The sequence below is a fragment of the Paenibacillus sanguinis 2301083 = DSM 16941 genome (assembly GCF_000374825.1).
GTDB classification, from domain to species: domain Bacteria; phylum Bacillota; class Bacilli; order Paenibacillales; family Paenibacillaceae; genus Fontibacillus; species Fontibacillus sanguinis.
In genome coordinates this window covers 522,494-637,836 of the sequence record NZ_KB895376.1, presented here as the reverse complement: position 1 = coordinate 637,836, position 115,343 = coordinate 522,494, and the positions used below count along the sequence as shown (strand labels likewise).

100 protein-coding genes and 1 riboswitch (2 of these 101 running past the window's edge) are annotated in these 115,343 nt (G+C 51.3%); of the genes, 52 read left to right on the top strand and 48 right to left on the bottom strand.

Going from position 1 to position 115,343, the window contains the following annotated elements; genetic code table 11:
* Window positions 1-2,946, bottom strand: partial view of an S-layer homology domain-containing protein gene (locus tag C557_RS0102965; RefSeq protein ID WP_018750337.1) — the 5' portion only. The gene continues 204 nt to the left of window position 1, outside the view; 2,946 of the gene's 3,150 nt are visible here — the first part of the coding sequence; it begins with the start codon at window positions 2,944-2,946; the stop codon falls past the left edge of the window.
* A gap of 169 nt (window positions 2,947-3,115) precedes the next feature.
* On the opposite strand from C557_RS0102965, the gene C557_RS0102960 reads away from it, so the two are divergent.
* The 9 genes from C557_RS0102960 to C557_RS0102920 all read left to right on the top strand — a co-directional run bounded on the left by C557_RS0102960 (window position 3,116) and on the right by C557_RS0102920 (window position 15,153).
* A complete protein-coding gene (locus C557_RS0102960) occupies window positions 3,116-5,308 on the top strand; it encodes an NB-ARC domain-containing protein (protein WP_018750336.1) in 2,193 nt (730 codons plus the stop codon).
* Window positions 5,309-5,661: 353 nt separating this feature from the next.
* Window positions 5,662-7,521: a cache domain-containing sensor histidine kinase gene (locus C557_RS0102955; RefSeq protein WP_018750335.1), complete on the top strand. Its 1,860-nt coding sequence runs from the start codon at window positions 5,662-5,664 to the stop codon at window positions 7,519-7,521.
* Entirely contained in the window at window positions 7,493-8,662 is a 1,170-nt protein-coding gene (locus C557_RS0102950) for a response regulator transcription factor (protein ID WP_018750334.1), read from the top strand. Before C557_RS0102955 ends, C557_RS0102950 begins: the two co-directional genes overlap by 29 nt.
* 195 nt (window positions 8,663-8,857) lie before the next feature.
* Complete coding sequence (locus C557_RS0102945; protein ID WP_018750333.1) at window positions 8,858-10,156, top strand: ABC transporter substrate-binding protein; 1,299 nt, start codon at window positions 8,858-8,860, stop codon at window positions 10,154-10,156.
* 99 nt (window positions 10,157-10,255) lie between these two features.
* Entirely contained in the window at window positions 10,256-11,137 is an 882-nt protein-coding gene (locus tag C557_RS0102940; RefSeq protein ID WP_018750332.1) for a carbohydrate ABC transporter permease, read from the top strand.
* Window positions 11,134-11,952, top strand: coding sequence for a carbohydrate ABC transporter permease (locus tag C557_RS0102935; protein WP_018750331.1), 819 nt, complete (start codon window positions 11,134-11,136; stop codon window positions 11,950-11,952). The genes C557_RS0102940 and C557_RS0102935 overlap by 4 nt, the downstream gene beginning before the upstream one ends.
* A gap of 90 nt (window positions 11,953-12,042) precedes the next feature.
* Window positions 12,043-12,942: an ROK family protein gene (locus tag C557_RS0102930; RefSeq protein ID WP_018750330.1), complete on the top strand. Its 900-nt coding sequence runs from the start codon at window positions 12,043-12,045 to the stop codon at window positions 12,940-12,942.
* Window position 12,943: 1 nt separating this feature from the next.
* On the top strand, window positions 12,944-13,642 hold the full coding sequence (locus C557_RS0102925) for a copper homeostasis protein CutC (RefSeq protein ID WP_018750329.1): 699 nt from the start codon (window positions 12,944-12,946) through the stop codon (window positions 13,640-13,642).
* 5 nt (window positions 13,643-13,647) lie between these two features.
* A complete protein-coding gene (locus C557_RS0102920) occupies window positions 13,648-15,153 on the top strand; it encodes an alpha-L-fucosidase (protein ID WP_040676362.1) in 1,506 nt (501 codons plus the stop codon).
* Window positions 15,154-15,170: 17 nt separating this feature from the next.
* Here C557_RS0102920 and C557_RS22835 read toward each other — a convergent pair whose 3' ends face one another.
* From C557_RS22835 to C557_RS0102905, 3 genes are read right to left on the bottom strand one after another with little or no spacing between them, the layout of a single operon-like run.
* A complete protein-coding gene (locus tag C557_RS22835; RefSeq protein WP_018750327.1) occupies window positions 15,171-16,004 on the bottom strand; it encodes a DUF817 domain-containing protein in 834 nt (277 codons plus the stop codon).
* A gap of 11 nt (window positions 16,005-16,015) precedes the next feature.
* Window positions 16,016-16,237, bottom strand: coding sequence for a helix-turn-helix domain-containing protein (locus C557_RS0102910; protein ID WP_018750326.1), 222 nt, complete (start codon window positions 16,235-16,237; stop codon window positions 16,016-16,018).
* 10 nt (window positions 16,238-16,247) lie between these two features.
* Window positions 16,248-16,730, bottom strand: a complete 483-nt coding sequence (locus tag C557_RS0102905) for a DUF2975 domain-containing protein (RefSeq protein ID WP_018750325.1) — start codon at window positions 16,728-16,730, stop codon at window positions 16,248-16,250.
* Window positions 16,731-17,686: 956 nt separating this feature from the next.
* Here C557_RS0102905 and C557_RS0102900 point away from each other — a divergent pair.
* The 3 genes from C557_RS0102900 to hprK all read left to right on the top strand — a co-directional run bounded on the left by C557_RS0102900 (window position 17,687) and on the right by hprK (window position 20,884).
* Window positions 17,687-18,025 (top strand): zinc ribbon domain-containing protein YjdM, encoded by a 339-nt coding sequence (locus C557_RS0102900; protein WP_018750324.1) that lies wholly within the window; start codon window positions 17,687-17,689, stop codon window positions 18,023-18,025.
* A 402-nt stretch (window positions 18,026-18,427) separates the two neighbouring features.
* A complete protein-coding gene (locus C557_RS0102895; protein WP_018750323.1) occupies window positions 18,428-19,948 on the top strand; it encodes a malate:quinone oxidoreductase in 1,521 nt (506 codons plus the stop codon).
* An 18-nt stretch (window positions 19,949-19,966) separates the two neighbouring features.
* Window positions 19,967-20,884: an HPr(Ser) kinase/phosphatase gene (gene hprK / locus C557_RS0102890; protein ID WP_018750322.1), complete on the top strand. Its 918-nt coding sequence runs from the start codon at window positions 19,967-19,969 to the stop codon at window positions 20,882-20,884.
* 203 nt (window positions 20,885-21,087) lie between these two features.
* On the opposite strand, the gene C557_RS0102885 is transcribed toward hprK, so the two are convergent.
* The 6 genes from C557_RS0102885 to C557_RS0102855 form a co-directional block, all read right to left on the bottom strand.
* A complete protein-coding gene (locus C557_RS0102885; RefSeq protein ID WP_026263269.1) occupies window positions 21,088-21,933 on the bottom strand; it encodes a carbohydrate ABC transporter permease in 846 nt (281 codons plus the stop codon).
* Between the two features lie 38 nt (window positions 21,934-21,971).
* Entirely contained in the window at window positions 21,972-22,838 is an 867-nt protein-coding gene (locus C557_RS0102880; RefSeq protein WP_018750320.1) for a carbohydrate ABC transporter permease, read from the bottom strand.
* Window positions 22,839-22,858: 20 nt separating this feature from the next.
* On the bottom strand, window positions 22,859-24,187 hold the full coding sequence (locus tag C557_RS0102875; protein WP_018750319.1) for a sugar ABC transporter substrate-binding protein: 1,329 nt from the start codon (window positions 24,185-24,187) through the stop codon (window positions 22,859-22,861).
* A gap of 48 nt (window positions 24,188-24,235) precedes the next feature.
* On the bottom strand, window positions 24,236-25,144 hold the full coding sequence (locus C557_RS0102870; RefSeq protein WP_420805379.1) for a nucleoside hydrolase: 909 nt from the start codon (window positions 25,142-25,144) through the stop codon (window positions 24,236-24,238).
* Between the two features lie 31 nt (window positions 25,145-25,175).
* Complete coding sequence (locus C557_RS0102865) at window positions 25,176-25,868, bottom strand: Crp/Fnr family transcriptional regulator (protein WP_018750317.1); 693 nt, start codon at window positions 25,866-25,868, stop codon at window positions 25,176-25,178.
* A 319-nt stretch (window positions 25,869-26,187) separates the two neighbouring features.
* On the bottom strand, window positions 26,188-29,784 hold the full coding sequence (locus C557_RS0102855; RefSeq protein ID WP_018750315.1) for a discoidin domain-containing protein: 3,597 nt from the start codon (window positions 29,782-29,784) through the stop codon (window positions 26,188-26,190).
* A gap of 221 nt (window positions 29,785-30,005) precedes the next feature.
* Here C557_RS0102855 and C557_RS0102850 point away from each other — a divergent pair, with 221 nt between their 5' ends.
* Window positions 30,006-30,689 carry a hypothetical protein gene (locus C557_RS0102850; protein WP_018750314.1) on the top strand — a complete coding sequence of 228 codons (684 nt, stop codon included), beginning with the start codon at window positions 30,006-30,008 and terminating at the stop codon, window positions 30,687-30,689.
* A 249-nt stretch (window positions 30,690-30,938) separates the two neighbouring features.
* On the opposite strand, the gene nspC is transcribed toward C557_RS0102850, so the two are convergent.
* Both nspC and C557_RS0102840 read right to left on the bottom strand, forming a co-directional pair.
* Window positions 30,939-32,066: a carboxynorspermidine decarboxylase gene (nspC, locus tag C557_RS0102845; RefSeq protein WP_018750313.1), complete on the bottom strand. Its 1,128-nt coding sequence runs from the start codon at window positions 32,064-32,066 to the stop codon at window positions 30,939-30,941.
* Window position 32,067: 1 nt separating this feature from the next.
* Window positions 32,068-33,312, bottom strand: a complete 1,245-nt coding sequence (locus C557_RS0102840) for a saccharopine dehydrogenase family protein (protein ID WP_018750312.1) — start codon at window positions 33,310-33,312, stop codon at window positions 32,068-32,070.
* Window positions 33,313-33,961: 649 nt separating this feature from the next.
* Between C557_RS0102840 and C557_RS0102835 the strand changes: the two genes are divergently transcribed.
* Both C557_RS0102835 and C557_RS0102830 read left to right on the top strand, forming a co-directional pair.
* Complete coding sequence (locus tag C557_RS0102835) at window positions 33,962-34,921, top strand: SMI1/KNR4 family protein (RefSeq protein WP_018750311.1); 960 nt, start codon at window positions 33,962-33,964, stop codon at window positions 34,919-34,921.
* Window positions 34,922-34,951: 30 nt separating this feature from the next.
* The gene (locus tag C557_RS0102830; RefSeq protein ID WP_018750310.1) at window positions 34,952-35,680 is read left to right on the top strand and encodes a GntR family transcriptional regulator; all 729 of its coding nucleotides are present in this window, start codon (window positions 34,952-34,954) and stop codon (window positions 35,678-35,680) included.
* An 81-nt stretch (window positions 35,681-35,761) separates the two neighbouring features.
* On the opposite strand, the gene C557_RS0102825 is transcribed toward C557_RS0102830, so the two are convergent.
* The gene (locus C557_RS0102825) at window positions 35,762-36,526 is read right to left on the bottom strand and encodes a class I SAM-dependent methyltransferase (protein ID WP_240472903.1); all 765 of its coding nucleotides are present in this window, start codon (window positions 36,524-36,526) and stop codon (window positions 35,762-35,764) included.
* A gap of 365 nt (window positions 36,527-36,891) precedes the next feature.
* Here C557_RS0102825 and C557_RS0102820 point away from each other — a divergent pair, with 365 nt between their 5' ends.
* From C557_RS0102820 to C557_RS0102810, 3 genes are all read left to right on the top strand, one after another.
* Window positions 36,892-39,276, top strand: a complete 2,385-nt coding sequence (locus C557_RS0102820; RefSeq protein WP_026263268.1) for a phosphoketolase family protein — start codon at window positions 36,892-36,894, stop codon at window positions 39,274-39,276.
* A gap of 264 nt (window positions 39,277-39,540) precedes the next feature.
* Complete coding sequence (locus tag C557_RS0102815) at window positions 39,541-39,915, top strand: iron-sulfur cluster biosynthesis family protein (protein ID WP_018750307.1); 375 nt, start codon at window positions 39,541-39,543, stop codon at window positions 39,913-39,915.
* A 23-nt stretch (window positions 39,916-39,938) separates the two neighbouring features.
* Entirely contained in the window at window positions 39,939-40,352 is a 414-nt protein-coding gene (locus C557_RS0102810) for a DUF488 domain-containing protein (protein ID WP_018750306.1), read from the top strand.
* A 150-nt stretch (window positions 40,353-40,502) separates the two neighbouring features.
* Here C557_RS0102810 and C557_RS0102805 read toward each other — a convergent pair whose 3' ends face one another.
* From C557_RS0102805 to atzF, 9 genes are all read right to left on the bottom strand, one after another.
* On the bottom strand, window positions 40,503-42,068 hold the full coding sequence (locus tag C557_RS0102805) for an amidohydrolase (RefSeq protein WP_018750305.1): 1,566 nt from the start codon (window positions 42,066-42,068) through the stop codon (window positions 40,503-40,505).
* 1 nt (window position 42,069) lies between these two features.
* A complete protein-coding gene (locus C557_RS0102800; RefSeq protein ID WP_018750304.1) occupies window positions 42,070-42,645 on the bottom strand; it encodes a cysteine hydrolase family protein in 576 nt (191 codons plus the stop codon).
* Window positions 42,646-42,768: 123 nt separating this feature from the next.
* Window positions 42,769-43,341: a cysteine hydrolase family protein gene (locus C557_RS0102795; RefSeq protein ID WP_018750303.1), complete on the bottom strand. Its 573-nt coding sequence runs from the start codon at window positions 43,339-43,341 to the stop codon at window positions 42,769-42,771.
* A 103-nt stretch (window positions 43,342-43,444) separates the two neighbouring features.
* Entirely contained in the window at window positions 43,445-44,524 is a 1,080-nt protein-coding gene (locus C557_RS0102790; RefSeq protein ID WP_018750302.1) for an ABC transporter substrate-binding protein, read from the bottom strand.
* A 98-nt stretch (window positions 44,525-44,622) separates the two neighbouring features.
* A complete protein-coding gene (locus C557_RS0102785) occupies window positions 44,623-45,996 on the bottom strand; it encodes an MATE family efflux transporter (protein WP_018750301.1) in 1,374 nt (457 codons plus the stop codon).
* Window positions 45,983-46,786 (bottom strand): ABC transporter ATP-binding protein, encoded by an 804-nt coding sequence (locus tag C557_RS22830; RefSeq protein ID WP_018750300.1) that lies wholly within the window; start codon window positions 46,784-46,786, stop codon window positions 45,983-45,985. The genes C557_RS0102785 and C557_RS22830 overlap by 14 nt, the downstream gene beginning before the upstream one ends.
* 18 nt (window positions 46,787-46,804) lie before the next feature.
* Entirely contained in the window at window positions 46,805-47,608 is an 804-nt protein-coding gene (locus C557_RS0102775; protein WP_018750299.1) for an ABC transporter permease, read from the bottom strand.
* 29 nt (window positions 47,609-47,637) lie between these two features.
* On the bottom strand, window positions 47,638-49,275 hold the full coding sequence (locus C557_RS0102770; protein ID WP_018750298.1) for a PucR family transcriptional regulator: 1,638 nt from the start codon (window positions 49,273-49,275) through the stop codon (window positions 47,638-47,640).
* A 51-nt stretch (window positions 49,276-49,326) separates the two neighbouring features.
* Window positions 49,327-51,063, bottom strand: coding sequence for an allophanate hydrolase (atzF, locus tag C557_RS22825; protein ID WP_051082403.1), 1,737 nt, complete (start codon window positions 51,061-51,063; stop codon window positions 49,327-49,329).
* 520 nt (window positions 51,064-51,583) lie between these two features.
* Window positions 51,584-51,683: riboswitch (guanidine-I (ykkC/yxkD leader) on the top strand.
* A gap of 99 nt (window positions 51,684-51,782) precedes the next feature.
* On the opposite strand from atzF, the gene C557_RS0102760 reads away from it, so the two are divergent.
* The 3 genes from C557_RS0102760 (at window position 51,783) to C557_RS0102750 (ending at window position 53,784) form a co-directional block, all read left to right on the top strand.
* Entirely contained in the window at window positions 51,783-52,499 is a 717-nt protein-coding gene (locus C557_RS0102760) for an urea amidolyase associated protein UAAP1 (protein WP_018750296.1), read from the top strand.
* Between the two features lie 30 nt (window positions 52,500-52,529).
* Window positions 52,530-53,189: an urea amidolyase associated protein UAAP2 gene (locus C557_RS0102755; RefSeq protein ID WP_018750295.1), complete on the top strand. Its 660-nt coding sequence runs from the start codon at window positions 52,530-52,532 to the stop codon at window positions 53,187-53,189.
* A gap of 115 nt (window positions 53,190-53,304) precedes the next feature.
* The gene (locus C557_RS0102750) at window positions 53,305-53,784 is read left to right on the top strand and encodes a pyridoxamine 5'-phosphate oxidase family protein (protein ID WP_026263266.1); all 480 of its coding nucleotides are present in this window, start codon (window positions 53,305-53,307) and stop codon (window positions 53,782-53,784) included.
* Between the two features lie 224 nt (window positions 53,785-54,008).
* Here C557_RS0102750 and C557_RS0102745 read toward each other — a convergent pair whose 3' ends face one another.
* Complete coding sequence (locus tag C557_RS0102745; RefSeq protein ID WP_026263265.1) at window positions 54,009-54,941, bottom strand: GGDEF domain-containing protein; 933 nt, start codon at window positions 54,939-54,941, stop codon at window positions 54,009-54,011.
* 75 nt (window positions 54,942-55,016) lie between these two features.
* Window positions 55,017-55,874: an EAL domain-containing protein gene (locus tag C557_RS0102740; RefSeq protein ID WP_018750292.1), complete on the bottom strand. Its 858-nt coding sequence runs from the start codon at window positions 55,872-55,874 to the stop codon at window positions 55,017-55,019.
* 219 nt (window positions 55,875-56,093) lie between these two features.
* On the opposite strand from C557_RS0102740, the gene C557_RS0102735 reads away from it, so the two are divergent.
* Entirely contained in the window at window positions 56,094-56,927 is an 834-nt protein-coding gene (locus C557_RS0102735; RefSeq protein WP_018750291.1) for a sugar phosphate isomerase/epimerase family protein, read from the top strand.
* Between the two features lie 130 nt (window positions 56,928-57,057).
* Here the strand turns inward: C557_RS0102735 and C557_RS0102730 are convergent, their stop codons facing one another.
* The 14 genes from C557_RS0102730 to C557_RS0102665 form a co-directional block, all read right to left on the bottom strand.
* Window positions 57,058-58,272 carry a VWA domain-containing protein gene (locus tag C557_RS0102730; RefSeq protein ID WP_018750290.1) on the bottom strand — a complete coding sequence of 405 codons (1,215 nt, stop codon included), beginning with the start codon at window positions 58,270-58,272 and terminating at the stop codon, window positions 57,058-57,060.
* 2 nt (window positions 58,273-58,274) lie between these two features.
* Window positions 58,275-60,611: a DUF5682 family protein gene (locus tag C557_RS0102725; protein ID WP_018750289.1), complete on the bottom strand. Its 2,337-nt coding sequence runs from the start codon at window positions 60,609-60,611 to the stop codon at window positions 58,275-58,277.
* Window positions 60,612-61,715: an AAA family ATPase gene (locus C557_RS0102720; protein WP_018750288.1), complete on the bottom strand. Its 1,104-nt coding sequence runs from the start codon at window positions 61,713-61,715 to the stop codon at window positions 60,612-60,614.
* Complete coding sequence (locus C557_RS0102715; RefSeq protein WP_018750287.1) at window positions 61,712-63,526, bottom strand: HEAT repeat domain-containing protein; 1,815 nt, start codon at window positions 63,524-63,526, stop codon at window positions 61,712-61,714. Before C557_RS0102715 ends, C557_RS0102720 begins: the two co-directional genes overlap by 4 nt.
* Window positions 63,527-63,553: 27 nt before the next feature.
* Entirely contained in the window at window positions 63,554-64,996 is a 1,443-nt protein-coding gene (locus tag C557_RS0102710) for an SWIM zinc finger family protein (protein WP_018750286.1), read from the bottom strand.
* 400 nt (window positions 64,997-65,396) lie between these two features.
* Window positions 65,397-67,508, bottom strand: a complete 2,112-nt coding sequence (locus tag C557_RS0102705) for a TerD family protein (RefSeq protein ID WP_018750285.1) — start codon at window positions 67,506-67,508, stop codon at window positions 65,397-65,399.
* 341 nt (window positions 67,509-67,849) lie between these two features.
* Window positions 67,850-68,062, bottom strand: coding sequence for a hypothetical protein (locus tag C557_RS0102700; RefSeq protein WP_018750284.1), 213 nt, complete (start codon window positions 68,060-68,062; stop codon window positions 67,850-67,852).
* A gap of 156 nt (window positions 68,063-68,218) precedes the next feature.
* On the bottom strand, window positions 68,219-68,518 hold the full coding sequence (locus C557_RS0102695) for a hypothetical protein (RefSeq protein ID WP_018750283.1): 300 nt from the start codon (window positions 68,516-68,518) through the stop codon (window positions 68,219-68,221).
* Window positions 68,519-68,604: 86 nt separating this feature from the next.
* Window positions 68,605-68,736, bottom strand: coding sequence for a hypothetical protein (locus C557_RS25540; protein ID WP_276202648.1), 132 nt, complete (start codon window positions 68,734-68,736; stop codon window positions 68,605-68,607).
* Between the two features lie 91 nt (window positions 68,737-68,827).
* Window positions 68,828-69,865 (bottom strand): FecCD family ABC transporter permease, encoded by a 1,038-nt coding sequence (locus tag C557_RS0102685; RefSeq protein ID WP_018750281.1) that lies wholly within the window; start codon window positions 69,863-69,865, stop codon window positions 68,828-68,830.
* Window positions 69,862-70,863 carry a FecCD family ABC transporter permease gene (locus C557_RS0102680; protein WP_018750280.1) on the bottom strand — a complete coding sequence of 334 codons (1,002 nt, stop codon included), beginning with the start codon at window positions 70,861-70,863 and terminating at the stop codon, window positions 69,862-69,864. The genes C557_RS0102685 and C557_RS0102680 overlap by 4 nt, the downstream gene beginning before the upstream one ends.
* A 15-nt stretch (window positions 70,864-70,878) precedes the next feature.
* A complete protein-coding gene (locus tag C557_RS0102675) occupies window positions 70,879-71,907 on the bottom strand; it encodes an ABC transporter substrate-binding protein (RefSeq protein ID WP_018750279.1) in 1,029 nt (342 codons plus the stop codon).
* Between the two features lie 32 nt (window positions 71,908-71,939).
* Complete coding sequence (locus tag C557_RS0102670) at window positions 71,940-73,247, bottom strand: NtaA/DmoA family FMN-dependent monooxygenase (protein ID WP_040676350.1); 1,308 nt, start codon at window positions 73,245-73,247, stop codon at window positions 71,940-71,942.
* Between the two features lie 176 nt (window positions 73,248-73,423).
* Window positions 73,424-74,251 (bottom strand): helix-turn-helix transcriptional regulator, encoded by an 828-nt coding sequence (locus C557_RS0102665; RefSeq protein WP_018750277.1) that lies wholly within the window; start codon window positions 74,249-74,251, stop codon window positions 73,424-73,426.
* Window positions 74,252-74,485: 234 nt separating this feature from the next.
* Between C557_RS0102665 and C557_RS0102660 the strand changes: the two genes are divergently transcribed.
* The 4 genes from C557_RS0102660 (at window position 74,486) to C557_RS0102645 (ending at window position 78,475) form a co-directional block, all read left to right on the top strand.
* Window positions 74,486-75,241: a nucleotide-binding protein gene (locus tag C557_RS0102660; RefSeq protein WP_018750276.1), complete on the top strand. Its 756-nt coding sequence runs from the start codon at window positions 74,486-74,488 to the stop codon at window positions 75,239-75,241.
* Complete coding sequence (locus C557_RS0102655; RefSeq protein ID WP_018750275.1) at window positions 75,238-76,533, top strand: nitrogenase component 1; 1,296 nt, start codon at window positions 75,238-75,240, stop codon at window positions 76,531-76,533. Before C557_RS0102660 ends, C557_RS0102655 begins: the two co-directional genes overlap by 4 nt.
* Entirely contained in the window at window positions 76,520-77,758 is a 1,239-nt protein-coding gene (locus C557_RS0102650; RefSeq protein WP_018750274.1) for a nitrogenase component 1, read from the top strand. The genes C557_RS0102655 and C557_RS0102650 overlap by 14 nt, the downstream gene beginning before the upstream one ends.
* A 240-nt stretch (window positions 77,759-77,998) precedes the next feature.
* Complete coding sequence (locus C557_RS0102645) at window positions 77,999-78,475, top strand: toxin-antitoxin system YwqK family antitoxin (protein ID WP_018750273.1); 477 nt, start codon at window positions 77,999-78,001, stop codon at window positions 78,473-78,475.
* 270 nt (window positions 78,476-78,745) lie between these two features.
* Here C557_RS0102645 and C557_RS0102640 read toward each other — a convergent pair whose 3' ends face one another.
* Both C557_RS0102640 and C557_RS0102635 read right to left on the bottom strand, forming a co-directional pair.
* Window positions 78,746-79,090 (bottom strand): helix-turn-helix domain-containing protein, encoded by a 345-nt coding sequence (locus tag C557_RS0102640; protein WP_018750272.1) that lies wholly within the window; start codon window positions 79,088-79,090, stop codon window positions 78,746-78,748.
* Window positions 79,091-79,230: 140 nt separating this feature from the next.
* Complete coding sequence (locus C557_RS0102635) at window positions 79,231-79,575, bottom strand: helix-turn-helix domain-containing protein (protein WP_018750271.1); 345 nt, start codon at window positions 79,573-79,575, stop codon at window positions 79,231-79,233.
* 174 nt (window positions 79,576-79,749) lie between these two features.
* On the opposite strand from C557_RS0102635, the gene C557_RS0102630 reads away from it, so the two are divergent.
* Complete coding sequence (locus C557_RS0102630; RefSeq protein WP_018750270.1) at window positions 79,750-81,147, top strand: helix-turn-helix domain-containing protein; 1,398 nt, start codon at window positions 79,750-79,752, stop codon at window positions 81,145-81,147.
* Window positions 81,148-81,634: 487 nt separating this feature from the next.
* Here the strand turns inward: C557_RS0102630 and C557_RS0102620 are convergent, their stop codons facing one another.
* On the bottom strand, window positions 81,635-82,021 hold the full coding sequence (locus C557_RS0102620) for a RidA family protein (protein ID WP_018750268.1): 387 nt from the start codon (window positions 82,019-82,021) through the stop codon (window positions 81,635-81,637).
* Between the two features lie 105 nt (window positions 82,022-82,126).
* Here C557_RS0102620 and C557_RS0102615 point away from each other — a divergent pair, with 105 nt between their 5' ends.
* From C557_RS0102615 to splB, 10 genes are all read left to right on the top strand, one after another.
* Window positions 82,127-82,471 (top strand): winged helix-turn-helix transcriptional regulator, encoded by a 345-nt coding sequence (locus C557_RS0102615; RefSeq protein WP_018750267.1) that lies wholly within the window; start codon window positions 82,127-82,129, stop codon window positions 82,469-82,471.
* A 48-nt stretch (window positions 82,472-82,519) separates the two neighbouring features.
* Window positions 82,520-83,527 carry a LacI family DNA-binding transcriptional regulator gene (locus tag C557_RS0102610; RefSeq protein ID WP_018750266.1) on the top strand — a complete coding sequence of 336 codons (1,008 nt, stop codon included), beginning with the start codon at window positions 82,520-82,522 and terminating at the stop codon, window positions 83,525-83,527.
* 195 nt (window positions 83,528-83,722) lie between these two features.
* A complete protein-coding gene (locus C557_RS0102605; protein WP_018750265.1) occupies window positions 83,723-84,211 on the top strand; it encodes a hypothetical protein in 489 nt (162 codons plus the stop codon).
* Entirely contained in the window at window positions 84,189-85,196 is a 1,008-nt protein-coding gene (locus tag C557_RS0102600) for a CehA/McbA family metallohydrolase (RefSeq protein ID WP_026263259.1), read from the top strand. The genes C557_RS0102605 and C557_RS0102600 overlap by 23 nt, the downstream gene beginning before the upstream one ends.
* 26 nt (window positions 85,197-85,222) lie before the next feature.
* The gene (locus C557_RS0102595; protein WP_018750263.1) at window positions 85,223-86,584 is read left to right on the top strand and encodes an MATE family efflux transporter; all 1,362 of its coding nucleotides are present in this window, start codon (window positions 85,223-85,225) and stop codon (window positions 86,582-86,584) included.
* A gap of 36 nt (window positions 86,585-86,620) precedes the next feature.
* A complete protein-coding gene (locus C557_RS0102590; protein WP_018750262.1) occupies window positions 86,621-87,535 on the top strand; it encodes a carbohydrate ABC transporter permease in 915 nt (304 codons plus the stop codon).
* 13 nt (window positions 87,536-87,548) lie between these two features.
* The gene (locus C557_RS0102585) at window positions 87,549-88,394 is read left to right on the top strand and encodes a carbohydrate ABC transporter permease (protein WP_018750261.1); all 846 of its coding nucleotides are present in this window, start codon (window positions 87,549-87,551) and stop codon (window positions 88,392-88,394) included.
* A gap of 96 nt (window positions 88,395-88,490) precedes the next feature.
* On the top strand, window positions 88,491-89,909 hold the full coding sequence (locus tag C557_RS0102580) for an extracellular solute-binding protein (RefSeq protein ID WP_018750260.1): 1,419 nt from the start codon (window positions 88,491-88,493) through the stop codon (window positions 89,907-89,909).
* A gap of 115 nt (window positions 89,910-90,024) precedes the next feature.
* Window positions 90,025-90,288: a transcriptional regulator SplA domain-containing protein gene (locus C557_RS0102575; protein ID WP_018750259.1), complete on the top strand. Its 264-nt coding sequence runs from the start codon at window positions 90,025-90,027 to the stop codon at window positions 90,286-90,288.
* On the top strand, window positions 90,285-91,313 hold the full coding sequence (gene splB / locus C557_RS0102570; protein WP_018750258.1) for a spore photoproduct lyase: 1,029 nt from the start codon (window positions 90,285-90,287) through the stop codon (window positions 91,311-91,313). The genes C557_RS0102575 and splB overlap by 4 nt, the downstream gene beginning before the upstream one ends.
* Window positions 91,314-91,696: 383 nt before the next feature.
* On the opposite strand, the gene C557_RS0102560 is transcribed toward splB, so the two are convergent.
* The 6 genes from C557_RS0102560 to C557_RS0102535 form a co-directional block, all read right to left on the bottom strand.
* Window positions 91,697-93,088: a HAMP domain-containing sensor histidine kinase gene (locus C557_RS0102560; protein WP_018750256.1), complete on the bottom strand. Its 1,392-nt coding sequence runs from the start codon at window positions 93,086-93,088 to the stop codon at window positions 91,697-91,699.
* Window positions 93,079-93,741: a response regulator transcription factor gene (locus tag C557_RS0102555; RefSeq protein WP_018750255.1), complete on the bottom strand. Its 663-nt coding sequence runs from the start codon at window positions 93,739-93,741 to the stop codon at window positions 93,079-93,081. The genes C557_RS0102560 and C557_RS0102555 overlap by 10 nt, the downstream gene beginning before the upstream one ends.
* Window positions 93,742-93,770: 29 nt before the next feature.
* Window positions 93,771-94,529, bottom strand: coding sequence for a lantibiotic immunity ABC transporter MutG family permease subunit (locus tag C557_RS0102550; RefSeq protein WP_018750254.1), 759 nt, complete (start codon window positions 94,527-94,529; stop codon window positions 93,771-93,773).
* Window positions 94,530-95,261 carry a lantibiotic immunity ABC transporter MutE/EpiE family permease subunit gene (locus C557_RS0102545; RefSeq protein WP_018750253.1) on the bottom strand — a complete coding sequence of 244 codons (732 nt, stop codon included), beginning with the start codon at window positions 95,259-95,261 and terminating at the stop codon, window positions 94,530-94,532. It lies immediately after the preceding gene.
* Between the two features lies 1 nt (window position 95,262).
* Window positions 95,263-95,970 (bottom strand): lantibiotic protection ABC transporter ATP-binding protein, encoded by a 708-nt coding sequence (locus C557_RS0102540; RefSeq protein ID WP_018750252.1) that lies wholly within the window; start codon window positions 95,968-95,970, stop codon window positions 95,263-95,265.
* A 188-nt stretch (window positions 95,971-96,158) separates the two neighbouring features.
* The gene (locus C557_RS0102535) at window positions 96,159-96,995 is read right to left on the bottom strand and encodes an AraC family transcriptional regulator (RefSeq protein WP_018750251.1); all 837 of its coding nucleotides are present in this window, start codon (window positions 96,993-96,995) and stop codon (window positions 96,159-96,161) included.
* A 201-nt stretch (window positions 96,996-97,196) separates the two neighbouring features.
* On the opposite strand from C557_RS0102535, the gene C557_RS0102530 reads away from it, so the two are divergent.
* From C557_RS0102530 to C557_RS0102520, 3 genes are all read left to right on the top strand, one after another.
* Window positions 97,197-97,859 (top strand): ThuA domain-containing protein, encoded by a 663-nt coding sequence (locus tag C557_RS0102530; protein ID WP_018750250.1) that lies wholly within the window; start codon window positions 97,197-97,199, stop codon window positions 97,857-97,859.
* 79 nt (window positions 97,860-97,938) lie between these two features.
* Window positions 97,939-99,042, top strand: coding sequence for a Gfo/Idh/MocA family protein (locus tag C557_RS0102525; RefSeq protein WP_018750249.1), 1,104 nt, complete (start codon window positions 97,939-97,941; stop codon window positions 99,040-99,042).
* 84 nt (window positions 99,043-99,126) lie between these two features.
* A complete protein-coding gene (locus C557_RS0102520) occupies window positions 99,127-100,578 on the top strand; it encodes a serine hydrolase domain-containing protein (protein WP_018750248.1) in 1,452 nt (483 codons plus the stop codon).
* Window positions 100,579-100,814: 236 nt separating this feature from the next.
* On the opposite strand, the gene C557_RS0102515 is transcribed toward C557_RS0102520, so the two are convergent.
* Window positions 100,815-101,858, bottom strand: a complete 1,044-nt coding sequence (locus C557_RS0102515) for an SIS domain-containing protein (protein WP_018750247.1) — start codon at window positions 101,856-101,858, stop codon at window positions 100,815-100,817.
* A 220-nt stretch (window positions 101,859-102,078) separates the two neighbouring features.
* Here C557_RS0102515 and fba point away from each other — a divergent pair, with 220 nt between their 5' ends.
* The 12 genes from fba to C557_RS0102455 all read left to right on the top strand — a co-directional run.
* A complete protein-coding gene (gene fba, locus C557_RS0102510; protein WP_018750246.1) occupies window positions 102,079-102,945 on the top strand; it encodes a class II fructose-1,6-bisphosphate aldolase in 867 nt (288 codons plus the stop codon).
* 106 nt (window positions 102,946-103,051) lie between these two features.
* Entirely contained in the window at window positions 103,052-103,852 is an 801-nt protein-coding gene (locus C557_RS0102505; protein WP_018750245.1) for a DeoR/GlpR family DNA-binding transcription regulator, read from the top strand.
* A 73-nt stretch (window positions 103,853-103,925) separates the two neighbouring features.
* Window positions 103,926-105,227, top strand: coding sequence for an ABC transporter substrate-binding protein (locus C557_RS0102500; RefSeq protein ID WP_018750244.1), 1,302 nt, complete (start codon window positions 103,926-103,928; stop codon window positions 105,225-105,227).
* Between the two features lie 12 nt (window positions 105,228-105,239).
* Entirely contained in the window at window positions 105,240-106,172 is a 933-nt protein-coding gene (locus C557_RS0102495; RefSeq protein ID WP_018750243.1) for a carbohydrate ABC transporter permease, read from the top strand.
* Window positions 106,173-106,187: 15 nt separating this feature from the next.
* Complete coding sequence (locus tag C557_RS0102490; RefSeq protein WP_018750242.1) at window positions 106,188-107,012, top strand: carbohydrate ABC transporter permease; 825 nt, start codon at window positions 106,188-106,190, stop codon at window positions 107,010-107,012.
* 17 nt (window positions 107,013-107,029) lie between these two features.
* Window positions 107,030-108,331: a family 4 glycosyl hydrolase gene (locus tag C557_RS0102485; protein WP_018750241.1), complete on the top strand. Its 1,302-nt coding sequence runs from the start codon at window positions 107,030-107,032 to the stop codon at window positions 108,329-108,331.
* Window positions 108,328-109,299, top strand: coding sequence for a PfkB family carbohydrate kinase (locus C557_RS0102480; RefSeq protein WP_026263258.1), 972 nt, complete (start codon window positions 108,328-108,330; stop codon window positions 109,297-109,299). Before C557_RS0102485 ends, C557_RS0102480 begins: the two co-directional genes overlap by 4 nt.
* A gap of 609 nt (window positions 109,300-109,908) precedes the next feature.
* Entirely contained in the window at window positions 109,909-111,456 is a 1,548-nt protein-coding gene (locus C557_RS0102475; RefSeq protein ID WP_018750239.1) for a choice-of-anchor Q domain-containing protein, read from the top strand.
* Between the two features lie 197 nt (window positions 111,457-111,653).
* On the top strand, window positions 111,654-112,229 hold the full coding sequence (locus C557_RS0102470; protein WP_018750238.1) for a sigma-70 family RNA polymerase sigma factor: 576 nt from the start codon (window positions 111,654-111,656) through the stop codon (window positions 112,227-112,229).
* Window positions 112,226-113,095, top strand: coding sequence for a DUF4367 domain-containing protein (locus tag C557_RS24005; RefSeq protein WP_018750237.1), 870 nt, complete (start codon window positions 112,226-112,228; stop codon window positions 113,093-113,095). The genes C557_RS0102470 and C557_RS24005 overlap by 4 nt, the downstream gene beginning before the upstream one ends.
* 421 nt (window positions 113,096-113,516) lie before the next feature.
* On the top strand, window positions 113,517-114,341 hold the full coding sequence (locus C557_RS0102460; RefSeq protein ID WP_018750236.1) for a TerC family protein: 825 nt from the start codon (window positions 113,517-113,519) through the stop codon (window positions 114,339-114,341).
* Window positions 114,342-114,712: 371 nt separating this feature from the next.
* Window positions 114,713-115,343, top strand: partial view of a beta-glucoside-specific PTS transporter subunit IIABC gene (locus C557_RS0102455; protein ID WP_018750235.1) — the 5' portion only. 1,277 nt of this gene lie beyond the right edge of the window; 631 of the gene's 1,908 nt are visible here — the first part of the coding sequence; it begins with the start codon at window positions 114,713-114,715; the stop codon falls past the right edge of the window.

Sequence of the window (115,343 nt, the reverse complement as noted above, 5' to 3'; positions counted from 1 at the left end):
AGTATCCCCCAGATTCCCGGTAAAATGAAGAGCCCGGGCGGTCATCGCAGCCATTTGCTCACGGTTGATCAGACCCTGTGGCTCGAAGGCTTCATTGTTGAAGCCGCTGATCAGTCCGGCTTGCCGGGCAGCCTCCACTGATCCGGCATACCAGGCCTGTGGCAATACATCGGTGAAGGTGGAGCTCCCGTCATGGGCCATTAAGCCGAGTGCATTCACGAGCATCGTGGCGAATTCAGCCCGGGTGACCGGCTGGTCCGGTGCAAAGGCATTGCTGGTTACCCCATCCACGATCAGCTTGTTTGCCAGCAGCTCGATGTCTTGCCGTGCCCAGTGGCCTTGAATATCCAAGAAGGATCGTTCCGTTCGGATCACGGCATAAAGACTGTTGTGCGGCGCGTAAAATACAGCGGAAGCGACCCCGTTAACTGTCTTGAAGACAGAAGGAACGAAATGTGCCTGTTGATGATCATCTATCCATACCACGGTATAGTTGGCAGGGGAGTGCATCGGATCGGTATCCAGGTTGGCGCCCAAGTCCAGAGTTAGCGAGCGCTCTAAATACAAATTGCCCCAATCGCTCCACTCTTGATCATCGATATATAACATGAATTGCACTGCGTCCGTAACCATGGCAACTCCCTGCTTGCCCAAAGTGCTGGCAATGGACTCGGACCAATCAGACATTGTTTTTCCGATAGCGACAGTTGCGAGCGTTCCGCCGGGAGAATTCAGCCACAACTCTAAAGGAAGACGATAGCTCGCTCCATCAACTTGGATAATAAGCTCTGCCCCGGGTCTATTCTCAAGGATATACTGAAGGACGGTCAGCGGCAGATCGATCTTAACCAGAGTATCGGTACCGTTCACCTCGAGAATTGCCGCATCGTTTTTCTCAAACATAGCTTTGGTCATGGCTGTGTCAAGGACCAGACGGCTAACGAGTCGTCCATCGGTCGAAGCTTCCCGCTTAACGGGCACTGAGACGTTTTGCCCGTTAATTTGTACCGTTTGAGTTGGTATCGGGGGTGGTGAAGCTGGCGGATTCGATCTAGTGTTATCGGAGTCACTTTCAGGCAAGGAACCTCCGCCTCCACCTCCGCCTGTTTTTCTTTCTTTTTTCAGCTCAATTCTCCCCGCATCAGTTGTCTCGCCTGCGGCAATCTGGACCGTGATGTCCTTGGACACATAACCGCGGGCAGATGCATGGAGGGTTCGCGTTCCCTCCGGAATGTCAGACAACATAAAAGCTCCCTGGGCATCGGCGGTCGTCTGATTTCCACCTATGGCAATCGTTGCACCGGTTAGTGGGGAACCTCCGCTTTCGCTTCCATACACCACTCCGGTAACGCCTCCGGTTGTTGGAGGAACGGTGTTATTGATCTCATTTGCTGTTAGCTTACGGCAGCCCCAGGCCTGAATCTCTCCATTGCTATTCACTTCATAGATGCTTAAATACTGACCAGCGCTTACGTTTTCAATATCACTCCCCGTTAAGTAGGCTGCTGTATCCCCGGGCAGAGCTTCGCCAAGCAGAGGGCGCTGCGGCTCCGAGTTGTTTAGGGAGTAAGCGAAGGCATGCTCCGGTGAGGAAGGAATCGCTGTTGCCTTGGCAGATCCATATACACTGCCCGGTTCAACGGTGAAGGCGGACAACTCCGGTGCTGCATCATCGACTTTTAGCTGAAGAAGAGCGTGAACACGGTTGAATCCTGCATCTGTGGCAGACAGGTCTACGGTAAATATGCCTGCTTGTTCCGGGCTGCCCAGCAGCATTCCTTCACTGTTGATGGACAGGCCATCCGGCAATCCGGTTGCGCTCCAGAGTAATCCCAGACCTGAGCCGTCAAACGCCTCAAGCTTCGCTGAATAGGTTGAGCCCTTAAACGCATGAGGCAGATTCACAGTCAGAATTTCAGAGCGCAAGTACGGGTATCCATCATTGATTAGCGGTGATATAGCCCAGGTATGGGAGAAGTCCCAGCCGGAGTATGTGCCGGGCTGCTTCATCTCGGCTGTCGTTTTGGCGGTTATCCCTTCCACGTCTCCGCTTTGTCCCGTCGTATCGGAATCGTAATAGGAATGGCTGGCGGATGCTTGGGCGAATAGGTTGGCTGCTAATCCCCCATAAATCTCATACCCGCTTGTCCCCGAGCGGTTGACATACCCTGTAGCGTAGCTGTTATTCACCTGGCCGTACACGATGAGTCCTAATAATCCTCCGGAGAACAAATAAGGCGGGCGATCAATGGCCGGACCTACCGTGCTTCCTCTGGCGTAGGAATTGCGGATTTCTCCGTTGCCTTGTGAACCAACCAGGCCGCCGATATAGATGTTGGGGCTGATGCTGCCTGTAACGGAGGCAAGGGAATATGATCGGGATATCGTCGAGTTTATCGCTTCTCCCGCCAGGCCCCCGGTTGAGGAATATTCATCGGCTGGTCGTTCTGAAGAGGTTTTCCCTTGAACGCTGCCAAGCGAAAAGGAGCGGTCTATGCTGCCTCCGTTTAGAAATCCGACCAGCGCCCCTGTAACGTCGCCTCCCTGAATCCGGACATCGACACCAAGATTTTTAATCGAGCCGGAAACTTCTCCAAAAAACCCGACTTTTTTGAAATCTCCGGACGCGATGGACACGCCGGAGACCCGGTGGCCGCGTCCGTCAAAGATGCCGCTGAAGGCCGGGGCTTCGTTCCCCCCGAGAGGGACCCAGGGAGAGCCGTTCAGATCGATATCGTTTACTAGCTGAATGTTCCGGTCCAAATACAACGATTGGTTCCGGTCTATATAAATCAACTGCCGGGCGTTAGAAACCTCGACCCAACCGTTGACCAGCGGCGGAGCTGCATCATCATCCTCCGCCCAAGCCGTGAGGTTCACCTGAGTTGGGGCCAATGCGGGCAAGATCAAAATGAAAGCTAGCAGCAATCTCCAAAATGGTTTCATCAAACAGTCCTCCATAGTCGATATAATGATAGAAATGATGAGTATTAGAAATTGAGAAAATCGAATTCACTCTTCCCTTTAGTTTAGTATTAAAATAACTGTAAACAGTCTCAAAAATGTTTCATTTTTTATATTACAAAATTTAAGGTTGAAGGGGGCGAGCATATATATGCTGCAAGAACTATCAAATCGCGGTGCCTCTGCTCGGCCCGTTATTGGATTTGACAAGCAGCGGGGCAGCTTTGGGGAATGGTTGTCCGATCCTCAGGCAGGCCCCCGGATTTTTTCCGTTTCAGGAATGGGGGGGATCGGCAAGACCACGCTGCTGCTGGAGCTGGCACAGCTTGCCAAAGCCGCGTCTGTTCTGACGTTATGGCTGGATGGGCAAAGTGAGTGTGCGACATCCGGCGATTTTTTACTGAGTCTCGAAATGATGTTGGAGAGCGAATATGGCAGAAAGCGCAGCCCGGATCAACCCCTGCTGACTTACATAGCCGGAGAACTGTCCCGTCAGCGGACGGTGCTGCTGGTGGATAACTGCGAAGGGATCGGGCGGCTGGAGGGGTGGCTGTTTTCCCGTTTCTTGCCCCGACTGGATGGGGCCTGCATATTGGTGGTGTTCGCCTCTCGCACGGGACTTTCGGCCAAGTGGCGCGCCAATCCCTATTGGGGCCCCAGGCTGGAGCCCATTCCTTTGCGTCTGTTCACACGCGAGGAGGTGCTTCAATATTTAAGCGGCAGTGGCCTTGAGCCTGATATGCGGATGGATATTGCACAAAAAACGGATGGTTACCCGCTTCTTCTGGCATTGACCACCGATCTGATCATTCGTTCCCGAGAGGAGCAGGGCGCCAGAAATCAGGCGGGTTCCCTGCGTGAAATTCCGGCTTTATTAAGCGTGGATCTGCTGAAGGAAGCTGCTTCTCCAGACTTATATCCTGCCTTGACCGCGCTGTCGCTGGTCCCCGCAGCGGATCAGCGGCTGCTTGAGCTTTTGCTCGAACATCCGGTTAACGATTTTAACTATTATGCGCTCTCCGAGCTATCCTTCGTTCGTGCAACGTCACAAGGCTTAAGCATGCATCATGTGGCATCACGTCTTCTGCGGGAGGATTATGCGCAGCGTTCTCCGCAATTGTTCCAAGCTGCTAGGGGGAGGGCACTTGAACTGCTAGCCGAACGGTTTCATGAAGTGGATAAGCGGCAGCAGATGCGCATAGCCGCTCATGTGCTGGAGGTTTATCGCGAATTCCTGCCAGCAGTTCATGCTTACGCTCATTTTTCCTCGACGTTACGGCTCTCCGAGCCTGAACCTTTCCAGCCAGAGGACCTGCCAACCATGCACCGGTTTATGGCTGCGTCCGTATCCGCAGCCGACTGGCAGTCGGAACTCGTTAAGCCGGAAGATTACCATTTGCTATTGGAGGATATCAGCCGTTGCTGCCCTGACGGTATTTGCGTTGTGCGTGATGCTACAGGGGAGCCGCTTGGATTTGTTGCAGGCTTATGGCTGCATGACCGTACGCTTCGTCTGTTTGAGCGCTATGCGCCAGGCTGGGAAGCGGTGCTGGGAGAGGAGGCGGACAAATTTCGCGGGCTCCCGCCGGAGGGGGCAGATACGCTGTTTGTACTGCTGGCTGCGGTTGATGTTACCCAAACGATTTATCAGCCGGAAGAGCTTGGCGCCCTTTTGATGCAGCAGTGGCTGGTGTATATGACAAGCGGCCTGCGCGGCATGCTAGTAACTGCCGACCCCCAGTTAAATACCCTGTTACCGCTCCTCGGCTTCCAGCGGAGAGCCAGCGCTCCATCCCTAAATGACAACATCTTATTCGGGGCCGATGGTGCTCGGGACGGCTCAGCACCATGGACAAAATGGGAGCTGGATTTCCGGCAAACTTCGTTTGATGCATGGATACAGCAGGTGATTCGGAAGACAGGCGGAAATAAGGTAGGCGATAATAACAACGCCGGTGAGGGGACTGCCCCCGAACCAGCGCTGACAAGCTTGAACCCGACTGTTGCTTCTCCCGCTGTTCATTTGGACGAGCAGGAGATGAAGCAGGTTTTGCGGCATCTATTCGACGATGCTGCTTTGGAGAAGCTTTCTGCCGTTCGGGCGCTTGCGCAGCGAGGTGTTAATATCGGGGAGCTAATCGAACGGATTTTGATGGAGCGTCCCCCCGAGCATCCGCTTACAGAGATGGAGCAGCAACTGCTGCGGGAAAGCTATGTGCAGCGCAGGAGGAATAAAAATCAGCTTGCCGAGGCTTATCATATGAGTCGGCCCACCTTCTATCGCCACTCGCGAACGGCTATCCGGCATCTTATTGCGGCCGTGAAGCGATTAACGGACAGCTAGATCAGTAATGCACGGGCCAATTATTGGCAGTGTCAATAACTCGTTTATAATATATTGCATGTACAAAGAAACGGTTGACCTGGTAAATGGGTGGGAGTCTCACTTCCATTTCCTGGTCAGCAGTTTCTTTTTTTGTTTAAATTTTACGTGAAAAAATATAACATAACGAAAAAATACAAAATTATTTAATGTAAGGTTTATGTCAAATAAAAAATCAGTATTTTCAAGTTCTTTACGACAACAGTATTCATATAAACATTGAAAAAACAGCGTTATTATTGAATTTTGGCCATGCGGCAGGACTTATTATCCTTTATAATAAAGCAAAAATAGAAACGGGGGGAGTGCCTCTGGTGCGGCGTTGGAATCAATTAACCTATCAAAGCAAGCTGTTTCTGTCGTTTCTCATGTTAGGTATTATCCCATCTGTAGTAATTGGAACCATGGCTTATTTTAAATCGGTAGATACTCTGGAGAGGCGAGTCAGTGAAGATCTCAGGGTCATCGCCGGACAGCTTAATGAGGCTATTCAACGTCAGGTAGAGGATGTAGATCGCTTCAGTACGTTTCCTTACTTTACCCCGGAGATTCTGGAGATTCTGGGCGAGCCGTATACGCCCCGCGAGCAATGGAGCTATCGCGAGATCGAAACACAGCGTCAATTCGCCAAGCTGCTTGTGACCTATCCCTCGATCTCAACAACGATCCAGGGAATTCTTTTTTTCAGTGACAAGGGGAATGTATATGGCTACCGAGTGAGTGACCGTTCATCGATCAATGAGACGATCAGCCCTGTAGAGGAGCCGTGGTATCGGGAGACGATAGAGCATGGGGGCGGCATTGCCATCTCTGGAATGCGCACGGAACGCCAGTTCAACAGCCCTCCGTTCAACACGATAACGGCCTCGCGGGTGCTGCTGAATGATGATTTTAGCACTGCCGGGATCATTGCCATCGATATTAATCCCGATTTTATTCAAAATATTGTCCGGTCCTTTCAGCTTGAAACAATGCATGTGCTGGTTGCCGATGAGAAGGGTGAACTTATCTATTCGACTCAAGGCACCGACAACCGGCAGTTCCTAGAGGCAGCGGCGGCGCAAGCCGAGAAGCTGGGGACAACGAAGGGCATGATTACTGTACCTGAACTAAGCGAGAGTCACCCGGCAGCAACGGGGGTCTATGCCTCTAGCGATTATCTTGGCTGGACAACGTACCTGCTCATCGACCGGCAGGAACTGCTGGAGGATGTGAATGTAATCCGTAATTTCACTATCATCCTGGTTGCGGTTTGTACAGTCCTTGCCGCTATTTTGTCGCTGTTGCTGGCTCGCGGACTGTCGAAGCCCATCCGTCGCTTGATCTCATCCATGCGCGAGGTGGAGCGTGGTGTATTTGCGCCGCCGACCGCGCCGTTAGCCAAGGGCGAGCTTGGGCAATTGCATCTCAGCTATGTGACGATGGTGCGCAGGCTCGACATGCTGATCCAGTCCATTGAGGAAAAGGAGCGACAGAAGCGTGAGGCGGAGCTGTATGCGCTGCGTGCCCGGATTGCCCCGCATTTCTTATACAACACGATCAACTCCATCCGCATGCTTGCTGTATTGCAGCAGTCGGACGCCATTGCGAAGCTGCTGCTATCGCTTGGCAAGCTGCTGCATGCCAATATGAAGCTTGACAGTGAACTGGTGCCGCTGTCCGCCGAACTGGAGCTGCTGCACCATTATGTACGATTAATGGAGCTGCGCTATACGAACCGCTTTCAGGTGGAATGGCAAGTGCAGGACGGGATTGCGGATGCCCTGGTGCTGCCAATGATTCTCCAGCCATTGATGGAGAACGCCATTTTCCATGGTTCACTGAATACGGACGGCATGCTGCGGATTGAGGTTGGTGCAACCCTGGTGGGCGATGGCACCGAGCTGCTGATCTGGATTGAAGATAACGGACAGGGCATAGATGCCCGGCGTGTCGCTGAACTGAATGCTGCGGAATCGTCGAAGGCCGCCTTGCAGGAACGGGCAAGTATTGGCATCGCTAATGTGCGAGACCGTATACAGCTTCGTTTCGGCTTGCCATATACCTTGAAGGTTGAGAGCGAACAAGGAGCCGGTACCAGAGTTACCGTGAATGTGCCGTACCAGGTACCAGGCGACCCGGTGCATAACAAAGGGGGAAAGGCTATTGTGGAATTTAATGGTGGTCGAGGATGAAACGATTGTACGCTTGGGGCTGCGTTATATGATGGACTGGAATGAGCTTGGCATCAACTGGAAGGCGGAGGCCTCGGGCGGTCAGGAAGCGCTGGAACTGCTGGAGAAGGAAGAGATTCACATTGTGATGACGGATATTCGTATGCCGGGTATGGACGGACTGACGTTAGCTCGTCAGATCAAGGAACGGTATGGCTGGATTCAGATTATTTTCTTTAGCAGCTTCGAGGATTTTCCTTATGTGAAGGAGGCCGTGCGGATCGGTGTCGTTGATTATTTGCACAAGCCAACGATGGAGCCTGAGGAGATTGCTGTGGCACTCAGGAAGGCCCACGCGAATTTGGAGGAACAGCAAGCGGCGGCTCCGGCAGGCTACACCGACAAGGAACGCGAGAGCTTTCTGCTGGAATGGCTGGAGGGCGAGGGCCCGCCAGAGGGGGCGGAGGATCACATTCGTCGCTTTGGGCTTAGAACATGGTTTGGAGCAGGATTTCAGCTCTCAATTTTGCATATTGAAGGTGAGGCGATGCCGGAACTGGCCCGCTTTATGTCCTTCCGCTACTACCTGGAGGAGTATGGGGCGCAAAAATGGGGCGGACTGCTTATAAGCCGCGAGCAATGCGAGTTGATCTGGCTTCTGCCTCGCGGAGGAGCCAGCCAGGATGAGGAAGCCATTCATGAGTATCTAAAGGAGTTGGAGCAGGGGTTATCCAACATGCTAGGCATCCGGGTGGCCTACACATACACCGGTATCTGGGGCGGGCTGGAGGAACTGCCAGAGGCATACCGGACCGCAGTAGCACAGCCTCTTGCCAGTGAAGGTGGCTACAGAGGAATTGTTCGGCTGGCCACCAGCTATATCGACCAGTATCTACTCAAGGATGTGACGCTGGCTCGAATTGCTGAAGAGGTTCATGTCAGTGTTAGTCACTTGAGCCGGGTGTTTCTGAAGGAAACCGGACAGCATTTTAATGAATATGTTACCGCCAAGAAGATGCTGCTGGCCCGCAAGATGCTGCGAGAAAGCAATTTGAAGGTATACGAGGTGGCCGAACAGCTTGGGTATGCGAACCCTAATTATTTCAGCAAGTTGTTTAAAGATGACATAGGCATGACACCGCTTGAGTTTCGTAATCAATAGCCTGTTTAGCTGCAGATAGCAAAAAAATAGAGGAGAACAGCAAATTTCATCTATTCATAGCTAATTCAATGTAAAGAGCCCCGAACAACTCGGCAAGAATCCACAGTAAAGCAACAAATCGATATGGTAGTTTACCTGACACATTAGCAGTAACATAGGGTTAAGAAGTTTAATTCATGTCAGGGAGGCTAACATATGGGAAGAAAAGGTGGGTTATGGTGGTTAACAGCAATTTGTCTCAGCTTGATTCTGGTACTCGCAGGTTGTGGCAGCAATAATGGCAGCAGTGCAACCAACTCGGAGCCTGGGGCGTCCGGTGGAACGAATCCGGCAAGCGGCACAGAAGATAAAGAGCCGGTGACGCTCAAGCTGACAACCTGGAACCCGATCAGCCAGACGGTCATCGACAAGTTCCAGAAGGAGTATCCTTGGATTACGATCGAGCATGACAAAGTATACGATCAATTCCGCGAGATCATCCGCACCCGGATTGTCTCCAAAGCGGATATGGATATGACCTGGTTATTCCCTAACCAAGTCGTCGACTTCTCCAAGGAAGGAGCTTTGATGGACATCAGCGGCAGTCCTTGGCTGAGCAATTACTTGGAGGCGGCGGTTGACCTTGGCACCGTGGATGGCAAGACATACGGTGTTCCTTATAACAGCCAACCCATTGTGATGTTCTACAACAAAACCTTGTTCGATGAGCTGGGGTTGTCCGTTCCCAAGACCTGGGAAGAAATGATGGAGGTCAGCGAGGCTATCAAGGCTAGCGGCATAGCTCCTATGGTCATCGGTAGTAAGGATGGTTGGGCTACCCAGTTCCTGGCGACGGCACAATTCGGTCTGTATAAGCATGACAACCCGAAGGTATTTGCACAATTGGCTAATGGGGAGAAGAAATGGACCGATCCGGAATTTACAACCTTCTTCGATGGATTGAAGGAATTAGTAGATAAAGGCTATCTGCTGGAGAACTCCGTTGGTTTGAGCTATGACCAGGTGGCCCATGTATTCAAAGAGGGCAAAGCCGCCATGTGGCCAATGGGCGAATGGGGCTATAGCGAGAACTTTGATGCGAGCTTTGATAGCTTCGAGCTTGGAGCATTCCCCATTCCGGTTAACCGCGGTGACCAGCCGCTCGTTACGAACCTTGTATCTGACAACTTGCTGGTTGGCGTAAGCTGGAGCAAACATCAGGAAGAGATCAAACTGTTCATGGAATTCGTTGCCCGGCAGGACATTGCTCAAATCTGGTCTGAGGAGACGAGGCAGGCCGTTACAGTCAAGGGGGGGACCTCCAGCACCTACAGCCCGCTTGCAACTGCACTGCAACCGCTCATCGATGCTACGGAAGCACAGATTTTCCCGAGTATGACCGCATCAATTGAACCCGTGATGTTCCCGATTTTCCAACAGATTCTGCTGAAGCAGGATGTGGATATGGTGAAGCTGTTGGAGCAAATGCAGGCCGCACAGGACAAAGACATCTAGGGAGCTGAGGGGGGCGTGTCTGGTCATTAGGCAGAGTTGGCTGTCCCCAGCCCCAGCATCCTCAGACACGCCTAGTCGCCTGCATAGGGAGGTTTGGCAATGAAATTCATGAGCTTACGCAATTACTTCTTATTTGTTGCTCCTGCACTGCTGATTTATTTGGTCTTCTTCGCCGGTCCGATCTTCAGCGGTCTTTATTACGGCTTTACAGATTGGAATGGCTTCTCTTTTAAAGCGGATTGGGTAGGATTGGAGAATTTCCGGGAGGCTTTTCGCGACCCTCTGCTCCTGACCGCATTAAAAAATATGGTCATACTCTCCATTGTAGTCATTGTGCTGCAGCATAGCTTCTCCATCTTGCTCGCCGTGCTGCTGGACCAGAAGGTGAAGGGCGTTGTCTGGATGCGAGCGGTTATCTTTTTCCCGGTCATCCTGAACACGGTCGTGATCGGTTACGTATGGAGCTATATGTACGCGCCCATGGTTGGCTTCCTGCCCAGGTTGTTCACGGCACTGGGTCTGGATGGCCTGGCACAGCTCGACCCGCTAGGCGATCCGAGGCTGGCTATCTACGCTATAGCATTTGTCATGGTCTGGCAATACACGGGTTATTCCATGATGATCTATTTGGCGGGCTTGCAGTCCGTATCAGGAGAGATTTATGAGGCGGCAAGTATTGACGGTGCCGGTCCCTTTAATAAATTTTTCAAAGTTACGCTGCCGCTCCTGATTCCTTCCATTATTGTGAATACGGTGTTATCCGTGATCGGTTGTATGAAAATGTTTGAACATGTCTTTATCATGACCCAGGGCGGGCCAGCCAACTCGACCCAGACCTTCGGAATTATGATCTACCAGTATGCCTTCAAGACCTCACAGATGGGCTACGGCACAGCCATGGCGATGATTTTGTCAGTGATGATTTTGCTGGCAACCTTCATTCAGATCAAATTGCTTAGCCGGTTGGAGGTGACGAATTGACGACTAATTTGCAAAAAGCCTTCATATATACAATTTTAGCTATCGCGCTCATTATTGTGCTGGTGCCGATGGGCGTCATGATTACAGTCTCGCTGCAAACTTCGTCTTCGGTCAATCCGCTGGCATTGCCCCGTGATCCGCAATGGAGCAACTACGTAGAAGCGCTGCGTACCGGGAACCTGCTGCCGTATTTTAGCAACAGTATCCTGGTACTCGTCATCACCACTGCGGTAGCGATTGCCATCGCTGTGCTAGCGGCCTATGGCCTGCATCACGGCAGAAGGTACAAGTCCGATGTACTGTCGACCTTCTTCCTGATGGGGATGATTTTACCCGCATTCTCCGGTACGATTCCGGCATTCCTGGTATTGCGCGAGATTCACCTGCTGAATACTCATATCGGGCTGTCTTTGATTCAGATTGCTTCGGGTTTGGCGCTGCCAATTTTCTTATACGTCAATTTCTTTAAGACCGTGCCCAGAGAGATTGAAGAAGCTGCGGTGGTGGATGGTTGCGGGCCATGGCGGACGTTCATCCGGATTATTTTCCCGCTGACACTTCCAATAACCGCGACAACTGTCATCGTTGTGGCTATCAACTCCTGGAATGACTTCTTTAATCCGCTTATCTATTTGTCTTCACCCGAGATGCGGACCCTGCCGGTTGGGCTGATGGCGTTCAAAAGCCAATACAACACGAACTGGCCGCAAATGTTCGCCGGGGCCACGCTGGTGGCCTTGCCAATTATCATTCTGTACATGTTCGTGCAACGGTTCATAATCAAGGGAATGGTTGGCGGTGCGGTGAAGGGCTAAGCGACGAGAACATCTGATCAAGCTGCCCGCTGATCGGGCTGCGAAAGCCATGCGCCTGGCAGTCACAGGCATGAGAGAGGGGCGCGTTAAATGAAGGAGAGCTATATCGGTCTCGATCTCGGGGGTACCGGCATTAAGGCTGCACGGGTTGACGAGGATGGGGCCATTATTGCCAGAGCCGGGAGAGTGACGCCAACCGCCGAGGGTCGAGAAGGGATTTTTCATGCGGTCCGGCAGGTCATTGAAGAACTGCTTGAGCAGAATTCACAGGTCCGCGGTATCGGCATCGGTACGGCGGGCTGGGTGGAGCCGGACACTGGCAAGGTGCTCTTCGCGAACAACAACCTGCCGGGCTGGACTGGCATGCCGCTCCGCGAGGCAGTGGAGCAGGCCTTCTCGTTGCCTGCTGCTGTGGAAAACGATGCCAATGCGGCTGCGCTAGGGGAAGGTTGGCTTGGTTCCGCCTTGCCTTACCGCCATTACGCCATGCTGACACTGGGCACTGGTGTCGGTGGCGCTGTGGTGCTGGATGGCCGCATCATCACTGGCCGCAAAGGGGCTGCCGGGGAGTTCGGCCACATGGTGCTGTACCCAGGCGGCATCTCATGTAGCTGTGGACAGCGCGGCTGCATGGAGCACTATGTATCCGGTCGAGCGCTTGGCCGACTGGCGGCGGAGGTTCATCCGGCATGGGACGGCCGTCGCCTACTGGAGGCGTTCGCCGCAGGAGACGATGCGGCAGTGCCGGCTGTAGAGCGTTACTTCACCGACCTTAGCCTGGCTGTGCACAATATTCAGTCATTCCTCGACCCGGAGGCCATTATCTTGGGCGGTGGCGTAGCCGACTCCCATCCGTTGTGGCTGGAAGCATGGAAGCTGCGGCTGGCTGAGCTGACGCCGCTGCAGATCACTCTGATTCCCGCATCCCTTGGGAATGAAGCAGGAATTCTTGGTGCCGCCCGAGCGATCATGCAGAAGGTGAGGAATTAGAGTGCTGCTTGAAGTTATCGCCACGACGGCAGAGGATGCATGGCTTGCCGAGCAAGGGGGCGCGGATCGCATTGAGCTGATTACTGCGTTTCCTGAAGGCGGGCTAACGCCGTCGCTTGGATTAATCGAAGAGGTTCGTACACGGGTGAGCCTTCCGGTGCGGGTGATGATTCGCCCCCATGCGCGCTCCTTTGTATATAGCCGACTGGATGCGGAGACGATGCTGCGTGATGTGCGCCATGTCGCGGCCATCCCGGGGCTTGGCTTGGTAACAGGGATGCTCCGCGCAGACGGCACGGTTGATGAAGAGCTGCTCACGGAGCTGCTCGCAGCGGCTGAGGGCTGCCCGGTGACGTTCCATCGGGCGTTTGATGAGGCTGGCGATTTGGCGGCTGCTTATACGGTATTGGCCAAGTATCCGCAAGTGACCGACTTGTTAACCTCCGGCGGGGCCAATACTGCCGCCCCTCAGGGGATGGCTTCCATTGCGGGCCTGATCCATCGCTCTGCAGGCGGCGGCCCTGTTGTTCTGTGCGGCAGCGGTCTGAATATCGACAATTTGCCTGATTTCCTGGCTCGCACAGGAGCCAAGCGGATTCACCTTGGGTCCGCAGTGAGGGAAGGCGGCGACCCGCGCAGGCCGGTTGATCCAGCCAAGGTTGAGGAAGTGCGCAGCCTGCTACATTCATGGAAGAGGTGAAAAGCATGTCGCAACAAGAGCAGCGCGAGCTGCGCCAGCAGAAGAAGCAAGAGATTAATGTCTCGATCAAGAACGGCCCTTATTTGGCGGATTGGGGGTCTTTGAAGGGGTATACCGTTCCCCGTTGGTATGAGGATGCGAAGTTTGGCATTTTCATCCATTGGGGTGTCTATTCTGTACCCGCCTTCGGGACGGAATGGTACGCTCGCAATATGTATAGGGAAGGTACTGAGGTCTACGAGCATCATGTGCAAACTTATGGTACACCGGATCAATTTGGCTATAAGGATTTCATTCCGATGTTCACCGCAGAGAAATTTGATGCGGAGGAATGGGCAGCGCTCTTCAAACGGGCTGGAGCAGCGTTTGTCGTACCCGTCGCTGAGCATCACGACGGCTTTGCGATGTATGACAGTCCATTTTCTGAATGGACTGCAGCCCGGATGGGGCCCAAACGTGATGTCATTGGAGAACTGGCGGCCGCAGTGCGCCGCCATTATATGACCTTCGGAGTCTCGTCCCACAGGGCGGAGAATTGGTGGTATTACAACGGAGGCCGTGAGCTGCCGTCCGATGTGCAGGACCCGCAATACGCCGAGCTATACGGCCCGGCGCAGGCCTGTTGCGGGGACCCGGCATATCCCTTGCCGATTTTGCCGCCGAATGAGGAATTTCTGGACGACTGGTTCGTACGCACCTGCGATTTGATCGACCGTTATGGTCCGCAGCTTGTCTACTTCGACTGGTGGATTGAGCAACCGGTATTCAAGCCGTATCTGCAAAAACTGGCGGCCTACTATTACAACAAAGCGGCTGAATGGGGCCAGGGCGCAGTAATCAACTATAAATTCGATGCCTTTGCTGAAGGTACAGCAGTCTATGATATGGAGCGTGGACAATTGGCTGATATACATCCAAGTGTCTGGCAGACCTGTACTTCGGTGGGGGAGACCGCCTGGTGCTACATTGCTGACCACAAATACAAGTCGGTGCAGACCATCCTTGGTGACCTGGTTGATATCGTCAGTAAGAACGGCGTTATGCTGCTGAATATTGGGCCGCGTGCCGATGGGACGATCCCCGAGGAAGAGCAGCGGATGCTGCTGGAGATCGGTGACTGGCTCGCGGTGAACGGCGAAGCCATCTATGGCACAAGACCGTGGAAGGTGTACGGTGAGGGACCAACGCAGATCGTGAGCGGAACCTTTAATGATACAAAGCGCAGCCCATTTACCGGGCGCGACATTCGGTTTACATCCCGGGGCGAAGGAATCTTATACGCCACGGTGATGGGCTGGCCGGAGGATGGCGTCGCAGTAATCGAGACGCTGGGCATCCGCGGCAAGCTGCTGCCAGGTGAGATTGGCAAGCTGGAGCTGCTAGGCTGGAAGGGTGAACTGGAGTGGAGCCGGGAAGAACTGGCGCTGAAGGTCAGCCTGCCAGAGGCGATGGCGACTCGCGGAATGCCAGTGCTGCGCATAGAGTACAATGCCGTGGGCACCGCCAGATAAATCTGCTTCAGCGCGGCTTAACGTTGTGGCGTGTGGACCTTGGCGGCCCGATGATCTAGCGCTGGCTTTGTGTCCTTGCACTTGTTCTTGACCTGCTTTAGTGCGGCGACAATCAGGAAGCTGATGATGACAAGCAGTAGCCAGGAGCTAATCTTGCCAATATGAACGAGATGCCAGCCCCCCGTTTGATTCGGATATTTCCATGCGCTGAAGAAGGTGGCGATATTTTCGGCCACCCAGATGAAAAAGCCGATCAGTACGAAGGACAGGACGAGCGGCATATGGTAGCGCTTAACACCCACTTCGTAATGCACGTGGGTCCGCCAGAACACGAGGACGACCCATGCAAACAGCCACCAGCGTATATCGATCCAGAAATGATGAGTAAAGAAGTTCAGATAGATCATCGCTGCCAGCGGCACGCTGAGCCAGAGCGGCGGGAAGTGTTCAAGCCTGATACTAAGCCGCCGCCAGGCCTGGCATAGATAGCTGGCTACGCTGGCATACATGAATCCGCTGTAGAGCGGGACGCCGTTCACCTTGGCCAAGCCTTCCTCGGGATAAGACCAGGACCCCATATGAACCTTGAACATTTCCAAGGCCAAGCCAATCAGGTGAAAGACGCTAATGACCTTAAGCTCATCACTGGTCTCCAGCCCGGAGCGGACCATCCAGACCTGCATGGCCAGACAGATAATGAGCAGCCAGTCGTAGCGGGAAAGCCAAGGAAAAGGCAGAAGCTGGGTCAGGGCGAGCGACGCAAAGATCACAACTGGAAATAGGCAAGATAAAGCCTGTTGCCAGCCGAAGCGAACCAATTGCTGCATGGCGTGCCATATGTGCTGCTTCATTGTTCACCCCCTTATTCCTTCGCCTCAATATCACTTCTATATTCCAGAAGATCTCCGGGCTGGCAGTCCAGGGCTTCACAGATGGCCTCCAGTGTAGAGAAACGAATGGCCTTGGCCTTGCCGTTCTTCAAGATCGATAGATTGGCCATCGTAATTCCTACCTTTTCGGAGAGTTCCGTGACACTCATCTTCCGTTTGGCCAGCATGACATCAACATTTACTATGATTGCCAATGGATTCACCTCAGATCGTCAGATCATTTTCTGTTTTTATCTGGATCGCGCTGGTCAATAGCCGTTGCAGCACTGCCGCGAAGACAGCAATGACAGCAGAGGCAAAAGCAATGACTAGACCTAACGCAGCAAGTCCGGGGGCATCATCCTTTTCAGCAATGATCAGCAGGATGGGTAGAAGAGCGACATAAATGATGGTGATCGCTACCCCGCAGTTTCTAATTTGTCTCAGAGCGTTCACCGATCCCTCGGAGAAGGCTGTATTCCGATCAATCATGCCCAGCAGCTTGAGCGTCTGATATAACGCAAAGAAGAACGGCAGCGCAGCGACGTAAAGTCCCAAGATAATGGGGAGCCATACGTATGGTGGGTAATATCTGATCAACTCGCTCCCGATTTGGGGCAGCACAATTAGGGCTATAGCAAGCACGCCGATTCCCATCAGGAAGACAACAACTCGCAAAAAAAGCGTCGAACCTTGCTTTGATTTCATCACACAAGCACCTCGCGAACATTTAGTATGGGATTAATTTAGCATAATATTTATCGTTTTACAATAAATATTTATTATTTTTAGTAATAAAAATATTGTTAAGCGCAGTTCTCTACCATTGAATTATTGGACTTGGAGAGGGCTATGGGATAGAATGTTAACCCTCGGAACGTTGGGATGTGGGAATGTAAGAAGATTAGAACGTCGGAATATAGGAATGTAGGATGCAGGAAGATTAGAACGTCGGAATATAGGAATGTAGGATGCAGGAAGATTGGAACGTCGGAATATAGGAATGTAGGATGTAAGAAGATTAGAACGTCAGAATGTGGGGAGCAGCCTACCTAACACATCGCATACTTACATCCCACACTACACATTGCATACTTACATCCTATATTTCACGCTACACATCCCACATCCCACATTTAACGGGAAATCTTCCATCTAAAAATTGGTTTATCGTCTAAATATTGACTTTTATATGGAATTCCTCCCTATAATATTGCCCCGATTGCCGAAAATGGCCCTAAAGCGCGGAATTATAGGGAGCTTTTCCATCTAAGCAGCACAAATCAGCCGATTTATGAAAATTAACTGGATGATTTCCTGCTAATCTGACCTACGAGGAACATTAGGGGAGGGGCTGCGTCTACCAGCTTGCCCCCAAGGCCATTTTCGGCCACCATGGTACTTGTAACTTGTAACTTGTAACTTGTAACTTGTAACTTGTAAATTACCTCTTGTCCCTTATATCTTTCACTTGTCCCTTATCAACTATTGCTCATCCCTTACTCCCTGCTCCCCTACCAATGGACAATGCTTTAAACTCTCTCCAGTAGGAACACTGCCAGCTTTAGCAAGTGTGCGATGATGAAGCCTCTCTTTTCTGCGGAAAAGTTCCGATTATGTTATGATAAGGGCTAATGATAAAGCAAAGGGAGAGTATGAATTTCATGTCAGATTTGCCAAACTGCCCAAAATGCAATTCCGCCTACACTTATGAGGACGGTAATCTTCTGATTTGCCCGGAGTGTGCTCATGAGTGGAGCCTTGATCAGGAAGAAGCCGCCGAGGACAGCAAGGTTTATAAGGATGCCAATGGCAACCTATTGCAAGACGGGGATTCCGTAACAGTCATTAAAGACCTTAAAGTGAAAGGCAGCTCGTCCGTGCTCAAGATCGGTACCAAGGTGAAAAATATACGCTTGGTGGATGGCGATCATAACATTGATTGCAAAATCGACGGGTTCGGGGCGATGAAATTGAAATCGGAATATGTTAAGAAGGCGTAAGCTATCATAGTTGATCGAGCAGCCGGCTCAAGCAGCCAGCCTGAGTATCCAGCGGATACTTGGGCTGGCTTTATGTTACAGAGCAGTTGGTGGTAGTAGAGCATCTTATGGCCTGCGCTGACCTCTATAGTGTTGCGATAATTCCCAAATAGGAAATGGAGCAACACCTTTTATGTTGAGAAAGATAGGAACGGAAATTGGAGGTTTGTGGATATAGACTGATTTATTGCAGCTAAATATTTTAAAATTACATATTTCAATCCTGGCACGCTATTGATACACTAAGACGAGAGAAGTTATCGGAAAAGGTGTGGGCCTGCTCGATGTCCCGGGCTATCGATGGTAAGGAATCGAGAACGCTTACATCATTTCGGCAAATTTTAAGGTATAAGGATGGTAGATATGAGCCACGAACAAACTACTACAGATGTTATCTTGATTGGCGCCGGAATTATGAGTGCAACGTTAGGGGCTTTGCTTAAGGAGCTGGCCCCGGATTGGAGTATCGCGGTATTTGAGAAGCTGGACAAAGCCGGAGAAGAAGCCTCCAATGAATGGAACAATGCGGGGACAGGTCATGCTGCGCTCTGTGAGCTGAACTACACCCATGAGCGGCCGGATGGCTCTATCGATATTGCCCAGGCCGTCAAGGTGAACGAGCAATTCCAGGTATCCAAGCAATTTTGGGCCCATCTGGTGCGGACCAAGCGGATTGCCAACCCGCAGGACTTTATTATGCCGCTGCCGCATTTGAGCTTCGTGCAGGGAGAACGTAATGTGCAGTTCTTGAAAAGCCGATATGAGGCCATGTCCAGCCATCCTTTGTTTCAGGGCATGGAATATTCGGAAAGTCCGGATCAGCTTAAGGAGTGGATTCCACTCATGATGAAGAACCGCAACCTTCAAGAACCTGTCGCTGTGACCAAGGTGGATTACGGTACGGATGTGAACTTTGGTGTTCTAACGCGTATTATGCTGGAATCCTTGCAGGACCAGCAGGTGGATATTTATTACCGGCATAGTGTTACCCGGATGAGCCGGACCAGTGACGGATGCTGGGAGGTCAGAGTTAAGGACTTGCATAGCGGAGAGACAAAGCGGCATACGGCCAGGTTTGTCTTTATCGGCGCTGGAGGAGGCAGCCTGCATTTATTGCAAAAATCCGGTATTTCGGAAGGAAAGCATATCGGAGGCTTCCCGGTTAGCGGCTTGTTCCTGGTGTGCAATAATCCTGAGATTATTGAGCAGCACCATGCCAAGGTGTATGGCAAGGCCTCAGTGGGAGCCCCGCCTATGTCCGTACCCCATCTGGATACCCGGTTTATTAATCACCGAAAATCATTGCTGTTTGGACCGTTTGCCGGTTTCTCTCCTAAATTTCTCAAGACCGGGTCGATGATGGATTTGCTTACTTCGATAAAATCGCATAATCTCTTAACTATGATGACTGCAGGCGTCAAAGAGATGTCGCTGACGAAATATCTGGTTCAGCAATTAATGTTATCCAAGGAGCAACGTATCGAAGAATTACGGCAATTTGTCCCGGATGCCCGGAGTGAGGACTGGGATTTGGTCGTTGCCGGGCAACGGGTACAGGTCATCAAGGACACACCTGAAGGCAAAGGAAAGCTGAGATTTGGCACAGAAGTGATCAGCAGTGCTGACGGCTCGGTGGCCGCATTGCTTGGCGCCTCTCCAGGGGCCTCGACGGCAGTGCATGTAATGCTGGAGGTCATTCAAAGATGCTTCCCTCAACACTTGAAGAGTTGGGAGCCGAGAATCAAGGAAATGATCCCTTCCTATGGCTTGCTATTGTCAGAGCAACCGGAGCTTCTGCGCGAGATTGAGCCTGCGGTTGCGCAGGTGCTTGGCCTAACCGCGATGGCCTCCCTTGCCGTGAAGACTGTGGAGCCGTTAATTTAGCTCCAGGAGGAGATCAACATGAAGACGATAACCGCTGGAACTCTTGCGGAGAAATTTCAACTGGAAGTGCTGGCAGGAGCCAGCCGGATGGACCGGGTAATTACCCGGTCGAGAACGCATCGCCCGGGGCTTGAATTTGTCGGTTATTTTGACTTTTTCCCGATGGAACGGGTACAGGTGCTGGGTCGCAAGGAGATCAACTATTTGCTGACCCTGAGCGTGGAGGAACGCAAATTGCATATTGGAAACATTGTGAAATACCATCCTCCATGCTTCATTGTGACGTCGGGGCAGCAAGAAATTCCTTATTTGACCTTGTTCTGTGATCAGGAAGGAATTCCGCTGCTGCGCACGAAGGAGACGACCAATGAATTTATCGCCAAGCTCGACAGTTATCTGGTCAAGGCGTTAGCTCCAGAGCTGTCGATTCATGGGGTATGCGTGAACGTGTCCGGTATTGGCATTCTCCTGCGCGGCAAGTCCGGGATCGGCAAGAGCGAGACGGCCCATACGCTAATCCGCAGAGGACATCGGTTTGTGGCGGATGATGTCGTGGTGCTGAAGAAGCTGGGGCCAACCACCTTGTTAGGAACCCATAATGAAACCACCCGCGAATTTCTGGCCTTACGAAGCGTGGGGCTAATTAATGTCGTACGTCAATATGGACGCAGGGCCTTTCAGGATGAGACACGCATCGTACTGGATATTGAACTGGTGCCATGGCGGGAGAACGCCTTGAACAATGAACTGGAAGTGGTGCCTCAGTTTACGGAATACCTGGGCGTCCAGGTCCCGCATATTGAAGTCCAGCTTCAGCCTGGCCGGGATGTGGCAGGGTTAATTGAAGCCGCAGCCAACAACTGGTATCTCAAGCAACTTGGATATAGTGCGGCGGAAGAGTTCATGAAGCGGATTGAAGACGAGATGATCAAATAAGATAATTGAATCTCCAAATTTTGAGCTGCTGTCTTGTACTCTTTCCTGCGCCATTCGGCCCGAGTTATACAATAATAGTCAATATGGTTTCTTTATGATCTGTTGCACACTTCTTTTCAGGCTGGCACCAAAAAATAAACGGCAAGGGGCTTATCCCATGCCGTTTTTCATTTTCAGAGGGGGAGTGATTTGGTACGATTCCCTTACTCCTTGCTGCCTGTGCTGGCGATGCCTTGAACATAATAACGCTGCAACGGAATCAGCAGCACGACCGGGATGATCACGGACAGAATAGCGGCTGCGAACATCTCATTCCAGTAGGTTCCATACTCGGTGATGAAATCGCTCAAGGCTACTTGAATTACCTTGTATTCCTTCGAGCGGGTGGCAATCAGCGGCCACATGAAGGATTCCCATTGCTGGATGAAGATAAGCAAGCTGGCGCTAACGGTGACAGGCTTGCATAGAGGCATAACGATGCGGGCATACACCCGAACCCAGGAGGCGCCATCCATCCGGGCTGATTCAATCAAGGAGTAGGGCAGCTCCAGGAAGAACTGGCGGAATAAGAAGACCACCAGGCCGTTCGCCAGGCCCGGGACGATAATACCCGCATAGGTATCGATCCATCCCAGAGAATTCACCAGGCTGTACAGCGGGATGGAAATGACTTCAAAGGGAATCATGAATGTCAGCAGCACGAGCAGAAAAAGGATCGCCTTGCCGCGAAATTCAAAATAGACGAAGGCAAAGGCGGCCATGGAGCCCAGGAGAAGCCCACCCAGTACGGAAGAGATGCCGACCAGGAAGGTGTTCAGGAGCGTTCTCCCGAATCCTCTCTCCGTGAACAGCGATTGATAGGCCTCCAGGGTGAACTCGCTGGGCCAGAAGGTTCTCCAGGTAACCGGAGACATATATTTATAGATTTCCTCCAGAGGCCGGAACGATGACACCAGTGCAAAGGCCAGTGGAAGCAGGACGATCAAGGCCAATGCCAGATGAATGATATACACCGGCAGAGACGAGCGAATGGATCTAATCACGTTCATGTCCTTTCTGACAGGAGTCTTGAATTGGTGTTTGGTGTTCAATGAGAGGCCTTCAGCCACTTGAACTGAGCGGCAACGGCCAGCAGTGTAAGCATAAGCAGAATCACTACGATGGCGGAGGACCGACCCAGATCGGAATATAGAAAGGCACTGTTGAAGCTTTCCAGCATCAGTACATTGGTGCTGTTCTCAGGTCCGCCTTTGGTCAGAATATACATCGGCGAGAACAAGAGAAAATTAGCTGTGGTCACGGATACGACCACGAAGGTTAGCGACCGCTTCATCAGAGGATATACAATGTGAATCAGTTGCCGCCAGCGGCCCGCTCCATCCAGAGAGGAAGCCTCCATCAATGAAGCGGGAACCTCTTGCAGGCCCGCCAGCAGGAACAGGGCCCAATAGCCCACGCCCTTCCAGGATGCAATCGCGATGATGGAGCCGAGGGCCTGGGCGCTGCTCCCAAAGAAAGGCTGCTCCGGCAGCCCAAGCGCGGTCAGGATGGAATTGACGACGCCTTGCTCGGGACTAAGCATGATATTCCAGAGCATGCACGCTGTAGGTACAGATATGGCCACGGGGACAAAGTGGATGCTGCGGAACCACGCGATTCTTCTGATTCGGGTATTTAGCAGCAGGGCCAGCACGAAAGCGAGTATAATCTGCAAAGGATTAATGATGACATTGAACAACAGCGTAACCTTCAGGGAATCCCAGAACACAGGGTCTTGAAACAGCGTCATGTAGTTCTGCAATCCGACAAAGCTTTTATCCCCCGACAGAAATGATGTCGTGTACAGACTTTGCACAATGCCATTCCCGATCGGGTACAGCTTGAACAGAAACAGGCCCGCTAGTGGCGGTAATAGAAACAATAGAAGCGGGCCCAGCATTTTTTTACGTTCCATCAAGTTCACCCTTGACCTATTTATTTTGCCGCTACGTCTTTGTATTTCTTCAGTTGATTATCAATAATAGATACGGCTTGATCGAGGGCTTTCTGCGGCTCGGTGCCATTCTTGATATCGTCGAAAGCCTTGTTTATGTTGGACTCCCATTCCAGATAACCCGGTGTCATCGGACGGGATACGGCGGTCTCCAGCGACTCCTTGGCAGCAATACGCAGGATGGAATCCGGGAAAGCCTCGTATTTCGGGTCGGTATTAATCGCGTTCAGTAATTCAACCTGTGGCGGCAATGTTCCTCCCACTTCAAAGATAATCCGCGCGCCCTCACCCAGCGTCAGGAATTCAACAAGCTTGGCGGCCGCTTCCTTCTTCTCGGAGAATTGGGATACGCCGAGGTTCCATGCGCCTGTAGGCGTAGCTATTTGTTTATCGGCAAAATAAGGATGCAGTGTTACGCCGAAGTCGATCCCCGAATCGCGAATTTTGGGCATATTCTGATTGGTGGCCAAATACATGGCGACTTTGCCGGAGGTGAAATAGTCCAGAGATTCTTCCTTCTTGATCTTGGGGCTCACCTGGTGCTTGTTGAACAGATCGCCATAGAACCGGAAGGCTTGTACGGCTTCCGGGGAATTGGAATAACCCGTTGCTGTTAATCCATCCTCGCTGATCATCTTCACGCCCAGGCTGTCGGACAAGGCCAGTAATTGGTAAGCTTTACTGATCTGCTCGAATGAAAATCCGTACACATGGTCACCCGTCAGCTTCTTGGCTAATTCCAAGACCTCTTCCCAGGTCAACCGTTGGTTTTCATCCGGGAAAGGAATGCCGTTCTTCTCGAACAGCTCTTTGTTGTAGTAGAGCACCTGGCTGGAGCTATTCATGGGTGCCGCTACCAGCTGGCTGTTGTAGGTCACGCTGTCTACGGCTGAAGGAGTCCACTTTTGGGTTGCCTCCTTGTCAATCAACTCGTCCAGGGGAGCTAAATACCCTTTGACCGAGTAGTTCACAACCAGTGGCGAGTCGACGAACAAGGCATCGACATCTTTGGATTTTGCACCCAGTTTAATCTCAATGGTCTCCACCAATTGATCGAAGGGAGCCAGATCGAGCTTGACCTTGATCCCGGGATTTTGTTCTTCAAATGCTTTAATGGCTTCCGTTAACGGCTTTTCGTAGTTGGAATAAGCAGCAAACGTGATTTCCTGTGTATCCGCAGCGGGAGTGGCTTCTGGCTGCCCGTTCGCAGCCGGGGCCGAGTTGCCGGATGCACACCCCGCCAGTACCGTAGCCGTAATCATGAGTGGAGCCAGCCAACGGCTAGATTTATTCATGGATGTTGTCTTCATAAGGAAATCCACACCTCATTCTTTCATATTTAAAATGCCTGAAATACCTCAAGAGAACAGTCGCTGATACATCAATTCAAAGAAGCGCTCCTGATCCAGCTCCAAGGCCACGTTGACGGGCCCTGAAGGCTGCGGACGGGCCAGCGTTTGACCGGAGCTTGTCCGATGGTCGTAGAGCACCTCGATCTCCATGGCCACTGTACGAATCAGCGTCGGATCAATCAAGGCCGCGATTGTCAGCGGGTCACACATATAGGAGAAGTCCCGCTCCATATAATCCATAAAAGCATGCATCATTTGCACCAGGCAGGCAGCTAGCGGAGTTCCGCAGCGAGCCATTTGCCGGGCATCGTCACGGGTGAACCGCGCTTGTCTGGTGACATCCAGCCCGACCATCAGCATCGGGACACCGCTTCTAAATACAACGGAGGCGGCTTCCGGATCACATTGAATATTATGCTCTACAGGCTCCAGTTCAGCTCCATTGGCTCCCAGACGAGTCACGCCTCCCATCATGACGATACGTTTCACCTGTTTTGCCACTTGAGGCTCCAGAATCAAAGCGGCGGCTAGATTGGTTAATGGGCCAATCGTGACCAGTGTAATCTCGCCCGGGTTGTTCATGACTTTCTCGACGATAAATTCCACGGCATGACCCTCAGTAACCGGGGCTTCATCTAATGCCAATGCCAGCCCCTTGTCCTCCATGCCGGCGCGCCGCAGCGGGCGGTTGCGCAGCAGTGGGAGCGGGACTCCCGGATATACGGGAACATGGTTCACCCCGCACAGGTTCAGCACGGCCTGGGCAGTTCGAGCTCGTGTGTGAACCTTGCCGTAAACCGTGGTGAGGCCTTCTACACAGATTTCCGGCGACTTCACAGCCAGCGCAACAGCAACCGCGTCGTCGGCGTTGGTGCCGATATCTGTATCAATGATAATTCTTGACAATAGGTCCACTACTTTCTCTCTAGTTGCCCGGGGTTCCCCTTTAGGTGGGTTCCCCGATAATCGGTGTCAGGTTTTGAATCAGCATTTGCTTGCGGTCGTAACGAATCAAGCCTTGTTGCTTCCAGCGGCTAAGCAGCTCGGAGACAGTCTGCCGGGTACAGCCGATCATGTTGGAGATTTCCTCGTGGCTTAGATCAAGCTCTACGCGAAGCTGTCCGCCCGGCGTTTCCGTGCCAAGCTGTTGAAGCAGCCAGGCCAGTCTCCACGCGACAGGCTTGGAGATCAGCAATTCCACCGTGCTTTGGTGATGAATCAGCCGATGAGTCAACGTGTACAGAATTGTTTGCGTGACAGTCGGGTTAGTCAGGATTTGCTCGCGGATGATGGAGGCATCCAGCACCCAAATTTGACTATCATGCAAGCATTGGGCATAACAGGGGTGGTTCTGTTGCAGGATGATCTCAGCTAGTCCAAACGCATCCCCCGTCTTGCGAATAAAGAACGTGACGTCTCGCCCTTCCTCTGTGAATTGGCATACTTTCAGTAGACCGGACTCGATGAAATAAGAGCCGGCCGGCACCGAGCCTTTCGTGAATACGAAGGAGCCTTTGGGAAAGTGCCGCAGGGTACCATGCCTGCGATGCAGCTCATTGACCGAATCATCGGGACAGGATGCCTGGCCAGGTCCACGGTTCACCACAAAATCGCGAGCAGAATGTTGAAGTTCAAGCAAGTTTGCTCCCTCCTTTGCTTCTGTACACAAAGCGCGGGCAAGGAGCTTCACTTGCTAAGTACGATTCCAGTATAAATAAGGAGTTATATGGATTCTGTCGGCTACCCGACAGAGAGAGAAGAAGTTGCTGTGGCCAGAACATAAAGAATTCCTCCTATCTGAATACATTGCACCTTTCAGTATGGGGGAGGAATACACGTGAAATGTTATGACAAGGTAAAACTATGTAAAACCCAGTATATTCAAAGCAGCAAGGCAAAAGAGCCAAGCCCCTTAAGAAGGCTTGGCTCTTTTGCCGAAAAATCCTGCTATTTTGAATTCACCAGTTGTTTCCTGAAACCCGGATGACGTTAAAATCCGGACTTCCGCTTTCGCCGTAAATGGCCGTTACGCCAGGATTATTGATCTGCACATTGGTGAAGCTGGCCTCTCCCACGGCAGGCCCTTGCCCGGCTTCCGCGCGCACCACCAGCTTGATCCCGTAACGGGTCGGGTTGTTGATATTGATGTTCTCCAGACGGACATTCTCCATCGGAAGATTTTCCGGGGACTTGGTTTGGAGCATAATTCCAAAATAGACCGGATCGTTGATATCTACATTTTTGACTACAACGTTCTTGAAGTCGCGGTCACCACTGTAAAGCCAAATGGCACCATAATTCTGGTACTCGTTGATTTTGTCATCGGCACCAACGCTGGTCCAGAAGTCTCCGCCAGTACGGTCCAGAGTAACTCCATCAATCACGGTATCTTCATCGCCAAATCCGAGGGTATTGTATCCGAAGCTCAGACTGCTGACGGTCAAGCCGGGATAAGTCAGCGTATCGGCGCCATATAGATTCTGGAACAGGTTATCCTTCCCGCCGTAGATGGCGAAGGCAGCTGCGCGCCGGACATTCGTAGCAGTCAGGTTGGTGTACTTGTTCCGTACATTGTACGAGCCTCCTGAATCAATGGCACTGAACAGGGCAAAGGAATCATCCCCGGTCCCGCGGGCATAATTGTTGTCGATAATATTGTAGGAAGAACCGTTGGTCATGTTGATGCCGTCAGCAAATACATTCTTGATGCGGTTATCCTTGAATGTATTGTAGGAGGAGTTCACGCCCCAGTACAGGCAGATGAAGTGCTCGGCCCAGATATTTTCGATGGTTACGTTCTGCATGCCGTTCCCGTCGATGAATTTGCCCGGACCATCCACCCGATAGACGTAGTTGTCCCAGGCGGACAAGTCCTTGATTGTCGAGCCATTCGCTTGAGAGCCAATGTTAAACCCGACATCGGTATTGGTTTTATCCTGAGGGGCCATCAGCTTGGTGTGCCATGGTCCTGCCCCGATAATTTCGGTGGCTCGCCCGTATAAATAAATTTTGGACGATATCGTCCATTCTCCGGCTGGAATAAAGATGCCTTGTTTGGCCGGGTCCTGCCGGAATTCGTTTAGGGCCTGCTCAATTGATTTGGTGCTTGATACTTCCACATACTTGCTTGGATCAGGATTGGACGCAGCAGGTGCTACATGCTCTGTTTCGATCATGTCCACATAAATCCATGGTACATCCCCAGCATCCTTCTGAATTTTGATCTTGGTTCCCGCCGGATAGACCTGATCCAGCATCAATTGCGCGTCTTCATAGAGCCAATAAGCCTTGGAGCCGGAATTGTCATAGCCGAGTTGCCCCAGGGTTGAAGGAGTCGCATAGACATAAGAGAACTTGGAGGTGACGGTGAAGTCACCTTTGTCCACGCCATCGGCATAGATGCTGATGGTACCTGTCGTATCCTCGTCAACAGCGTTGCGAAGCACGAAGGCATTCGCCGGAGAGGTTAACGTGAACTCCACATATTCACCGGGAGCATCGAGACGAACAGCAGACCGACCGGAAGCCTCGCCCGCAAAGTCGCCCGGTGTAAAGTTAGGGGCAAGCCGGGTGCCATTGGTGTTATTGCCTGGAGCCTCGGCTTCCAGAATCGTAAATGGCATATTGGCCCCACGACCTGAATACAGGCTCACTGTCTGGGTGTTATTCGCTTGCTTGGAGGCGACTTCGTTTGCATCCGCCTCTACTGTGGCGGTTACGGTGTAGCTGCCATTCACTGCAGTCCAGGTGCCCATGGTTACAGTAGCTGAAGCGCCTGCTGCTAATGAGCCGTTGTAGGCCTGGGTGAAGGACTGGATGGTGGAGCCTCCCGCATCCTTCAATACCAGGGTGATGCCGTGCGCTCCACTGGCGGCGGCCAGGATTCCCTGATTGTGAAGATTAACGCTAAAGGTCACAGTATCCCCGGCACTTGGACTGCTTGGGGTCCAGGCAGCGGCGGCCACAAGATCCGAGCTTTGCACCTGACCCACAACCAGTGGCGCCGCATGTGTATAGCTGTTATTGGTATTGTCCTTCTCAATAACTGTATTGCTCTCGTTAACTTTAGCTGTCAAATTGTATGATCCGGCCTCCATGGCTTCAATTGTGGCGGAGACTTCTACCGATTGGCCTGCCTCTATGGCGCTGACGGGGGCAGTTCCCGCAAGCTGGCTGCCCAGATAGAAGTTGATATCTGTAGCCCCTGAAGCCTTATCTCCAAGGTTGGCGACCGTGGCTTGCAGAGCGATGCTCTGGCTCTCATCCGGCGAAGAAGGTGACCAAGCGATGTTCGTAACGGTCAAGTCCGGATTGGGAGCCGGCGTGCCGATTACCTCCAATTCAGCGACCTGCCCTCCAGGTGCGCCGGAATTGTCCGTGAACCGAAGCTGAACACTGCTGACAGTTGCGCTGACTGGGATCGTCACCGTGTTATTCAAGGCTGGATTGAACGTATAAGAGGAGGCCGAGACCAGGCTCGTAAAGTTCGCAGCTTCCTGAGTATGCCCCAGTACTTGCATGGTTTGGGTACGCGTCGCCCAATCGCTGGCTGGATTTAGCTTGATACGAATAGCTGAGATGCTGGCATCGGCTCCAAGGTCTACGGTTAATGTGCTTGGATGTCCGTTGCCTTCCCAGTAAGTGCTTGTATCATTGTCGTTGGCATTGGCGGCTACAAAATTGAAGGCGGAGGAGGAGGCTGTAATCGGCTTGCCTAGCGCCAGATTCACTTCGTCCTGCCCACCGCCAGAAGCTGTGCGGGTTACTGAATTACTAGGTGCAGACACGTTGCCCGCTTCATCCTTGGCAGTAACATAGTAGGTTACCGTTGCGTCTGCTGGCTGTTGATCGGTGTAGGCCAGGGTAGACCCGTCCACGCTGCCGCGAAGCTGATGATTCGCATACACGTCATAGCCCGTCACGCCTACATTGTCCGTGGCTGCAGCCCAGGTCAGCTGGATAGTATCCGCAGCCGACTGGGTATAGGTCAAGCTGGCCGGTGCCGTCGGCGGCTCATGATCCGGAGTTCCAGGAGACGTAGTACCGTAGACTTCTAACTCAGCCAGTTGTGCCGCCGGCCAGCCAGTATTAGCTGTGACCTCAATGCGGACATAACGTGCCTCGGCAGCCGCAAGATCAATAGCTACGGTATTATCGGTATTGGGATCAAACGTATAGGTGTTGGAGGCTTTAAGCTGGGTAAATGTACTTCCATCGGCGCTGCCTTGTACGGACAGGGTTTGTGAGCGGCTTTCCCATCCTGCGGGGAGCTTTAATGCAACCTGTTCCACCAAGGCGGATTGAGCCAAGTCAACTTGAACCCATTGCGGAAAAGCCTGGTTGGTGCTCTCCCAGTACGTATCATCATTTTCATCTACAATGTTCGCTGATACATAAACATCAGCATGTCCAGAAGCCGAAGTGTCCTTGCCTGCAGCCAGGTTCATGCCAGCCGCTGCACGGGCGGGGTCTGCCCAGCCAAAGGCGGTCAGGAACGTTCCTGCCATTAAGGTAATCATGCAAATCCAGGCAAATACTCGCTGATAACGTTTCACGAATGTAATTCTCCCTTCATTACTGTTTAGAATTGTGTAAGCGGTGTCAAAAATGTGCAGCTCCTTTCCACACCTGAAATTGGATGCACTGCAATCATAAGTTAATCAATGAGATGAAGTAAGGCGCAATTCTATCGAAATGGTGTGCATGACTATGATATATTGACTTAGAAATACTCCTATAGTATTGCTTGCTTTGATGGAAAGGAGCTTGAGGTCTCATGTTCAACGATCTATTAATTCAGCGTTCTAACTACCTTGGTTATCAGCTAACTATGCAAGAGAACGACAATCATGGTTGGGTTGGTGGGAGTGCCCCGCAATGGTTTGAAGATAAGGAGCATCTGCTCACAGATGAATCTCAACTTAAATATGGATTCTTTCTTAGTGTAAAGCTTCCAGTATCCAATCAAATGGTTTCTATTTTTATCCCCGAGTTGGCCGAAGCTTACTCTCATGCTGCTTATCCCTGTGGGATCAAGGCTATCGTGCACCCCGTGAGCCCGGAGAGCGCAAGCGGGCTGGCCGTGCTCATGCCAGAGAAGCCTGACCCGGCGCAGAAGCTTACCAAATATCAAAGACAGTTCGACTATTCTTTACCTGTTCTGAAGAAGGCCTATATCGCACCACCCGTCACGTATGAGGCAGGTGAAAGAGAGTTCGAGGACTTTATTCAATTTGGCGGCCAGCCCGCCTGGGTTCAACAAGAGGAAAAATACTACGCCAATCAATTGCTAGATGAAGGGTATGAGTACATCATGCAAGTGAATGAAGACCAGTACCTTCCAGATATGGTACACGGCAATTATCCTTTCTACTTTGGAGCCCTGTATCTATATGGAAAGACCCAGACCGAGAACGAGGAGTTAACGGATTTGATTGCCGCGTTTTGGCAGAATAGTTGAGATCAGCCATACGGCTAAGCCCAATTCGTCAATCGTCATCGGCACGGTCAGGATACTTGTTTTGAATCACTGTGCGAATCTGAAAGGTCAGGATTTCAGCTTACTTGTAGTTTAATCAAGAGAGCCGCGCAGCTCATTGACTTAAGTTAAGCCGCAACAGAGAAGAGGGAATTGCATAGCGAATAGCAAAGACGCCTCCAAACACCACCAATCGGTGGGCTTGAGGCGTCTTTCTTTAATCCTTATTTCTTAAGCCAAGCGCATTTTAAAATCTTCATAACCGAACTCATGCACAATATGGCAATCGCCGGATTTATCTTGAAGTACGATAGCAGGCAATGGCATGCCGTTGAATGTTGTGTTTTTCACCATAGTATAGATAGCCATATCGCCAAATACCAGGCGGTCACCCGGCTTCAAGGGTTGATCGAACGAGTAATCTCCGATATTGTCCCCGGACAGGCAAGTGGGCCCGCCCAGACGATACGTATGAGCCTTCTCGCCCGGCTCGCCGGAGCCAAGGAGCGGCGGACGGTATGGCATTTCCAGCACATCGGGCATGTGGCATGAAGCCGATGTATCCAGAATGGCGATGTCCATCCCGTTTTGCAGCGTATCCAGTACGGTAGTAATCAGGTAACCTGCATTGAGTGCTACCGCTTCGCCAGGCTCCAGGTAGACTTCAAGACCGTATTTGTCTTGCATGCGTTTAATGCATTGCTCCAATAGCGGAATATCGTAGTCCTCGCGGGTAATATGATGTCCACCGCCAAAGTTAATCCATTCCATCTGCGATAACCAGGGTCCGAACTTTTCCTCAACCGCATCAAGCGTTGTGGCCAAATCATCGGAGTTCTGCTGGCAGAGCGTATGGAAATGCAGCCCGGATACGCCATCCAGCAGCTCGGGACGGAAATGCTCGAGGGTTACGCCAAAGCGGGAGCCAATGGCACAAGGGTTGTAAATATCGTGTCCTACTTGGGTAGAGCACTCAGGGTTGATACGAAGGCCAATCTTCTTGCCAGCGGCCAGCACCTTGTCACGGAATTTCTCTACCTGGGACAAGGAGTTGAAGATGACATGATCGCAAAGCTGCACAATCTCGTCGATTTGATCATCCCGGTAAGCGGGGGCAAAGACATGATTCTCTTTGCCCATCTCTTCACGGCCAAGCCGTGCTTCATACAGACCACTGGAGGCGGTTCCGCTCAAATACTGTCCGATCAGCGGGTACGTCGAGTACATCGAGAACGCCTTTTGCGCCAGGATGATTTTCGCGCCGGTCCGCTCCATGATGCCGGCCAGAATTTTCAGGTTTTTTTCCAGAAGTGTCTCATCGACAACATAACATGGGGTAGGCAGTTCCTCAAAGCGCATCTTAACGAACGAGCCCCGATTCCAATTTCTTCGCGTCTTCCGGGAAAGCATCGACCAGTTCCGGGTTAAAGCTCTCTTGCCAAGGCAAGCCCCATTTGTTCAAAGCTTCCATGAACGGATCTGGATCGAATTCTTCAATATTGAACACGCCTGCTTTGTTCCATTTGCCTGTCATCAGCATCATGGCGCCGATCATGGCTGGAACGCCTGTTGTATAAGCAACGGCTTGGGAGCCGACTTCTTTGTAGCATTCTTCATGGTCGCAGACATTGTACAGATAATACAGCTTATCCTTGCCATCTTTTTTACCTTTAAAAATACAACCGATATTGGTTTTGCCTTTAGTGCGAGGTCCCAGGGAGGAAGGGTCCGGCAGGACGGCCTTCAGGAACTGCAACGGAATGATTTGCTTGCCTTCGTATTCAATAGGCTCAATCGACGTCATGCCCACATTCTCCAGGCATTTCAAGTGGGTCAGGTAGCTTTGGCCAAAGGTCATGAAGAAGCGAATTCGTTTGATGCCTGGGATATTCAAAGCCAGCGACTCAATTTCCTCATGGTGCAGCAGGTACATATCCTTCTCGCCAATTTCCGGGAAATTGTAAACACGTTTGATCTCCATCGGCTCGGTATGAATCCACTCACCATTCTCCCAATAGCTGCCCTTCGCGGATACTTCGCGGATATTGATCTCCGGGTTGAAATTGGTGGCAAACGGGTAGCCATGGTCGCCGGCATTGCAATCCAGAATATCGATATATTCAATTTCATCAAAATGATGCTTCAGGGCATAGGCGGAAAACACGCCGGTTACACCAGGATCGAACCCGCTGCCCAGCAGTGCAGTAATCCCCGCTTTTTCAAAGCGCTCACGGTAGTCCCATTGCCATTTGTATTCAAATTTTGCCGTATCTTCCGGCTCATAGTTCGCGGTGTCCATGTAGTTCGTCTTGGTCGCCAGACAGGCGTCCATAATCGTCAAATCCTGATAAGGCAAAGCCAGGTTCATCACGATATCCGGCTTAACCTCGTTAATCAAAGCGATGAGTTCATCTACATTGTTGGCATCCACTTGGGCCGTCGTAATCTTGGTTTTGCCGCCATCCAGCTTCGCCTTCAGGTCGTCACATTTCGACTTCGTCCGGCTTGCAATACAAATCTCTTCAAAAACCTCACTGTTCTGCACACATTTGTGAATGGCTACCGCCGCAACTCCGCCGCAACCGATAATCAGCGCTTTTCCCATGTTAACACTCTCCTATCCAAGTTTGTTTTCTCTTCCTTGTGAACGTAAAAAAAGCAAGTGAAAAGGGGCCGTAGCACACCGCATCACTTGCTTTTGACATAGTCATCATATTAAGATTACCCATATTGGGCACGCAAACGCCAGTCCAACGAGAGAACGTCGGCAACACAGCAGCGTAACCAAGGGGGAAAGCCCTTAATACTTGAATATATCAAATTGGGATCAGAGTCTATTTAGCAAATAATCGCCTTTACCACTCTTATTGACCGTTTCACAAGTTGATGTGCATATGCACTGGTTGTAAAGTAACCAACTTATAAAATTTGAGCTTTTAACTCAATCAATAAGGCAACAGTAGTTGCCAATCGGCATTTGACCCGGCTGTCCGTATGGCCTTGACTCCCCGAGGAAAGTGGTCAAAGTTATCTGCTTGGAAAGACCCTGTGATATATTCAATATGCTTTCCAAATTTCATGCTTCTTAATATTAGCAGGAACTTTTCCAATGAGCAATAGAAATTTTAAATAAATATTTTCCAACTATTAAACGGCTACTTAGGCAAAAATTATGGGAATACCGCTGTGCTGGTGATGTATGCCTTTCCAATGTTATAATTTGCTTTAGGACAATTAGCCTGGGAGGCCGAGTGATGAGAGAAGAGCTATTGAAGAAGCTGGAAGCATGGCATGAAGCTGACGATTATGAGCAAATTGTACAAGCTGTAATGGAAATTCCCCGCGAGGAAAGAGATTACGTGCTGGTCAGCCATCTGGGTCGGGCGTTGAATAACCTGGAGCGCTATGAGGAAGCGGTTGAGCAATTTATGTCGGTAGTACATGAGGGTGCGCAAGATGCATTGTGGCATTATCGGTTGGGGCTGGCTTATTACTACCTGGGAAACTACAGCAAGGCGCGTCAAGCGTTCCGGGCAGCGGACCGCTTGGAGCCGGGAGATGAAGATACGCTGGAGTTCCTGAGCTGGATTGAGGAAAGAGAAGCGGAAGCCGCAGAAGCCAAAGGGAATCAGAGGTCAGGCGGAGACACAACGCAGGTGGTGACGGACAGCGCAGCTGCCGGGTCAGGTGCTAAGCGTGCTGCATCATCAGTGTTATCTAACTATGGAGCTAGCCATGATTCATCCGGCTTCTGGGATGATACCAATCCTGCGGCAGAGAAGTATGTATCTGCTCCCGCTTCAGATGAACTGGTAGCTTCACTGGAGGAAGAGCTGGTGTTCCGTCTGCCGGCATCTTATGTTAGCCTGATGAAGACACATAATGGCGGGATTCCGCGGCGCAGATATTTTCCTGTAGCGGATGGCCCTGTATCCAAGCTCGAAATTCTGGGATTGCTTGGGATCGGGCGGGACAAGCCACATTCCTTGGGTGGAGCGGCTGGCAGCCGAGCCATGATTGAACGGGACGGATACCCTGAATTTGGGGTAGTTCTGTGTGACACTCCATCCGATACGGGAGTTGTGATGCTTGATTATCGCGAATCCGGGAATGATGGTGAGCCGGAGGTCGTCTATGTGGACAAGGCGAACAAGCAGGTTACAAGGTTAGCGGCGAGCTTTGCAGACTTTGTCCAGGGATTAACGGAAGAGTAAGCTATTCGCAGACCTGAGAAGGGATAGGACATGGCACAATTAGTGTATAAGCAGATCATAGATGATCTGAAGAAGAAAATCTTTGCGGGCGAGTATCCCAATATGAGATTACCGGATGAGCGGAGCTTGAGCGAGCTGTATGAGGTAAGCCGAAGCTCTATCAAGCGGGCATTGATGAAGATGGAGAACGACGGGATTATCTTCAAGAAGCGTGGCTCAGGCACGTTCATCAATCCGCTCTATATCAAGAACGAATCCATCTTCAATTATGAAGGCTCAAATCTGGGTGTGACCGATAATTTTCAGATGAATGGCAAGAAGCCGAGGGTAAGGGTGTTGAGCTTCGAGGTGATTCCGCCGACCGAGGAGCTTCAGCGTGACCTGTTCCTGGAGCCTCATGATTTCGTCTATAAAATAGTGCGGCTGCGGTTGTTCGACAATGAGCCCTTTATGATTGAGACCGGGTATATCCCTATCAAGATCGTGCAGGATCTGAATCAGACCATCATTGAAGGCTCCATCTTCAATTACCTGGAGGATTCGCGTAACCTGGCGGTAACCAAGTCCTTTCTGTCGATCTTTGCCGAGCCATCTAATGAAGAGGATCGTGAATTGCTTCGTCTTACGGAGCATGAGCCGGTTGGCATTATGGAGGGTGTATTCTTTCTGGATAACGGCACGCCATTTGAATATTCCCATATGCGGTTTCATTATAAATACATGAAATTTAATACATTTGTGTCGGTTCAGGAGCGGTAGCATTACCCGTAGTCCATGAGCTCAAAAAAATGAAGGGAGTCAGGGGGAGCGCCCCTAACTCCCTTCATTTGACAGTGTGGGCTATTGCAGCTTCTGGGCAACAAGCACGAAACGATGCTCTATGCTCTCGACCCAGCCCTGGGTTTCAATCTCCAGGTGGCAGCGCAACAAGTCCTCAAATGAATCTTCAACCGAGAACCCCGGAAACTCCCATTCGATGATTTTAGCAAAATAAACTATAGCTCCTACATCAAAAAAGCGAAGAGGGCATAACGCTTCCTCTGCTTGGTGAATGTTAAAGCCTTGTTCCTGTAGCTTGGCAATGTTGTTCCTCAATGTGTGATCCAAAAAGGAAGGGGTATATTCTCGGCATAGTCTATGCGAAAGATCAAGGTTGTTTTTGCCTCCCACCTGCTGGGTGATGAAATATCCACCTGGCTTCAAGACACGTCCGACCTCTGCAGCATCAAACGACTCGTGACGATTAATCACCACATCAAAGCTAGTGTGAGCAAAAGGCAGCCTATTATCATCATAGGTCTGCGCTACCTTAATCCCGCGTGGAGCAAGCTCTCTTCTGCAAAGCTCAACATTTGGAGGATAGGCCTCCGTCACCGTAGTTAGCTCGTACGGATGGTTAAGGGAGAGCAGAAATTCGCCGCCCCCTGTTCCCATATCCAGCAACTGCTCCGAGCCTTTTAAGTGCGATCGTACAATTTCTGGGTAGCTCCAAGGCAAAGCCTCGTTATCCCATCTTCCCTCAATATGTGAAAAATCCCAGCCGTTGAAGGCAAACTCTTCTTCTTGCTTCCATTTCAGCTTGAGATCGTCCTTATATGTCATCATAACTGCCCCTTTTTATATTTTTTAGATATGGAGCGGTGCAGTTAACTGATAGCCTGTTTGGGTATACTACCTTGGTACAATCTGCTACCAGCTTAGATCAACTGCACCAAGTAGTTACTTCGCATTTTTCTCATACCGAGCCTCACCCCTATCGTCATATTACGTAAAAAGATAACATTGGTAAATCGTAGGGGCAAGGCTTTGAGCCAAAAGTCATATTGAAGATGTGCGTACAAATTTCATACTATGTTCATTATTTAATAAATTGGACCGTATCAATTTTTGCAAAGGACTGCTATTATAATAATAGATAAGGTGAAAAATTTCACATGAAAGAAAATACCCTGCTTAAAGGAGTGGAGAACATGGCACTAACTATGAAAGATGTTGATTATTCTTCGCCGGAATATATGTCCAAGCTGGATGCATACTGGCGCGCAACAAATTATATTTCGGTAGGACAATTATATTTGAAGGATAACCCGTTGCTTCGCGAGCCGCTGACTGATGCTCACGTCAAGGTAAAACCGATTGGACATTGGGGCACGATTTCTGGACAAAATTTTATCTATGCGCACTTGAATCGGGTTATCTGCAAATACGATCTGGATATGTTCTATATTGAAGGGCCAGGACATGGCGGACAGGTGATGGTGTCGAATTCCTATCTGGATGGCACGTATACGGAGATTTATCCGGAGATCACTCAAGACATTGCCGGGATGAAAAAGCTGTTCAAGCAATTCTCTTTCCCGGGCGGCATCGCATCTCATGCCGCACCAGAAACGCCCGGTTCCATTCATGAGGGTGGGGAATTAGGTTATTCCTTGTCCCATGGCGTAGGGGCCGTGCTGGATCATCCTGACCTGATCGCTGCTATCGTTGTAGGGGATGGGGAAGCAGAAACAGGACCGCTTGCGACTTCCTGGCTGTCCAATCGGTTCATCAACCCGATTACGGACGGAGCGGCCTTCCCGATCTTGCACTTGAACGGCTTCAAGATCAGCAATCCGACCATCTTGTCGCGGATGAGCCATGAGGAAATGACAGCTTACTTCAAGGGTATGGGCTGGGAGCCGTTCTTTGTGGAGGGAGAAGACCCGGCGGTGATGCACGTAGCGATGGCGAAGACGCTGGATACCATCGTGGAAAGAATCCGCGAAATTCAGCACCATGCCCGGACAACCGGCGATACAACGCGTCCGGCTTGGCCAATGCTTGTCTTCCGTTCTCCGAAGGGTTGGACTGGACCAAAGGAATGGGCGGGCGTACCGAACGAGAACTCCTTCCGTGCGCATCAGGTGCCGATCCCGGTCGACCAGAAGAATATGCAGCATGCTCCGGCTTTACTGGAATGGATGAACAGCTACCGTCCGGAAGAGTTGTTTGATGAAAACGGTCGGTTGAAGGCGGAACTGGCTGCGATTTTGCCAAAAGGGAACCGCCGGATGGGAATGAACCCGGTGACGGATGCCGGTAAGCTGGTGAAGGAGCTTCATTTGCCTGACTTCCGCCAATATGCATTGGACAACAGCGTGCCGGGCAAGATTATCGCCCAGGACATGCTGGTGCTGGGCAAATATGTGGCCGAGGTTGTGCGTTTAAATGAAGAGAACCGCAACTTCCGTATCTTTGGACCGGATGAAACGATGTCGAATCGGTTGGGTCCTGTATTCGAGGTAACGAAGCGCCAATGGCTGGACACCGTGAAGGAGCCTCATGATGAGTTCCTGGCCCCTTATGGACGTGTCATCGACTCGCAATTATCCGAGCATCAGGCAGAGGGACTGCTGGAGGGTTATGTGCTGACGGGGAGACATGGATTTTTTGCCAGCTATGAAGCCTTCCTCCGGGTCGTTGATTCCATGATCACCCAGCATTTCAAATGGCTGCGCAAGGCGACCGATCAAGGCTGGCGTGCTGATATTCCTTCCCTGAATGTGGTGGCAACCTCCACCGTGTTCCAGCAGGATCATAATGGCTATACGCACCAGGACCCGGGGCTGCTTGGCCATCTGGCTGACAAGAAGCCGGAATTTATCCGCGAATATTTGCCGGCCGATGCGAACTCTCTGCTCGCTGTCTTTGATCAAATCCTGAATGACCGTCAGAAGATTAACCTGATCGTGTCCTCCAAGCATCCGCGCCCGCAATGGTTCACAGCTGACGAAGCGGCGGAGCTGGTTGAAAAAGGTCTCAAGATGATCGATTGGGCCAGCACCGATCAAGGCGGGGAGCCGGACATTGTGATTGCTTCCGCTGGAACGGAGCCTACCATGGAGAGCCTGGCGGCAATCAACATCCTGCATGACAAGCTGCCGAATTTGAAAATCCGTTATATCAACGTGGTGGATCTGCTCAAGCTGAGAAGTCAGAAGCTGGACCCGCGCGGTTTATCGGATGAGGAATTTGACGCGTTCTTTACGAAGGATAAGCCGGTGATCTTTGCCTTCCATGGCTACGAGGGCTTGATCAAGGATCTGTTCTTCGACCGTCATAACCATAACCTGCATGTTCACGGCTACCGGGAGAACGGGGATATTACCACGCCATTCGATATGCGTGTGCTGAACCAAATGGACCGCTTCGATCTGGCGAAGGAAGCTGTGCTCAGTCTGCCACAGCCTGAACAATATGCTGCCATCGTATCAGAGATGGAGGCGATGGTGGACAAACACCATGCTTATATTCGTGAGGAAGGCGTTGACTTGCCTGAAGTGGAGAGCTGGGTTTGGAAGCCGTTGAAATAAGGTTGTAATTCACTGAGTTGAAGTAAATTATGAGTGGATGCTTTCATAAGCATCGCGTCAGCAAGGGAACTAGGATCGGCTGGATATATTTCTGGCCGATCCTTTGTTGTTAGAGGAGCTCAAGCAGTGGTAATTTAATCACGAAGTAGTCAAGATTCTCGATCACACAGCAGGATGAGGTTTCTGTAGTAGGATAGATTATAAGATAGAGACCATGAGGAATTAAAATTATTATCAACATTTACACAACAGGGAGGCCCAGCGATGAAGATTGAATTGAACGCCGTAACCAAAGCGCGGCTGCGTGAGCTGAAGGGCGATCAAACGGGCTGCTATAAGCTTTATTATGATACGGAAAGCTGTGGCTGCAATGGGGTGTTGACCCTCCAGCTTCGGACAGAGCCGCTGGACACAGATATCGTCGTGCAGGAGCAGCCATTCGTTTTTGCCGTGGATCGCCAGCAACATCAGCAGTTCGACCAGACCATGAAGATTGAAGCCGATCCGGTTTACCCTTCCTTCAAAATTACCGGAGATAGCGGGCTGTTTAGCTCGAACGTGCGCGTTCAGGATGTGCGTGGCGGTGAGACGGCGCTACAGGGGGCGGCGCGATGCGAAATTCAGGACCGGACCCAGTGAGCAAGGGGGCGTGAGCAGCGAATATGCTACGAGTGAAGCGTGTCTATACTTCGCCTGAGGATACCGATGGAATCAGGGTTCTGGTCGATCGTCTCTGGCCTCGGGGCTTGAGCAAGGAAGCAGCCCGGCTGGATGCCTGGCTGCGCGAGGTGGCGCCATCTCCAGAGCTGCGTAAATGGTTCAACCATGAGCCGGGCAAATTTGCGGAATTTGCTCTACGTTATGAAGCGGAGCTGACCCGGGAGCCAGCCGCAGGGGAACTGGCTCGAATCCGGCAGTGGCTGGAAGAAGGGAGTCCTGTCACGCTGCTGTATGCAGCGAAGGACGAGCGGCATAACCATGCTGTGGTGTTGCAGGAAGCCCTGACGCGGTGGCGGACGGGCGCTGGCTCAGAGGGAAGGGACTCCCCCCCCTTCAAGGTAGGCCCTTGCATTTGAGCCTTAAGCAAACGAGCGGGTCTGGATGGGAGTACCTGTGAGAGACAAAAACAGCAAGTGCCGGGGAGTTATGGCACTTGCTGTTTTGCTGTTGGTGTGTCTGTGCTGGACCCGGAGGCCAGCGAGACGACGATGTTGCATTCGCGGCGATCAGACGCGGGATGAGGGATACACCGGGGGAAGCACATCCCCCGGGATTGGGCAGGCATAGCCTTCGATGCCGCCCCGGCGACGCAGCTCCTGCGTCGCCTCCAGCACGGCCGAGGGCTTTGCTATCAGGGCTGCTGCGGTGGCCGCCATGACCTTGGCGGCGTGCAGCATGCCCTTGTGGGCGGCGCTTGATCGCCCTTGGGCCACCATCTGCCACGAGTGGAACGGCGTGTCGCGAGCGAAGCACACGGTCTCCAACTGGGCCGTGGGAATGATCCAGCTTACGTCGGCCACATCGGTAGAGCCCAGCATGCTGCCTGCTTCCGGCTCGTAAGCATCCAGTGTCTCCGGCAAAGACAGAGGGGGGGAGCCAGCCGTACCGCTGCCGTCATCAGGATTCATATCGAGGGGAGCCAGGTCCACGCCTTGCGCAGCGGATATCTCGTCTTTATTCGTATCTGCAACAGCGGCGCTGGCAGTACCCTCTTCCGACTGTTCCGTCAGCGTGGCGGAGATAGCCGCAGCGTAACGTTGTTCTCTCTCTGTAAACGTGGGTACGCCAAGCTGCTCGAAGCAGTGCTGCATGATCCGTTCCAGCGTGATGTTCGGAATGAGATTGGAGCAGGCCTTCTGAAACCGAATCTGTACCTGTGTTCCGGTCATTAAGGCTGCCCCTTGGGCAATGTCGTTGATCCGGGCATAGACGGCTTTAACATCGCGAACCTCGGGAGCGCGAATCAGATATACGACCTCAGCCGTGGCTTGTACGACATTAGGGGAGAAGCCGCCGGTGTGGGTCACGGCGTAATGGAAGCGGACGCTGGGCGGGACATGCTCCCGCAGGTAGTTAGCGCCCACGTTCATCAGCTCCACCGCATCCAGCGCGCTGCGCCCTGTGTGCGGACTGGCGGCAGCGTGGGAGCTGCGCCCTTCAAAGCGGTAACGCACCTGGTAATTCGCCGCCGATGTCATGGACACGACGGCATTGCCGTAGCCCGGGTGCCAGGTCAAGGCGGCATCCACGCCATCAAAGGCCCCTTCCCGCACGAGGAAGGTTTTGCCGGAGCCTCCTTCCTCGGCGGGACAGCCATAATATCTGACGGTACCGGCAAGCCCGGTCGCGACCAGGTGCTCCTTCACGGCGATGGCGGCTGCCAGGGAGCCTGTCCCCAGCAAATGGTGACCGCAGCCGTGGCCATTTCCGTTCCCGCTATCGCTTCCTTGCCGCGGCTCAGGATAATCGATGCCATCTCTCTGGCTCAGCCCGGGCAAAGCGTCGTATTCGCCCAGCAGGGCGATGACCGGACCATCGCCCTGCCCGAATGAAGCCATAAAAGCTGTGGGCAGCCCGCCGATTCCACGGCTGACCTCAAAGCCCGCTTCCTCCAGCATATCGGCCAAGAGTCGGGCGGAGTCAAATTCCTCGAATTTGGTCTCTGCCAGCTCCCAGATACGGTCACTCAGGGCGGTCAGCTGCGGGCTCAGCCGATCAATACGGGCAGCTATTTGCTGTACGCGGGAGTCCTGCTCCTGAGCATGATCCGTGTGATGAGCGTTTGCCATCATCTTAGCGCGTCAGCGCCAGCACTTCTTCGGTGGTCATATTCGCCCCGGTTTGCAGATACTCCATGTTCAGCAGCGCCATATTGTGAGCCTGCCGGCTAGTACCAATGACGGCATCGGATATGACGTGGAAGTGATAGTCATGCTGATGAGCGTCTACGGCCGTGAAGCGCACGCAGATATCGGTCATGCCGCCGATCAGGTACAGGCGTTTGATTCCGAGGCACCGCAAGAGCAAATCCAGGTCGGTGGCGAAGAACGCGCTATACCGGCGTTTAGTGATGATGTATTCACCTTCGATGGGGGCGGTCAGCGGGTGGAATTCCTCCGCAGGCGTTCCCTCCAGACAGTGGACCTTCTCCACGCCGTCGAGCTCGCGGCCGAAGTCGCTGTGATCGGCACGATGCAGCTCGCGAATTTGAATGACAGGCAATCCCAGCTTGCGGAAATGACCGATGACCTTCGGCGAGTTGAGCATGCACGTACCGCCCTCCATGATCGGGATAGCGCCGCTATCCGATACAAAGTCATTTTGAATATCGATAACCAGCAACGCGCTGTGTTCGGGAATTTGGGGCATGGGGAATCTCCTCCTTTGAGTTAGGAACCTTCTTCTTTGATTCTTTGAAAATAGGATGAATCATACAAGCTTGCGGCTTGACGGTACGGCATCCAAGATGTTCAGGAGCTTCGCAGCAGGCTCTTACCGGAACAAATCCTCCACAGAGATGATCGAGCCAGCCTGATGATACTCGATATTGTCCAGTGCTGCCTGGGCTACCTCATCACTGCTCGGGGTGCCGCAGGCTTCCTTGAACACATGCACATGATAGTTGTATTGGTGCGCATCCATTGCGGTGTAATGCACGCAAATATCAGTCATACCACCCACCAGAAACAAATGCTCAGCCTTCAAGCCGCGAAGCAAAATCTCCAGATCTGTGCCGAAAAAGGCGCTATATCGGCGTTTATCCACCGTATATTCCCCTTCAATAGGAGCCGTAGGCTCATAGTAGGTAGCTTCAGGCGTTCCCTCCAGGCAATGAATGTTCTCTGCCCCCTCCAACTCGCGGCCGAAGTCGATCAGGTCCTTGCGGTGGATTTCACGGATATGGACAATCGGTACGTCCCCGCGCTCGCGAAAATACTGGGTTACCCGCTCGACATTCTTCAAATATTTTTCCCGTTTTTCGGAATTGCCGCGAGGTGCCTTCGCCGGGTCTGAGTTCTGCACATCCACCAGAATGTACACGCTGTTCTCGGGAATTGTAATCATCAAAGAATCGCCTCCATATTAGAAAATAGTAGAGTGGTGCTAGGCGGAGAATCTCCGCCCAGTTCAAGTCTGTATTAAGGTTTACAGCAAAGCAGCTATGCTATTACCAGAGGATGTCCGCCGTCACCAGCGACTTCACGTCAAATGGTTCTTTAATAATGCCGATGGAATGATAGAACTGAACCACATCCTCCATCGTGCTGTACAACCAGCCGCCTTCATCCATACCTTCGTGGTTATCGGCCAGGGTATAGAGGTGAACGGTCGGGAACATTTCCTTGATTTCAGCAGGGCTTACCTGCAGATCATCTGCTGTCAATTCTGCGGCAGCAGACAGGTCGCTGTTGACGTATTGTGTCGCATCTTCCACAGCCTTGAGCGTGTTTTGCAGCCAGGCGGGCTTCTCTTCCGCAGTTTTGGCGGAGACGACGACTACGTCAAGAATGGTGTTCTCCAGATCCATCGTAGAGATGATAATATTTCCTTTACGGGAAGTGACACCTTGCGACAAGTAAGGCTCAAACGTCGTAGCGGCATCCACGCTGCCGGCTACGAAGGCAGCTCCGCCCTTGCCTGGTGACATGTCCACCAGATTGACATCGTCTACGCTCAAGCCCACTGTGTCCAGGGCTTTTGCCAGCATGTAGTGGGTAACATCGCCGTATTGTGCGGATACGGTCTTGCCCTTCAGATCGGCAACTGTCTGAATGCTGGGATCCGAGACGATTCCGTCCGCTCCGGTGGAAGAATTATGCAGGTACACGATCTTTGGCAAAGTCGTGATATCCGAGCCTTCCTCCATAAGTGCATTAACAGAAACGAGATAGGATTGCAGCGTGGTGAACGCAATGTCTACGTCCCCCGTCATAATGCTCATCAGCGGCGAGGTGGAGCCGAACGCTCCGATCTCTAAATCCACTCCGTTAGCAATATCGAATTCCTTGTCAGCGAGCGCGTATACGCCAATGCCTCCAATAAATGGGGCATACGCCGTTTTGACGGGAACTGGAGCCGCCGAGTCTGTTCCATTTTCCCTGGCGTTTGCCGTGTTGCTCCCACTTGCCGAGCTTGCTGGAGTGGCTCCGCTATTATTGCCGCAAGCCGCCAGTACAGATAACATCGCCGTCAACACCAGTATGGTGACCCCAAGCTTCCTCCACCCGCGTTTCTTTTGTTTCATCATGATTTCCCGCCTCCAATGCTTTTTTTATATTTGATCAAAACCCGGCTTGTACCAAGGCGTGTCTGAGAAATGGATATTCATGAGTTGTCAGACAGTCCTTAGCTAACCAGGTTGCGAATCCATTTATTGCTTCGGATGCGAAGCCGGACGAGCACATACTTGCAAACGTCATCGATGATGACAAACAGGAATACGATGCCGATCCCCAGGTCCATGAAGTACCCTGTGAGAAAGGTCAGTGGCAGTGAAACGCACCACAAGGTGACATTATCGATGATGAAGCACATTCTGGTGTCGCCCCCGGCACGAAGCGTGCCCATAATGTGTACGAAGTTCATTCCTTTTACCGGCATAATGATGGCCAGATAAAGCAAAAGCAGGGTGACCGTGCTGCGAACCTCTTCAGAGATACCCTGATACATGCTGAGCAGCAAGGGTGATCCGGCAATGAGCAGAATCCCGGTAAAAACACCAAACAGTGCGGTATAAGCCTCCATGCGTTTCACGAGATAGGGAGCCTTGTCCTGCTTGCCTTCCCCGATGGTCTGCCCCAGGATGATAGCGGAGGCTTGTCCGGTGCCGATAAAGAAGGCGATCAGCAACTGCTCCAGCACCTTGGCGATCCCGACGGCAGCACCTACGGTGTAGCCCATATGATAGAAGACCACGTTGTACATGGCATAACCGATGCTCCACACGGTTTCATTAATAATGACCGGGAAGGAGGTTCTGAAGAAGATCGCCAGGAACTCCTTGCGGGCAGCGAGCAGATGGTGCGGGCGAGGGGCGAACTCGCCGAACCTGCCATACAGCATGCAGGCCATAATGACCATCTCAATCAGGCGGGCCACCACGATAGCGTAAGCGGCTCCTTGTACGCCAATCTCCGGAAAACCCAGCTTGCCAAAGATGAAGCCGTAGCTGAGGATGACATCTACCAGAATGGTCAGAACCGTAACCCGCAGCGGGAAGCCAGGCCGGCCGATATTGCGGAACACCATCGTACACGCCAGCGATAGTCCGGTAGGGAGATAGCTCAGGCATACAATCTGCAAATAGGGAGCAGCCATGGCAATGACTTCATGCTCACGCGAGAAAATACCCATGATTTGTGTTGGCCAGATGAGTCCAATCAAGGTGAACAGGAAGCTGACCGCAAGAATCAGTACGAAGGCCAGTGCAGAGGCTACATTCAGATGCTGGCGGTCCCCTTTTCCATAAAACTGAGAGACAAAAATCGTTGCCCCGCTAACAATTCCGACAATCATCAGATTGAGAATAAAGAAGACTTGTCCTGCCAGGCTGGTAGCGGATACCTGAAGGTCCCCAAGCTGTCCGACCATCAGCGAACTCAACGTGTTCGTGATGCTGGTAATCATGCTCTGCAAGCCGATCGGCAGCGATAGCAAGAGGAAGCTCTTCAGGAAGGGGGCGTCCTGGCGAAAGGTAGAGATCAGACTAGTTGGCTGCATGGAGTTCCATTCCGAAATCTCCGGAGTGCAGCAGTCCGTGAATCTTTTTGCGAATTTGAATGAATTCCGGCGTATCCTTCAGCTCCAAGTCGCGCTTGGCGGGAAGATCGATGGGAATGTCGGCGATAATCCGGCCCGGCCGTGCGCTCATGACATATACCCGCTGGGATAAAAATACGGCTTCCTCAATGTCATGGGTGATAAAGATAACGGTGTGCTTCTCCTTTTCCCACAGCTCGCGGAGTTGAAGCTGCATATTGCCCTTGGTGTCGGGGTCGAGAGCGCCGAAGGGTTCGTCCATTAACAGAACCTCTGGATTGTTGGCCAGAGCCCGGGCGATGGCCACGCGCTGCTTCATGCCCCCGGACAGCTCTTTGGGCAAGCGGTCGCGGAAATCGCTCAGGCCTACCAAGCCCAGGTATTTCTCTACGATCTGGTCAGCTTCGGGCTTGGGCAGATTTTTGAGCTTGAGCCCGAAGCGGATATTGTTCTCCACCGAAAGCCAGGGGAACAGGGTGTAGGCCTGGAAGACCATGCCGCGGTCGGCTCCCGGCCCGGTCATAATGCGATCATCCAGCAGAATGTCTCCGGAGGTTGCCTCATCCAGTCCGGCAAAGATACGCAGGAGCGTGGATTTGCCGCAACCGGACGGGCCTACTACACAAATGAATTCATTGTCGGCAATGTCCATGTTGATGTCTTGGAGCGCGAATGTTTCCGAACGCTTGGAGCGATAAATTTTGTTCAGCTGCTTACAGGAAATTTTCGGACTCATCGTGGCTTGCTGCATGAATAAATCCCTCCTTGTTTAAATGTCCTCGGCCCAGTGGAACAGGCGTTTATTAATGATGGCGAAGATTCTGTCGAACAGCAGCCCGAGCAGGCCGATAACGAAGATCCCGCCAAAGATGATGTAAGTCTTCATAAATCGTTCGGCAATCATGATGCTGTAGCCTAGCCCGGAGCTGGAAGCGAGCATCTCCGCCATAATGAGATAGGTCCAGGCCCAGCCCATGACCATTCGCATCGTATCCATGACGCTGGGCATCATGGCCGGGATGATCACGTTCTTGATGACTTGCCCTTGGGAAGCGCCCAAGGTGTAGGCGGTGTTAATCAGGTCAATCTGGATGCCCTTGACGATATCGGCAATCATGGCGGTCATGGAGAACACGGCGCCTACGACGATGATCGTGATTTTGGCGGTTTCACCGACCCCGGTCCACACCATGATCAACGGAATCAAGGCGGATACCGGCAGGTAACGGAAGAACTCGATCAGCGGCTTCATAATAGCCCCTATAATTTTGTAGGCCCCCGAGAGCAGTCCCAGGGGAATGCCGATGACTACGGCAATCAGAAAGCCCATCAGCACGCGGTAACAACTGATGGCGATGTCTTCCCACAGGCTGCCATTGCTGAGCGATTCCCCTAAATAGGAGAAGGTCGCCTGGGGCGTTGGCAGAAAGATGGGATTAATGCCGGAGAAGTTGCTGCCCACGTACCAGAACGCGATGAGCAGTAAAAAGGTAACGAGCATAATGGTGTTGAACAGCCGCGGATGAATATCCCGCCGGATGCGGAACAGGCTGCGCCGAGTGCGTGGCTTCATTTCTATTCCCCCTTCAGAATGGCCTTGTGTTATTCCCCCATCTCATGAATTTTCATAACAATCTGGAGCGTTAAGCGGGCTTCCGGATCGTCAAAGGAAATACCGAGCAGGGATTTGATTTTATCGAGACGATAGACGACGGTGTTGTAATGGGTATACATAGCCCCGGCTGTAAGCCGAATATTGCCGCCGCATTGGAAGTACAGCTTCAAGGTTTGCACGAGGCTGGCATGATGCGCTTCATCGTATTCCAGCATGGGCTGCATGTAGCGATTCAGGAACTTGTCGACGTTGGCATGCTTGGGAATGAGGCTCAAAATGGCATAGATGCCAAGCTGTTCCCACGTAATCACCCGGGGGCTTGTTCTGATGACGCAGGAAGCGGTGAACAGGTTTTCGGTATCGATATAGCCCTGATGCACATTCAGAGCGGAACTGACTTCGCCAATGCATAGGGAGAATGCGTCCGTCCCGCAGATTTGGGCTATCTGCCCGATGAGTGGCTCGGCATTTTCCGGAAATGACATGGCTTGAACTCGATCTTTAGGTTGCGGTAGCAGGGCGACGATCTTGCCGCCGATTCCTGTATAGAGTCCACTGCCGGGGGCCAGACGGTTCAATTCGGCAATCCAGGCGTTATCCGGAGCTGATGGCGTATCCGCATGAAATTTAAGAATAGCTATGCGGTAATCGCTTGAAGAAAGGGCTTCATAGCCGTACAGTCTGCCTTTGATGTCCAATTCTTCTGGTCCGGGTATGACTCCGGCCAGCCAATCCTTCAGAAAATCATCGAAGTATTTGGCTTTGACCAGCTTGTAGGTGTTTTCTCCGCTGAGCCGGATATTCAGTAGCGGCAGGATGCGCAAGACCGTAGACAGAACCAGTCCGTCACAGGGAGTGTAAGCCTCGGCCAACAGCACAAGGATGGGGTCGCGCTCCGTTTCCCACAGATTGAAGATGTGCAGCTGGAGGCCTCCGTCCGGAGCAGCCTCATCCATAAAGTAAAGCTCGCTATGACCCGGAGAGGAGCGTGAATCAAAATCGCGCAGACGCTCTGGAAACGGCTGGAAGTAGGCTTCGTGCCGCGGCGAGGCAATCAATTGCCCGAAGGCATCCAGAATGGCCAGCGGGTTGCCGATCATGTCCTCGATTCTCTCAATAATCTGCGGCATATCGTGGCCGTGAAGCATCAGCTCGGAGATTCGCTCCAGTCGATGCTGAAGCAGCATGACGGTTTTGGTCTCCAGAGAAATGACTTTCTCCATGACTTCGCGAACGACGTTGGAGAAGATGGTGGACTCCGGAAGCTCGAATAGTGGCAGTCCACAGGCTTCCGCGCAATCAATGAGCTTGCCGGGAATCTCGGTGATGAAGCGTTTGGGCTTGATGCCAAGCGCAGCTACACCCCGATCCACGAGCTTCGGAATAATCTCCAGGAAAGCTTCCATATTGTGATGGTGGGAGTAACCGGTTGTTAAAAGCAGCTCGCTCTCCTGAGCCCAATTTTCAATATCCGGAACCTCCATAATATTGACACGGCTAATGGTGTTGTTCAGCCCGCCTTCTCCAGCCAGCAGTCTCAAGCCCGGAAGAGAATTCATTTGGAACAGATCGTTGCAGCGAAAAGAAAAGGCGGCTGATTCCAGAGAATATTCGGTCTTGTCCATCGCGTTCACTACCTTCCTGATATAGGCTTATTGGCTGGGCTGAGTAACAGACTACCCTTTAACCGGGTTCTCGTCTCGCTCTTTATGCTGCTCTGCAAGAGCCCAGCCGCCGTAACGGGTAATATCCTCGCTCTCTTGCTGGGCATAGGGCTCACAGATGAAGCCCGTTACTTCCGTGCCGCTCTGAAGCTTCACCTTGCCGAGTCCTAGCGGAGCGGGCACTTGGCGCAATAGATCGCCTAGCCGATGCAGCGGGATGCTCCATATTTCCAGGTCAATCGAGCTTCCCGGCTCGGAACGAATCAGGCCCGGCTTGGGTGGCAAGGTATCGAGCCGGATTAAGCGATAGCATGGCGCTGTCTGGTCGGTACGAACGAAGGAAGCACCGCAGTCCAGCAGCTGCTTTTCTAGCGGAAAGCCGCGCATATGCAGCCCGCAAACGGCCAGATCTACCGCCTCGGTGTTAAGGAAGGCAGCGGCGGCTCCCCGCAGGAAGTGGTCCTGGCCGCGCAGGGAGAACATGGTGATGCCAAAGGGCAGGTTCTCGTCGGCGAAGTCGGAAGGCAAAGCGATCGCACTAAGGTCCAGCAGATTGCAATGATTGGTATAGCGTCCCATATCGCTGTTCGTGGACACCGGTGAGGCAGCAACCTGGGCCCGGGTGTAAGTCCCGCCGCAGGTGGGCATCACCAGGATGGCATCCTGCATCAAGGCATCTGTCTGTGCCTTGTAATCCCGTAACTGGTGCAGTGCCGTAAAGACGGAAGCTGCATCATATCCCCGCTCTTGGGAGGAACGTAGAATTTGCTCCGTAACCGGGAAAATCTGTCCCGGGTGCGTCTCCACAAAGCTGCCCAGATCAGCCCAACGTTCGGCAATCCAGGGGCCATCGTACAAAATGCTGGAGACTTGGCTGAAAATGTTGGTGTCTACGTATTCGATTGGAATGCCGGATCGCTCCAACCGTTGTATCGCTTGCTCCCATGCCCTGCGGTAGGCCTCCCGGTAATCCCCGTAGAAGATTAGCGGTTCCTTCGGCAGCAGCAGCTTTCTCGGGGAATTGGACGGGATCGCAATCGGAGGCAGCGTGCTCCGGCTGGGAGAGGAATCCTGCGGTTTGCCGCGAATGACGGAATCGATAAGGTAAACGTCTTCCAATGCCGAAGCGAATACGGTGACACAGTCCAGACTGGCACAAGCGGGAATGACGCCGCCTACCGGCCAATCGCCAATAGAAGCCTTGTAGCCAATCAGGTTGTTAAGTGCGGCGGGCACACGGCCGGAACCGGCGGTGTCGGTGCCGAGCGAGAAGATGGCCTGCCCGCGGGCCACCGCCACCGCCGAGCCACTGCTGGAGCCGCCGCTAATCAGCTCAGGCTTGAGTGAGTTATGCGTTTCCCCGTAGGGACTGCGCGTGCCCACAAGTCCGGTGGCGAACTGATCCAGATTCGTCTTGCCTACCGGGATGGCACCGGCAGCGATCAGCCTGGCGACGGCTTCGGCACTTTGCTCCGGCATGTAGGCATAGGAGGGACAGGCTGCTGTCGTAGGCAGTCCCTCCAGGTCAATGTTGTCTTTGACGGCGAAGGGAATCCCCCATAACGGGCATTGCTCCGGGGTCTTCTCTGCCAATCGGTCAAGGTAAGGCTGAATAAAGGAAAGAGAAGGAGGGACAATCCAAATATTCATGGCTTGGTCACGCTCAGCCCGTTTAATAATAGTATGGATCAGCTTTTGCGGCGTCATGGCCCCGTTCTGATACACGGCCTTTAATGTTGCGATCGTCATTTTCTCCAAGTGGCAAACCCCTCTCTGTCAAATCCTGTACATGGGTTTCTCAAACTGTAGCAGCACAATAATTTCAGAAAATACATTCATTTTAATGTCATGTATATGTTAGATATACTGAATAACCACTGTTTATGTGTGATGTAATTTGACATATAAATTTATGGCTCTAATTATCCTTCCGTTTGTCGAAAGCTGTCAAGATGCTGAATAAGCTTGGATTTATTTTCATGAATGCTTACCAGAATGAGAAGGTATTCCTGTTCTGTTTTTGTGAACCATTCACAAAATAGAGGGCTATTTATTGTGTAAATGCTTGATAAATCAGGGTTATTTCTTTTAGTAAAGGGTGGTGAAGCAGTATTAATCTTTTAAATAATAACGCTTTCATATGATGAGGTAATGCTGTGAAAATAGATAAAAACAAATTTAAGAAAAAACTTTTCTCTATTTTTTGTTTGACAAGATTAAAAATTTGGCGTTATATTATCTAACATAAAAGTTTCGACAATTGAATAACTTTGGAGTTTACTAGGGTTCCGTCTGGCAACAGGGTCTGGTCCGAGAGTAAACGGTCCCGCACGCCGGGGACTACACGGAAGGATAAAAACCTGGGAGATGTCGTAGAGTTGCACCTGATAGAGTGCGCTTTGAGATATCTCCTTCTGTTTTATCTTCCTGAAATCAGGCGAATACAAAGGGAACAGGAGTGAACGGCCATGAATATGCTCTGGAGCGAGACGATGCATCCGGGAGGCAAATGGTCGGGTGTGATTGGCAAGGGCAAGCTGATCCGCCTGACGGCGATGGAAGAAGGAGCCAACGTAACGATGCTGATGTATCACGCCGCAGATTTGACGGAACGTTACAACATGCCTGATACCTTGAAGGCACAGCATACCGCCCACTTGACCAAGGGACATGTGCTGATGAGCGACAATGGCCGGGCATTGGCCAGCATTGTTCAGGATGATTTGGGCTGGCATGACCCGCTTGGCGCTTATACGACACGGGAGTCGACGGATGAGAAATACGGTGTCAGCCGCTACCAGGAGCGCCGTAATGATTGGCTGCGCAGCGGGCAGGAGAATTTGGCGGTAGAATTGACTCGTTGCGGCCTGAGCAATCGCGATCTGTCTCCTGCGATTAACTGGTTCTCCAAGGTTTACTGCGACGAGGAGGGCAATATGCATTTTGCCGAGGGTCATTGCAAGGCAGGGCAAGTAGTCACGTTGCGTACGGAAATGGACATTTTGTTTGTGGTCTCCAATACGCCGCATCTGCTTGATCCACGCGAGACGTATCCATCGGTTCCGGTGAAGCTGGAAGTGCTGCCGGCCTTGCCGGTTGATTCGCAGGATTATTGTGTCAATTACCGTCCCGAGAATCGGCGGGCGTTCAACAATACCTGGAGCTATTACGCGCTGAAAAGCTGAAATACACCTATTTGAAGGAGGTTGAAGACAATGGGAAAGGCATTTAATCAGGTGGAAAGTCCGAGGTCTGCCGATACGGCGGTCTATAACCGGATTGTTCCGGCCGGAGAGGGCTGGATGCATGAGCTGAAGCCGGGACAAGTGCTCCGTATTGTCGATATGGAGGGGAATCAGGCGGCCGATACGCTATTTTACGATGCGGACAACCCGGAGGATCACTATAGTGCTGTGCGGACGATTCATGAGCAGAACAACCTTTATTTGACCACGGGCTCCAGACTGCTGGCGGAATCCGGCAAAGAGCTGGTGAGAATCGTTGCCGACACCTGCGGCCGTCACGATACGGTGGGAGGGTCCTGCTCATCCCAGAGCAATACGGTCCGCTATGCACATGAGAAGGGATATATGCACAATTGCCGGGATACCTTTATGCTGGAATTGACCAAGCATCCCGAAGGACATTTGTATAGCAAACGGGATTTGTCGCCCAATATCAATTTCTTCATGAACGTGCCAGTTACCCCGGAGGGCGGACTGACCTTCGCGGACGGCGTGTCGGCGCCAGAGCGTTATGTAGAGGTTCAGTCCAGTTGCCGTTCGATGGTGCTGATCAGCAATTGCCCTCAGTTGAACAATCCGTGCAACGCCTATAATCCTACGCCGATCCGTGTTCTGATCTGGAATGAGTAGCACCATCTCTTGCCGTTCTGCTTGAACTTTTTTCTCTCCATAGATGGTTAAATATGTGGCATTTTGTTTAATCTAAGGATGAAATGCACATAACATCTGGGAGGGAACTTCAATGATGAATGATCAAGAGCATCGCGAGGCTGTAGAAACGATCAGGCATTTGATCAAAGGCATTGACATAGCCATGCTGACAACGGTGACAGAAGAAGGACTCGTGGCCCGTCCGATGAAGACGCAAGAGGTTGAATTTGACGGCGATCTCTGGTTTTTGACCAAGTCGGATACGGATAAGTACGGGCAATTGCAACTGCATCCTGAAGTGAATGTTTCGTATGTGGGCAAATCCTACGTCTCGGTTCGCGGAAGAGCCGAGCTGGTTCATGACCGGGAGAAAATCAAGCAATTCTGGAACCCGACGTATGCCAGTTTTTTGCACACAACCAGCGATGATCCGGAGTTGGTTCTGATCAAGGTGAGAGCGGAAGCCGCTGAATACTGGGAGACCGGCAATGTGGTCAAAATGGTCAAGCGGATGTTCTCACAAATTGCCGGGAAAGAGAACCGCAAGGATTTGAACAAAACCGTTAAGTTGTAAGAATAAAAGGCTGACCTTGGGGTCTTTCTCAACCGGAAGACCTTTCAAGGGCAGCTTTCTTTAAAATTATAGAATTTATAAGTTTTCAGCGGAGCTGAACAATTCTATAATTGCAAGAAAAACTACTACTTAACGTGGTCTGGCTTCAAAGATAGTACATCAATAGTTGCTTTTCCTATTGCGGCAGAAAGGTGATATCTTCGCATTCTGACCCCGCATGGTTGCTAATTGGCCAGACTAATACTGCCCGGACGTGCTTTGCAAATTTTCTTTATACGGGTTGCTTCCTCAACAATCTCGTCCATGTTATGGAACGGGCGGCTCTGGTTCGTGACAATGGCAATGGAAATGGATACTAGCGGTATAGGGCCGTGTTTACCAGAACGTCCATCACCCATAACAAAATTGTTCTTCAAATCTTCCTTGCTGTAGAACTCCTTCTTAAGCAGCTCGAACCCCTCGATAACCTTGCTGCAACCAAACTCATAGTTGTAGTGGTGGAGGATGACGATATAATCATCTCCGCCGATATGTCCCAGGAAGGAGCCAGGTGAGGAAAACTGCTCCCGTAGCAGTGATGCCGTAGCTTGAATAAGCAGATCGCCTCGTTTGAAGCCATAGCTGTCATTATAGGATTTGAAGTTATCCAGATCCACATATAATACGCTGAATTGCTCTTGACCGGCAGCCTGCTGTAGTCGGTCATCGATAATCCGGTTGCCGGGCAAGCCGGTTAAAGGATTGAGAAAAATCGCCATCTCCGCCCGAACATTGGCCACCTCCAGCAATAAGCGCCGAATGCTGACAAAGCCGTAAAGGCGCCCTTCCTCAACGACTAGCACACCATCATACAATTCTTCTTCTGCCCGATTCATTGCACGAATACTGATGTCCGTAATCGGTTCATTTCGTTCTACGATGAGTGGCTGGTTGTTCATCACCAGACTGACCGGTCGCCCCATATATAAGTTAAAGCCATATTGCGTAGCCAGCAGTTGGTAGAACCGTGTGCGCATTAAAATCGCCAGACTGCCATCCTGACCTACGACAGCAATCCCCTCCAGCTTGGGATTCTGCTTAAATAGATTGTTGATTGTTCCACATTTGGTTTCAGGCTCGACAACAGGCACCATCTCCGCAATTTCGCCGATATTCATGAACAACACGTCCGACCTCCCTCTAATAAAACCTTTCTTGCTTTTTAGGTAAAGCTTCTTGTACCAATATTCTCCCTATATCGGCAGGGTGGGAGTGCTATACATTTCAGTAGCTGGCCTTCCAAGGGCATAACCTTGTCCGTAATGAATACCTTTTTGGTGAAGGAAGACCAATTCCTCGCGCTCCTCAATTCCCTCGGCGATGATATGTGTACCCGATTCATCTGCAAACTCTTTCAGCAACTGTACGATTCGCTGTTGGTTGGCATTGAGGTGAATAGACCGGATGAGTGATTTATCCAGCTTAATAAATTCAGGCTTGAGGCTAACGATAGCTTTCAGGCTGTTATAGCCGGAACCGGCATCATCAATTGCGATACGAAACCCCTGAACACGGTAATGGGATAAAATGCGCTGAAAAGCATGATAGTCGTGAACTGCCTGCTTCTCCGTAAGTTCAAACACCACCTGCTGTGGAGACAGGCCATACCGGGCGAGCAGTTGAATCGTCTCCCCGCTGCGGTAGTTCGGGTCCGAAAGCACCTGCGGATGGACGTTGATAAATACAACCGTATCCGCTGGCTTGCGCGCCAGCAGCAAGGCCAGGCGAAAACGGTTAAAGGAAAGATCGCGGCAGAAGCGCTCGAAGGCAAAGGCTTGATCGGTGTGCCCGATGAAGTCGTAGAAGGCCTCAGTATGAGGAAACAAGGGTGATACTGGCGGACGGTTCAGCACTTCGTAGCCAAGGCAGCTGCCCTCTTGCAAATCCAGGATGGGTTGGAAGTAGGTGGTTAGGGTCTGATGACGTATAATTTTTTGCAGGGCATGATACTTTCTGCAGGACAGCCAATACTGCCGGGTAGAACGTGAGAAGTAGGTTAAGTAATTGTACAGCCCGCGGTTGTCCGCCGAGGTAGGGAGCGGCAATTTCATGTTGAATTCATCCTTTATGCCCAAAGACTCGGGGGTGGGTATTACCTAAGACCCGTCCCTATAGTCCCATCGTATCACTGTCTGGCGTAATCGGCATCAACGTAGCGTTAACTTCAAGTAAAATCTACAGTAGCGCCCGGTCGGCTAGCTATTGTGCAACCCCGCTACATCTACTATTGTTTTACTTATATAGTAAATGCTTAACAAGGAGGAGAGGATATGTCGGCAGGTATTCTAGCGCATTTATTGGGGAAGCAGCCTTATCGGGAACTGGCGGCCAAGGTAGCTGCTTATGGATTTCCGTATGTGCAGTTGGCCTTGTCCAAGGCTATTTCGGATGTGGATTGCTCACTGGGCAAGCTGAGTCCGGGACTGGCCTCAGAGATTGGAGGGGCTTTTGCCAGCCACGGCGTGAAAATTGCTGTGCTCGGCTGTTACGTTAGCCTGATTGAACCGGAGCAAGAAACATGGCGGCACCATGTGGACCGCTTCAAGGAGCATTTGCGTCATGCCGGACAATTTGGTGCGCCGATTGTGGCTCTTGAGGTAGGGAAGCCAGTGGATCAGAATCAGGTGGCGGATAATTGGAAGCGGCTTCATCGGGCGTTAGCGGAGCTGGTAGAGGAGGCGGAACGCTGGGGCGTCATGATTGGCCTGGAGGCGGCGCAAGGGCATCTTATTGATTCTCCGGAATCAATGGCTGCTGCACTGGAGCAGTATCCTTCCTCCTGTGTCGGGGTGCTGCTGGACCCCTGCAATCTGATGAATGCCGGGAACTTCGCGCGTCAGGACGAGATTATTCGTACCTCCTTTGATCTCTTTGGCTCTCGCATTGTAAGTAGCCATGCGAAGGATTTGAAGTGGGGCGCGAATGGTGAATTGTCTGGTACTGCCGCTGGACTTGGTGAACTGAACTACCCGCTGTTCTGGAGGCTGCTGGAGCAGCACAAGCCTCATGGCTTTGTAACGCTGGAAGGGGTGGAGGAAGAGCAATGCGGAGCGGTTGCCCGCTTTGTCCGGGAGGGCCGGGCCGCGGCGAGAATGGAGCTATAGAGCAGGTAAATAAAAACAGCCAGTAGGGGAAGGAAAATCCTTCGCCCTGCTGGCTGTTTCTATCATTCCGGAAAGGCCTAAGCTGCGCAAAAGGGTTATCGCAGCTTAGGTCTATTTGTATTTGCAGCAGCTATCCCGCCCCTTGGGTATTGCTGATTCGCTTGGACAGCTCGCCAAGATCCATGCCCTTCAGAGCGCCTTCTACCAGCTCAGGCAATAAAGCGGGCGTGCAGGCAAAGCAAGGGGTACCGTCTCTGCTGAGCTGGCGGGCGATTTGCTCATCGTAGGAGGGCTGGCCTTGATCGGACAAAGCCAGCAGACACATACTTTGCACGCCTGCTTCTCTGAGCTCGCGCATCCGCCGAACCAGCGCCGCCCGATTGCCGCCTTCGTAGAGGTCGGAGACGATGATCAGGATCGTTTTCTTCGGCTCCACGATAAATTGCTCGCAGTAGCCGACCGACTTGTTAATGTCGGTTCCCCCACCAAGCTGGACGCCGAACAGCATATCGACCGGGTCATTGCCGCACTGCTCTGTCAGATCGACGACTTCGGTATCGAATACGACGACACGGGTATCCAGCGAAGGGATGCTGGCAAAGATCGACCCGACGACAGACGCCCAAATGACCGAATCGGCCATGGAGCCGCTTTGGTCGATATCGACGATGACCGTCCATTCCTTGCTCTTGCGGCTGCGGTCAAAGTAATAGAATTTTTCGGGAATCAGTTGTTTGCGTTCCACATCGTAATTTTTCAGGTTCCGCTGAATGGTTCGCTTCCAATCAATTCCGCTGAGCGAAGGCAGGGGAGAGTGCTGCCTGCGGTTCAGGGCTCCGGTGACCGCCCGGCGCAAGTCGCTGTCGAGCCGCTTTATTAGCTCATTCACCACACTTTGGACGAGCTGGCGGGCCGTATCCTTGGTCTTCTCCGGAATCTTCCCCTTCAGGGCGAGCAAGGTTCCGACAAGCTGAATATCCGGCTTCACAGCAGCAAGCAGCTCTGGCTCTAGCAAAAGCTGATTCCAGCCGCGCCGCTGCATGGCATCGTTCTGAATGATCGATACAATGTCGTCCGGGAACAGGGAGCGCACATCCCCCAGCCAACGGGACAACACGGGCGCAGAGGGTCCGCGTCCCCCCGGGCCTCTGCCGCTTCCGCCACCCCGGCTCTCGGTCTCGCCCTGCGTGGTCTCGTCATAGATGGCGGCCAGTGCCTCATCCATCACTTGATCCTCGCCCTGAAGGGCCGCGCCCGGCCCGTAGCTATCAAGCTGTGCTTCCGCCGCTTTGCCCAGGATGAGCCGCCAACGCTTCAGATCATGTTCCTGCACATGATTACTCATCGCTATATGTCCTCGAAATCAAAATCGTTTAGTCCGTCCAGCATGCTCTGTTCTTCCTCCTTCAGGTCGCCGGTCAGCACCTCGGCGGCTTGCTCGGTATTGACTCCCCATAGCTCGCCCAGCAGCTCTGCGACCATGTTCTTCTCATGGACGGTGAAGACGCTGAACGCCCGGCGCAGAAATACCAGGGAACGCTTGAATTCCTCATCATCCAGGCTGGCGATATATTCGTGAAGCTGCTCCCATAAGCTCATCCGGGACAGGAGGGCGTAGCGGTTGCGCATCGCCAACCCCTCGAACCAGCCTGCCCCCAGGTCAGCGGGAATGCCTGGCGATAGCCGACGGGACACCTCCGCTCCGGCTTCGCCGGGGGTAAGCTGTCCTCTCTCTAGCAGAATCGCACAGGCCAGCCCGGCCAGCTTGGGATTGCGGTCATCCCGCTCGGCCAGCTCCCGCAGTTGATCCAGCCACAGTTGTTCGTCCACCTGCTCGTGGTGATCAAGCGAGATGGCATTCAGTTCGTAGATGGCTGCGGCCATCGCTGTGGCCGCCTCATCATTGCACTGGCTGGCTTCCACCAGGAATAAGGCCCCGCGCATGAACAACTGCTCCAGCAGCGGAAGGAGCGGGGCGGTATCGATCCGTCTCAAGCCGCTATAGCTGATCGTGATGGACAATTCCCGGGCGGCCGCGGCGATTTGAATCACGTCCCGGCTGTCGGCGGCCAAATGCTGGAGCGTCATCTGAGCCGCCTCCATCTGCTTGGTCATGGAGCATAAGCAGGCCGTTTTGATCAGCGCCGCCGCATCGGCTATCCTGCTGCAAGCCTCCAGCTTCTGCTGCAAGGTGTAGGCACAGGCCAGCTCGATCGTCTCGCCCAGCAAGGTGGATTCGACGACGGCGATCTCCGTCTCCGGTGTCCACTGCACAATCCATTCCTCCTTCCAGGAGGCATCGCTTTGAGGTCTTGGCAGTTCCTTGGGGAAGGGAATGGACAGTAAAACCAGCCGATGCAGCAAGGTGGAGCGGTGCAGGTCGAGAAAAGCGGCCGCCGCCGAATTCACTCTGCGGTTTTCACGTAAATCCAGCGATAAACTGGCCGCTACCGGCGTCTTATACTTCTCCAGCTTCAATTGCTTGAACAGGCGGTTCAGATCATTCTGCACCGGGGTCTGACTGACGCCTTCAGCCAGCTCGCCGACAGCGGTTCCGACATCGAGCCGGGCCAGAGGCTCGGCCACGACGGCCAAGTCGCCATGCCCCAGCAGGGTACGGGCGGCATCCCGCAGATCCTGCAGCGTAGGCGCCGTCCCTCCGTGCAGGGAGGCCAGCGCCTCTGCCAGCCGCACCGCCTCGATGACCTCCGCCGTGGAGCGATGAGTTCCCCGCTTGCGCAGCAACTGGGCGGCTGCCGATAGATAACGATGGGGCAACTCGGCCAAGCCTTCCGAGCGCATCGCTTCCCACATCATTTGATAATAGTTAGGAGCTGTATTGCCCGCACCGTATCCCGACATGGAGGATAGCCTGTAATAGGTGTACGGCATCAGGGTCGGCTTCGTACTGCGGACGGGCAGCATGGCCAGTTCTTCATCGGTCATGATGCTGGCAGGCTGCTGCAGTGCGGCAGCATGATAAGCCCCGCAGATGACTACGATTCGCTCGGGAGCATGGCCGGACGCAATGGCCGCCTGGATTTGACGGGCCATATAGGCCTCGCGAATAGCATTGTAGGCGTACTCGCCGGGACGTTCCTCGCTTTCCCTGCCCTCGGACCACTCGCGCAACGAACCGGATAAGGCCAATATCGCGGATTGGTAGGCCTCGGGGTTCATATTGTGCTCGTAATGCCGCTCCCAGTACATATCGTAATCGGCTTCTCCCGCCAATTCGGCAATGGACTGGTACAGGGCGTGATGGTCCGATAGATAGCTGCTGCTCGGATCGGTCGCGGCTTCCTGCTTGAATAACGCATCTTGAAGTCCCAGGGTTATGGCCGACGGCAAATCAATAAAGGAAGCCTCTGCCCCGTGCTGGTGCGCCCATTTCATCGCCTGGAGCTCCGGGGAATACTCGGCAAACGGCCACAGGACGGTTCTCACCGGCACCTCCTCGGTAAAGGCCAGAATCGCCACAGGTGGCTTGGTCGCCACATGGACCAGATGGCGAATCTCTCCGGTGGCATCCGAGGGACCCTCGATCAGCACGGCCGTAGGGGAGAGGGCGTCCAGACGCTCCAGCAAGTGCCGGGCTCCGCCCGGGGACAAGTGACGGACGCCAAAGATATGCACCTGGAGCGCCGCTGCTGGCTGAGCTTGCGATATCAGGCGGGCGCTCACTTAGTTCAGCTCCTTGCAGGCCTGGTACAAGCCTCGCCATTCACTGCCGCGCTTCTTCATGACGTTATCCAGGTATTCCTTCCAGACCAAGGCATCCTTGGCATCATCCTTGACGATCGCGCCCTGAAGACCTGCGGCCAAATCTTCATCGGTCAGCTCTCCGTTGCCAAAGCTTGCGGCGAGCGCCATGCTGTTCGTGAGCAGGGAGATGGCCTCTGCCGTAGAGATAACGCCAGCCGGAGATTTCAGCTTCTCCTTCTTATCCAGCGTCATCCCGCTGCGCAGCTCGCGGAAGATCGTGACGACCTTCTCCACGGCCTCCGCCGCTGGCGGGGCGGCTTGCAGCTCGTAGGAGGCGGCAATCTCGCCTACGCGCTTCTTCACGATCTCGATCTCGGTGCCGATATCGGCTGGAGCCGGGAGCACGATGATATTGAAGCGGCGCTTCAAGGCCGCCGACATCTCATTTACCCCGCGATCCCGAGTGTTGGCCGTAGCGATGATCGAGAAGCCCTTGCGGGCGCTATGCTCCTGGCTAAGCTCGGGAACGGATACGGTCTTCTCCGACAGAATCGAGATCAGGGCATCCTGCACCTCGGAGGCGCAGCGGGAGATTTCCTCGAAGCGGGCGATGCGGCCGCCTTCCATGGCTCGCATGATCGGGCTTTGCACCAGGGCGGCCGGTGTCGGCCCGTTAGCCAGCAGCATGGCATAGTTCCAGGAGTAACGGACCTGCTCCTCGCTGGTTCCGGCCGTGCCCTGTACGACCAGCCCGGAATTGCCGCAGATCGCTGCGGCCAGGTTCTCGGACAGCCAGGACTTGGCGGTTCCCGGCTCGCCGATCAGCAGTAAAGCGCGGTCGGTCACCAGGGTAGCAATGGCCATCTCGACCAGGCGGTTATTGCCGATGTATTTTGGCGTAATCATCGTGTCGCCTGCCTGACCTCCGGTAATGAAGGTCAATACGGCGCGCGGCGACATCTGCCATCCGGGCGGGATGCTTCCTGTATCGTGACGCTTTAAGGCCTCAAGCTCGTGCTGGTATAGCTGTTCGGCGGACTGTCTCAATACGTTCTTGCCCGCATCGGTGTTCGCGGTTGTCATCGGCTCAACTCCTTAATGATATATTCGAGAATTTGATGGCTTTTATACTGATAATAAGGAAGTGCGGCTTCCAGGGTGCTGACGGCGCTGGCGGGCAGGCCAAGCATCAGCTTGATCAGGTAAGGAGAAATCAGTGACCCGTTATAGATTCTCGCTTGACCGATCGTATTGAGCAGCAGTTGTTGCCGTTCGCTCAGGCTGACCCCGACTCGCTCCAGACCTTGCAAAATCAAACTCCCGGGGACATTCATGCCCTTATGCTCTCCGGCGATACGTTCCCGCATATATAGCTCGGCACGAGCGTGGCCCGGCGAAGCGAAGGCGCAGATGAGCTTGATATTGTCCTGATCAATGAACCAATCCAGCCAGCGAGGGTCCCAACCAGCCTCAATTTCTGCATAAGGGATCGGCTCTCGTACGCTATATATTTCGTGGTTTATATAATCCGGCAGCTGGAGGTCGGTATCGGGCTTACTTTGGACATAGACCAGATTCTCAATGGTATAGGTCAGGGTGTCAATGCTCGTCGTGTACTTGTGCTTGCGGTTTTCTATCCCTGCATATCGATCAAATAGCTCGGTAGGAGACAAGTGCTTCCGGGCTAACTGGAAGGCGACTGGCAGGAAATGGCTGTGCAGCCGGGTAATGTGGGTGAGCTGATCCAGTGCTTCCAGCGTACCCAGCTTCTCGAAGTATTCGCTGGCATAGCCTGAAAGGGTATGGATCCCCAGTGACTTCAAATATTTTAAATGCGCTATGGCATAGATGTAGACTTGCTTCAATTCATCGTCAAGCTCACCGTCAATGGCGTGCAGTAATGCTGTCACTCGCTTGGCTACCGCCTCTTTTTGATTTGGCATCACCCCTTGCTCTACCGCAGTGGTTAGTTCTTCCTTCAACATGGCTGTAAAACGGGGACTGAGCTCAGAAGAAGGATAAGCATAAAGCGCCTCGGCAACCAGCTCCTGGTCCTTGCCCTTGAAGGAGGTGTACAAATGCTCCAGCCCTTCGGGGAAACCGCCTGCCGCCAAGGCTCTATAAGCAGCTTCCCGCACGGCTTTCTTCTTGTCCTTGGCCCAGGCAATGACGGACGACAGATGCTCTGGCTGTACCAGGCAGCCAATAGCTGCTACACGAATCTCATCGCTGCCTTGCTCGGCGGCCTCCAGAATCACCTCATTCATGGCGGAGCCGCTTATTTTGCAGAGGACATGGAAGCGGCGCACCTCGCTTTTACCACCCTTCAGATTCAATTGCTGCTTAAGCAGCGGGACAATCTGCTCGCCATAAGCGGGCAGAATATGCTCCGCGACATAGTCAGCCAGCTCCGCATAAGGATCGGCCAGCGCCTCCAGCGCGAGCGGAAGCAGCCGCAGATCCTGAAAATACCCTTGCTTATGCGCCTCGACCACAATTTCAAATCGCCCGCTGCCGGTGGTGGTCAAGGCGGTCTGAATCGGCGCAAGCTGGCGGTAGGTCAAGCTGGTGGTCAGGTTCAAGTGAAGCTGGTGATCGGGCCGTCCCTCGGGCTTGCCTTGGGGCTGGGTGCTGCCTTGGGTAGCGAGGACGGCATGGAGCAGGGCTCCGATATGCTGTAGCTTGGCCTCAGAACCCTCCTGAGGGTCTGAGGCGGGATCAATCAAGCTGGCGATTCCTTCGCCAAGCTTCTTGAAAACGGGGGCGCGTTCGCCTAATTGCTGAAGCTGCGGCAGCATTCTTTTTAAACGGAAATCCTCTGCGGCGAGATCGCTTCCTGCGATGTACAGTCGTCGAACCTCTTGCTGCAGTTCTTGCAGTAATGGGATACTCATGGCCTTCCTCCCTTTCTCCGGTCGAAATTAGTATAAAAGCCGAATTTGCTGTTGTCCGTGGATAAGTGTTAAGGGCTGTACGGCGATTGTGCCTGTAGCGCTCTCGTACCGAAACATCACCAGCAGTTCAGCATGCTGAAGCCATTCCTGGGGCACATAAGGGAGGTATTGCAACGTTCCTTGCGGGGCGGCCCCGAGATCCGACAGCTTCAGTTGTTGCCCGCTTTCGTCGGTAATCACGTATTCCCCCTGATCGGTCAGCAGGGTCTCATGGACATGCAGCAGCACCACCGGCTCCGGATCGGCGAGCGGGCTTTTGAGCTGATTTTTCATGGTCTTCAGGACATCGGCATAGCTCCGCTGGGATGCGTCAGCAATTCTGGCGAAGTCCTGCTCCGTCACATCCCTGGACGTGAATTGCTCGTAGCGGATGCGATGGTTCAAGTCCCCCGGGTAGTGATAGAGGGCGGGAACCTGGATCACCTCCCAGAAGCTGTCCTCCTCCTTCAGATGGCGTGCCGCCCGGTAAGGCCGATACTGGATGGTGCGGTGAATTTGTTTGTTATCGTAGTTGAGCCAGTAGCCTGTATCCACATACTCCTGTCTGGCGGGATCATCATAGCTGGTAAAGGCGAGCTGAATGAGCTCGGTCGCTCCGGATTGCAGGCCGTGAGCCGCAAGGTCCGACAATTGCCAGGCGTGCCCGAGCCATTCTTCGATCGTTGAGGCGGGATCGGGAGCGAATTGCTCATTGTCCAGTTTGGCCCTAATATGAGCACGTCCACGTTTGATGAGGGCATGCAATCTCGTGAACTGCTCCACGGCTTGGGTATAGCGCAGCTCTTGTTCGGCGTCGCTTGCCAGAATAACGCTGAGCTGGCGCAGCTCATATTGGGCACCGGGCAAATAATAGTTGCCGAGTTCTTTGATCTGACTGTTCATATGCTTGAGGGTTTTGCTATCGATGGTGCCAAGTCCCGAGCGAATCAACGGCTGCACCAGTCGCTCCAGCAGGTCAAGCCCCTCCAGTTGTGCGCTGAGCTTCTTCTTGAGCGCGGAGGTATTTACTTTCTTGGGCTTGCTCTTGCTTGGCGGAGCGGTGGCTTCTTGCTGTTTCTTCTCCTCGCGCTTCTCCGCCTTCTCGCGTTTGGAGGCGATATCCTCTGGAACCGGAGACTCCGTAAAGGTCTGGCCTTGCAGGTAAGCATACAGCAGCCCCAGAGCGTGCTTGCAGGGAAATTGGCGGCTGGGACAACTGCAACGGAATACGGGCTTGTCGGGAATTACGAAGTCTGCCGAGGTCAGATAGTTGCTCTTTCCGCTGCCGCTGCATTCACCAAAGAGCAAGTCTCCTTCCGGGGAGTGGTGCAGGCTGACGAATTTCTTCTTCAGGGCCAGACCCTGCCCGTTCTTGATGGCCGAGCTGTTGGGGGCGAGGGAATCGGCATAGGCCGCTGTAATCTCAATCATGAGTAACCTCCTTATGGCTTGGTGATATGTAGAAATTAGAACTCATAACAGAAGGGCTTTGTAGGTTAGACTTAAGATTTATGCAGAGAAGCAGACGAGGTCATGTTCTTACAATCGCTGTTGCTCACGGATTTCTTTTATTGATAAATTCTTATAAGGTTGAAATCCATTCGCAAAGGCGAACGCTCCGCTTTTTCAGAATCATTACCTCTCTTGCTTGTTATGCATATTCTTGGGTCCAACTAAGAAGCCTGTTTATTCGGCTAGCAGTCTTCCAGCAATACTAACAAAAGTGTAACATCATTAATTGTTGCATCAAAGCCATCCCCTGCCATCTGCAAGTAAATAAGCAAAAGGGCCTTATTCCCGAAAAAGCAAGGAGCTAAGGCCGTTAAAAAAATTAAGAGATGTATTCAGCAAGGATGGTAGAAGTATCGAAGGGAGTAATTCCGTCTTTTAATGAGAAAATGGTATCGGCTTCTTCCCGGCTGTAGATCCGCTCCCCTCTGGCCTGGGCGTGTAAGGAGAACAGGTCGTACAGGTTGGGCTTGACTACCGAGGTCATGGCATGACCCATCGCTACCATACCCGACAGATTGCCCTCCACATTATTGTAATAGCCTGGGTGGCGCCGGAGGGCCAGGTCGCACCAGATTACCTCACGCTCGACCAGATCGAGAATGACAGGAACGGAAATCTGCGTATCTGCGGCCAAGTCAATACAGTCCTCCACCGTAGCCGGATCGAAGATTTCTCGCGAATTCGGCTTCTGGCGCATCATCCAGCCAGCAAAGCATTCCGGTAAATTGCAGAAGGGCTGCAAGGTAAAAGAATTAAGATACGATACAACATATCGGCCCCCATAACGCAGGACAGAATCAATATCAATATCAATAAATTCGCAGGCTCCCTGAGGTGCAGTGACAATATCACCGCTATGGAAGGCTTTATACTGGGCGGAGCGCAGATTCGTATAAGATACATGCTCCATGTATTTCCAATTTGTATCATAGATGATGGCGGATAAGTCGATATCTACGCGGTCTGTCGGCACACCGTCCACCATACCTTCCTTCCACCACAGAAAGAAGCGGATCGTGCTGCCTTCCGGCATAGCCATTCGACTTCCGCGACTCAAGGTTCGCAACGCTTTACTCGCCGAGCGCATGGCAAAGGGCACGTTATGCTTCTGCAAGCCGTCTTCAATAAAGACTTTGCCCAGGGACGGGAGCTGACGGAAATGCTCGATCAGGGTTTGCTCGCAGAGGTCTACAATTTCCTTGCATCTATATAAGGAAAGCTCGGGTAATGTATTCGGAATAGCGATAGCTTTACCTACGCTGCCTTTTGGGAAAAAGGTACGCCATGCCTGCTTCGTATGACGGTGCTTGAAATGAGTCATCACCTGCAACAGCACCGGAGTTGAGACTTGCTCTGCGATCAGGCTGAACGTCAGCACAACCTCGTAGGGCTCGGGATGCGTACGCAGCAAATGATCCAGCCGACGGGCAAATTCCCCCGGTCGTTCTGCCAGCAAGGACGTAGCGAGCGGGGCATTATGCCACCTTAAAGCTTGCTCCACCTGGCTGCGGAAGGTGATCAACTTCTTGCCGCTCCGAATGATATCAAAGGCCTCGGCGCATTGCGGATATCGCTTCTGATATTCGGAAGGATGCAGAATTTCACCAAGACGAATCCAGCGTTCCTTGTACCGCAGCATATCCTCGGCAGGATTTGGGCATTGCTCCAGCAAGGCCAGCAACAGCTTGCGTTCGGAACGCTTGAACTTGCGGAACACCGTGACCGCAGCCAAACTAACATCGCCGTCAGACAACGCTACGGCTAAGCGCAGCACGTCGGTAGCGGTTTTGAAGTAACGTCCAATGTGCCGAATGTCGGCTTTACCATATTTTAAGAGCAGACTGGTGATAAATCCTACGTTCTCTTTCAAAGGAATTTCTTCGGGCAGCCGTTCCAATATATGATCGTCCAAGGCAACCAGCAATTCCAGGTGTTCTTGATCTGCTTTTGAAATGGAGCTATTTGCGGCAATGATTTGCTGCATCATTTGATAGAATTGCTCGGCATTGCCAAGCTCAATGATGCTGAGTGGCTTCTGGAAAGGGCTTTCCGGCTCCTTCATCTGGGGCTGCACCTGCTCCGTCCCTTCCGGCAGCAGCAACGTGTAATAATGGATAATCGCATTTATGTAAAGCTCGGCCTCAGTCATTTCCATCACTTGCTGGGGGAAGCCAGGGTACATAGGGCGGTATATATAATCCGCTTTGACCATGGTTTTGAGTTGTGCCTCGATAGCCTGGTAGGTCGTTGTGAACTCGGTGATATCCAGTGTAAGCAAGGCATCTATAAGCGGCTTGGAGAAAGTAAACCCGAGCCTTTCTATATTCTTAAGGGCTGTAGCCAAATAAGATACGGGCAATTGATGCATCCCCGGCTGGACAACCCATTTACGACTCTTTTGCAAATATATTTCATTGTATACGGTGGACATGTCGCCACCTCCTTGTTTATAAATGCACAAGCAGGGAACCTGCATCTCTAAATCATCAATTTGGGTTAGAAGGAAGAAATGCAATAGCCTGCTTGTGCCGCCGGGAAGTCGGCCACCCTAAATGGTTTAAGTCAACAGAAGGAAGGATGACCATAGCCTGGCGATAAACTTACTTTAGCAAAGGAAGATTATGCTGAACATGGTAAAAGTATTACGAGGATCGATTTGCGAATTGTAGAGGGCTGCCAAATACCCGCTGAACACGTCCTTCGGGGACAATGACCACGTATACGGAGTTGTAGCAGCTTCAAGCCAAATAGCCTTTTCCACAATGGAAAAGGCTATTTAAAGGCTCGAATGAGCCCTGCGTTTACTCGCCGTGAGGTTTCAATCTGCTCCTTTAATCCCTCGGTATGAACTACGATTGGGCCATCAATAAAAATAATTGTTTCACGGTACAATGAAAAGCGACGTGAGAAGCCTTTATTATGTTCATTCTGTTGGTGATGATGGGACAGTCCTGTATTGGCAAAATAACAAGCATCGACATACACCGTGAGAAGCTCCTCGTCAATCCTGTAAATTACGACTACATTGCCGATCAAAATCCAGTAGTCTGAATACGTTCAAGGGGTTTACCTTATATTCCTTCATTCGGGCAAGGGCTGTCCTAGCGTAAGTGGTCCAGAGCACCTTGTAACGGACAGTCATTATGAACGTCTTTCAGTAATCGTGCAAAACTCCTCTTCACTGTCACTATATGTGGAAATCCCATTCTCTCGGTCATGCTTGGCCTGACGAAGCTGGGAAAGAACGTCTTCATCTTTGAAAATGACAGATGTCATTCTTTTCTTCTGTTCATCAGTAAATGCAGGTTCATCTTTCCTCTGAAGCGTAACATTAAATCCGAAATTATCCTCGATCAATTGTACCAGATCTTTAAGTTCAACATAAGCTTTGCCCTGAAAGCTTTGCTCCAATTGTTCTTTGGAAATGGACATTTTATTCACCGCATTTTGCTCATTATAACATAAACCAATAGCAATCTAATTGTGTTAAGATTACATTAATTAACATCTAAAAGTCCAAATAAAATCTACTCTCCCAAATGCGCCAAGGCCCGGATCTCGACCCACTGCTCGGGGAAGGCAAGGTAGGTAGCTCCCAGGTTCACCAGTCTTCCGGCAATTACCAAGAAAAGTGTAACATCATTAAATTGTTGCCTCAAAGACATCCCCCGCCATCTGCAAGTAAATAAGCAAAAGGGCCTTATTTCCCAAAAGTCAAGGAGCTAAGGCCGCTAAAAAACGGAGAGATGTCTATTTATTTTTAGATCTGAACAGCAAATAAATGAAAAACGGCACACCGATGATGGAGATGACAATGCCAACCGGCAGCTCGACCGGGGCGAAGAGGGTTCTGCCGATCAGGTCGCCCAGCAGCACCATAAGCATGCCGATTACGCCGCAAACGGGAATCACGTATTTGTATGAAATGCCGACCAGTCTTCGGGCAATATGGGGGGCAATCAGGCCGACAAAGCTGATGCTCCCTGCTACGGATACGCTGGCACCAATTAATCCAACACAGCACAGGAGCAGAATCATTCTCTCACGAGCCTTGTTTACCCCGATTCCGGATATGGTCACCTCGTCCAGATGGAGCAGGTTGAGAATATGCGCTCTCATCCAGATCAAGGGGACGAGCAGAATGATCCACGGCAGCAGGGCGGCGATTTGCTCCCAGCTGGCACCGTAGATACTGCCCGACAGCCAGACTGTGGCCATCTCGAAATCCTGGGGGTCCATCTTCAGTGAAAGGTACAGTGTCAATGCGCCGAAGCCTGAGCTTAAGGCAATCCCCGACAAGATCAGCCTCTGGGGGTCAATCACGCCCTGCTGGCGGGCGAAAATCAGCAGCAGCAGGGCGGCGATCAGACCTCCGACCCAGCCAAACAGCGGCATCATCATCATTGACAGCCAGCCGATCCCCTTTAAGGTGCCTTGAAAGAAAAACATATAGCCTACAATGGCCAGGCCTGCAGCCGACTGGATGCCTAGAATGCCCGGATCGGCCAGCTGGTTCCGCGTGATGCCTTGGAGCACGGCGCCGGCAGTTCCCAGTGCAAATCCTATCGCGGCCCCGATGATGATTCGGGGTAAGCGAAAGTCGAATATAATCAGGTCGTATTGCTCGACGGATTGAAGATGCAGCAGGGATCGAGCGACATCCAGCGCAGGTATATCGAATGAACCGTTCGTAATGCTGATATACACGACTAGTAGAGACAGGGCCATAGCGAGCAAAAATACGAGCGAAGCCCGTACCTGCTGCTTCTGTTGTTTCTGCTGGTTCATGCGCTTCTTCCTCCCTTCGTTTTGATTAGATAGAGAAAGAATGGAACGCCGAATATCGCCGTAACAACACCGACAGGTGTCTCAAAGGGAGCATTCAGGAAGCGGCTGATAATGTCCGACCAGGCCAGGAACAAGGCGCCGAGCACGGCGGAGTAAGGAACGATTTTACGGTAATCCGCTCCGAACAGCATGCGGGCGATGTGCGGAATAATCAGGCCGACAAAAGCAATCTTCCCGGCCATGGCAACCGATATCCCCGTTAGAATGACAACGCTCAGCATAATCAAGGCCTTCATCAACGGGACGCGCACACCCATCCCGCGGGCGATGTCTTCGCCTAAGGACAGGGCGGCCACGGAGCGAAGGACCAGGAAGGCCAGGGCAAGGCCGACGATGGCAAAGGGAATCGTCCATTGGATCAGGACGGGGTCCAATTGATGCAGCCTGGCGTTGTACCAGAAGCTAATGTTCTGGGACACCTGAAAGTAAGAGGCGAGCGCCTGCGCTATTCCGTTAAGCAAGGTTCCGATGATGGTTCCCAGGATGCTTAGCGTCAGCGGTGTCATGCCTCCCGGCAGCGCCCGCGCTATCGCAAATACAAGTGCGGCGCCCAGAGCCGAGCCGATGAGTGAACATAGGATCAAGGTTACAGAGGAAGCGCCCGGCAGAAAGACCATGCACAAGGTAATGATAAATACGGAGCCATCCGCAACGCCCAGAATGGAAGGGGAGGCCAGATAATTCCGGGTCATCCCCTGCATCAGAGCGCCGGAGACGGCCATAAAGGCACCGATGAGCAAGGCACCGATGCCTCTGGGAAGGCGCGAGGTTTGCAGGATCAAGTGATCCATATTCTCCGGGTCAAACTGTACAAAGCTTTGCCATACCGTTTCCAAGGGGATCGTCTTGGAGCCCAGGGAGACGGAGGCCAGGATGGTGACTATGCACAGAAGAGCAAACAGGCTGATCCGGACGATGGTTCTACCGAACTCCAACATCTTTTTAGCCCCTGTCTATGGCTGTGTCAGCAGATTTTGCACGATTTCCAGGAATTGAATCCGACTGAAGGCAGTGCCGCCCTCCAGCAGCGGGTTCAACTCATTGACAAACACCTGATTTTGCTTGAAGGCCTTGATGTTCTGAATGATCGGCTTCTTCTTCAATTCCTCGAAGGCCTTCTCGGCTTCGTTATTCTCACTTGCCGCAAATTCAATGAACAAATAATCCGGATTCATCTCCGCCAGTTGCTCATCGGAAATGGCCTCCTGTGTCTTGGCCGCACTAATCTGTGAAGGAACCTCCAGACCAATTTCGCCATACAGCACCGGGTTCAGGTAGATATCAGCAGGATATACATAAGCCTGTGCTCCGCGAATGCGGATAGCAGCGACGGTATTGCCCTGGAGCTTGGCCTTCAATGAAGCGTTGGCCGCCTGTGCGTCACTCTTGTACTGAGTCAGAATGCGCTCGGCTTCCTCCTGCTTTTCTGACAGCTCGCCCATTAGCCGCAGATTGGCCTCCCAGTTGGTCGAGATATGGGAGACGGGAATCGTGGTTGCGATTTTTTGCAGCTTCTCAAGCACCTCAGGCTTGAATTTGGTCGTACCGAGAATGACATCCGGGTTAATCTGCACGATCTTCTCGAAGTCGGGCTGCTGCTTCTCTCCGATGGATTCGGCCTCACGGGTGATTTCCGCGAAGACCTCCGGGAATTGTCCGCCCACAGAGATGGCTCCGGCCAGTTGCACATCGAGCACCGCTGCATCCTCCATGGCCTCCATCGCTCCGGTGACGACGATTTTTGTTACCTTTTTGGGCAGGGTATAGGTTTCGCCAAGGTACTCAATGGTTCTTGTGTCGCTATCAGATGCTGTATCGTTCGTTGCTTGCTTGGTTCCTGCATCTTCAACCGCTGTATTGTTCGCAGCGGCAGGTGCCGCCTCGTTGTTCTGCTGTGCTCCGCATCCGGCTAGTGCCAGAACCAGAACGAGCAGCAAGGTCAGGCCGGCCAGCTTTATCTTTATTTCCTGTTTTTTACTCATTTCACTCGTGATCCCCTTTCAAATTAAATCATTCAGATCATGCTCAAATGCTCACGGAGGGTTCTGCCCTTGTATTCGCGTCGGAACAAGCCCCTCTCGGCGAGCTGAGGAATCAGTTCCTCGAAAAATAGTTGCAGTGACGTTGCCGAGCCGCCCGGCAATGCGATGAATCCATCCATGGCTCCGGCTTCATGCCATGCGAGTATTTCTTTCAGCGCATCGTCCACCGTGCCGACGACGACCCAGTGTCCGGAATTGACAACCTCCGGCCTTGCGAGCAGCTCCTGAACCGTAGGCTGTTCCCGTTCGATCAGCGCGCGGAGCAGGTCGGTATGGGTTCTGCTCCGCACGGCCGCAGGCGGATCGGGAAGCAAGCTCAGGGTTATCGGCTGGTCCGGAGCGAAACGCCGGATATCTATGCCTAGCAGGGCCTGAATGGATGCATAGCGCTGCTCAACAGACAGATAGGCATGTGTCTCCCGGTGCAGGTCCAGCGCCTCGCTGCGAGTGTGCGCAAGGAAGAAATGCAGACCCGGCAGCACGCGAATCGCCTCCGGTGCCCGGCCGATCTTGCTTGCCCGGCGCTGCAGGCTTTGACGCAATTGGCGGCTTGCGGCCATATCGGGCGCTGCTGCAAATACACCATCCGCTGTTGCGGCGGCGAAGTCCAGCCCGGCGGAAGATGCTCCGGCTTGAATCAAGGGAATTTCGCCTGCCGGGCAGGCCGGTACATTGAGAGGCCCCTGAACACGGAAGAAATGTCCCTGGTGGTCAATAGATGAGATTCTGGATGGGTCCGCAAACTGTCCGGCGTTGCGATCAACGATCATTGCTTCACCGGGGAAGCTGCTCCAGAGCCGGCGCACCACCTGGGTGAACTCCGCTGCCTTGGCGTACCGCTCCTCTGATGGGGGCATGTCACGAAGCCCGAAGTTGGCGGCGCCGTCAATCGCAGTTACTATGTTTAAGCCGGCGCGCCCCTGGCTGATCCAATTCAGGGATTGGGCTTGCCTTGCTGCGAGGTAGGGGGGTGTAAATGTTGAGGACACGGTAGTTACCAGGCCGATGTGCCGGGTGGATTGCGCCAGCGCTGCGAGCAGCAAAGATGGATCAAGCCCGCCGAAGCCTGGAGAGCGCTCCAGTGTTTCTGCAGGCAGGGCCATCACATCCGGCTTAAATACGAAATCCAGCTTGGCCTGCTCTGCTTGCCTTGCCAGATTGGCATAGAAACTGGTTGAGAAGATTTGTTCTGCACGGCTATCCTCCCTGCGCCAGCCTGCTCCTTTGAGCCAGGTTGGCGATAGAGACAATCCAATGCATAGCTGCTTGTCTACATGCAAAGTCAATCAACCTTTCCCTGAAAAGTCATTGAGTCGTTGATAATCATTCTCAATGATAGTAACAGGGACAGCGTATATGGGGAATGCACGAATCAGAAATGCGACATGCATTATTCGTAAATACGGCAGTATAAAGGGAGCCGGATGAACGACGAATAACCCTGAAAGCCGGGGGCTTATGACTCCAGCTGCCGGATATATTCAGAGGGAGAGACACCGAACTTTTTCTTGAATACCCGGCTAAAATACAGCGGGTTGGCGTATCCAACGCTGGCGGCCACATCGCGGACGAGGAAGGTGCCGTTTTTTAGCAGCTCCTTTGCTCTTTCCATGCGGTAATGAATGACATAATCAATCGGCCCCCATCCTGTATATTTACGGAAGTAGTAGGAGAATCGTTGGGGAGGCATAGCGTAGAGGCTGGCCAGCTCATCCAGTGTTAATGGATTCATATAATATTCATTAATATAGGTCAGTGCCTGTTCAATGGTCTTTTTGTCGGGGGAGCTCCCGCTTGCCCGATATTGGCAGTTAGCCAGCGTCTGATACATCAGGCTTAAGAACAGCTCCTTGGCCCGAAGCTTGGCAATGCTTGTCTCCGACATACGAATATTGCGGTGAAGCATCGTGAGCAGTTCGGGGACGGCTGGACTTGGCCCTGGCTCAAGCAGGAAATGCTCGCGGGCTTCACCGATCCTCATGAGCATCTCCGGATGGTCAAGGGTATAGAATAGGGAGAAATACTCAAGCTCGGATTCGCCTAGCAGTTGGGCATTCAGCTCCAGTCCCGGGCTGGCATGCAGCACCACCCCCGGATGCAGGGCGTAAGGGGTGCCATTCACCTTCATGTTGGCCTGACCTCGTATAACAAACAGAAAGCCGTGGTGAGAGGTTTTCCACTTTCGGAGAACGCTCTTGGGCTGAATGATCAGATGGTATACCCCGTTTAGCTCATAGGATCGTCCGGCAAAAATATCCGCTAGCTTGTCCACAATGCTCATCATGTGAAAACCTGCCTTCCCGCACTGATAACTATTATCAATAATAATATATGGGTGTGCTCTTTGGTACTCCTGCACGATCTTCCAGCGGAGAATTGCGGAATCGTTCATATTTGTTTCAGGATCAGTTCATTCCAACTTGAACCGGGGTTTGCTACACTGATTGTTGCACTTAAACGGGTTATATAGCGCAGGCTTGTGGCTGTTTGATTACTCACTTTAGGAGGGCCATTATAAGTGAAAAAAATTGCAATCTACGGCAAGGGAGGCATTGGCAAGTCAACCACGGTTTCCAACATATCGGCAGCCATGGCTGCGATGGGATTAACGGTGCTGCAAATTGGCTGTGACCCCAAGGCCGATTCCTCCCGTACCCTGACCGGAGGGAGCAACATTCCGACTGTGCTGGATGTTTTACGAGAGCATGGAGATGCGGAGCTGGAGGAACTGGTGGTGCGGAGCAGCACGGGGGTGCTGTGTGTGGAATCCGGCGGCCCGGTGCCTGGAGTAGGATGCGCGGGACGGGGGATTATTACTGCCTTTGAAAAGCTGGAGGAGTTGGAGGCCTATGAAATCTATAAGCCGGATGTTGTTCTGTACGACGTATTGGGCGATGTAGTATGCGGCGGCTTCGCCATGCCTATTCGGGGTGGATATGCGGACGAGGTGTGTATTGTTACCTCCGGCGAGATGATGGCTTTGTATGCCGCCACCAATATTGCGCATGCGGTCAAAAGCTTTGGCAAGCGCGGGTATGCTTCATTGCGTGGGCTGATCCTCAATGCCAAGAACATTGAGCGAGAGGATGAACTGGTGGATCAGGCGGCAGCGGAGATGGACGCCACGGTTATTTACAGGCTGCCCCGCCATCCCTTGGTTCAGCAAGCTGAAGCGCAGGGCAAGACGGTGGTGGAGGCCTTCCCGGATTCAGACATGGCGGAGCATTACAAGAGATTGGCCTTGCGCCTGCTGGAGGGAAGGGAAGCGGAATGAGCGAGTTGAAGCATATAAAACGCTTGTCGTCGGTGAGATCGAATGCCGGTGTTCAATTTTTGACTCCGGCGGCCTTTCCCGGGAATCATTGCCCGATGCATACAGCGCTGGCGATCAGCTCGAATATCACTGGCATGTCCACGCTTGTGGTAGGTACGGCAGAGTGCGGCATTTACAGCCGGAAGGTAGTAGAGCATGCCCGGGGCAAAGAAGGTGTGTGCCACTGGATGTATATTCTGGATGCCCATGAGGTGGTGTTTGGCTGCCGCGAGGGACTGATTCGGGCGATCCGGGAGATGGATCAGACCGGAACCAAGGCCATTATGCTGGTGCTGACCTGTGTGCCGGAGGTGATCGGGGAGGATATCGAAGGGATTGTGCGTGAGATACAGCCGGAGGTGAAGGCCCAGCTTTGCTTTGTCCTGATGGGCCACTTCAAATGCAACAGCTACCCGTCCGGCTATTGGAAGACCTTGGCTGCCTTTGGCGAACTGGTGGAGCAGGCGGAAGCCCGCCCTGATATTGTTAACATTCTGGGGCGCAGTCCAAAGGAGGAGCATGTCCCTGAACCGGAGCTGCTGCAAGCGCTCAAGGGGAGAGGCTTCCGGCTGCGTATGCTTGCACCCAAATCGGACGTTGCCGATTTTATGGATGCCGGAGATGCACGGCTGAACCTGGTTCTCTCTCCCTATATGAACCCGTTGGCAGAGCTGATGAAAAGGCGCTGCGGCATCCCTTACATCAGCCTTCACGAAACGTATGATGTACCCGGTATTGATCGTCTTTATGCGGATGTAGCGGAGGCGCTGGATATTCAGTGGCATGACGAGTTTGAAGCAGCGAGGAGGGAGGCTGCCTCATTGCATGAGCGAGCCCGCCAGGTATTTCAGGGGATAAGCTATATCGCTACGCACCAAAATGCGCTGACGCCTTTGCCGCTTGCCCTGTATCTGGCCGAGCTTCATATGAGACCGCTTCTTTTGCATGTTGAGGAATTCTATCCGGATGATCGCAAGTGGGCCAAGGCCTTGAAGGGTGTCGGCGAAGACCCGTTGATATGCCACATGGTAAATGAGGAAGCGGATGCTATAGTGCTGGAACGAATGAACCCCGCTCTATCCTTCGGAGAGATTCCGGGCGGAACCGGAGCCATTCCTTGTGTATCGCATTTATATGAGCTGTACGGACGAATCGGCTATGAGCGAACCTGTATGTTAATCAACCGCATGCTCGAGACTTGGCAACAGGCACAGATACTGCAAATCGGGAGGAATAGGTATGGGACTGTATAAGCTGCGGCCGCCTATGTCCGGCAGAATGGGAACGCTGCGGACGCTGGCATCTATTCGCGGTGCGGCGCTGGTTGAATACGGATGCATGGGACATATGCTGTATGGCCGGGTGTTTCTGGAGCAGGTTGGGGTCGTGGATGCCTGCCGATTGTATTCCACTCATATCGATGAAACGGATATTTCACTGGGGGATACGGGGCGGCTTCATCGCACCATCGCTGAGATCATAGAGCGCGATCATCCCGAGATCGTATTTCTGCTGCCCTCTTCGGTGCCAACGGTAATCGGCACGGATTTGCCGGCCATATGCCGGGAGCTGCAATTGGATTTCCCAGAGGTGCCATTGCTGCCATTTGGTGCAGGGGGCTTCGATGTATTCGGATATCAAGGAGTGCGGGAGGCGCTTCTATTGCTGGTTCGGACACTGCCCCGGCAGGCGGAGAGAACGATGCAGCCCACCTATAATATCATAGGCTCTTGCGCTGACCTGTTTCGCTTTCAGGCGGATGCGGAGGAGCTTGTGCGTATTATGGAGGGAGCTTTTGGCATGAGTCCGCTTTGTATTCTTACCTCGGATACCCATGTGCATGATATCGAGCGGATGGGGGGTGCTCACATTAATCTGGTAATCCGCCGCGAGGGGGAGGCAGCAGCACAGCATTTGCGCGAGCAGTTCGGAACTCCTTATTTACCGGCAAGACCATATGGCATAAAGGGAACGCTTCGTTGGATTGAGCAGATTGGGGAGCTTTGCGGTCGGCAGCCCAATCGGGAATTTGTGCTGGCGGAGGCCGAGCGGGCACAGAGTCTGTTGCTCCCGTCCCGCCGCGTCTTTCAACATATCGTTCGTTCTCATCCTGAGGAAGCAACGGTTTCTCTGGGGGGACATGGGGATGTGGTGGAAGGAATATTGACTTATGCCCGCGAGGAGTTCTCGCTAAGCCCGGGTGCTTGCTGGTGTGATTCCCCTGACATGGCGAGTGCAGATGTTCCTTATTACGCGGAGGATGAATGGATGCGTGTGGTCACCGCGCATAAGCAGGGGGTGCTGATGGCCTCGGGGGAGGCATTAGAATGGGCGGGCCGCAGTCTGGAGAATCAAATCAGCAACCCTGATGTAAGATGGCGCTTAAGCCCCTATGATCCGCCGTTTGTGGGCTTCCGGGGAGCGAACCATTTAGCCGGACTTTGGCTCAATGCTCTGCTGGAGCAGGATGAGGATTAGTCGAGAGCACAGCTCAATAAAATGTCGCGCCATAGCCGAACCCACGAGCGATTTATTGCTGGTGGGTTCGGCTATTTTGGCAAATCAAAATGAATAATAATATAGTATTATGTAAATGGAATGCTAGGGTCAACGAAACCAGTGACGGACATCCCATTCTATTGCATGCCTGTCCACATTGTGAGTCTATTTTGCTGGGTTTAAAAAAAGTTCAGATTAAATTAGAATGAGGTATTTGAGATGGAACAAAAAAACCTTTTGACACAAAAAGAAGTTATGGAAATAGGTCTACATTTTGACGGAGATCATGTTTACTATGGCGGAGAGTATGGTCAACAGGTGTGCAGAATTTCAGAGGATGGCGTCGAGGAGCCTGTTACGGGTGTTGTTTATGAGCTGTATAAAAATCTGAAATTAAATTACTATTGCTCTTATACTCAGGGTATCTCAAATGGCCCATATGTTTGTTTCTATGAGAGTGGGAATGTAAAAAGTATTAGTCATATGCATAAAGGTACGAAACAGGGCAAGTCCTTTCAGTACGATGACCATGGTAAAAAAAAGTCTGAGAGTGTCTACAAATACGGATTCTGTGAATCATTTATGGAATGGGACGACAAGGGAAACTTAGTAAAAGAACAAACAGAGCCAACAGAGTTTGACAGAAAAATGATTGAAAAATATGAAAACTATGAACAACAAAAAAGAAAAAACTAAAGAGTTAACGGCGTATTATACAGGAAGTATTAATATATATTCGTTGTATATTAACTAAAATCAGCTCCCAGCTCTAATACCGGAAGCTGATTTTTCAATGCCCAATTCTACGGTGGCAGTGTTTCGATACCCAAATGCGGTTTAGGATTATCTGTATTGTAGAAATCAGGAATTGAAGGAGTATATACGGGAGAGGTTGAAGTTTACACAATCATAGGAAGAATCAGTGAGCAGCTTCAAGCCAAATAGCCTTTTCCACAATGGGAAAGGCTATTTAAACGCTCGCATCACCTCTTCGTTTACTCGACGTAAGGTCTCAATCTGATCTTCCGTTAATCCCTCGGTATTAACCACGAACTGATTGATCGCTTCCCAGCGCGGCGAATCCTCTCTGATCTCTTCAATATCGAAGTAGGCAATCTCACGAAGGGACACCTGCAAAGCCGCCAGCACCTTTTCTAATGTATCAATCGTAAAATTTCGTTCGCCTCGTTCGATGGCGCCAATATATCTATAATCCAAACTGGCTATGTCCGCCAAATTCTGTTGAGTGAGGCCTTTGGCATTCCGTATAGCCCGAATTCGATTCCCAAGAAAATTGCGTAGTTCGGCCATTTCATCACCTCAGTATAAGCTTAGGTGACTGGGAATATATTAGGCAGGGCACGAAGTATAGTTTTTGGTGTAAAAATTACTATTTATATATAGTGATTTATACCCCTGATTATCCCTATAGGTTCGATTTGCCTGGCGAATTATTTAAATGCCTTTAACACTTCCTGATTCACTCGCCGCAAAGTTTCGATTTGCTCCTCGGTTAATCCCTCGGTACTGATCACAAACTGATCGATTGCTTCCCAACGGGGCGAATCCTCTCTGACTTGTTCCATGTTAAAGTAGGCGACCTCGCGAAGGGACACCTGTAAAGCTGCCAACACCTTCTCCAAGGTGTCAATTGTAAAGTTTTGTTCTCCCCGTTCAATAGCACCAATATATCTATAATCCAGACCGGATAAATCTGCCAGATTTTGTTGGGTGAGGCTTTTAGCATTTCGTATAGCCCGAAGTCGATTTCCTAGAAAATTGCGCAACTCTGCCATTTCATCACCTCAATAATAAGCTTAGGTGACTTGAAAATGATTAGGCAGGCATATAAAGATAGTTTTTAATGTATTAAATACTATTTATATATAGTATAATAGAGGGTGAAGTAGGTATATATGGAAATTGCAATTTAGCTTTAGCGGTTTTTCATTGATCAAGGAGGTACTCCTATGGAACCTGAAACTACAATCAGGCAGCAGCTAAAGGATTACTTGAACGGGGCTGGACTGACCTTGCAGCAGTTCTCTGATATTTGCGGAATTAATGCAGGAACGGTCAGCGCGATGTTAAGTGGGCAACGTCAAATTTCCATGCACAATTTAGACCGTTTGACAATGGGAATGGGTTTAGCGGAAGGATCTCTTTACGAAGTCTATTTGGAAGATTGCTTGCTTAAATCGTCCCCGGACTGGAGACGAATGGGGCCGTTCATCCATCGTTGCGCCGAGCTGAATAAGCTGGATTGTATTGAACGCCTTGTCCAAGCTTTGGCCGATCATTTGGCATATATTCCGCTCTTATTTGATATGGCAGAGTTGCTCTGGAATGAGGGCAAGAGGGACGCTGCTGCATTGCTATATTTGTGTATCGTAGAATGTGAGAAATATCAGCACTCCGAACGATTGGCGTTGAGCCGATACCGGCTATTTAAAATTGAGCTTGGCGCTGATCAGGAAAGAAACTTACGGGCGGTCGCCTGGTTCGAGGAATATGTTGATCGCTTGGATGAATCGAACCAGTTGGATGCGATTAAAGATTTGGCGGATGTGTATGCATCATTGCATCGGTGGGACCGGGTGCAGCTCCTGGCTGAAGAATTGGAGCGTAAGGCTGCAATACAGCGCCGCCACCGCCCGAAACGAAAAGGAGAGGAGGTGGAGAGCAGCCCCTCCCGGGAACTGCTGTTTTATCTGCTTTACGCCTATCTATTAATGGCTAATGTATGTGATGCTCGTGAGGAGTATGAACGGGCTTTGCAGTATGTGAATTTATATAGCCATGGGGAGCGTTTAGACATAGAAGTATTAAACGAAGCAGAAGAGCAAATTGTAAAGCAGTTTTACCAGTGGGGGCAAGGCAATGCTTGCTTGTACCGTCTAATGTCTGGTGAGGTAGAGGCGTTAGCGGGCTATGTGGAGTATATTACACATCATGTGGAGGAGAGCATCCCGGCAATGTATCGCATTTTGCAGGCGGCTAATCGTTTTAGCTTAAATGTGGATCATTTGCTTGAACATTATGGAGAGAAGCTGGTATTTGAGGAACGAAGCTCCCGTCTGGGAACCTATAATGCGCAAATCGTTGCAGATCAATATATCCGGTATGTTTCCGAACTTGCATATTACCATTTTGGGGCGCAGAGATATGAGTCAGGGTTCGGGTATTTGTTTGAGGGTTTAGAACTTGCCATACGTTACAATCATGAATCCATGTTGATTCATTGTGTTCGTTTATTTGAAAGATTTCGACATGGAGTATCAGAGAGCGGTCGTAAGCAATATAAAAAATTATTATGCGAGGTGCAGACTAATGAAGAGAAGAAGCTTTTTGTTGCCAAGCGTGCTTAGCTGGGCGGTAGCAGTGGGAGTGTTGGCTGATTCCGGTATCATCAAAGTGTTGATTCATGGATTGGGTGGCTGAGCTCGGAGATTTCCTGTTTCAGAGACCATTGTAAGGTGAAAAGAATGATTAGAAGTACCCTCTTGCATTATTGAAGAGGGTACTTTTATATTATGAATAGAAGATGAAAGGAGATGATCATCATGCCTCTAACCCAGGTCCCCCGGCAAATTCGACAGATCCCGGTGGACATAAAGCCAATCACGATGTTAATGCTCAACATTACCATACACAGGGTGTTCCAGGTTTTTGGAGACAGGTGACTAATCTACTTATCGTCATAGGCATTATTGCTGTTATCATCCTGATTATAATGTGGGTGAACTAAACCTCAGAATAATAAAGCTATAATGACAAGGGAAAGAGTCATATGGCAAAAGAGAACCTAAGAAAAAAGTAGTATACAGTTTAGCTGCATACTACTTTTTTTAATGTTTACTTTTCTACATGCGCCACTGCCCGGATCTCGACCCATTGCTCGGGGAAGGCCAGGTAGGTGACGCCGATCAGGCTGCCAGCGGGCCTGTGATCGCCCAGGTACTCCTTGAATAGCTCAATGACGGGTCCTCCGTGCTCTTGGGCATTGGTGAGATAGACCTCCACATAAGCGAGGTTCGCTTTGGTCATGCCGAATTCTGCCAGCACACGATCCAGATTGTTCAGCGTCTGGCGGGTCTGCAGCTCAATATTGCCGGCTCCGACGAACTCTCCTGCCGCATTGTGAGAGAATTGCCCTGAGATATAAAGGGTACCGTTGACGCTGTATCCTTGCGAGATGCCATGATCCCAGAGATGATGATTATATGTTTTAATAGTAGTCATGTGAACTCTCCTTTACTTCAAAGTAAGGTTAGTATAAACTGGGCACAAAGAAAGGGATAGTACGCACTTTATAGATAGGTACTATCCGAAAGGATAGTGTGAAATATGGGCATATCCGATTTAAACGGCAAGGATACGCGTGTTCAGGACACCCCGTTTGGCTATACGATGTCCGTAATTGGCGGTAAGTGGAAAATGGTGATTCTCTATCTGTTGGCTGAAAGGCAGCCGATACGTTTCAATGAAATGAAAAGACAGCTTGGGACAATCACATACAAGACGTTAAGCTCCCAGCTTAAGGAACTGGAGACGGACGGAATGGTCGAGCGGAGAGAATATCCCCAGGTGCCGCCCAAGGTAGAGTACAGTCTGACGGATAAAGCCCAGATGTTGTTGCCCGTATTGGAGCAGCTATGCGACTGGGGTATGAAGAACTATAGCAAAGGCTAAACGATGCTGTTATGATCTTGTAGCATATTCCAAATAGGCGGTGAATTTGTGGGAGTCAGTATTAAAGATGTTGCGCGAAGAGCGGGCGTATCGGTCACTAGCGTCTCGCGGGTGCTCAATGGAGAGAAATACATAAGTGAGGCGCTATTAGCTAAAGTCAATCAAGCCATCGCCGAATTGAATTATACCCCAAGCCATATTGCCCGCAGCTTGAAGAAACAGAAGACCGATATGATCGGAGTCATTGTTCCCGATATTACCAATCATTTCTGTTCGACAATCCTCAGCAGCATTGAGAAGACGGCAAGTGAGCATGGCTACAGCCTGATGATCTGCAATATTGCCGAGGATTTGGATAAAGAATATACCTATTTACAATCCTTTCAAGAGATGCGGGTGGACGGCATCCTCATTATGCACCAGAAGGTAGATGAGCGGATCATTACTCTGATCGAAGGTCTGACCATACCAACACTGTTTACCTGTGTTAAATCCCCGTTACCCTCCAGGAGTTCTGTGCTGATTAATGATTATCAGGCCGCCTTTGATGCCACTGCTTATCTTATTGAAGGCGGCCATCGGAAGATTGCCTTTGTTGGCGGGGATTTGAGAGATGTTACTGCTGGCGATGCACGCTATCGCGGTTATGTGGATGCGATGCAAGCTTATGAGCTAGAGGTGAAGCCCGGGTATGTCCGGTTTGGGGACTATAAAATGGAGAGCGGTCAAAAGTTGATGACCGAGCTGCTCCAATTGCAAGAGCTGCCCACCGTCGTATTTGCAGCCAGCGATGACATGGCCGTGGGGGCCCTGAACGTGGCCCTCGATTATGGACTGAGAATTCCTGAGGATCTATCCATTGTTGGGTTTGATGGCAGCCGGATTGCCGAAGTGGTAAGGCCTGCACTAACCACCATTCAGCAGCCGATGGAGGAACTCGGCCGAATTTCTCTGGAAAGCTTGCATGCGCTGATTGAGAGTCCGGGTACATGTGTTCCTCCTGATCTTATTCTTCCCCATAAATTAGTAGAGCGTGAGAGCTGCCGCAAGCTATAGCTTGCATAAAATATAATGAAAATTACAAGAGCCGAATCTTCCTTCGAGGAAGGACGGTTTTTTTGCGTCTGCAAAGTTTTAATAAAATCTTGAACAAAATCTTAATAACATTTTACAAATGACCGTTATGCTTATAAATATCCTTCTGGTATCGTTACCAGAAAACCTGGATCAAGATGAAAGAGGGGACCTCGGATGGCAGTTCTCATCGCTGTTGACGGCAACTTGACGCCAATTAGCTCCAAGACACATATCACCTATCAATTCCAATTAGATCACGAGTGTGAGTTCCTCGATATCGATTTTAAGTATGCGCCCAAGCAATATCAGGACAAAGCGGCTTCTCATGAGCTTATCATGAATGCCATTGATAAGTATGCAGAGCCGGAATGGGCAGAGCCTTATAAGAAGAATTGGGAGGGGTTTTATCCGCTGCAAAATTTATTGACCCTCTCTGTGGATGGGCCCGAGGGATTTCGCGGTTCAGCGCATCGGCATCCACCCGAGCAACAGCACCGAATAAGCCCGGATGCCAAGCTGACCTCGCCAGGCTTCATTCCCGGCAAGCTGGCAGCGGGCGTTTGGAAAATTACCATTAGTGTGCACTGTGTCGTCACACCGGAATGCCATTATGTGCTGGAAGTGAGAGGAGGAGAAGCTGTTGACTCAATGGATTCCGTTTGAACTGCACACACATACCCCTCACAGCGACGGGAGGCACACTCTACTGGAAATGTGCCAGACAGCGGCCAGGCTGGGTCTGCAAGGTATCGCACTAACTGACCATAATACAGTGTCCGGGCTGATTGATGCAGAAGCAGTAAGCAAAGAGACGGGGATCGCCATTATTCCGGGTATGGAGTGGACAACCTTCTATGGGCATATGTTGACGCTGGGTGCTCCTTATTGCGAGTGGAGAGATTTGGGGCAAGGTGATATTGCCAAGGGAATCGCCCGTGTTCACGAGCAAGGAGGTATCGTAGGAATTGCACACCCCTATAGTATGGGGAGCCCGATCTGTACTGGATGCCATTGGGAATATACGGTGGAGGATTGGGAGCAGGTGGATTACATGGAGGTATGGCATGAGACGATGCCCCCGATCAAGAACCATAATGCTCCAGCCTTGCGGCAATGGACTGAATTGCTTAATCAAGGCTACCGGATTTCAGCTACTTCGGGACGGGACTGGCACCATTCCGGAGACCATGACGCCTTAGCGGCATACACGTATGTAGGGCTTGAGGACAATGAAAGTCCAGGCTCATCGGAAGCGGTTGTCAAGGCTATCGGGCAAGGCAGATTGTGTCTCAGTATGGGACCGATGCTTGAGGTGAGTCTTCGTGTAGGCGGGAAGAGCTATCGGCTTGGGGATGAGGTGCCGCTGCACGAGGCCAATAGCGATAGTCCGGCGCATCTGTCCGTCACGATCACCCGTTCTTCTGTCCCGGAAAGACCTTGGGGCGCAGATGAAGGCTGTACGCTGGTTATTAACTCGAATCTGGGAGAACTGGCAAGAGGATCTGCTGCCGGACGAACCGAATGGACGGAAGATTTAAGCCTGAAAGGCTTGAGGTGGCTGCGGGTTGAGCTAATAGGTCCTATCCATGGCCTGCTCGCAACGTTAGCTCTGACCAATCCTGTTTATATTGAAAAGCCACAACTATGAAAATAAATACAGCAAAGGGTGTGTGAATGAAGACCACCTCTGAACCATTCAATTTATTCACTTTAGCTTGGCCTATCTTCTTGAGTCAATTCATCCAAACCTTAATTTATACCATAGATACGCTAATGCTGGGACGCTATTCTGATCTAGCTGTAGCTGCGGTAGGAACCGTTGCCCAAATTATCACGACCGCTAATTTGATATTCGGCTTTATCACCATAGGAGCCGGCATTATTATGAGTCAATTGTTAGGGTCCGGCAGGCCACTGGAAGCAGGGCGTATTGCAAGAATAGCTCTGTTAGCCAATCTATGCCTGGGTCTGATTGTAAGTGTAGGGCTGTTCTTTGGCGCTGAGCTCATCTTGCAGGCGATTTCCATGCCGGAGGAGCTGATGGATTACGGGAAGACCTTCCTGACCGTCACCGGCTCCGCTTCCGTGGGGGCAGCCTTTGTCATGACCGTGGAAATGATGCTGCGTATGAACGGAATGGTCAAGCGAATGCTTGCCTTATCGCTGACGATTGTCATCATCAATACCCTCGGTAATTATCTGGTATTGTTCGGTCCCCTTGGTTTGCCCTCCTTCGGGGTAACAGGAGTAGCCTGGGCAACCTTTGTCAGTCGGTTTGCGGGTGTGGCTCTGGCCTTGGCTATGTTGCTTCGCAGCTTGCGTCAGTATCTGTTCACCAGGATGCAGGACAGACTTCGCTTTGCTGATCTCCGGGAGATTCTCCGGCTCGGCGTTCCGTCTGCGGGAGAGCATCTGTCCTATTCCGCTTCCCAGGTCGTTATCACTGCCATCGTGACGCTGCTGGGGACGGCGGCGATTACGACCAAAATATATACACAATCGATTACGGGGTACGTATTTCTGATTTCCACCTCCATCGGTCAGGCCACTACAATCATGATTGGATATTCGTTGGGGGCAGGTCAGCGTGCACATGCCAAGCAAACGGGAAACAGACATTTACAGATTGGCCTGGCTATCAGTTTTCTAGTGAGCGTTGCGCTCTACTTGTTGTCGGTACCCATCATAGGCTTGTTCACTGAGGACCGTGAAATTATAGAAACAGCCCAAAACCTGCTGCTGTTATCCGTAGTGTTGGAAGCGGCAAGAGCCTGCAACGTCATCATGATTGCGGGATTGAATGCCAGCGGGGACGTCAGATTCCCGGTGATGATTGGACTCATTCTGATGTGGGGCGTCAGTGTGCCGGCCGCCTATTTGCTTGGTATTGTTCTGAAGATGGGCATCTATGGCATCTGGCTGGCTTTCATTATAGATGAATGGATACGGGCGGTCTGCATGATCGTGCGCTGGAGATCGGGGAAGTGGCAGGAGGTTCGTCTATCTACAGTAACGAGGGAAGTACAAAAATTATAAAAACGGGGGAGGGGAGGACAGGTTTCTGTCCAGCTTATGTCCAAAACGGTAACAGCGGTACTGGAACAACAGGCTAGCCGCAAGCGGCAGAAGAGCTCCAGGAGAGAGCCGCAGCTGGCCTGGTATGTGTTTTTAATGCCCACCTTATTGGGGATCTTGCTGTTTATGGTATATCCGCTGATAGAGTCGCTTCGCTTAAGCTTTGTCAAAGGAGCAAGCGAGCAATTTGTCGGATTTGGAAATTATGCTAATGTTCTGCAATCGGAGACATTCTGGTATGCCATGTACAACACGCTGTACATGACAATTTTTCAACTCATTATTGCCATTCCCGCCGGATTTGTTATCGCTTGTTTGATTAACAATCTGGTGCGGGGCGGGGGCTTCCTGAAGGTGTTGTTCTATATCCCGAATGTCACCTCGATGGTGGCAGCGGCCACAGTGTTCTTGGCTATACTTCATCCGGATGGGCCGCTTAATTACGTAGTGCAACTGTTGGGCTTTGAGAAGATCGTATGGCTATCGCAGCCGTATTCGGCCAAATGGGGAGTTATTATTCTGGCCGCCTGGCACTGGTTAGGGTTCGTAATCATCATTAATCTCGCTAACCTGCAAGCCATCTCCAATGACTACTATGAGGCTGCTTCAATAGATGGCGCTTCAAGGTTCCAGCAATGGTGGTACATTACGGTACCCAATATGGTAGGGAGCCTGACTATTCTGTTCATTATTGGCTGGATCGGCGGGTTGCAGCGATTTACCGATGCCTATATGCTGGGCGGCTTGCAGGGAAGTCCGGCGCGTTCCTTGCATACGGTGGTTGGCTTTGTGTTCGAGAGAGGCTTTGGCGGTCATGAATACGGCCTGGCTTCCGCGGCCACGTATATATTGTTCCTGTTCATTCTACTATTGACCTATTTCAACACGCTGGTCACGAAAATGAAAATCTAGAAAGGGGCAGCCCATGCGGAGCAACAGAAAGGCAAGAAAAATATCGGACGTGCTCTTATTTTTGTTCCTGTTCGCGGTTGGTATCATCATGCTCTATCCCTTCCTCTGGATGATTAGCGTCAGTCTGGAGCGAACGGCCAACGTCAGTATTCCGTTCCCCCCAAGGTTAATACCCGAGGAATTCTCCTGGTTCAACTATAAGCTTGTATTTGAAAATGGAGCCTTGCTGACCGCCTATGGAAATTCTCTGGTGATTGCGCTCTTTAGCGTACTGCTTAGCGTATCTTCCGCGCTGCTTGGCGGATATGCCTTCTCCAGAGGCAGCTTCAAGGGGAAACGGCTGCTGTTTTTTGCGGTTCTGGCCACGATGATGATTCCCTTTGAAGCCAGACTGATTCCCATGTTCACAATGTTTAATGAGCTGGATATGATCAATACCAAATATCCGCTGATCTTCCCGTCGGTAATTAATGCGATGGGCATTGTACTGGCGAAGCAATATTTTGACAACTTGCCGGAGGGCTTGCGAGAGTCAGCCAAAATAGATGGTGCTGGTGAATTCAAAATCTTTTTTCATATATTTGCTCCATTAACTGGTCCCATTACAGCGACATTGGGAATCCTTTCCTTTCAGGACAGTTGGAATTCCTTTCTCTGGCCGCTTGTGGTCATTAATGACCAGCATCTGAAGACCGTCCCCTTATTTCTGTCCAGCTTCTCAACTGAAAATGGCGGGAGACTGGCGGGAGTGACGATGGCGACGGCGGGCATGAGTATTTTACCTATACTTCTGGTGTTTCTGTTCTTCCAAAAATATATTATCCGCAGTATTGCTCTGAGTGGTCTGAAGGGAGAGTGATAGCAAGAACGGACTAGGAGCGGGAAGCCATATAGAGACGGTGAGCCTTGTAAGCTTTGCAGCACTAAAAAAGCCAATTTAATCAGGAGGGTATGCATGTACAATCATCGTAAGCTGAATTTGACCGTGATTCTTTTTCTAGCCTTGGCCTTATTACTGAGTGCATGTGGAGGAAATGCCGGAACAAATGCTTCAACCAATCAGACAAACTCAGGGGCGAACTCAGCCGCAAATAGTGGGAATGAGGAAGCCAAGACAGATGAAGGCACCAAGCCATCAGGAACGCTTAAGGTCCAGTTGATCGGAGACTTTGTCCTCGAAGATAAGACCGATCCGGTGTCGGGTAAAACATCCCGGGGCGTGAAGGTGCTTAAAGAGGAATTCGAGCGGCTTTACCCGGGAACCACGGTGGAATTCGTGCTGATGGGCTGGGATAATTACAACGAGAAGACACAAACGATGCTCCAATCCGGGGCTGCCGACGTGTATCAGGTTCCAGGGATTACATCGTTTACTGAGCAAGGGTTGCTAGAGCCATTGCAGCCTTACATTGACAAGGATCAATTCGATTTGGGCGTATATCTTGATGGTCAGGTGGAAGGCTGGAAAACGATGGGGCCAAACGACCAAGAACCGCAAATTTATGGGTTGCCCTTCATTGGTGATGCGCGCTTGATCGTCTACGATAGCCAGCTATTTGAAGATTGGGGCGTAGAACCATTGTCGGAATCGCCAACCATTGAGGAGATTGTAGAGAAGGCAGCCGCCATGACCGGTAAAAATCCGAAGACCGGAGAGATGAACTACGGAATCACCTATAAAGGTGGGGACGCGGCAGACACTGTAATGAACATCAACGAGTCTTTGGGCGGCAAATGGGGAGAAGGCTTCCTGTGGAAGGACATGAAGCTGGAATTTGATAGCGAGACCATGATTCGATCTGTTGAATTGTTGAAAGAAGCGACCAAATACGCCCCTGAGGGGGTTATGGCAGGACAAGGTGCGGAGAACTTCCTGCGCGAGAATAACAATGTGGCCATAAACCTGCGCATTGTGCCAGGATTCATCAACGACATCGCTACCTTTGGTCTTGAAGATCGCTATAAGGCGGCCTTGCTGTTCAAAAATCCGAACACAGGAACAGGCGGCATGTTTGCAGGCAGCCCCTTCTCGATTGGAGCCTCGGCCAAAAACAAGGAATTGGCTTGGGAATGGCTGAAATTCAGCAGCAGCGAATTCTTCCAGCAATACATGTGGACCGATCAGCGTTCACAAAGCATGCCGGTGGTCAAAGCGGCCAGAGAGTGGGACAGCGTGAAGGAGATTCCGCAGATGGAGATCATCCTTAAGCAAATGAGTCAGCTCTGGACTCCGCGTTATCCGTACCGTTCGGGGCAACCTCGTTATATTCTCTCCGAAAATGTGGAGCGTGTCTTGCTGGGTGAACTCTCCGCAGCGGATGCGATGAAGAGAGCCCAAGAGGAAGCCACAGCGTGGCTGGCTCAGCAGAACTGACACACTACAGCCCCTGGCTATCGCCGGGGGCCTTTTCTATATTGGCCCATAAAATGTAAGACATAAATTCTGGATAAGGAGGGATATTAACATTAAAAAGGAAGGTGACCCGCACATGGAGATATCTCATACAAATGCAAACTATAAAGCAGGTGACCTCGTGTATGTGATTTACCGCAACCCCCATACACAAGACGTAGCGAATGTACAGCAAGCAGCGGTCGTACATGATCCTGAAAATCCAGGTGCATTGGCTATTTTCCTGTATGAAACGTATTATCCATTAACTGAAGAGATGGCGATATATAACAACGAATCGGAAGCTAATGAGGCTTATAACTACTATTTTGGCGATGCTGTGGAGGGGAGCTTTCAATGAATGCCCCTTTTATGCCACGCCTCGTTTATTTTGAGCCAGCCGCCTTAGAGTATCCTTTAGGAGTAAGCCTGCATGAGAAATTCCAAAAAATGAACCTGGACATTAGATATACCACGTCCCACAATCAGGTACGGAATCTTCCCGGTGACAGTGACCTGCAAAAATATCGGGTCGCTAAATCCACGTTGGTTGTGGGGGTACGTAAAACGTTGAAATTTGATACCTCCAAACCTTCCGCAGAATATGCGATTCCTTTTGCAACGGGCTGCATGGGACATTGTCATTATTGCTACTTGCAGACGACCATGGGAAGCAAACCTTATATTCGCACCTATGTCAATGTGGAAGAGATATTAATGGCGGCAGATAAATATATGGAGGAACGGATACCTGAATTTACGAGGTTTGAAGCGGCGTGTACTTCAGATATCGTTGGTATTGATCATTTAACGCATACATTGAAAAGAGCGATTGAGCATTTTGGACAATCCGAGTATGGCAAGCTTCGCTTTGTCACTAAGTTCCATCATGTTGATCATTTGCTCGATGCCAATCATAACGGGAAAACCAGATTTCGCTTTAGTGTAAATGCGGATTATGTCATCAAGAACTTTGAACCAGGGACGTCCCCTTTGGCGAAGCGCATTGAAGCTGCCGGTAAAGTGGCGCGTGCGGGCTATCCACTTGGCTTTATTGTAGCGCCTATTTATTTGCATGAGGGCTGGAAGGAAGGATATTATCATATGTTCGAGCGGCTGGATCAGGAGCTGGATGAAGGGGTAAGAGACGATATTACCTTTGAATTTATTCAGCATCGCTTCACGAAGCCCGCCAAACGTGTCATTGAGAAGAATTACCCGATGACCAAGCTGGAACTGGATGAAGAGAAACGCAGATACAAGTGGGGCAGATACGGGATTGGCAAATATATTTATCAGAAGGATGAAGAAGCGGAATTAAGGGAGCATCTTCATGGGTGCATGAACAAGTTCTTCCCTCAGGCGAAGCTGGAATATTTTACATGAAAAAAATGACAGCCCCAGGATGTGGGTCTGCGGAGTGGCCCATATGATCAGAAGCTGTCTAGACTAAACCTTGGTCGATTATAGATTTTGCTAATTCTTTTTCATCAAATTTAATACAAGCAATAGAATAATTAAGGTTGCATTTAATTGTTCTATAAACTCCGATTCATCCCTGTATCCCATTGTGATGGCCAGATATCCGAAAGCACCTAGAAGCAGGAGGCAGTAGATCATAACCTTATTAGGATCATAATTATTGTTCATCAGATCTCCTAAATATCCCTTTGATAGTTACAGATTTAACCTTTGTAAAGTACGTTCCCCCCTTATAATAAACTATCTCTTTTAAAATAGCATCCTCAGTAACTTTTTTCTCTTTTCCATCATCGGATTAATGGTAGCTTGAGCGTCACTTCGCCACCTCCTGTTATCGCAGAGTTAGCGATATGCAGTTCGCCACCGTGCAGGCTGATGATCGAACTGGCGATGGATAAGCCCATGCCATAATGGCCCTTGGACTGGCGGGAGGCATCCTCCATGAAGAAGGGCTCGGCAGCTCGTCCAAGCGCTGCAGCTGAGAAGCCTGGGCCTTCATCTGTAATGCGCAGCCGCAAGGCTTTCTGATCCAGCTCCACGTCCAGAATGACCTTGCCGTTCTCGGGCGAGTGCTCCACCGCATTGGTCAGCGTGTTAAGCAAGGCCCTCTCCAATAGCATAGCGTCGGCATGGAGCGTATCTGGAAGGTCCCCTGCCCGGACCTCATAAGTAAAAGGCTCTACTCCGGCCAGAGCATGCATCTGGATTTCAATTCGGTTGAGAAATTCATGAAGATTGAAGCTTGCAGGGTGAAAGGAGACAGCATTGTCTGCCTTGGCCATCTCAATGAGGGTCTTGATATAATTTTCGATCTGCCGGGCCCCGCTGGCGATATATGTAGTGTAGTCTTGCTGCTCCTCCGTTTGAACAGTCTCCGATAGAAGATCTGCGTTCCCCCGGATAATTGTCAGCGGAGTCTTGACATCATGCGCTAACGCGGATATTTGAGCCCTGCGTCCCCGCTCCAACTGCCACTGCTGCTCCAGGGAGCTCTTCAATGCCGTCTTCATCTGCTCCATAGACTGGAGAACCTGATCCATCTCAAGGATTCCGCTATGCTGCACAGTAAAATCCAGATTTTGCTCACGAATGTGGGCAGCCGCTTCCTCGACTGCCTTTAAATGTCGCACCAATCTACGTCCAAAGGAGGAAGAAAGAAGGGCAGCTCCCACCAGGAAGAGGGTGCAAAACAGGATGGGAAGGCACCATTCCGGGCTGGGCAGCAGCGTGCGGGCAACCTTGTTGCTAAATTGGGCCATGATGGCATAGCGGAAAATGTAAGTCTCCGATCCTTGTGTTATTTTCACATAGGTATGGGGGAAGCGATAGGCTTTCTGCTGGTGCTTAAGCAACTCCCAGGCCTGATTAGCCTGCTTGGGAGATAAGGTGTGATCTGCGAGCTGCCCGTTTGATGAATATCGGGCATACAAGTACAAGACGGGAGATGAGGTTTCTTGCAGTTTCAGCCCGGCCTGGATGCCGGAAATAGCATCCTGTACCTGCTTCTCGGCGTGATTAGCTGGAAGGATGGTCCCGGTGTATAATAGCCCGGAGAAGAGTGCCACCAGCAGGAGCAGCAGCCCGATCGTACCTGCGCAGAAGACAGCCAAATATTTCAGAAACAAGGTACGCAGCCTGATGGATTTAGATTGAGATTCGTTCACTGTATTCATCTCCATCGATATCCAATCCCCCAAACAGTCTCCACTGGAGCCGTAGTCTCAACCTGACTCAGCTTGCTCCGAATATTCTTGATATGCTCTACAATCGTAGAAGCCTCGCTCTCTCCCTCGAAGCCAAACACGGCTTCATAGATTTGATCCTTAGAGAACACCTGACCGCGGTTCAAAGCTAAAAATTCGCAGATGGCATACTCGCTCTTCGTAAGCGGAATCCGCTTGCCCTGCACCTTCATCTCTTTACCGGACAAATTGAAGTATACCTCTCCCGCACAGTATACATTCCGGCGTTCCCGGTGTTCACGGCGCAGGTGGGCTTGAATGCGAGCCCGGAGCTCCCCTGCCCCGAAGGGCTTGATGATATAATCGTCTGCGCCCGCACCAAGGCCTGCCATCACATCCTGCTCCATGGCCTTGGCGGTGAGGAACAGGAGTGGGCAATCTACCTTGCTCCGAATCTGGCGGCAAAGGGTAATCCCGTCGAGGCCCGGCATCATGACATCCAGCATGATAAGGTCGAACACTCCCCATTGCAGATCTGCCGCCTCAGCAGGGTCGGAGAGGGTGGTTACAAGATGTCCGTCCTTCTCAAGAATATGGCGAATCAGGGTCAAGACGGCAACCTCATCATCAACAGCCAATATATGAGCCAACTACCATCACATCCTTCAATAAATACAGCCTATTCCAGCGATTGGGTACCTTCCCAGCGCCGGAACCAGCCTCCTAACAATATCATGATCCCCCCTGTTCCACTTATACAGGACAATACCCCTTGCCGACAAAGCAATTGGTCTAAAAGCTCCCCGGCATTGGCCTCTCTGTATTGCATCCAACTCGTCACAAATCGGGCAGGCCAAGCAAACGGCAGGTAGATCCAGATCAGATCTCCCAGACCTGTGAGCAGTAAGGCAGCTAATAAGCTCCCGACCACGCCCAAGCCGATGGAGGCAGCCTTGCCAAAGCGCAAGCTTACGAGCAGGTGCAGCCCATACAAAAAGCAACAGCTTCCGAAAAGAATTAAAGCCGCTTGAATATAGAAAAGCATGGTATAAGGAGATTGTTCCAGCAGATAGATATAACCGATTCCGAATCCTGTAGCGGCTAGCAGGATGCTACTTCCCCCCAATAATAGCAGAATACTTAGCTTGCCAACTAGAGGAATCAGACGGCTGGGCAAGGTAAGCAACTGCTGACAGCTCCCGGCGGCAGACTCTTGATCAGCCGCCATGGCGCAAGCAATGCCAATCATCAGCGGAAGAGCGACAGCCAGCACTTGCAGATACGCTTCGACTTTTGACTCCGGGGAGAAAGGCGTATAAGTGTAATAACCTAGAAAAATAACGATGGCCGCTAGTGGAGATAGCAGGTGCACCAGCAGCAAGGGGTGTCTTTTTAACTTGAGACCCTCCGCCTTAAGAGTTCGCCAGTACATCTTCATTTATCTGGCCTCCCTGTTACGGAAAGCCAGCATCGTGATGGCTGACAACAATACGAACCACACCAGTGCCACCAGTACGCCTGGCAACATTACGCTTCTATCGAGCAGCGTGTCTCCCGATGGGACTGGCAGTCCGTTAGGAAGTACGCCAATAGCTGCACACATCAGCCGGGCAGGGATGGCATAAGGAACGATCCACCATAGTGGAGTTGTGGCAAGCAGCACGGCACAAGCTCCATTTCCCAGGATGTTGAGAATCAGCGTGGCGAACATGCCAATTCGGTCAGCAAGGTACAAGCAAAGCGGGACTTGCCACAGGAAGCTGAGGAAGAGCAGCAGGCTGGCGACAGCACTGTCGGTCAAGCTCAGCAAGGCAGGGAATATCCACCCGCTTAAGCTAACATAGACGAACAGGAGAAATGAAGAAGCTAGCAGCAGTAGGGCGGCAACGCCAATTTTGCCTAGCCAGATGGTTGAGGGATGAATGGGTAGGCCAAGAATAGCGTGATATTTCAGCTTCTTGCAGTCCTTCTGAATAACCCCTGTGCAGAGCAAAGTCAGCGTTCCGGGTAGCAGCAAGGTGTACCACCAGTTGTAGGTGGCAGTTTGTAAATATTGTCCGGCCATGAGTGCGGCACATAACAGCAGGGTGAGCAGAGGAGCCAGCCAGACCAACTTCAGGGTAAAGGTTCGTTTAACCTTCAGGAGCTCAGCTTGAATGCAGGTCATCATATTATTGCCCCCCCTGATGGTATTTGCGGGCGATGTCCATAAACAAGCTTTCGAGATCTATGTCGGGATTAATCGCATTCTGGTAGGCTAATACGCCTCCGGCCAGAATACCGATATGATCTGCCGTGTGTTCTACCTCGGAGAGTAGATGACTGGATAGAATAACCGTAATTCCTTGCTTGGGAAAGGAACGAATCAGCTCCCGCAGCTCTTGAATGCCGATGGGATCAAGGCCATTTGTTGGCTCGTCGAGAATAAGCAGGCTGGGTTGATGAAGGAGCGCCAGGGCAATGCCAAGCCGCTGCTTCATACCCATGGAAAATTGCCCGGCTCGTTTATTCCCCGTACGAGCCAATCCGACGGTATCTAGCGCCTCTGCGATGCGGAGCTTTGGTAGCCCTAGCAGCATAGTACGAACCTGCAGATTCTCCCGGGCGGTCAGGTTCTCGTATAAAGGGGGCGATTCAATCAGAGCGCCTATCTTTCGGAGGTCCTTGCGTGACCAAGGATTTCCTCGGAATAATACTGTTCCGGAGCTAGGCCGGAGCATCCCGGCGAGCATTTTCAGTATGGTTGACTTCCCTGCCCCATTGGGCCCTAACAAGCCATACACAGAATTCTGGCGAATGGCCAGTGAGACGTTATTTACCGCCGATTGCCGGTGATAGGTTTTGCACAAGTCACGGGTTTGCAAGATCAGATCATTCACGAGGCTTCATCCTTTTCTTCATTTGTGCTGCTACTATACTACCCAAATCTAAGGATTTGATAAGGAACGTAGAAGGAAGTGGATTGTAAGAAGCGGAATGGGGGAAAGGGAGACGGTTTAGCATCTTCCCTTGAAGCTCTGATTTGACCAAATTGGGGAATCAATTCTATGAAAGCGGATGTAATTTGTTAGCGGAGACTGGAAGGGGCACAGCCGCGGAGTTGGCGGAACGCCCGATTGAAGGTGCGTACATTAGTAAAGCCGCATTCCAAAGCAATATCAAGCATGGTCTGATCTGAGGTGCGAATCAGTTCCTCTGCCCTGTCTACCCGGATGCTATTGAGATAAGAAGGCAGGCTCATGCCTGTGGTGCTTTTAAAGGTACGCGAAAAATGATAGACACTCATATGTGCCTGGCGAGCCGCCTCCTCAAGCGTGATAGGCCGGGACCAATGCTTCTCCAGGTAGTCAAGCGCCTCGCGCATGGCTTGGCGGCTTCCGCTGAATCGATGGCCCTGTAGAGAAGTCAGTGGCTCGCTGGGAACATGACGAAGAATCAGCCCATTGAGCTGGTAGAGCAGGCCAAGCATGATATTTTGGTAATGGGCAGATTTGTCCCGTTCTTCTTGATGCATTTGGTGCATCAGCTCCGCGGCCTGATTGGCAAGCCAGCCGCCGTTGGTGTCGGGGTGTCCCGCATTGCCAACATAAGGAGAGAGCAGACGAAGATGGTCAGGCCATCCACCGGGAGCTCCGATTGTTTTTGGATTAAAAATGACCAGAAGCATAGCTGATTCCTGCCCTGAGCTATCGTAATAATGGATATCTCCACTGCTGCATATCGCCAGATCTCCGGCTTGCAGCAGCCAGCTTTCGGAATTAATACCTACGCGCACTCTCCCCGTTGTAATATAAATCAGTTCCACATCCTGATGCCAGTGAGCCAGGAAAGAAAAGTCATGCAATTGCATGGTACTGATAGGCAGACCGCCTTCATAATAGCGTTGCTCATGATAAGCTTTCAATTTTGCTGCCCCCTGCCTCAAATTTAAAATCATGGAACGGGTATATGAGCGGTTGATCACTAGACTTCTAAACACAAAATAGCAAAAATTGTCCGATAGGGCAACGGATTTGACGAGCTTTTCCGGGCTGTGCGGCTTACAATTTGAGTGAGCAGATGGAAAGTTGCTGCAAATACCGTGCGGGAAGGAGAACATGAGCATATGGCTAGAAAGGCTTTAATTGTACAAGGCGGCTGGGACGGGCACGAGCCTGTTCAGGTATCAGAGATATTTGCGGATTTACTAAAGAAGGAAGACTTCGAGGTAGAGATTTCGGACACGCTGGATCGTTTTGCCGATGAGGAAAACTTGAAGAGTCACGATCTGCTGGTGCCGATTTGGACGATGGGCGAGATCAAGGACGAGCAGCTCCGCCCTGTGCTGCAGGCGGTCCAGTCCGGCGTAGGAATTGCTGGCTGTCACGGAGGCATGTGTGATTCCTTCCGCAATTCAGTTGAATGGCAATTTATGACCGGATCACAATGGGTGGCTCATCCGTTTAATGATGGTGTCGAATACGAGGTGAACATGGTGATGAGCAGCTCCAGTCCGCTGATTGAGGGGATTCAGGATTTCAAGGTCAAATCGGAGCAATATTATCTTCATGTAGACCCTTGTGTCAATGTACTGGCGACAACCACCTTTGCGCTAAGTGAGGGGCCTCATTCTGCAAACGGTATCATTACGATGCCCGTAGTATACACGAAGAAGTGGGGGCAAGGCCGGGTGTTTTATAATTCACTGGGTCATCATGCCGATATTTTTGACATTCCAGAAGCGCTGGAGCTGATGCGCCGCGGTTTCTTGTGGGCCGCCAAGGCGTAGGGACCATTTGCTAATTCATATGATTTGGACGGAATCTTAGCCAACTTGTTCAAAAATTAAGCTAAAGGCGGGATCACTTTTGGATAAAATCAAGGTTGGTATCGTGGGCTGCGGTAATATCAGCGGCATTTATCTGGAGAATCTGACGAAAATGTTTGCGAATACAGAGGTCTATGCTTGTGCGGACATCATCCGTGAACGTGCAGAGCAGGCAGCGGAGACTCATGGTATTCCGCATGTATGGACAACAGAGCAGCTATTGTCCGCCCCGGAAATCCAGATCGTTGTCAACTTGACGACACCTGTCAACCATTATGAAATTTGCAAAGCGGCTCTAATGAATGACAAGCATGTTTATGTAGAGAAGCCCTTGTCCCTGGAGCTGGAGCATGGTCTGGAGCTAAGCAGACTGGCGCAGGAGAAGGGGCTTATGCTTGGCTGTGCGCCGGATACCTTTTTGGGAGCCGGGCTGCAAACCTGCCGCAAGCTGATCGACGACGGCTTTATTGGCGATCCGATTGCCGCTACAGCCTTTATGCTGTGCCACGGACATGAGGGCTGGCATCCTGATCCGGAGTTTTACTATCAACAGGGCGGCGGCCCGATGTTTGATATGGGGCCCTATTATTTAACTGCGTTGGTATCTTTATTAGGTCCCGTAAAGACGGTCTGTGGGATCGCCAAGAAGACCTTTCAGCACCGAACGATTACGAGCACTCCTAAATTTGGTCAGCAAATAGAGGTGCAGGTGCCTACGCATGTGGCGGGGACCATGGAGTTTGTTTCGGGGCCTGTAGCGACAATGGTGACCAGCTTTGACATCTGGGACAGCACGCTGCCGCGAATAGAGATTTACGGCTCGCGGGGCACGCTGATGGTTCCTGATCCGAATACCTTTGGCGGGCCCATTTTATTCAAGCCGGCAGGCGGAGAAGGCTTTGCCGAAATTCCGTTGCTGCACAGCCATGCCATGAACAGCCGGGGCATGGGCGTGGCGGATATGGCTGCTTGCATCATCAGCGGGCAGAAACAGCGGGCGAGTGGCGAACTGGCGAATCATGTTCTGGAGATTATGCATGCTTTTCATACCAGCTCGGAGTCGAGGCAATACGCGGAGCTAACCACATGCTGTGAGCGTCCAAGACCGCTTGCACCGGGGCTGTTACAAGGTATATTGGATTAACCGCTGAATGGATATTTCTTCTAATTTGTAAATGAAGTTTGTATAATGAAAGTAGCTTGTTTACCGAGGGGAGAGCTGTACGCGATGTCAATGTCATTGCCGAGGAAAAGTCCGAAGGAGCTGGGAATATCAGCAAGTAAAGTCCTGGATTTTATCAATTATTTGGAAGCGCATTCAATAGAGATGCATAGCTTGATGTTGCTGCGCCATGGTCATGTCGCTGCTGAGGGTTGGTGGAATCCTTATGAGCCGGAACTGCCTCATATGCTATTTTCGCTCAGTAAAAGCTTCACCTCCACAGCAATAGGCCTGGCTGTACAGGAGGGGAAATTAAGTGTAGATGATCCTGTCATCTCATTCTTCCCTAATGAACTGCCTGCTGAGGTGTCGAAGAATTTATCTGCTATGCGCATCAAGCATTTGCTAATGATGGGGACGGGGCATGCCTTTGACACAACAAGTGATATGCATCAAGCCCCGGACGGCAATTGGGCCAGAGCTTTTCTGGCTTTGCCAGTAGAGCACGAACCGGGAACGCATTTTCTTTACAACACAGGGGCCACCTATATGCTCTCGGCTATTTTACAAAAAGTGACGGGACAGACGCTGCTGCAATTTTTACAGCCTCGTTTGTTTGAGCCATTGGGGATTAGCAACCCTTCATGGGAGAGCTGTCCGCAAGGCATTAATACAGGCGGCTATGGTCTGAAAATCCGGACAGAGGATATTGCCAAGTTCGGCCAGCTATATTTGCAGAAGGGGATGTGGCAGGGCCAGCGTTTGGTGAATGAAGACTGGATTGCCGAGGCCACGGCCAAGCAGATTGCAAATGGAGACGGCGGAGAGAGTGATTGGGCGCAAGGGTATGGCTACCAGTTCTGGCGGTGTCGACATGGATTGTACCGGGGGGACGGAGCCTTCGGACAATTTTGCATCGTGATGGAGGAATGGGATGCTGTACTCGCTATGACCGGAGGAACCAATGACCTTCAAGGAGTTATGAATGGAGCGTGGGAGCATCTGATTGCTGCATTTAAGAGTAGCAGTGATGTAGACAAAGAGACTGAGGCTGGTGAGTTGGATGAGCTGCTGCAGGACAGACTGAACCAGCTGCAGCTGGAACCTCCCTGCTTGCAGCAGGAGCCACAGTTACAGTGGGAGAGGGATGCTAATAAGAGCGATTATCAGCTTGAGTCCAACCCATTGATGCTGGAGACGATTCAGATCGAGTTCCTAGCGAATACAGCTATACTTCAGATTCGGGCGGCAGGTACGGACCATCGAATCGAGTTGGGCAGGCAGCGCTGGGTCCATGACAGAACCTCTCTGTTTGGCGGGGAGGAGCGAATCGTGGGTTCATTCACCTGGAATGAGCAGGGTCAGCTGCTGTTGACCATTCAGCGGATTGAGGCGCCGTTCTGCATCACGATAACTCTGGAATATAAAGGGGTTGACAATGAGCTAGAGCTTCAGATTAGCTGGAATGCTTCTTTCGAGCAAGCTGCACCTCCAGCTGTACGGGGAAGACGCCTTTAAAAAAACGCAAGGTATACGATGCTGCATTCTTCACTTGCGATGCTTCCTGAGAGCTTCGCTAAAAGTCCTCCCGGGAAGCTTGAGGTTTCCCGGCCGGACAGTCAAGCCTTACGGCTCGCGGCTCTCTAAACTAAATAAAATACCAAAGGACCTTCCTACTCCTGGTGTATTGGCAGCTTCTGCTTCCGGTACATTAGAGAGATATGGAAGGTCCTTTTTTGTATTCTGCTCCCAGGTTACAGCTTAACCCAGGCCATCAAGCCATCCGGCTGATCGGGATTGATGCCGTGGCGCTCGGCACTGGAGAGCGCGGCGATTTGCGGGATGAAGATGAACGGAATCCCGCGAACGGCGGCATCCAGCGGCTGGTCGGTCGTGATGGCCAGATCAACGAGGTCATGCGGCAGCACGTCTGCTCTGTCGGCAAAGGCAATGACCGTGGCTCCCCGATCCTTGAGATGTTGCATCAGGTTCCGTTGATGACCGGCATCGCTGTCCGACAAAGCGGCAATCACAAGCGTGTCCCGCCCGATCGTCACCATCGGCCCATGGCGGACATCGAGAAGATGGTAGGCATGGGCTTGTGTTTTGGCGATTTCGGTCAGCGCGATAGCACCTTCCGCTGCCAGCCCTTGAAGCTCCCCATCCGCCAACACAACGGCATTATTCCAGGCAAAATTCGAGGTGCGGCGAATTCCTTCCTCTATGCGGGCCATATAGGCTTCACCTTGCTGAATGGCTGTTTGCAGGTCGGTAATCAAGGCCTCATCACCAGCCAGAAAGGCAGCGAGCAGCAGGTTAACGGCATAGAGATTGGTGACCGTACGGGTCTGGCAAACGCTATGGTCGAAGGCCCATGGCAGCTCCAGAGCACAATCGGCTGCTTGGGAGAGGGGAGAATGCTCGACACAAGAGATGGCCAGCACCGGAATTTGTTCGATCGCCTGAACCTGGCGAAGGGCTTCTACTACCTCGCTAGTGCTGCCAGACCGTGACGGGGCAATGAGCAGGGTGCCGTCAAGCAGGGGACGATAGCGCGTGGCATGGAGCATCAGGTCGCCAGCAGCCAGAGCTATGGCAGGCATCCCGGTGCGCAAGCGAACAGAAAATGCCGCTGCTTCACTCAAGCAATAGCTGGAGCCACAGCCGACAAAGGTTACGCTCTTAACCTTTTGGGACTGGATAAAGGCAGTTAATTCCGCACGCCGAGACAGCATATAATCGTAGGTTTGCTGCAAAGCCTGGTATTGGCTCTTGATTTCACTATAGGTCAAACTCATTACAGATACCTCCCGTATATAAAATGGATGACGCTTTATGTCAATTTTATAATTGTTTCACTCAAAAAATCAATAAAAAATATAATTTTAATCAATTTATAAGAGCAAAGATGACATAATTATAGATTAATTTTTACAAAATGATTGAAATAGTCAAGAAAAAAGATTATTATAATCACGAATACAAAATAAATCTAAATACATGAGAGGAGGAATCAGGATGCCACTTATCTCGTCCACGGAAATGCTGCAAGCCGCCCGCAGGGAGAAGTATGCTGTCGCCGCCTTCAATGTACATACCCTGGAGATGCTCCAGGCGGTTGTAGAAGCGGCTGTAGAGACAGCCTCTCCGTTGATCATTCAAACGACGGTAGGCACCGTCAAGCATCTGGGACCGGATTACATTGCCCATGCGGCAAAAACGGCGGCAGATCGCACGGATTTACCGATGGCGCTGCATCTGGATCACTGCACGGACTTTGCGACTATCGTTCAATGCATTCGTGCGGGTTATACCTCGGTTATGATCGATGCTTCCATGTATCCCTTTGAAGAGAATGTGGAGCGGACCCGTAAAGTCATGGAGGTTGCCACAGCTTCCGGGGTCAATGTAGAAGCAGAGCTGGGAAAGGTTGGCGGGGTTGAGGACAACATTGTGGTGGAAGATAGGCATGCCTCGTTGGCCGATCCCGACGAATGTGTGCAATTCGTGGCACAGACTGGTGTACTCACGCTTGCTCCGGCTATTGGAACAGCACATGGTATCTACAAGGGAAGTCCCGATATTGATTTTGCCCGGATTGCCCGAATCGCTGAGTTGATTGATGTTCCTTTAGTACTGCACGGCGGCTCTGGTGTTCCGGCCGAGCAGATTGATCAAGCGGTAGCGTTGGGCATGTCGAAGGTGAATATCGCTACCGAGCTGCGCATTGCATTTTCTAATGCGATCAAGGGCGTATTTATGGAGCATCCCGAAGAGAATGACCCCCGTAAATATATGGTCCCGGCCAAGGAAGCGGTCAAACAGCTGGCTATCGAGAAAATGAGGCTTTGTGGAAGTGTCGGCAAGGCTGGCGTAGCGCATTGATGGCGATGGCTGTATTGCAATCTATCCTGGCATCCTCCACAATAGAGCTAACACGGCTGGGCTTGTCCGCCCAGACCTATTCAGAGGTTGTTTAAAGGAGAGAGTCATGCCATATTCAAAGGGTGAATTGCGTAGAGCGAAAACGCTCGAATTGATTAAATCCCATGGTAAAATTTCGTTGCAGGAAATCATCGAGGTGATCGGTTGCTCAGAGGCTACAGCCAGACGCGACCTTGATGTGCTGGAGAAGGCCGGAGGAATTATTCGGACGACAGGCGGAGCCATCTATGAAGGGGCCCTGATGCCTTCAGCCGCAGAGCTGCCCTTTGCCGCCAAGCGAGACTTCAAACGGCTGGATAAGGAGCGAATTGCCCAAGCGGCGGCGGCGCTTGTTCAGGAAGGAGATATTATTTGCCTGACCGGGGGAACAACGACATTTTTTATCGCCAAGGCGTTGAAGCAGCACCGGAATATTACGGTGGTTACGAATGCTGTGAACATTGCCTTTGAGCTTGCTGATGCGGAGGGCATTCAGGTGGTGGTCATTGGCGGCGTGATGCGTGCCAAGAGCTATGAACTGAGTGGTCCCTTAGCCGAAAACGTGATCGACAAGATCAATGTGACCAAGATGTTTTTGGGGGTAGACGGGGTGTCGTTGAACCACGGCTTTACGATGCATTCCGAGCTGGAAGCCCATATTGCCCAATTGATGATGGAACGTTCAAGTAGTGTCTATGCTGTATTCGATCAGAGCAAGCTGGAGAAAAGCGCTTTATTTACGATTACTCCCTTGAATCAAGTAACGGGTGTAATTATGAATGAACCGCCGGAGGGATGGTTTGAGCAAGCGTGCCGGGAGCAGCAGATCGCCATACATACACCCCTAGACCACACGGCTTCCGTATAAAATACGCCTGATATCCTCAAGCAACCTCCCCTTCAGATGCTGACTAATATGCGGAAGATAAGGGGATGTGCGAATGCGGTTATTCAAATGGATGTTCATACTTGCGGTGATTTGCGTAGTATTCGTCGCGTCAGGCTGTACAGGCTCCTCGGCTACCAGCGGCGATACGTCAGCAACTCCGCAAGGCCAAGATAAGGTGAAGCTGGTCTTCTGGAGTCACCAGGAAGATGCGATTGTAAACGCATACAAAAAACTTGTTGCTGAATTTCAAACCCAATACCCCGATATCACCATCGAGTATCAGACCTTTCCCTATGATGTATACAATCCGAAGCTGAAGGCGTCCTTCTCCGCGGAGACACCGCCGGATATCGCCGAGATGTTCGGAACCTGGGTACCCGCTTATTCCAAAAATGATTTGCTCGTCGAAATCCCTGATAGCGAGCATGTGCAACAGGAGTATTATGACGCTCCTATAGGGGCGTATTTACGTGATGGCAAGCTATATGGCTTGCCGCTGGAATACAACATCGAGAACGGCGGCATGCTGATTCATCCGCAAATGCTGAAGGAGCAGGGACTGGACCAGCCCCCGTCCACTTGGTCAGAACTGGTCGAATACGCTAAGAAGCTGACTGTGCGTCAAGGGAATGCCTTGCAGATTAAAGGCTTCGACTTCGTCTCCTCCGACAATATTACCTTTACCTTCCTATCCTTGATTCTGCAGCAGAACGCCAGCTTTTGGGGTGATAATGAGCATGTCAACTTCCAAACGCCAGAGGCAGAAAAGGCCATGTCTGAGCTTGTCTCTCTGATCGCCGAGCATAAGGTTGCCGACCTGACGACCTTTGGCGGCGAGCTTGACACCTCCGACTACTTCTTCCGCGGCAACTCGGCGATGACCTACCGTGGTCCGTGGACGATTTCCGCGGGCTTGAACAACTACAAGGTCAACGACTTTGAGTATGTGCCTGTCCCTTCGTTTACGGAGAACCCGCCTTACTTCGCGGCTGAATCCGGCTGGGGTCTGACCGTGGCGAAGCGAAGCAACCAACAGGAGGCGGCGCTGAAGTTCATCCAATTTGTTTCACAGAAGGAGAACCTTGCCGGCTGGAATACAGACACTTTTACGGTTCCCGCCAAGAAAGAGATTGCCGAAGACCCCGAATTCCTGGACAGCAATCCATATATGAAAACACCGATAGAGGCCCTATCATTAGGTCAATGGATTGGCCCTGTGGCGGATCGCGACTATTTCTTCAAGCAGGTCAATGACCATTTTCAGTTAATGGTTGCCGGGCAAATGAGTGTGAAGGAAGGTTTGACGAAGATCGAGCAGGCCATTAACGATAACCAGGACCAACATAAGCGATAGGGGTGTTCGGGCATGAGAGTTGCTGTAACGGCCAACAAGGCCAAGCTGAAGCCGATGGGGAGAGCAGCGGGTCTTCGGGCCAAACGGAGGTTCATTCTGATCTCGCTGATCCCGATCCTGCTGTTGTTTGGTGTTTTTGCTTTCCTGCCCATAGCTTGGAGTTTGGGTTTATCTGTCTTCCAGTATGATCCGCTTGGCTCCAAGGCCATTTTCGTGGGGGCAGAGAATTATATTCGCATGGCCACCGATGCCGTGTTTTTAAAATCGTTGTGGATTACGTTCAAGTTTGTGGCTATAACGGTTCTGGCCAATATCGTGATTACATTATGTATCGCTTATGCCATCCAGCGAGTTAGAATTGCTTGGCTCAAGAGCTTGTTCCGTACCCTGTTCTTCTTGCCCACGATTGCGCCGCTGGCGGGAACGGCTATCGTATGGAGCACGATGTTTAATTACAACAACGGTTTGTTTAATCTCATCCTGATGAAGCTGCACCTGACTCCAATTCAGTGGCTGGCCGATCCCCAGTATGCCCTTTATTCCGTCATTATGATGACCTTGTGGGCGGATATCGGCTATAACATTGTACTGTTCATCGCCGGACTGGATTCGATCCCGGACATGTACTATGAAGCTGCGTTACTGGAAGGGGCCGGGAGGTGGCGCATCATTTTTCAAATTACCCTGCCCTTGCTGCGTAGAACCTTGCTATTCGTATCGATAACGACCGTGGTTTCTTATTTTCAAGCGTTTCCGCAATTTCAGATTATGACCAAGGGGGAGCCCTTCAACGAAACGCGGGTACTGGCGCTGCACATTTACGACCAGGCCTTTGCCAGCTCCAATATGGGTTATGCTTCCGCCATGGCTACTGTATTTCTCATGGTTATCCTGCTCGTCACGCTGGGGCAATTAAGAGGGGGACGGGCCGAGTGGGAGCATTAAGAGGAGGTAGAACTGATGCTGCATCGACGTAGCGCTTGGGACGGAGTGATTATATTTGTATTGGCTGTTGCGGCTGCGATGATGCTGGTGCCGTATGCCTGGATGGTCCTGTCCTCTCTGAAGAGCAATATGGAAATCGTAGCGGGGACGGGCGGGATGATTCCCCGGCAGCCCAGTCTGGAAGGGTATCGGACGGTGTTCCGGGATGCTCCCTTTGTGACATGGCTATTCAACAGCCTGGGGACCTCCATTGTGATTACGGCAGCAACCCTGTTCACGAGTGCACTCGCTGGATATATTTTCGCTAAACATCAATTCAGGGGCAAAAGGCTGCTGTTTATTCTCATCCTGGCGACGATGATGATTCCGTTCCAGGTAATTATGATTCCGACCTATCTCATTACAGCCGAGCTTGGACTAATTAACAATCTGATGGCCATTGTGCTGCCTTGTCTGGTGAGTTCCTATGGCGTGTTCCTTGCCAAGCAATTCATTGAGGAAATCCCGCAGGAGCTGCTGGAGGCGGGCAGGATGGATGGGGCTGGAGAGTTCAAGCTGATGCTGCGTATCGTAACACCGCTTATTTTGCCCATGCTGTCGGCTTTAGGCATCTTCACGTTCATGAATTCCTGGAACAATTATCTATGGCCTTTGATTGTCCTAAATGATGAGAGCAAGATGACGGTTCCGCTGGCTCTCGTCTATTTCAATGGCACACATATGGTTAATTACAACGTGGTCATGTCAGCGGCGGTATTGATTACTTTGCCGGTAATCGTGGTATTCCTGATCTTCCAAAAGCAGTTCATCAAAGGCCTGACCATGACAGGCATGAAATAGGAGTGTGGAGAAGAGCTATGACGAAAATTTCTATTATCGGGGCAGGCAGTGCTTTCACTAGAGATATTGCGATGGATATATTGATGATTGACGGCTTGGACGGGGGGACGATTGCTCTGGTTGATCTCGATGAGCGGCGGCTGGAGCTGGCCCGTAGACTCGTACTCCAGATCGTGGAGTTGACAGGGAAATCGTGGCGGGTGATCGCTTCTACCGACCGCCGGGAGGTCATTGGAGAATCTCGTTTTGTCATTAACCAGATCGAGGTCGGGGGTCTGGAAACGGTTCGCTATGAATATGAAATTCCGTTAAAGTACGGAGTCAACCAATGTATTGGAGATACTTTAGGCCCGGGTGGCTTGTTTAAAACGCTGCGGACGCTTCCCAGCTGGATCGAAATTGTCCGCGATATCGAAGAGTTATGTCCGGATGCAATGATTTTGAATTATACGAATCCGATGTCCGCCGTTACGTTATTAACCTCTCGCATCACCGAGCTGCCGGTGGTAGGACTATGCCATTCCATTCAGAATACGTCGGCGCAACTGGCGAATTATGCCGGGATTCCTTATGAGGAGCTTCACTGGAGAGCCGGGGGGATCAACCATATGTCCTGGTTTGTGGAGCTGAGCCATAAGGGACAGGATTTATATCCGATTTTGCTGGATAAAATCAAAGACCCCGAACTGCTGCGGCAGGATCCGGTCCGCTTTGATGCCATGAAATATCTGGGGGCCTTTGTATCGGAATCGAGTGGACACTTCTCTGAGTATATTCCCTATTATCGGAAGCGTCAGTCGTTAATTGATGCGCATTGCAGTACAGGTTATAATGGAGCAACAGGTTTTTATGCCAATAATTGGCCAATTTGGCGTAAAGAGAATGATGAAGAGATCGTTCGTCAGCTTGAGGGGACTTTGCCGCTGGAACTGCAATCCAGCCAGGAATATGCGGCAGTTATTATCGAGGGCGTTCTTAAGGATGAACCGAAGGTAATCTATGGGAATGTCCCTAACCAGGGATTGATCGAGAACCTGGCGCCAGATGGCGTAGTAGAAGTGGCTTGTCTGATCGATGCCAAGGGCATTCAGCCTACCCGGTTTGGCAAGCTGCCGGAGCATTTGGCTGCATTGTGCCGGTCAAATATGGCCTTTTTTGATCTGGCGGTTGAAGCAGTAAGGCAAGGCGATAAGGAGATGGCTCGCCATGCGCTGATGGTAGACCCGCTGACGGCAGCGGTTTGCTCTCTGGAGGAGATTGGTCAGATGTTTGAAGAGTTATATGAAGCGGAGCAAGGTATTGCTCCGGTGCTGAGATGATGGGGAGCCAGAGCCGAGAAGTCATGGACTCCAGGCCAATGGTCGTTGTCGCTGGAGAGTTAAACGTGGACATCATCGTGTCGGGTGCTGATGTGATGCCGGAATGGAACCGGGAGAAGCTGGTGGACGGCTTTGAGGTTGTGCTTGGTTCTTCCTCGGCAATTACAGCCTGTGCCCTGGCAAGTCTAGGCGCAGATGTGCGATTTGTCAGCGTAGTGGGAGAGGACGACTTCGGGCGGTTTTGTACCGATGAGTTGCAGCGCATGGGGGTGAATACCGAGCATGTGACCCGGCTGCCGGGCATCAAGACCGGGGTGACGCTGTCCTTCTCAACCCCGGTGGACCGGGGCCTGCTAACCTATGCAGGCAGTATTCCGCTGCTGAAGCCGGAGCTGATTCCCAAGAAGCTGCTTGGCAAGGCGCGACATCTTCATTTCGGGTCCTATTATTTGCAGGATGGCATGAGGAATCATTGGGCGGAATTGTTCAGGAGGCTGCGTCTAGACGGAACGAGCACGTCCTTTGATACGGGGTGGGATGTGGCTAACCAGTGGGATCGCGAAGGGATTAGCGCTCTCTTGGCTGAAACGGATTTGTTCATTCCAAGCGAGGATGAGCTGCTGCGCATTTTCCCGGCAGAGCGGGTTGCCGAGGTGCTGGAGTCGGGGCTTCCCCCGGTAGCCGGGCTGGTAGCCGTCAAGCAAGGCGCTCGCGGAGCATCGCTGCGTGAGTTGGATGGCAGTGTGAGCCGGGCCGAACCCTATCAGGTAGCTCCTGTTGATACGACAGGAGCAGGCGATTGCTTCAATGCAGGTATCATTTACGGTTATCTGCTAGGTTATCGTGGCGGTAAGCTAATACGATTTGCCAATGCTTGCGGGGCGGTATCGACGCTAGGAATTGGTGGTACGGGAAGCTTGCCGACGGTAGAGGCTGTCAGGAAGCTGCAGGCGGTAGTCAAAGCATGAATTTGCCTGCCAGTGCATGAAGTGTGAAGGTGAAGGGCAATTAGTTGCAACTTGCTTACAGATGGTGCTACAGATAGAGCTTGCAGATAGTTAGGGAGCCATCAGAATGCCGGAAAAGGCGTGCATGCATTTTTACGTACAAGAACCCTTACAGACCAAGGGCTCTCTTCTAGTTGATAAGTATGGACAACCAGCTTTCTCAACAGTCTGAATGATGCTGACAAATCGCTCCATTAACAGGAAATCCTCCATATAAAACTGAGGATAAAATGAAATTATTAAGCATTATAGGGAATTCCTCCATATAAAATGACCTGTATCACCGAATACGGCCCTCAAGTGCGAATTTATAGGGAGATTTTCCAGCAAAATACCTAAATTCAGCTTATTTCCGCAAATTAGCAGGAGGATTTCAGACTGTTGAGAAAGGGCGTAACGTACCATTTCTATGGAGAAGAATCCTTATAGGCTAAGGGCTCTTCTATGCGAGATGTACGGAAAACCATCTTTCTCAACAATCTGAGGATTTCCCGATGCTCGTTTGCATAAGAGGAGCAGCATGATATTTAGAAATCATTTGCTATAGTTGAAGCTAAGGAGCTGACAATAATGATGAAATTAAAGCTATGGTCCATCGTCATACTGAGTTTGATTCTGGGATTCGTTCTTGTAAGCACCTCGGTACAGTTGCCAAACGTATCGGCCGCCGGGGATGAATATTATGTGGCAACAAACGGCAATGATTCCAACCCGGGCACCAGCACTGCACCGTGGAAGACTTTGCAGCATGCGGCTGACGTGGTGCCGGCAGGGAGTACGGTTTATGTCCGGGGTGGCGTGTATAATCAGAAATTAAAAATTACCCGTTCAGGCTCTGCGGCTCAAGGTCCTATCGTATTCACTAATTATGGAACAGAACAGCCGATCCTTGACGGTACCGGACTAACGGTTAGCGGCTCCCAAGGACTGGTGGAGCTGGAGGACGTGAGCTATGTCACCGTTCAGGGCTTTGAAATTCGCAACTTCACCACAACATCCCGAAATGCCGTGCCCATGGGCATCTATGTGCATGGGGCAGGCGGGTTTATTACGCTGGCCGATAATAAAATCCATGATATCAAAAACACAGCTACTCCAACGGGCAGCGACTTGCTTGGCCGGGACGCCCATGGGATTGCTGTATATGGAACCAAGGCACCTGCTTCGCTGCATGATCTGGTGATTAGTGGCAATGAATTGTACAATCTCGTGTTGGGCTCCAGCGAGTCGATGGTGCTTAACGGAAATGTCGATGGTTTTGAGGTCCTTAATAACCTGGTGCATGACAATGACAATATCGGGATTGACTTGATTGGCTTTGAAGGGACGGCGCCCAATTCGGCTTATGACCAGGCGCGTAACGGCCTCGTGAAGGGGAATCAGGTGTACAATATTACTTCCAACTATAATCCATCGTATGGCAAGATGCTTCCGAACAACAGCAACGGGGCTGACGGCATTTACGTGGATGGAGGCAAGGATAGCATCATCGAGCAGAACTACAGCTATAACAACGATATCGGTATCGAAATCGCCTCGGAGCATGCAGGCAGATCGACCAGCAATATTACGATACGCAGCAACGTAGTTTATAACAACCGGCTGACCGGGATTGCCATGGGAGGTTATGATGATGAACGTGGCTCTACGGTCAATTGCAAAATTGTAAACAACACCGTATATAAGAACGATACTATAGGCGATGGCAGTGGACAGCTTTATGTTCAGTTTGATACAAGAAACAACATGATTAAGAACAATATCTTTGTGGCCAGCGATTCGGATGTGCTGATTTACAATGAATATACTGAAAACTCTGGCAATGTGGTGGATTATAATCTGTATTTCACTTCCGGAGGCAGCAGTGAAGCCAGCTTCACTTGGAAGGATGAATACTATTGGGGATTTGCCAACTATCAGGCAGGCTCGGGCAATGACGCCCATTCCCTGTTCATGGATCCCAGGTTTGTGAATGCTGCTGCAGGCGACTTCCATCTCCAGTCCTCTTCGCCTGCCATTGATGCCGGTGACACCGATCCTGCTATTATAGGCGCAGAGGATATCGATGGAGACCCTCGAGTGCAAGGAGCCGCCGTAAACATCGGCGCTGATGAGTAAATACTCGGTTACTCTGCGACATAGCAATAGTAGCTAAAAAGACCCTAGGGCCATGCGGCTTTCCAGCCGCAGGCCCTAAATTTATTTTATCCAGCATTAGGATTCCTTTATGTTTTGTAATGAAAAGTTGAAGCATACGTACTAACTAATGAATTACTTGGCCAGGTAATATCTTGGCGAAAGGAGAGTCCTAAGTGATGCAGGAGCATATGGTGGTTCATCCTTTTATACAGAAGGAGACTCAGGATGGGCCAGCAGCATGGATAGCGACGGGCGGAATGGCTGCTATTTTTGAAAAGTACTATAAACGGATTTTCAACTATGTGGCCTACCGTGTTCCGGGTATTCATACTGCTGAGGACTTGACCAGTGCCATATTTGAAAAGATCATAAACAAGCTGGACACCTATTCGGAAGCGAAGGCCCCCTTTGAAGTATGGCTCTTCGCTATCGCCAGAAATATGGTGAATGATCACTATAGACAACAAAAAAGAAAACAGTTCTTCTCATTGGAAATGGTAAGGGAATTGGTGTCGAGCAAAAGAGACCCGGAGAACCTGCTGCTAAGAGAAGAGCAAAACGATCAGCTCATGCGCGCGTTGCGTCAATTGGATGCCCGGGAACGAAATATCATTGCATTGAAATACGGGGCGAATCTTCGCAACACCGATATTGCACAAATTACCGGGCAAAGTGAGAGCAACATAGGCGTCATTTGCTACCGTGCTATGAAAAAACTCAAGTCAGAGCTTGGGAGTGTGGATCAGTTATGAAAAAGCAGGAGTATTCTGCCCGGCCTGCGGCTCAGAAGCATGTAGGCGCTTCGGAATCTGTCCCAACGTATTTGGATCAGAGCATGGCAGCGTTGGACAAACGACTGTCCCATACGGATTTCAGTCAATATTCTGATCGGCAAGCCGTATGGTCGGCGGTGAAGGCATCACAACAGAAACAGGAGGGGAAAAGGATGAATAAGAAAATCCGGAGACGCACCGCTATTGCATTGAGCACTAGTTTAGCCGTTGGCCTGTTGAGCATTATCATTGCGCAGCCTTCTGCTGCACAAAGTGTGATGAATAAGGTGCTGGCGACGTTCAACCTTGGTCATATCCAGGTATATCAAGTAGAGACGCCGAAGGCGGATTCATGGTCAACTGAGTCACCTGGTGGTGAATCCGGAAGCATGGCAAGTGAAGACCCGAATGTCATGGTAAGCAGAGAGGACGCTGAGACTGCTTCGGAGGATACGTTGAACCTGACGAATTTCTCGGAAGTATCCAGATATGCCGAATTTCCTGTAAAGCTCCCGCAGTATTTGCCGGAAGGCTACTTATTTGATCGGGCAGAACTATATCGGGATGAAAATCAACAGGTGAGTGGAAAATATGTCAGCCTTTACTTTACAAACAAGGAGACAGGCGGGCAAATCTTCCTGCAGCAACGATTACCGGATGATGAGACTGCATTTGCAGCCAGTGTGGATGGCGAGGTTCAGGAGTTGAGCATCAACGGCAACAAGGCTGTAACGGTAGTAGGCAGAAGCATTGATTGGGAGAACTCAGAAGCTTTATATAGTCTCCTTAGTAGGGCTCTCGATCAAAGTGAGCTTGTTCGTATTGCGGAATCCATCCAGCCTTAGAGCGGATAATCAGAGCCAGACCGCTATACTGAGGCCTGGCTCTTTCAACTTTCAAAATAAAATTATTCGCAAGGTATTCCCTATATCCAAGAGAGATGTTATGATACAAAATAAGATAACAACTCCAAAGGGGAGTAGCTGTACAGTAAAGTCGTCATTACGGGATGTGAATCCTCGGCTTTATTGGCAACATTACGTTGTTAGCGAGACCTTTGCCATGACGGCAGAGGTCTCTTTTGTTAAGGTCTCTGCCGGAAATAGGCAGGGGCCTTTTTGGTTATAACGGCTCATGGGGGAGGCCAGGTTATCCAAGTCTGCGGGCTAGCTGGAGGTGGGAGAACAGCCGGAAGAAGCAAGAGAGAAAGGCTGAAGAAGGTTGAAGTAGCTGTAATCAACACTAGAAAGATAGGGGAGTGGTAAAATGGATTTATCAATTTTCATGGAATATGCTTGGGTACTCATTGTACTCGTTGTGCTGGAGGGACTGCTGGCTGCTGACAATGCGTTGGTACTGGCAATTATGGTCAAGCATTTGCCGGACGAAGAGCGGAAGAAGGCATTGTTTTATGGTCTGGCCGGCGCCTTTATATTCCGATTGCTATCCTTGTTCATTATTTCGTTCCTGGTGAATGTGTGGCAGGTGCAAGCCATTGGCGCGCTATATTTATTCTTCATCTCACTCAATCACATTATTCGCAAAGTCTTCTTGAAGAAGTTGGAGCCTGAGCAGGAAAATGCAATGGGAGCCGGTTCGACCAAGAAGAAGGCGGGCTTCTGGATGACGGTGCTAAAGGTGGAATTAGCCGATATTGCCTTTGCTGTGGATTCTATTCTGGCTGCAGTAGCCTTGGCTGTAGTATTGCCTGATACGTCTTTGCCGAGCATCGGCGGGATGGATGGCGGACAGTTTCTGGTTGTCTTCCTCGGCGGATTTATCGGGATGATCATTATGCGCTTTGCGGCCAACCTTTTTGTAGGATTGTTAAAACGCAAGCCCGGTCTGGAGATTGCCGCGTTTATCATTGTAGGATGGGTAGGTGTCAAGCTGGCAGTTTATACGATGGCGCATCCAGCCCTGGCCATGATCCCCGAGAGCTTTGCAAAAAGCCCGGCATGGAAGCTGACCTTCTATATAGTGCTGATTGCAATTGCGGCGGCGGGCTGGTTTTTGTCCAAGGATAAGGATGAGAAGAAAACCACCTCTGGCGAGAAGCTTGAGGTTCCCCAGGCAGACAGCCAGGTATAACGTTGCTCTTTGGCTAGCCCCTGACCTATTGGCAGCTTGTGCTGCTGATAGGTCAAACAGGGCTGGGAAGGCTGAAGATAGATGATTTTAATAAATGGAAATTTTACCTGATATATGCAACTGATTTGTTGTAAGAGGGGTCTTTACTTTTACATGGACATCCTGTATGATGCTGATAGGCAGATGAAATCGCTTTATTCCGGAATAGGCAAAAAGATGTCTTCATAAAATTTAACTTCATATTTCCCAAGTGTGTTACTGATAATGCAGGCAAGGCTTGGATAAAGTATGGAATGGTACATGTGATGTGCTGTCCCCTACTTTATTCAAGCCTTTTTGTTTTCAAAATTATTCAGGAAGAGAGGATCACAATGAACTACAAACAGACAGCAGCTAACATCCTAAAGGGTGTTGGCGGGCATGAGAATATTGAAAATGTATACCACTGCTCTACAAGATTAAGATTTACACTAAAGGACGATGCTAAAGCCAATAAGACAGAGATAGAAGCCATCGATGGAGTCATTGGCGTCGTAAATAGTGGCGGACAATTTCAGGTTATTGTTGGGAATAACGTGAGCTATGTTTATAAGGAATTAGGATCGGGCGTTCCAGGAGGAACCGAAGGATCCTCTGGCTCCAGTACACCATCGGCCAAGAAGAAATTTAGTGCCAGCTCCATTTTTGATATTATTTCAGCTATATTTCAACCGCTGGTTCCTGCCGTATCTGGAGCAGGGATGCTTAAAGTCGTTCTGTTGCTTTGTACGATGACGGGAATCTTATCTAAGGATTCACAAACCTATAACATACTTAACAATCTGGCAGACGCAGCATTTTATTTCCTGCCTATTCTGGTGGCTTATTCGACGGCAGTTAAGTTCAAATCCAGTGTGCCTTTGGCGATGGTAGTGAGTTCTGCACTGCTGCACCCTAAGATTACCGAGCTGCTCACCGCAGGTGAACCGCTCAAGTTGTTTGGTATTCCAGTAACCCCGGCCA

Coding starts and splice junctions, on each gene's coding strand:
- C557_RS22835 (WP_018750327.1), bottom strand. CDS start 16,004: ATGAAGCAGCACATATGGCACGCCATGCAGCAATTGGTTCGCTTCGGC.
- C557_RS0102645 (WP_018750273.1), top strand. CDS start 77,999: ATGGAACAAAAAAACCTTTTGACACAAAAAGAAGTTATGGAAATAGGT.
- C557_RS0102720 (WP_018750288.1), bottom strand. CDS start 61,715: ATGACAACCGCGAACACCGATGCGGGCAAGAACGTATTGAGACAGTCC.
- C557_RS0102730 (WP_018750290.1), bottom strand. CDS start 58,272: ATGAGTAATCATGTGCAGGAACATGATCTGAAGCGTTGGCGGCTCATC.
- C557_RS22830 (WP_018750300.1), bottom strand. CDS start 46,786: ATGCAGCAAGCCACGATGAGTCCGAAAATTTCCTGTAAGCAGCTGAAC.
- C557_RS0102930 (WP_018750330.1), top strand. CDS start 12,043: ATGAAGGAGAGCTATATCGGTCTCGATCTCGGGGGTACCGGCATTAAG.
- C557_RS0102800 (WP_018750304.1), bottom strand. CDS start 42,645: ATGCCCCAAATTCCCGAACACAGCGCGTTGCTGGTTATCGATATTCAA.
- C557_RS0102515 (WP_018750247.1), bottom strand. CDS start 101,858: ATGAGTTTGACCTATAGTGAAATCAAGAGCCAATACCAGGCTTTGCAG.
- C557_RS0102490 (WP_018750242.1), top strand. CDS start 106,188: ATGCTGCATCGACGTAGCGCTTGGGACGGAGTGATTATATTTGTATTG.
- C557_RS0102835 (WP_018750311.1), top strand. CDS start 33,962: ATGAGAGAAGAGCTATTGAAGAAGCTGGAAGCATGGCATGAAGCTGAC.
- C557_RS0102705 (WP_018750285.1), bottom strand. CDS start 67,508: ATGTCCACCGTATACAATGAAATATATTTGCAAAAGAGTCGTAAATGG.
- C557_RS0102480 (WP_026263258.1), top strand. CDS start 108,328: ATGATGGGGAGCCAGAGCCGAGAAGTCATGGACTCCAGGCCAATGGTC.
- C557_RS0102885 (WP_026263269.1), bottom strand. CDS start 21,933: ATGAACGTGATTAGATCCATTCGCTCGTCTCTGCCGGTGTATATCATT.
- C557_RS0102760 (WP_018750296.1), top strand. CDS start 51,783: ATGAATATGCTCTGGAGCGAGACGATGCATCCGGGAGGCAAATGGTCG.
- C557_RS0102630 (WP_018750270.1), top strand. CDS start 79,750: ATGGAACCTGAAACTACAATCAGGCAGCAGCTAAAGGATTACTTGAAC.
- C557_RS0102710 (WP_018750286.1), bottom strand. CDS start 64,996: ATGATTGAGATTACAGCGGCCTATGCCGATTCCCTCGCCCCCAACAGC.
- C557_RS0102745 (WP_026263265.1), bottom strand. CDS start 54,941: ATGAATATCGGCGAAATTGCGGAGATGGTGCCTGTTGTCGAGCCTGAA.
- C557_RS0102585 (WP_018750261.1), top strand. CDS start 87,549: ATGCGGAGCAACAGAAAGGCAAGAAAAATATCGGACGTGCTCTTATTT.
- C557_RS0102875 (WP_018750319.1), bottom strand. CDS start 24,187: ATGAAGACAACATCCATGAATAAATCTAGCCGTTGGCTGGCTCCACTC.
- C557_RS0102560 (WP_018750256.1), bottom strand. CDS start 93,088: ATGGAGATGAATACAGTGAACGAATCTCAATCTAAATCCATCAGGCTG.
- C557_RS0102665 (WP_018750277.1), bottom strand. CDS start 74,251: ATGATGAGCATTGTGGACAAGCTAGCGGATATTTTTGCCGGACGATCC.
- C557_RS0102795 (WP_018750303.1), bottom strand. CDS start 43,341: ATGATTACAATTCCCGAGAACAGCGTGTACATTCTGGTGGATGTGCAG.
- C557_RS0102755 (WP_018750295.1), top strand. CDS start 52,530: ATGGGAAAGGCATTTAATCAGGTGGAAAGTCCGAGGTCTGCCGATACG.
- C557_RS0102620 (WP_018750268.1), bottom strand. CDS start 82,021: ATGACTACTATTAAAACATATAATCATCATCTCTGGGATCATGGCATC.
- C557_RS0102805 (WP_018750305.1), bottom strand. CDS start 42,068: ATGATGGCAAACGCTCATCACACGGATCATGCTCAGGAGCAGGACTCC.
- C557_RS0102590 (WP_018750262.1), top strand. CDS start 86,621: ATGTCCAAAACGGTAACAGCGGTACTGGAACAACAGGCTAGCCGCAAG.
- C557_RS0102825 (WP_240472903.1), bottom strand. CDS start 36,526: ATGATGACATATAAGGACGATCTCAAGCTGAAATGGAAGCAAGAAGAA.
- C557_RS0102790 (WP_018750302.1), bottom strand. CDS start 44,524: ATGATGAAACAAAAGAAACGCGGGTGGAGGAAGCTTGGGGTCACCATA.
- C557_RS0102740 (WP_018750292.1), bottom strand. CDS start 55,874: ATGAAATTGCCGCTCCCTACCTCGGCGGACAACCGCGGGCTGTACAAT.
- C557_RS0102595 (WP_018750263.1), top strand. CDS start 85,223: ATGAAGACCACCTCTGAACCATTCAATTTATTCACTTTAGCTTGGCCT.
- C557_RS0102470 (WP_018750238.1), top strand. CDS start 111,654: ATGCAGGAGCATATGGTGGTTCATCCTTTTATACAGAAGGAGACTCAG.
- nspC (WP_018750313.1), bottom strand. CDS start 32,066: ATGCGCTTTGAGGAACTGCCTACCCCATGTTATGTTGTCGATGAGACA.
- C557_RS24005 (WP_018750237.1), top strand. CDS start 112,226: ATGAAAAAGCAGGAGTATTCTGCCCGGCCTGCGGCTCAGAAGCATGTA.
- C557_RS0102685 (WP_018750281.1), bottom strand. CDS start 69,865: ATGAACCAGCAGAAACAACAGAAGCAGCAGGTACGGGCTTCGCTCGTA.
- C557_RS0102675 (WP_018750279.1), bottom strand. CDS start 71,907: ATGAGTAAAAAACAGGAAATAAAGATAAAGCTGGCCGGCCTGACCTTG.
- C557_RS0102775 (WP_018750299.1), bottom strand. CDS start 47,608: ATGAAGCCACGCACTCGGCGCAGCCTGTTCCGCATCCGGCGGGATATT.
- C557_RS0102475 (WP_018750239.1), top strand. CDS start 109,909: ATGATGAAATTAAAGCTATGGTCCATCGTCATACTGAGTTTGATTCTG.
- C557_RS0102575 (WP_018750259.1), top strand. CDS start 90,025: ATGGAGATATCTCATACAAATGCAAACTATAAAGCAGGTGACCTCGTG.
- C557_RS0102850 (WP_018750314.1), top strand. CDS start 30,006: ATGTTCAACGATCTATTAATTCAGCGTTCTAACTACCTTGGTTATCAG.
- C557_RS0102715 (WP_018750287.1), bottom strand. CDS start 63,526: ATGAGTATCCCATTACTGCAAGAACTGCAGCAAGAGGTTCGACGACTG.
- C557_RS0102830 (WP_018750310.1), top strand. CDS start 34,952: ATGGCACAATTAGTGTATAAGCAGATCATAGATGATCTGAAGAAGAAA.
- C557_RS0102680 (WP_018750280.1), bottom strand. CDS start 70,863: ATGTTGGAGTTCGGTAGAACCATCGTCCGGATCAGCCTGTTTGCTCTT.
- C557_RS0102840 (WP_018750312.1), bottom strand. CDS start 33,312: ATGGGAAAAGCGCTGATTATCGGTTGCGGCGGAGTTGCGGCGGTAGCC.
- C557_RS0102500 (WP_018750244.1), top strand. CDS start 103,926: ATGCGGTTATTCAAATGGATGTTCATACTTGCGGTGATTTGCGTAGTA.
- C557_RS0102880 (WP_018750320.1), bottom strand. CDS start 22,838: ATGGAACGTAAAAAAATGCTGGGCCCGCTTCTATTGTTTCTATTACCG.
- C557_RS0102640 (WP_018750272.1), bottom strand. CDS start 79,090: ATGGCCGAACTACGCAATTTTCTTGGGAATCGAATTCGGGCTATACGG.
- C557_RS0102530 (WP_018750250.1), top strand. CDS start 97,197: ATGGCTAGAAAGGCTTTAATTGTACAAGGCGGCTGGGACGGGCACGAG.
- C557_RS0102785 (WP_018750301.1), bottom strand. CDS start 45,996: ATGCAGCCAACTAGTCTGATCTCTACCTTTCGCCAGGACGCCCCCTTC.
- C557_RS0102960 (WP_018750336.1), top strand. CDS start 3,116: ATGCTGCAAGAACTATCAAATCGCGGTGCCTCTGCTCGGCCCGTTATT.
- C557_RS0102900 (WP_018750324.1), top strand. CDS start 17,687: ATGTCAGATTTGCCAAACTGCCCAAAATGCAATTCCGCCTACACTTAT.
- C557_RS0102895 (WP_018750323.1), top strand. CDS start 18,428: ATGAGCCACGAACAAACTACTACAGATGTTATCTTGATTGGCGCCGGA.
- C557_RS0102655 (WP_018750275.1), top strand. CDS start 75,238: ATGAGCGAGTTGAAGCATATAAAACGCTTGTCGTCGGTGAGATCGAAT.
- C557_RS0102545 (WP_018750253.1), bottom strand. CDS start 95,261: ATGATGACCTGCATTCAAGCTGAGCTCCTGAAGGTTAAACGAACCTTT.
- hprK (WP_018750322.1), top strand. CDS start 19,967: ATGAAGACGATAACCGCTGGAACTCTTGCGGAGAAATTTCAACTGGAA.
- C557_RS0102945 (WP_018750333.1), top strand. CDS start 8,858: ATGGGAAGAAAAGGTGGGTTATGGTGGTTAACAGCAATTTGTCTCAGC.
- C557_RS0102820 (WP_026263268.1), top strand. CDS start 36,892: ATGGCACTAACTATGAAAGATGTTGATTATTCTTCGCCGGAATATATG.
- C557_RS0102605 (WP_018750265.1), top strand. CDS start 83,723: ATGGCAGTTCTCATCGCTGTTGACGGCAACTTGACGCCAATTAGCTCC.
- C557_RS0102905 (WP_018750325.1), bottom strand. CDS start 16,730: ATGAAATCAAAGCAAGGTTCGACGCTTTTTTTGCGAGTTGTTGTCTTC.
- fba (WP_018750246.1), top strand. CDS start 102,079: ATGCCACTTATCTCGTCCACGGAAATGCTGCAAGCCGCCCGCAGGGAG.
- C557_RS0102940 (WP_018750332.1), top strand. CDS start 10,256: ATGAAATTCATGAGCTTACGCAATTACTTCTTATTTGTTGCTCCTGCA.
- C557_RS0102735 (WP_018750291.1), top strand. CDS start 56,094: ATGTCGGCAGGTATTCTAGCGCATTTATTGGGGAAGCAGCCTTATCGG.
- splB (WP_018750258.1), top strand. CDS start 90,285: ATGAATGCCCCTTTTATGCCACGCCTCGTTTATTTTGAGCCAGCCGCC.
- C557_RS0102810 (WP_018750306.1), top strand. CDS start 39,939: ATGCTACGAGTGAAGCGTGTCTATACTTCGCCTGAGGATACCGATGGA.
- C557_RS0102615 (WP_018750267.1), top strand. CDS start 82,127: ATGGGCATATCCGATTTAAACGGCAAGGATACGCGTGTTCAGGACACC.
- C557_RS0102485 (WP_018750241.1), top strand. CDS start 107,030: ATGACGAAAATTTCTATTATCGGGGCAGGCAGTGCTTTCACTAGAGAT.
- C557_RS0102920 (WP_040676362.1), top strand. CDS start 13,648: ATGTCGCAACAAGAGCAGCGCGAGCTGCGCCAGCAGAAGAAGCAAGAG.
- C557_RS0102635 (WP_018750271.1), bottom strand. CDS start 79,575: ATGGCAGAGTTGCGCAATTTTCTAGGAAATCGACTTCGGGCTATACGA.
- C557_RS0102750 (WP_026263266.1), top strand. CDS start 53,305: ATGAATGATCAAGAGCATCGCGAGGCTGTAGAAACGATCAGGCATTTG.
- C557_RS0102580 (WP_018750260.1), top strand. CDS start 88,491: ATGTACAATCATCGTAAGCTGAATTTGACCGTGATTCTTTTTCTAGCC.
- C557_RS0102650 (WP_018750274.1), top strand. CDS start 76,520: ATGGGACTGTATAAGCTGCGGCCGCCTATGTCCGGCAGAATGGGAACG.
- atzF (WP_051082403.1), bottom strand. CDS start 51,063: ATGACGATCGCAACATTAAAGGCCGTGTATCAGAACGGGGCCATGACG.
- C557_RS0102520 (WP_018750248.1), top strand. CDS start 99,127: ATGTCAATGTCATTGCCGAGGAAAAGTCCGAAGGAGCTGGGAATATCA.
- C557_RS0102505 (WP_018750245.1), top strand. CDS start 103,052: ATGCCATATTCAAAGGGTGAATTGCGTAGAGCGAAAACGCTCGAATTG.
- C557_RS0102815 (WP_018750307.1), top strand. CDS start 39,541: ATGAAGATTGAATTGAACGCCGTAACCAAAGCGCGGCTGCGTGAGCTG.
- C557_RS0102460 (WP_018750236.1), top strand. CDS start 113,517: ATGGATTTATCAATTTTCATGGAATATGCTTGGGTACTCATTGTACTC.
- C557_RS0102770 (WP_018750298.1), bottom strand. CDS start 49,275: ATGGACAAGACCGAATATTCTCTGGAATCAGCCGCCTTTTCTTTTCGC.
- C557_RS0102550 (WP_018750254.1), bottom strand. CDS start 94,529: ATGAAGATGTACTGGCGAACTCTTAAGGCGGAGGGTCTCAAGTTAAAA.
- C557_RS0102495 (WP_018750243.1), top strand. CDS start 105,240: ATGAGAGTTGCTGTAACGGCCAACAAGGCCAAGCTGAAGCCGATGGGG.